Genomic DNA, 113,702 nt, shown 5'->3' with positions numbered 1-113,702 from the left:
AGCCACAGTTGATGCACGCGCCCGCTCGACAGCGCGCCGTATCCGCTCAGGGTGACGACCGCGCGCCCCTCCGACGCGGAGGCGACGACCCCGATGCTCCGGCCCTGGGTGTCCGCGCCGGTGGTCGCACGGGCGTCGGGAGCTGCGAGAACGTGTGCGATCTCACGTGACTGCGCCTGTGCGGCGTCCAGCTTGTCCTGTGTCTTGTTCGCCTGCACGGCGAACAACGAGGCCACGACGAGCGCGGCGGTGGCCGTCGCGGTGGCGAACGGCACGAAGAACGGCCGCCGTTGGGGTGCGCGGGCGCGTGACGCCGCCGGCTCCGCGCCCCACACATGGGCAGGCAGCCGGGGCGTGTACTCCCGCTGCCCCCGCGCCTGCTCCCGCAGCGGCCCGGGTTCCTGCGGAGTGTTCCGTACGGCGGCCAGCACCCGGTCGCGCATGCCGAACGGGGGCTGGGCGGCCTCGGACCAGGCGAGCCGGACCGCATCCTCGGTCAGGGCGCGCACCTCTTCGGCACAGCGGTCGCACTTCTTGAGGTGCTTCTCGAACTGGCGGCGCTCGTCGGGTTCGAGGGCGTCGAGGGCGTAGGGAGCGGCGAGCGAGTGGAGATCGCCCCGGCGGAACAGTCGGGCGAGGGCGCTCATACGGCACCTCCCAGGCAGTCGCGCAGCCGGGTGAGTCCGTCACGCATGCGGGTCTTGACCGTGCCGAGCGGCAGCGAGAGCCGCTCGGCCACTTCACGGTACGTATAGCCGTCGTAATAGGCGAGGGTCACGGACTGCCGTTGCAGGGCGGTGAGCCGGTCCAGGCAGCGGCGCACCAACTGGCGTTCCAGGCCTGCCTCGACCTCCTCGGTCACCTGGTCGAAGGCCGGGTTGTGGGAACGTCGGGCCTCGCGCTGCTCGCGGTCGACGGCCGCGCGGGCGCTGCGCACCCGGTCGACGGCCCGGCGGTGGGCGAGGGTGAGCACCCAGGAGAGAGCGCTGCCGCGACGAGGATCGAAGCGGGCGGCGGAGCGCCACAGTTCGAGCAGCACCTCCTGGGACACCTCCTCGGACTGCGCCGGGTCGCGCACCACGCGGCGCACCAGTCCGAACACGGGCCCGGACACCAGTCCGTAGAGCTCCTCGAAGGCCTTCTGGTCCCCTCCGGCCACCTGCACCAGGAGTTCGTCCGCCCCCACCCGTCCCCCTCTCGTCGACCGCACGCGGCCCCTCCTCTTCGACCGCACGCGGTCCGTCACTTCGCATCCCGTCACACCAGGCGTTCGTAGCGAACGCCCCTAAGGATGGGTTACGGATCAGCGGACTTGAAACGCGGGTCACGACCTGAGATTGCAGTCCACCAAAAAAACTTTTCAGATTCGACCAATCCGGCCCGGCACCAGCTCCGAATCCCCGTGCGTCAGGCAAGTTGGCACTGAGGACGGACGGCATGACACCTATCTCCAGGAGCGGTGCGGGACGCAGGAAGCTCGCGGCCCTCGTATGCGGCGCGCTGGCCACCGGGGGGCTCGCAGCCGCCGGTACGGCCGCGCTGGAACCGGGAGTGGCCTCGGCCTCCTCCCACCGGGAGGCCCCCCTCATCTCCGGGACTCCGCAGTACGACAACACGGACCTCTACGCGTTCGTGAGTCCGGACAAGCCGGACACCACCACCATTGTGGCGAACTGGATCCCGTTCGAGGAGCCCGCCGGCGGCCCGAACTTCTACCAGTTCGCGGACGACGCCCAGTACGACCTGCACATCGACAACAACGGTGACGCACTGGACGACTTCATCTTCCGCTACACCTTCAAGACGCAGATCAAGAACAAGAAGACGTTCCTCTACAACACGGGTCCGGTGACCAGCCTCACCGACCCCGACCTCAACATCACGCAGTCGTACGACGTCGAGCTCATCAAGCTCAAGAAGGGCAAGCAGGTCTACAAGACCAAGATCGCCGACGACATCCCGGCGGCGCCCTCGGACGTCGGCGACGCGTCGATGCCGGACTACGCCAAGCTGCGTTCGCAGGCGATCTACAAGACGTCGAACGGCGGCGCGACCTTCGCCGGTCAGGCCGACGACCCGTTCTTCGCCGACCTGCGCGTCTTCGACCTGCTGTACGGCGGCAACCTGACCGAGGTCGGCAACGACACCCTCAAGGGCTACAACGTCAACACGATCGCCCTCCAGGTGCCGAACGACCTGATCCGGCAGTCCAAGTCCCGTCCGACCGTGGGTATTTACTCCACGACCCAGCGCAAGAACGCCAAGGGCTACTACACGCAGGTCTCGCGCCTGGGCAACCCGCTGGTCAACGAGGTCGTCAACCCGCAGAAGGACAAGGACAAGTTCAACGCGTCCGAGCCCAAGGACGACGCGCAGTTCCTCAAGAACGTGACCGAGCCCGAGATCCCGAAGCTCATCGAGTCGATCTACAAGATCAAGGCGCCGAGCGAGCCGCGCAACGACCTCGTCAGCGTGTTCCTCACGGGCGTCAAGGGCCTCAACACGGAGCAGCCGTACGCGAAGCCGTCGGAGATGCTGCGCCTCAACACGTCGATCAAGCCGACCGCGCACCCCAAGCGGCTCGGTGTCCTGGACGGCGACAACGCGGGCTTCCCGAACGGGCGTCGGCTCACCGACGACGTGATCGACGAGGCGCTCCAGGTCATGGAGGGTGAACTCGTCGGTTCCAAGAACGACTTGGGCGACGCGGTCGACAAGAACGACAAGGGCTTCGAGAAGTACTTCCCGTACGTCGCCGAGCCGACCTCGGGTTCGCGCGGCCCGCTCGCCAAGGGCACGACCGGCAGCAGCGACGTCAAGAGCCAGCTGGGCAACGCGCTGCAGCCGGCCGGTTCGTCCGCCGGCAGCACCGACAACATGATGCTGATCGTCGCGTCGGCGGCCTCCGGTGTGGCCGGTGTCCTGCTGATCGGCGCGGGCGTCGCGTGGTGGCGCCGCCGGATGAGCTACCGCCCGTACTAAACCCCACCGACTGGCGCGGCCCGCACAGCTCCTTCCCCCACGGTGCGGGCCGCGCCACCCCTGCGTGACAACACCTTTCAGCGATACGGCACTTGAACCACCCCAGGCGATGGAGGAACGGCATGGCCCCGCGCGAGAACGACAACGAGACGCCGGCGGCGGCGGAGCGGGAGTGGCAGCGACTGTGGGAGCAGGGCGAGGAGTCGGGGGGTGGGGACGGAATGGGTACAGGTCCAGGAAGCGGGGTCGGCGCGGAGGCGGTCACTGGACCGGAGGGCGACCAGGACACGGGTTCTGTCACCGAGCCCGGGGTTGAGCAGGACTCGGAATCCGTCGCCGGGCCTGGGACTGAGCAGGACAAGGGTTCCACCGCCGGGCCTGGGGCTGAGCAGGACAAGGGTTCCACCGCCGGGCCTGGGACTGAGCAGGACTCCGGTTCCGACACCGCGCCGACGGGAGACCTGAACACGGGCTCCCGTGGTGAGCCGACGGGAGAGCGGAGCGCGGAATCCGTCGCCGAGACCACCGGCGAGCACGGCACCGAATCGGCCGACGAGCCGACGGACGGGCCGAGTACGGACTCCGCCACCGAATCCCCCGAGACATCCACCACCACCGTCGACGACGCGGCCCCGGCCCCAACTCCCGTGCACGGCAACGCGGATGTACCGGCGCCCTCCCACAGCCACAGCCACAGCCACGCCGATGAATCGACCCCTTCTCACAACCACACCCACGACGACGGGTCGCCCTCCTCCCACAGCCACACCCACGACGACGGCTCGGCCCCCTCCCACAGCCACACCCACGACAATCACCACCACACCGCCCCCGACGACCACCCGGCGTCGCCCGCTCTCCCCCACGCCGACGACGAACGCATCGCCGCCGTCCGTCGCGTAGGCGCCGCAGGCCGTCGCTGGCGGGCTGTTCAACTCGCTGGTTGTGCCGCGCTGTTGGCCGTGGCGATGACCGCCGGGGCGATAGCGATCGGGGCGGCGAAGGACGGCGGTGGTACCGGGGTCGCGGCCGCGTCCAGTGCCGTGTCGCCGGAGTTGCTGGCCAGTGGGAGTCTGGACGCGAGTATCGCCGCGCTGCAGGCTCATCTGAGGACGCAGCCCAAGGATTTCGACGGGTGGGCGACGCTCGGGCTGGCGTATGTGGAGCAGGCGAGGACGAAGGGTGACCCGTCCCGGTACCCGCAGGCGCAGGCCGCCTTCACGCGGTCGCTGAAGATCTCGCCCCATAACGAGAACGCCCTTGAGGGCCGCGCCGCGCTCGCCGCGGCCCGGCACGAGTTCAAGGAAGCCCTGACCTACGCGGACGAGGTGCTGAAGGAGAACCCGTACAGCGAGCGCGCCCTGTGCTCCCGTATCGACGCCCTCGTCGAACTCGGCCGCTACGCCGACGCGTCGAAGGCCGCCGACCTCGCCGATGCCCGCAAGCCCGGCATCCCGGTCTTCACCCGGTACGCGTACGTGCACGAGCTGCGCGGCGACGTCAGCACGGCCCGCAGGGTCCTGGAGCAGGCGCTCGCCGCCGCCTCCTCCCCCGGAGACATCTCGTACGTGGCCGGCACGCTCGGCCAACTCGCCTGGAACCAGGGCGACTACAAGACCGCCCTGGACTACTACGGCCGCGCCCTCGCCGCCGACGAGAACTACCTCCCCGCCCTGGAGGGCCGCGCCCGCGCCCAGGCCGCCCTGGGCGACCGCGCCGACGCCATCAAGGGCATGGAGCTGGTCGTCTCCCGCTACCCGCTGCCCCAACCCCTCGTGGAACTCGGCGAGTTGTACGAGAGCCGGGGCGCCGAGGGCGACAAGGCGAAGGCCGACGACCAGTACGCCCTCGTCGACGCCTGGATCGCGCTGGCCCGCGCCAACGGCGTCAACGCCGACCTGGACACCGCGCTCGCCGCGGCCGACCACGGGGACGTCAAGTCGGCCCTGAAGGCGGCCCGCGCCGAGTGGGCCCGCCGCCACACCGTGCACACGGCGGACGCCCTCGCCTGGGCCCTGCACGTCAACGGCCGCGACAAGGAGGCCCTCCCCTACGCCCGCCAGGCCACGGCCACCGGCTACCACAACGCCTCGTTCATCTACCACCTCGGCATGATCGAACTCGCCACCGGCCACAAGGCCGACGGCCGCGCCCACCTGACCAAGGCCCTGAAGCTGAACCCGGGCTTCTCACCGCTGGGCGCGAGCAAGGCCCGTAAGGCGTTGGAGGCGACCAAGTGAGGACCACCCGCCGCACGCATCCGAAGCCCACCCGCCGCATGCAACTGAGGCCCACGCGGCGCCTGTTCGCCTCCGCCGCGGCCGTCCTCACGGCCGCCGGCGCGCTCCTGCTCGTCCCCACGGCAGCGGCGAGCGCGCACCCCCTCGGCAACTTCACCGTCAACCGCTACGACGGTCTCGTCGTCGCCCCGGGCAAGCTCCGCGTCACCCACATCGAGGACCTCGCCGAGATCCCGGCGACCCAAGCCAAGCCGGACATCAAGCAGTTGGGCATGACGGAGTGGGCCCGGCAGCGGTGCGACAAGGCCGCCGAGGGCAGCAAGGTCACCGTCGACGGCCGTGAGGTCGCCCTCACCCCGGGCAGCAGCACCGCGCACCTGCGGCCGGGGCAGGCCGGGCTCAACACCCTTCGGCTGGAGTGCAGTTCGACAGCACCGCTGCCCAAGGGCAGCACCGTCACCCTCGGCTTCCACAGCGCGGGGCTGACCACCGGGCCCGGCTGGCGGGAGATCACCGCGCGCGCCGACCGGATGACGCTCACCGGGTCGGACGTACCGAAGAAGTCGGTGTCGCACGAACTGACCAGCTATCCCAAGGACTTGCTCTCCTCACCGGCCGACATCACGAAGGCGTCGCTGCGCGCGCGGCCCGGCGGTCCGGCCCTCGCCGACGACGACCAGTCCCAGTCGGACTCGGCCGCGTCCTCCATCCTTCCGCGCGGCGCCGACCGCTGGACGGAGGCCCTGAACAACCTGGTCGCCCGCCACCACCTCACCGTCGGCTTCGCCGCTCTCTCCCTGCTCATCGCGATCGCCCTGGGCGCGATGCACGCGCTCGCCCCGGGCCACGGCAAGACCCTGATGGCGGCCACGGCAGCCGCGCGGGGCGGTCGCGCCCGTCTCAAGGACGTCCTCCCGCTCGCCGCCTCGGTCACCGTCACCCACACCCTCGGCGTGATCGCCCTGGGCCTCCTGGTCACGGCCGGCTCCGCCGCGACCCCCTCGGTGATCGCCTGGCTCGGCATCGCGAGCGGCGTCCTGGTCCTCTTCGCGGGCGGCAACCTCCTCCGCAGGGCCTGGCGCAACCGCCCACGCCCGCAAGCCCCTTCACACGGGCACGGATCACACGGACCGCACGGACACACACACCCGCACCCCCATCCCCACCCTCACGATCACCAGCACGAGACCGTCGAGGTCCCGGAGCGCGCCCTGGTCCTGGTCTCCGCACACGCCGAAGCCGCGTCCCCCCACACCGAGGCCCACGCGCACCCGCACCCGCACCCGCACCCGCACAGCCACGACGACGACCACACCCACGGTCACAGCCATGGTCACGACCACCCCCACGAGCACGACCACGACCATGGCCACGCTCACGACGGCACCGTGGAACACACCCACGGCGGCTTCACCCACACCCACGAGACCGCCCCCACCCTGCGCGGCACGATCCTGCTCGGCTTCGCCGGCGGACTGGTCCCCAGCCCCTCCGCCGTGGTCGTCCTCGTGGGGGCCGCCGCGCTGGGTCAGGCGTGGTTCGGGCTGCTGCTCGTCGTCGCGTACGGCGTCGGGCTCGCCCTCACCCTCACCGCCGCCGGATTCGCCGTCGTCAAGCTGGGTACAGGAATGAACCGTGTGCTGGACCGGCGCCCCCGCTGGACCACCAGCCCCATGGCCGTCCTGGTCCGCCGGACCTTGCCGCTGGGATCGGCACTGGTCGTCGTGGCCCTCGGGGTCGGACTGGTGCTCAAGGGGGCGGCATCCGCACTCGGCTGAGCTACGTTTGTGGAGAATTGGCCCGGATGCGAATGGGAGTCACCCATGCCCGAAGAACCGGGCACTGAACGTGTGATCGCGGGCCGCTACCGGCTCCTGTCCCCCCTCGGCGAGGGCGGGATGGGCACCGTGTGGCGGGCCCGCGACGAAGTGCTGCAACGCGAGGTCGCCGTCAAGGAGGTGCGCGCGCCGGCCGGACTGGCGACCGGTGACGTGGAGCGGATGTACGCCCGCCTGGAGCGCGAGGCGTGGGCCGCGGCGCGGGTCGCCAACCGCAACGTCGTGACGGTGTACGACGTGGCGACGGAGGACGGCCGCCCCTGGATCGTCATGGAGCTGGTCCGGGGTGTCTCCCTGGCCGATCTCCTGGACGCCGAGGGCCCGTTGACGCCGCAGCGGACCGCGCACATCGGCGCCGAGGTGCTCGCCGCGCTGCGGGCCGCGCACGACGCCGGGGTGCTGCACCGCGACGTGAAACCGGCCAACGTGCTGATGTCGAACGACGGTCGGGTCGTCCTGACCGACTTCGGTATCGCGATGGTCGAGGGCAGTTCGGCGCTGACCATGACCGGCGAGGTCATCGGTTCGCCCGAATTCCTCGCCCCGGAGCGGGCGTTGGGCCGTACGCCGGGCCCCGAGTCCGACCTGTGGGCGCTCGGCGTGCTGCTGTACGCGGCGGTCGAGGGCCACTCGCCGTTCCGCCAGAACACCCCGCTGAGCACCCTGCGCGCGATCGTCGACGAGGAGTTGCCGACCCCGCAGCTGGCGGGACCGCTCACCCCGGTCATCGAGGGGCTGCTGCGCAAGGACCCGGCCCAGCGGATCTCGGCCGAGCAGGCGGAGCAGGATCTACGGCTCGTCGCCGCCGGCGGCACTCCTCGCGGGAGCACCGCGCCCACGGCGCCGTACACACCGACGATGGCGGGGTATCCGCAGGACTCCTTCTCCCAGCAGGACTCTCGGACGCCGCCGCAGCCGGTGCAGGGCTTCGGACCGCCGCCCGCCTCCTACTCGACGCCGACGGCCGCGGACGAACCGCATCGCAACCGGCGGGCGGCCGCCGTGATCATCGCGGGTGTGCTCGCGCTGGCCCTGGCGATCGGCGGGCTGACGTACGCGCTGATGAACCGGAACCACGGTGACGCCGACGCGGGCAAGGGCACCAGCAGCCCCAAGAGCCAGCCCTCGGACGGGACTTCGCCCAGTGCGAGCAGCGAGACCACGGCCGCGAGCGAGACGCCGAGCCCGAGCGCCAGCAAGTCCTCCTCGGCTCCGCAGTCGGTGAAGGCGTCGGTGGCCGGTGCCAACACCGACTACTCGGGCACTTGTCCGCCGCCGAACGCGAAGGCGCCGACGTTCACGGCGAGCATCACGGTGGGGAAGTTGCCGGCGGAGGTGTCCTACCGGTGGGTGACGAAGACCGGTTCGGTCTCCAACCCCGGCTGGAAGACGCTGTCGTTCCCGTCGGGCGGCGGGAAGACCAAGCAGGACAGGGTGTTCCTGACGACGTACACGAACAGCGGGACGTTCACGAACGAGATCAGTGTCGAGGTCCGCAGTCCCGTGCAGACGACGTCCAACTCGGTGCCGTTCTCGGTGACTTGCCTGACGGAGACCCCGTCGGACGGGGCCTCCGCGTCGGACTCGGCATCGCCCTCTGATGGGTGAGACGTCAGGCCGCGCTGGTGAACACCGGTAGATAGCCGCCGGACTGGCCGCCCGCGGTCGGGTGGTACGACTCGCTGATGCTCAGCAGGTTGAGGCTGTGCAGCCAGGAGCTGCCGGAGCAGATCTCGTGGCCGGTGAACTTGGTGCGTACGTCGCCGAAGGTGAAGCCGTGGTCGGCGGCGCGCTTGGCGACAGCTGCATCGAGGTAGTCGGCCGCTCCGTTGATGGCGGAGCGCTTGGTCGCGGAGAGGCCGAGGCAGGTCGTGCCGAGTTTGTAGAAGCGCGGGTAGCCGAGCACGACCACGTGCGCGGAGGGGGATTTGGCGCTGATCGCCGAGTAGACCTTGTCGAGCAGGCCGGGCAGCGTCGAGTCGACGTACGCCTTCGCGGTGGTGATCCGGGAGAGGCAGGAGCTGTCGGACTGCAGGACGCAGGTCGTCATGACGTCGCTGAAGCCGGCGTCGTTGCCTCCGATGCTGATCGAGACGAGGGCGGTCGAGGTGCTGAGGGTGCCGAGCTGGTTGGCGAGAACATCACCCGTACGAGCGCCCGAGCAGGCCTTGAAGTCGAACGTCGAGGGTGAGTGGGCGGCCGCCCAGAGGTAGGGGTAGGCCTTGGTGCTGCGGTCGCAGGACCCGCTGGAGCTGATCTTGCTGCCCGCGCCGACTCCGGAGGAGTAGGAGTCGCCGAGGGCCACATAGCCGCCGGTGGCGGCGAGTTGGGATGCCTGCGCCGTCATCGCCCCGGTGAGGGCGAGCGCGGCGGCGAGGAGGAGCGAGGTCACGTATGCCGTAAATCGGGAACGTCTCATGGAACCTCCCTTAGCAGGATCTCTGCCACAACCGTGGTAGCAGTGCCACGCACCGGCGGGAAGTGTCCATGCCAATGGAGAGATTGATTGCGTGCTCATGACAGCTCTGTGACAGGCCGTCAACTCCCTTGAACCACACCGGTTCATGACCGAGGCTTTGCTCAGCCTTGGTGCGGAACGCAACGCTCCACGGCCGTGCGCGCGTCAACGCGCGCATCCCCACAGTCGCGCGCCGACCCGGGCGCGCGCCGCCTGGAGGAGGACTCCCTCGTAATGGCACTCCTGCGTAGCAACAAGCTCCGGCTCGCCGCGATGACCGGCGCGGCCACCGCCGCTCTCGTCGGCGGGCTCACCGCACTCCCCGCCCAGGCCGCCCCGGCCACGGGCACGGTACTGGCCGCCGGCTCCCCCACAGCCGTCGACGGCAGCTACATCGTCACCCTCAAGAAGAGCGCCGGCCTCAAGGCGTCCTCGGCCGCGGGCAAGGGGCTGATCAAGGAGTACGGCGGCACGGTCAAGAAGACGTTCGGCACCGTACTGAACGGCTACTCGGCGACCCTCACCGCGACCGAGGCGAAGAGACTCGCCGCCGACCCGGCGGTCGCCGCGGTGGAGCAGAACCAGCGCGTCCACCTGACCGACACCACGCAGTCCAGCGCGCCCTGGGGCCTGGACCGCATCGACCAGGCCGCGCTGCCGCTGTCGGGGACGTACACCTACCCGGACAGCGCGGGCAGCGGTGTGACCGTGTACGTCATCGACACCGGCGTCCGGATCACCCACACCCAGATCAGCGGCCGTGCCTCGTACGGCTACGACGCGGTCGACGGCGACACCACCGCCCCCGACGGCAACGGCCACGGCACCCATGTGGCCACGACGATCGCGGGCACGACGTACGGCGTCGCCAAGAAGGCGAACATCGTGGCGGTCCGGGTGCTCGACAACAGCGGCTCGGGTACGACCGCCGGCGTGATCGCGGGCATCGACTGGGTGACCTCGAACCACACCACCCCGGCGGTCGCCAACATGTCGCTCGGCGGCTCCGCCTCCACCTCGCTCGACACGGCGGTCGCCAACTCCATCTCCAGCGGCGTGACTTACGCGGTCGCGGCGGGCAACAGCAGCGCCAACGCCTCCTCGTACTCCCCCGCCCGGGTGTCCACGGCGATCACGGTCGGCGCCACCACCAGCACGGACGCCAAGGCCAGTTACTCCAACTACGGCTCGATACTGGACATCTTCGCGCCCGGCTCGTCGATCCTGGCGGGCTACAACACCAGTGACACCGCCACCGCCACCCTGTCGGGCACCTCGATGGCGACCCCGCACGTGGCGGGCGCGGCGGCCGTCTATCTCTCGGGCCACACCTCGTCCACCCCGGCCCAGGTCGCCACGGCCCTGGTGAACGGCGCCACTTCGGGTGTCGTGACCAGCGCGGGCACCGGTTCACCGAACAAGCTGCTGAAGCTCGTCCCGTAACGCTCACCCGCCCCACCGAATCACCGGTTCCCCGGAGGCAGCAGATGCCTCCGGGGAACACCCATTCGGAGATGCACGAGAACCGGTGCAAGCGGCTCTTTCACCTTGACGTGCCCGGTCGGGCTGCGCCACATTGAAACCCGGCATCCGGCGCGCTGGGGGGCAAAGTCGCCAATGCAGACCTTACGTACCAAGAGAGCTTCCACGGACGGCGTCGAGCGTGCGCGGTCAGGACCGGGGAGGGACCTGACGCCACTGCTCGCGGGCGCCGCTGTCGCCGTGGGAGGAGTCGGCGCGCTGCTCGCGCTCATCGACTCGGGATCACCACTGCGCGGGCCGTTCGCGCTTTTCTTCCTGTTCTCCGCGCCGGCCGCCTCAATTGCCGCGGTGCTGCGCGGACTTGATCCCTTCGGCCGCGTTCTCACTTCGGTGGCGGGCGCGGTCGTCGTCGACATGCTGGTGGCCCAGGGAATGCTGGCCGTGCATCGCTGGTCGATCGACGGGGGAATCATCGCGGTGGCGGCGATCAGTGGCCTGATATCGCTATCGGTATTCACGCGGCATATGCACGGCCGCACAACGGCTGACAAAGTAGGGTAACGGTCAAACCAACAAAAACGTGAGGCCTCGTTCCAGGTCTTGCCATACAGGTTCAATCATCAATACCGTCGTACATCTCACCCGCACTGGTCCATCATCGAGCGGCTCTAGGGGAGGGCTCAAGGACCGCGATGAACCGGGGTGGGGCGCGGTAGGGGGGTGCCGTGCTCGGTGACCGCACTTGTGACCGAGTCGTGCCGCGCGGCCGGCTTTCATGTCTTTCGGGGGTCGACCAGCTTTGCCAGCTCACCACGCGTGCACGGAGATCCTTTTCTCCGTGTCGCCGTGAGAACCCCCCTTTCGAACCGGAGCACAGAGCCGGGCCGCCCAGGGGCGGGCGGTCCGCCGGACGAGAGGGACCAGACTCGTGAGTTCTGTTCTGCGCCCAGCGACATCGGGCCAAGATCCGTTAATGTCGGCCAAATACCGGCCCATCTCCTCTCACCTGGCCATTACACCGCCGGTGAGCATCGTGATTCCCGCCATGAATGAGGCGGAGAATCTTCCCTACGTCTTCAAGACCCTTCCCGCGTGGATCCACGAAGTGGTTCTTGTGGACGGCAATTCCACCGACGACACCGTCGAAGTGGCCCGCGAGCTGTGGCCCGGGGTCAAGGTCGTCGAACAACAGGGCAAGGGCAAGGGGGATGCCCTGATCACCGGGTTCGAGGCGTGCAGCGGCGACATCATCGTGATGGTCGACGCGGACGGCTCGGCCGACGGGAACGAGATCGTCAGCTATGTCTCCGCCCTCGTCTCGGGCGCGGACTTCGCCAAGGGCTCGCGCTTCGCCAACGGCGGCGGCACGGACGACATGACGTTCATCCGCAAGCTCGGCAACTGGGCGCTGTGCACGATCGTCAACCGCAAGTTCGGCGCCCGCTACACCGATCTCTGCTATGGATACAACGCGTTCTGGAGGCACTGCCTCGACAAGATCGACCTCGACTGCACCGGCTTCGAGATCGAGACCCTGATCAACATCCGGGTGGTCAAGGCCGGCCTCAAGGTGCAGGAGATCCCCAGCCACGAGTACCTCCGTATCCACGGCACGAGCAATCTGCGGGCCGTGCGGGACGGTATCCGGGTGCTCAAGGTGATCCTCAAGGAGCGCTCCAACCGGCGTGCGCTGCGCCGCCGTTCGCACTCCACGATGATCGACGGTCTCGACCGGCGGCGCGACTCGCAGGTCGACTCGGTCCGGGGAGAGGTGTCTTGAGCAGTCACGACATCTCCGTCGTGATCTGCGTCTACACCGAGGACCGCTGGGAGGACATCCTCGCGGCGGTCTCCTCGGTGCGGGCGCAGTCACGGCCCGCGCTGGAGACGTTGCTGGTCGTCGACCACAACCCCGCTCTCCTGGACCGACTCACCAGGGAGTACAAGGACTTGAAGGAGACGGGCGAGGTCCGCGTGCTGGCGAACGCGGGCCCGCGCGGTCTGTCCGCCGGCCGCAACACCGGCATCGCCGCCTCGCGCGGCGAGGTCATCGCCTTCCTCGACGACGACGCCGTGGCCGAGCGGGAGTGGCTGCGGTACTTCGCCGAGGCGTACACCGATCCGCGGGTGATGGCCGTCGGCGGCCGTACGCTGCCGATCTGGGCGTCGGGCCGCCGGCCCGCCTGGTTCCCCGCGGAGTTCGACTGGGTGGTGGGCTGCACGTACAAGGGCCTGCCGCCGGGCCGGGTGCGGGTGCGCAACGTCCTCGGCGGCAACGCCTCGTTCCGGCGTACGGCGTTCGACGCGGCCGGCGGCTTCGCCACCGGAATCGGGCGCGACGGCGACAAGCGTCCGCTGGGCTGCGAGGAGACGGAACTCTGCATCCGCCTCACCCGCGCCAGACCGGACGCGGTGCTGCTCATCGACGACCGGGCGGTGATCCACCACCGGGTGCCCGAGGCGCGCGAGCACTTCGGGTACTTCCGTACGCGTACCTACGCCGAGGGTCTCTCCAAGGCGCTGGTGGCCCGAAGTGTCGGCGCCGACAAGGGACTTGAGTCCGAGCGCCGGTACACGACCCGGGTGCTGCCTGCCGGAGTGGTGCGCGGGCTGCGGGACGCCGTGTTCGCCCGGCCGGGCGGTGCGGGCCGGGCGGGCGCGATCGTCGCCGGGGTGTTCACGGCGGCGGGCGGGTATGTCGTCGGGAGCGTCAAGGCACGACGGGGCGGGGCCACTTTCGAAGTGGTCGGGATCGATCGGGGGGACGCACATGAGTGACACACCGGTGCCGATCCTCATGTACCACTCGATCGCCACCTCCCCGAACGACGCCACCCGCGCCCTGTCCGTCGCACCGGAGGCGTTCGCCGAACAGCTGGCCCTGCTCGGCGACCTGCGCTTCACGCCGATCAACACCGCCGATCTGGCCGCGAGTTGGCGTTCCGGCAAGCCGCTGCCCGACCGCCCGGTCCTGATCACCTTCGACGACGGCTACGAGGGTGTGCACCGGCACGCCCTGCCCGCACTGGCCCAACACGGCTTCGCTTCCACCCTGTTCGTCTCCACGGGCTGGATCCGGGGCGCCCACGACACCGGGGGCGGCCTGGACACCATGCTCGACTGGGACCAGGTGCGCGAACTCGCGGGCGCGGACGTCGAGATCGGCGGCCACAGCCACACCCACCCGCAGCTCGACCAGCTCGACGACGACTCCCTGCGCGCGGAGCTGGTCCGCTGCAAGGAGATCGTCGCCGACGAACTCGGCGCCGTACCCGTCTCGTTCGCGTATCCGTACGGCTACTCCAGCCGCCGGGTGCGCCAGGCGGTGCGCGCGGCCGGGTTCGCGCAGGCGCTCGCCGTCGGCAACGACCTCGCCCGCCGCCGGCAGGGGCCGTATGCCTTGCGGCGGGTAACTGTGCGCCGCAGTACGGGTGTCGAGGAGTTCGAGCGGCTCGTCGAGGGCCGTGCGATCGCCCGCAACTTCGCCAGGGACCGTGCCCTCACCCAGGGCTACGCCATGGTCCGCAGAGCCCGCCAGGTCCGCCGGAAGGCCAGCCGTTCCCGTGTCTGACACGACGACCACCACCCAGGCCGCAACGCCCGAGCCCGCGGCGTCCCAGCAGTCGGGGCGCCGTCTGCGCCTGCCGGGGAGGGGCAAGTCCCCCGGCGGCAGCCCGCTGTTCCGCAACGCCTACGCCCTGATGCTCAACACCGGGATCTCCGCGGTGCTCGGGCTCGGCTACTGGCTGATCGCGGCCCACTACTACTCGCCTTCCGCGGTCGGGCAGGGTTCGGCGGCGATCGCCGCGATGAAACTGCTCGCCGGACTCACCGCGGTGACCCTGACGGGCGCCCTGGCCCGCTTCATCCCGGTCGCGGGACGCGCCACCGGACGCCTCATCTTCCGTACGTACGCGGGCAGTTCGCTCGTCGTCGCGGTCGGGGCCGGCATCTTCCTGCTGACCCTGAGCGACTGGGGACCCTCGTACCGCTTCCTGCACGGGCCGGTCCCCGCGCTCGGCTTCGTCGTGGCGGTCGTCGCCTGGAACCTGCTCACACTCCAGGACGGGGTGCTGACCGGGTTGCGCAGCGCGCCCTGGGTGCCGGTGGGCAACACGGTGTTCTCGGCGGTGAAGTTGGCGCTGCTCGTGGGGCTGGCGTCGGCGCTCGCCACGAGCGGTGTCTTCGTGTCGTGGGTCGCCGCGATCGCGTTCTCCGTGGTGCCGCTCGGCTGGCTGGTGTTCCGGCGGCTGGTGCCCCGGCACATCAAGGCGACCGAGGAGCACGCGAAGCCGCCGACGCTGAAGGAGATCAGCAGGTTCCTCGCCGGGGACTACACCGGCTCGCTGTTCTCGCTCGCCGTGGTCTACCTCGTGCCGGTGATCATCGCCTCGCAGGTCAGCTCCGAGGACAACGCGTACTTCTACATCACCACGACGATAGGCGGCACGGTCAACCTGCTCGCCATCAACATGGGCGCCTCGCTGACCGTCGAGGGCTCGCACGATCCCGCGCGGATCGCCGCCAACACCCGGGCCGCGCTCAAGCGGATGGCCCGGATCATGCTCCCGATCTGCGGGCTGCTCTTCATCGGCGCCCCGTACATCCTGGGCGTGTTCGGCGCGGGCTACGCGGACGCGGCGACACCGCTGCTGCGCTGGTTCGCGGTGGGCGCGCTGCTGCGGGTCGTCATGGAGACGTACTTCGCGGTGCTGCGCGCGCAGAGCCGCACCAGTGGACTCGCCCTGCTGCAGGGCCTGTTGTGCGTCCTCGTGCTCGGTCTGACGCTGCTGCTGCTCCCCCGCATGGGCCTGACCGGCGCGGGCGTCGCCGAGATCTCCAGCCTCGCGGTGATCGTGACGATCGCCGCGCCCAAACTCTTCAAGACGCTCAGGGCCGCGCCGCCCGCCGAGCTGCCCGAGGACGCGGCACCGGACGGCGACCTCGCCGACCTCGGAGCGCGCGAGGTCCCGGCCGCACCGCGTCGGCGGGGCCCGGCCTGGGCGCTCGACTCCGACACCCTCGCGCTCGGCATACATGTGGACTTCGACCACCTGGAACGCCGACCCGACGTACGCCCCGGTCCCGGCACCCCGCCCACCGGCACCCCCATCGTGTCCGGCGAGCAACGGCCGACCTGGGCGCTCGGCATCAAGCGGTCCGAGGTCGTGGGACTGCCCGTGGAGGAGCGGGAACCCGGCTCGGAGTCCTCGCTGAGTCCGTCCACCGAGCCGGAGGTGGACGCGCCGTTCGAACCCGCCGACGGCTCCGACCGGGTGGTCGTACCGGAGGCTGCGCTCGTAGCGGCAGAAGCACGGGAGACGGAGTCCCGGGAAGCCGAAGTACCGCCGCCCGCCCGCCCGTTGTCCCTGCGCGAACGCCTCGTGCCCACGCGCCCCGGTGTCGTGCTCGGCTGTCTGCTGGTCGCCGCGCTGCTCCTGTACTGGGTGCCCGCGCTGCGGCTCGGCGAGTCCGACCTGGACCGCATGGGCGGGCTCGGCCTGATCTCGGTGCTGCCGCTGCCGACGCTGGTCGGGGCCGCGCTGCTGATCACGGTGTTCGCCTCACTGCTGTGGCTGGGCCGCGAGCACAAGGCACTGCTGCTGATCACCCTGCTGGCGACCGTGGTCTCGCTGCACGCGCTGCCCGCGGTGATCGAGACCGAGCCGCGCTTCCCGACGGCCTGGCAGCACCTCGGGTTCATCGACTACATCGACCGCACCGGGTCGGCCGTGCCCGACCTGGACGCCCGCTGGAGCTGGCCGGGCTTCTTCGCGGTGGCCGCGTTCGTCGGCAGGGCGTGCGGGGTCACCGACTGGACCGAGGTGATCCGCTGGTGGCCCACCGCCATCCAACTCGCCTATCTGGCACCGATGTTCCTGCTCGTGCGCTCGCTGCGGGCGAGCTGGCGGGCGAAGTGGACCGGCATCTGGATCTTCGTGCTCAGCGGCTGGGTCGGCCAGGACTACTTCTCCCCGCAGGGCTTCACGTTCCTCCTCTATCTGACCTTCGTGGCGATCCTCCTGGTCTGGTTCCGGGCGCCGAAGGTCCTGTGGACGAAGATGCGGCCCGGCGAGGCGGAGGTCGAACCGACCGACCGACGCCAACAGGCCGTCCTGCTCCTGGTGTTGATCGGTCTGTTCGCGGCGAGCGTCCCGGCCCACCAGCTCACGCCGTTCGTGATGCTGGGCGTGCTCACGGTCCTCGTCCTGATCGGCCGCTCCGAACTGCGCGGCCTGCCCATCCTGTTCGCGGTGCTGGTCGCGGTGTGGATCGGCTTCATGGCCGAGCCGTACTGGTCGGGACACTTCAACGACCTCTTCGGCGGGGTCGGCGGCGTCGGCAGCAATGTCTCGACCTCCGTCTCCGGCCGTATCCAGGGCGGCAGTTCGACCCACAAGCTGGTCCTCTACGCCCGGGTCCTGCTGGCCGGCGGCGTCATGGCCTTCGCCTGCTGGGGCTGGTGGCGCCGCCGCGACCACAAGTACCGCGAACGCTCCCTGCTCGTCCTCACCTTCGTCCCGTTCCTGGGCTTCGGCATGCAGTCCTACGGCGGCGAGATGGCGCTGCGCGTCTTCATGTTCGCGGTGCCGGGCGCGGCCCTGCTCGCCGGTCTCGCCCTCTTCCCGCGCACCGGCGCCACCGCCAAGGAGCGTGAGAAGGACCGGATGAGCCTCGCCCCGCTGGCCGCGCTGGTCGCCGGCCTGCTGCTCATGGGCGGCTTCCTGGTGGCCCGTTGGGGCAACGAGGGCTTCGAGCGGGTCCGGCCCGGCGAGGTCGCCGCCATGAACTACGTGTACGCCCACGACAAGCCGACGGTACGGCTGCTGTGGCTGAGCAACGACACGGTCAACGACGTGACGCCGGCGATGCCGTGGGGCGCGAAGGACATGGAACGCGTCAACTACGTGCCGACGCTGGCCCCTTCGGACCCGGTGCTGGTGTCCGGCCTGGTCAAGGCGCTCAAGGACGCGGGCCCGAACTCGTATCTGATGCTCAACAAGAGCCAGGTCGTCTCACTCCAGCTGGACGCGGGCTACTCGGCGACCTGGGAGTCCCGGCTCATCCAGAACCTGGACAACCGGCAGGAGTTGAGGAAGGTCCTCGTCAACGACGACGTGACCATGTACGCGCTGCGCAAGCAGCCGGCCGGCGCGGTCCCCAAGCCCGATCCCGGGCCGATCGGACCGCAGATCACCTGGACGCCGTGGTCGGTGGTCGGCGCGCTCGCCGCCCTCGCCCTGATCCTGATGCTGACGGCCCGCGAGGTCGTCCGGGTCGCGGTGCGGCCGAGTGTGCGTCAACTGCGGTGGCTGCAGAGCAGTTTCTGGTTCTCGCTGCCCCTGCTGGCGGTGCTGCTGGCCTCGCTGGTGCAGCGGTTCCTGACCATGAAGTAGCGGGTCCTATGAGGTGAAGTGGCTTATCGCGTAAGCCACTTCACCTCATAGGCCGCCATGTCGAACTGCTTGCCGTCGACGTTCGCGCTGATCTGCCGGTCCAGGGTGTTCACGACCAGGACCGTCTTGCCGGTGGCGAGGACCCGTACGTTGGGCACGTCGTCGGCGGCGACCGACACGGTCTCGTACTTGGTGCCGGGCCCGAAGGCCGCGTCGAAGCGCGAGACCAGGTCGTACATGGGCAGTTGCTTCCCGCCGTCGGAGCTGTCGGTCGGGGTCCACAGGCAGCCCGCGCAGTCCGTGCCCTTCTCGTCCTCCGGGTTCCAGTAGAAGCCGGAGGTGGCGCCGCCCTTGGCCATGGCGATCATGCCGGTGGCCTGGACGGCGACGCGGCGGGTCTCGGACCAGCCCTTGCGGTCGTCGTTGCCGTCGGCGGGCTCGACGTAGTACTCGGCCCACCACAGCGGCAGGTCGTGCGTCTGCTGCCGTACCCACTCGCTGACGGCGGTGAGTTTGTCGGTGGCCCCGAACTCGTTCGGCAGCATCTCGTCGTCGTTGGTGTAGCTGGAGCCGTCGACGACCACGAAGTCCGCGCCGACCTTGTTCTTGTTCCAGTAGTCGAAGGCGTCGATGATCCGCTGGTCCATCGCGCCCCAACTGCCCTTGAAGGTGCTGGAGGCGTTCGCGTCGCGCGGGTCGACGCTGTCCATGACGAGATACGGCCCGCCGACCATGATCTTCGGGTTGACCTTCTTCAACGCCTTGTAGACGAGGTTGTAGAGCTGGGTGTAACCCTCGTAGTCCCAGCGCTGTTCGGCGTTGTTCCAGAAGCCCTTGAACTCGTTCCACACGATGAAGTGGGTGACGTCCGGGTACCGCTTCGCGACGGTCGCGGCGAGCGCGGCGAAGTCCGCGTAGTGGTCCGGTTTCGGCGCCGTCTCCAACGAGGCCTGGCTCCAATTGGTGTTGTCGACACCGGACTTGCCGCCCTTCATCCAGTCCGGGGAGCAGCACAGCGTGATGACCGGGGTGCCGCCGGACTTGCGGACGAAGTCGATACGACGGTCCAGGGCGCCGAAGTCGTAACGCCCCTTCACCGGCTCGGGGTTGTCGGCGCCCCAGCCCATGATGGCCTGGTCCTGCGGGAGTTGGGACTTGGCCAGCAGTCCCTCGACGCGTTCGGTCGCGGTGTCGCTGCCCTCGTCGGCGCTGTACTGGGTGTGCGTGAAGCCCCAGCCGACCTCCGGCCGGTCCTCGTCGGGCGGGGTCGCCGGAGTGCCGTGCACCTTGTCGCCGTCGCGCGAGGTGCCCGTGGTGCTTCCGCCGCCGGGAAGCGTGTTGATCAGGGTCACGATCAGGGCCAGTGCGGCCACACCGACGCCGAGCAGCGCGGTGAGGCGCCACCGTCGTGCCCCCGAATTCCACCCATGACGTCCCATCAAGGGCAACAGTAACTGCGGTGCCGGGCTGTGGGGCAGGTCTCCACATGCACAGGCTTGTAACAGGACCGAGGGGATACACGGCGGACACGGAGCGGACACATCGGATGCACCGGGCGGATTCGACACTCGGGGGCGCACTGCGGAAAGCGGGTGCACGGGGCGTCCGTGTGCCGGATCATGGCCCCATGTCTGCCAACCCACACGACGCCCTGCCGATCAGGCTCAACGTCGACGACTCCGACTCCCCGTCCGACGTCGTCGACGCGCTGTTCCTCGGCCGCTTCGCGACGGGCGAGCAGCCGTACTCGCACGCCGCGAACATCGATCGCGTACGGTCCGGGGCGACCCTGCTCCCGCCGGGCGCCCGTGTGCTGCGCGCCGCCCGCGACGACGACCGCAGCGCGACGCTGGCCGAGGGCGACGGCTGGACCCTGCTCATCTCCCGCTGGAACCGCGGCGCCGACGTCACGGTCACCGCGACCAGCGAGGAGCTCGCCGAGAAGGTCCTCGACCAGGCCACCGACGGCGCGGCCGACGAGCCCGAACCGCAGCCGGAGAACGTGACGATGGGGTTCTGGTACGTCTCCCCCAGGCGCGGCCCGCACCGTACGACCCGGCAGATCTCGGCGGGCACATGGGACGAGGTGCGCCCGAACTACACGGGTCCGGTGGCCGACGCGATGGACACCCTGATGAAGACGACCCCGGAGGACATCGCGGGCCGGCTGCTGTTGCTGCACGGCCCGCCCGGCACCGGCAAGACCTCGGCGCTGCGCACGCTGGCGCGTTCCTGGCGGGACTGGTGTCAGGTGGACTGCGTACTGGACCCGGAGCGGCTGTTCAGCGACGTCGGCTATCTGATGGACATCGCGATCGGCGAGGACGACACGACGGGGAAGGGGCGTTGGCGGCTCCTCCTCCTCGAGGACTGCGACGAGTTGATCCGCGGCGAGGCGAAGCACACGGCCGGCCAGGCCCTCTCCCGCCTCCTGAACCTGACGGACGGCCTCCTCGGCCAGGGCCGCAACGTCCTGGTCGGCGTCACCACCAACGAGGACCTCGAGCGCCTCCACCCCGCCGTCGTCCGCCCCGGCCGCTGCCTGGCCCGCATCGAGGTCGGCCCCCTCACCCGCAGCGAGGCGGTGAACTGGCTCGGCACGGAGGAGGGCGTAGGCCGCGAGGGCGCGACCCTGGCGGAGCTGTACGCCCTGCGCCGGGGCACCCAGCCGACATCGGTACCGGACCAGCGGGAGGGGGCGGACGCGGGGTTGTATCTGTAGGCGCCGGCTCCACTTCTGCCGGTGATTTGTCTCCGCCGCAACGACGCTCAGCCACAACGGCGCTTCACGGCGGTGCCGAACTCCCCTCAACCCTCCCCATAGGCCGCCCGCAGGGCATCCCGCACAGCCGCCACCGCATCCCCCTCCGCAAGCCCCAGCCGCCGAACCTTCTCCGCGTAGGCCTGCGCGGCCAACGACGCCTCCCGCTCCGCCGCCGAGCCCGCGGCAGCGATCAGCGTCCCGTTGCGCCCGCGCGTCTCGATCACCCCGTCCGTCTCCAGCGCCCGGTACGCCTTGGCGACGGTGTTGGCGGCGAGGCCGAGCGACTCCGCCAGTCCTCGTACCGTGGGCAGCTTGTAGCCCACCGGCAGCGCTCCGGACCGGGCCTGCGCCGAGATTTGGGCGCGGATCTGCTCGTACGGCGCGGCACTGTCATCGATGTGGATCTTCAAGGTCACGGCCCGATTGTCCCGCACCCACCGCGGAACGCGCCCACCGGAAAATGAGAGGCACTCCGGCGCGGCTCCGCCGTAGCGTGCGACTCCATGACCGTGATCGCGCGCGACCTGAACCCCGACGTCCGAGCCGACCTGGACGGCTTCGTCCAGGTCCGTCGACTCGCCCTCCCCTACATGCTGTTCACCCCGGAGTCCGTGGCCTTCGACATCGCGCACGCCCATCCGGAGGCCCGGCTGCGCAGGCTGGTCGCGGAGGAGGACGGCGAGATCATCGGCACGGCACAGGTGGGCATCGCCTACGAGAGCCCCGAGCCCGGCCAGGGTTTCGTCAACGTGTACGTGCACCCGGAGCGGACACACCGGGGCGCGGGCGCGCTCCTGGTCCGCACCGCCGAGGAGCACCTGGCCGCCGAGGGCGCGACCAGGCTCTACGCCTGGGTCCTGGACGAGCCCGGCAACCGCGCCTTCGCCGAACGCTTCGACTACACGGCGAGCCGCTCCGCGCACTTCCTCCGCCTGGACCTGGCGCACGGCACCCTGCCCCCGCTCCGGACTCCCCCGCCGGGCGTCGAGATCCGCCCGGGCTCGGACTTCGACGCCGATCCGCGCCCCCTGTTCGACCTGGACGCGGAGGCGATGCTGGACGAACCCAGCGACATCGCCACCGAGTTCACGGACTACGAGGCCTGGCTGGACGAGACCTGGCGGCACCCCCTGTTCAGCCCCGAGCTGACGTCCGTAGCCCTCGTCGACGGACGCCCGGCGGCCTTCAGCGCCGCCCGCACGGACGACGGCAGTCGCTACGGCACGGTGATGACCGGCGCCGCCCGTGCCCACCGCGGCCGGGGCCTCGCCAAGCTCGCCAAGAACGACTCCCTGCACCGCGCCCGCGCCGCCGGATACACGGAGGCGTTCACGGGCAACGACACCGGCAACGAGCCGATGCTCGCGATCAACAAATGGTTCGGTTATGAGACCTGCGCTACGGAGGTGCGGTATGTCCGTGAACTCACCTGATCCTGCACGCCAGTTGGACGTCGTCCTCGTCAAGGCGGGCCGGACGAAGATCCGTTACGCGGCGGAGCTGCTCTTCGACGACGGCACCCGCCTCGCGGTCCGCGCTCCGTGGGCCGGTGACGGCGTCCGTGACTTCGGCTTCGTGCGGTTCGAGCCCGGTGACGTGTTCACCGAGTACTACTGGCGGGACCGCTGGTTCGCGGTGAAGGAAGTCCGGGACGGCACCGGGGAGTTGAAGGGCTGGTACTGCGACATCACCCGCCCCGCGACCCTCTCCGGCACCGAACTCGTCGTAGAGGACCTCGACCTGGACCTGTGGCGATCCGCCGACGGTAGGGATGTGATCCGGCTGGACGAGGACGAGTTCGAGGAGAGTGGGCTGGCCGGGTCGGACCCCACGGCCGCGGCGGCGGCCGCGGCGGCGCTCGACGAGTTGGAGAGGCTGGCCCGTGAGGGCGGGTTCGACGCGCTGCTGGAGTGACGGCGGGCGGGCCGGGCTACGGCACGGCCACCACCGCGTACCGCTCGTCCTCCACGGTCTTCCCCCACAGCAGCGGGTCGTCCGACAGCCGCTCCACGCGCACCTGCCCGGCGGCGGATACCAGGGGTGCCAGGAGTTCGGCGAGGCGGTCGGCGGGTATGCCGACCGGGCTGACCGTCCCCCAGCGGCCCTCGATCAGCACGAGCCTGCCGCCGGGGCGCAGCAGGCCGCGCCAGTGCCGCAGGACCCGGGCGGGGTCGGGCAGGCTCCACAGCACATGCCGTACGAGGACGACGTCGAAGCGCTGCTCGCCCACCGGCGGCGCGGCCGCGTCACCGACGAGGAACGCCGCGTCACGGCCGGCCAGCTTCGCGCGGGCGAGGTCCACCATCGCCGGGGACAGGTCGACGCCGGTGACGTGGTGTCCCTGCTCGGCGGCGAGGAGCGACAGGCTGCCGGTGCCGCAGCCGAGGTCGAGGATGTCGGCGGCGCCGGCGGGCAGCCAGGCGCGCAACCGGCCCGCCCAGGCCCGCCGGATCTCCGGGTCGCGCAGGCCGTGATCAGGCTCTTCGTCGAAGGCGGCGGCCTCCGCGTCCCAGTCCACTTTCGCTTCGGATTCACTCATGGGCCAAGAGTGACACCCGCCACTGACAGTCCCATCGTGACAGCCACCACAGACAGAACCGGACCGATGAGTCACCCTCCCGGAAACGGTCCACCTCGTGAGAACACGAACCCCGGGTGGACACAAGGAGGCAGCCATGCGCCGCATGACCGTGCAGAAGCCCCTGAAGAAGTCGGACACCCGTCGCGTGCGGGACGAGACCGACGAGCGCCCTGTCGAGCGCCCCGAGGTCCGAAAGGACATCGCCCGCACGTGGTGGCCGGACGGCTGAGCCGGGTCAGTCGAGCCGCTTGCGGTAGTGGATGCGGTCGTAGGGCCCGTCCGTGCGCCGCTCGACGACCTCGTACCCGAACCTCGGGTAGATCTCCTGGTTCTCCCACATCAGCGCGTTGGTGTAGAGCCTGACCTCGGGCAGCCCGAGGTCACGCGCGCGTGCGTCCACGAACTCCAGCAGCCGCCGCCCCACCCCCCGTGCCGTGCGCGTCGGGGTGGACGGCGATGCTGTCGAGGAACAGGTGATCGTCGCGCTCCTCGATGACCACCAGCCCGATCACGGGCTCGCCGGTCACGAACACCCGCCCGGCGGCCACATTCGCCATGTGGTCCGCCTCCATGGGCTGCGGCACCACACCGATGCGCGCGATGTAGTGGTGGTACGCCATGTCGGTCACGGCCTTCACGACCGGCACGTCGGCGAGGACGGCCACCCGTATCCCGTCGTGCGCGCTGCCCTCCGTCATGGGGCGGTGTAGGTACGGAGCACGAGCATCCGGACACCCTCCGCACTCACCCACGGCCCGTGCTCCATCCCCGGATGGCGATACGCGTACATGCCCGCCGTGAAGGTCTCCCCGAGGCTCAGGTCGGTGAAGGCGCCGTCGAGGATGTACACCTCCTCGAAGAAGTCGTGCCGGACGACGCCCTGCGCGCTGGTGTCCGTCCCCGGCTCGTACCGCTGGAGCACGGTGGCGTCCCCGGACACCGGATCCACGGCCAACTCCTGCTCCCACACCCCGTCGACCGCCCCGGCCGGTTGCCGCCAGGGTGCCTCGGGACGATGGAACTCGGACTGCGGTCTGCTCATGCGCGCCACCTCTCCACCCGCACGAGACTAGCCCTCCCTGAGCCGTCGGTTAGCCCTGCCTTAACGCCACCATAAGGATCTCCCTCCCCCGTCTCCAGCAGGCGATTCCGCGGTTTCCAGGGGCTAGCTTCTGATCACCCCACGGGATCCGTCCCCCGCGCCGAGAACCGTCCGAGGAGTTGGAGTTCCGCCATGCCCGCACGCCGCAAGGCCGCCGCTGTCGCCGTCCTCGGTATGACTCCCCTCGCACTGACCGCGCTCGCCGCGGCGCCCGCGGCGGCGCACGGTTCGATGGGGGACCCGGTCAGCCGGGTCGCGCAGTGCTACGCGGAGGGCCCGGAGAACCCGAAGTCGGCCGCGTGCAAGGCGGCGGTCGCGGCCGGTGGCACGCAGGCGCTCTACGACTGGAACGGCATCCGGATCGGCGACGCGAACGGACAGCACCAGACGCTGATCCCGGACGGCAAGCTGTGCAGCGCGAACAGCGAGGAGTTCAAGGGCCTCGACCTGGCCCGCGCGGACTGGCCGGCGACGAGCGTGAGCAGCGGCTCGTACACCTTCAAGTACCGCGTGACCGCCCCGCACAAGGGCACCTTCAAGGTGTACATCACCAAGTCCGGCTACGACCCCTCGCAGCCGCTCGCCTGGGCCGATCTGGACCTGGAGCACCCGGTCGCGACCTCCACCGACCCGGTCGCGTCGGGCGGCTTCTACACCTTCTCCGGCAACCTCCCGGCGCGCTCCGGCAAGCAGCTCCTGTACGCGATCTGGCAGCGCTCGGACAGCCCGGAGGCGTTCTACTCCTGCTCGGACGTCAGCTTCGGCGGGAGCGGAAACGGGAGTGGCACGGGGGCCAACGGCGGTGGTGCGGCGGGCAGTTCGACGCCGACGCCCACTCCCACCCCGATCGCTCCCACGACTCCCCCGCCCACCGCGTCCGCCCCTTCCGACGAGCAGATCGCCGCCGGTGCCGACAAGTCGACTGTCGAGCACAACGGCCACGGAGACGCGGACGCGAGCACCTCGGCGGAGCCGGCAGCCGCCACGACCCAGGCCAACGAGCCGCAAACCACGGGCAGTTCACAGGACCTCGCCGAGACCGGCAGCAACGACAGCTCGCCGTATCTCGCCATGGGTGGCGCGGCCGCCCTGGCGCTCGGCGCCGCGGCCCTGTTCGCCTCGGTCCGCCGCCGCGCGACCAACGGCGGCGGACGGCACGGCCGTTAGGCGGCCGTACAGGGGGCGGGGCCTGTCCGGCGGCTCAGGTCGGACAGGCCCCGCTGTGCCATCAGCTCAGTGCCGACAGGCAGTTGGTGGTGGTGGCGTGCGCGGGGTCGAGGGCGTTGGCGACCTCGTGGAAGGCGATCCGGTCGGTCAGCCCGAGGAGGGCGTGCTCGGAGAGATCGACTGAACACAGGTTCTGGATCAGCACGTTGTGCACGTCGGATCCGCTGAGGAACTGGCTGCTGTACGGCGTGACCACCTCGTCGTACTTGGTGGCGATGACCGTGTAGTGGACGCCGGGGACGGTGTCACCGCCCGCGTTCAGCTTGGCGAGGAAGGCCGAGCCGGCGATCTGGTCGGCGAGGGCGGGGGCGGTCGCGGCGATCACGTCCTCGGCACCGGGGAAGTACGGCAGGAGTTTGGTGAGGCCGTCCAGGGTGGTGCCGTGGTTGTCGGGCGCGATGCCGACGAAGGTGTCCACCTTGGCGGCTCCGCCGAGGAACTTGAGGTAGTAGCGGGGCATCATGCCGCCCTGCGAGTGACCGACGAGGTCGACCTTGGTCGCGCCGGTCGCGGCGAGCACCTTGTCGACGTAGGCCTGGAGCTGGACCGCCGACTGGTCGATGGGGCCGAGGCCGTATACGAGGGGGACACCGGGGAGTTGGCCGTAGTCGAGGGAGAAGACGCAGTAGCCGCGGGCCTCCAGGTACGGCGCGAGGGCCAGCCAGTTGTCGGTGCCGTTGGCGAAGGTGCCGTGGACGAGGACGACAGGGTCGGGATGGGCGGCGGAGGGGTCACAGCTGTAGTCGTTCCAACCGGTGCTGGACGCGGTCGACGCCTGGGCGGTGGCGGCGGGGACGGCGACCACCGCGGCGGTCAGGAGCAGTGCGGTCAGGGGTCTGAGCACTCGTTTCCAGGGCAGCATCGTGTGATCTCCTTGCGGCTCAAGGGAGTTGCGACGGCCTTACGCCCTGTGATCCGGATCACAAGAATGCTGTTCACTCGTCAAGTTACGAGCGAGTAGGTGAAGTGTGAAGTTACGCGTCAGTAAAAACTTCCAGTGGTAACCGGTCACCAGGTGGGCCTGAGGGGACCGTAGGGCGCAATACGCCGCAAACGGTCACACAACACGCGCACTTCACCCTCACCCAACAGTTCGACCCAGGGCTGCACGGCATCGGCAGCGGCCTCCTCCGCGGCTCGCGTACAGGCCCACCCCGACTCCGTGAGCACGACCAACCGGGCGCGCGCGTCAGCGGGGTGCGGGCGCCGCTCGACGTAGCCCTTGCGCACGAGTTCATCGACGAGCTGGCTGGCGGCCTGCTTGGTGACTCCGAGGTGGGCGGCGAGGTCGGTGGCCGTCGCACCGTCCGGGGCGAGGCGCGCGAAAGCGAAGCCGTGCGCGGGCCGCACCCCCTCGAAACCGCGGGCGACAACCCCGTCGTTGATACGGCTCGTCAGGTCACCCGCGGCGGCGAGCAGGGCGGCGGTCAGGGCGATGGCCTCGGAGTTCTCCACGACGGCATTGAAACACCCTTGACGAACCGGTCAAGCTGCTTGACCATGATGGATATATGGTCAAGCAGCTTGACTATTCATTTCTGGAGGCAGTCGTGCCCGTCGTCCATCCGTCCGACGCCGTCGTCCACGAGATCCACGGCGCCCGCTTCGTCTCGTACGCCCATCCCCGCACCGGCAGCAAGCAGTTGTGCGCGTGGCGCGGCGAGATCCCCGCCGGTACCAAGGCTCCCCTGCACACCGTCAACCATGAGGAGATCCTGCACATCCTCGAAGGCGAGCTGGTGATCACGCTCGACGGTCGTACCGAGCGGGTCGGTGCGGGTGACACGCTGATCATCAACCCCGGCGCGACCTTCGGCGCCGAGAACCCCACCGACCGGACCGTGGTCACCTGGGTCACCACGACCATCGGCCTGGAGGCCGAGCTGGCCGACGGCACGCGTGTCGTCGCGCCGTGGGCCAACTGACGTACGGCCAAGGGGAGTTCGGTCACATGTGGACGATCGGGCCGCTCGGTTCACCGTTCGCGGGACGGCCCCTGTGGAACATGAGCGCGGCGATCACCGCACCGGCGGCGAAGAGACCGGCCGACCACCAGTACGCGGTCGAGTAGCTGTGCAGCTGGGCCTGGGCCAGGTTGGCCCGGGTGGGGGTCCTGCCGACGAGGTAGGCGGTCGCGGCGCTCGCGGCGAGGGTGTTGAACAGGGCGGTGCCGATGGCGCCGCCGACCTGCTGCATCGTGTTGACCGCCGCGGAGGCGACACCCGCGTCGTCGGCCCTGACCCCGTGGATGGACAGACTCATCGCGGGCGGCAGCGACAGGCCGATACCGGAACCGATCAGGAGCAGTCCGGGCAGCACCCCGGAGGCGTAACCGCTGTTCAGGTCGAGCCCCGTCAGCAGGGCCAGGCCCGCGGCCGACGTCAACAGGCCCAGGGGGACAAGGACTTTGGGCCCGACCTTCGGCAGCAGCACGCTGATCGACAGCTGGGCGACGACCATCAGACTGCCCATCATCGGCAGGAACGCGAGACCCGTCCTGACGGGAGTGAAGCCGCGCGAGGCCTGGAGGTAGTAGGTCAGGAAGAGGGAGACACCGAAGAGTCCGGCGCTGGCGATGGCCATCACGAGGAAGGACGCGCCCCGGGTGCGGTCGGCCAGGACCCGCAGCGGCAGCAGCGGATGCGGGGCCCGGGTCTGCCACCAGGCGAAGACGGTCAGCAGTACCGCGGCGGCGATCAGGGTCCCCCAGGTCATCGGCGAGGACCAGTCGTACGTCTCGGCGTTCGCGAAGCCGTAGACCAGGCCGAAGAGACCGGCCGAGCCGAGGACGGTGCCGGGAAGGTCGAGCCTGGGCCGTACGGCCGGGGCGCCCTTGCGCATCAGGGCGAGCCCGCCGGCGAACGCGACGACAGCGAAGACCAGGTTGACGTAGAGGGTCCAGCGCCAGCTCAGGTGCTCGGTGAGCAGTCCGCCCAGCAGTAGTCCGAAAGCGCCGCCCGCGCCGCCGATGGCACCGAAGACGCCGAAGGCGCGGGCCCTGTCCTTGTCCGTGGTGAAGGTGACATTGAGGACGGCGAGGGCGGCCGGGGCGAGCAGCGCGCCGAAGAGCCCCTGGAGGACCCGCCCGGTCACCAGCACCTCGAAGCTCGGCGCCGCGCCGGCCAGCGCCGAGGAGCCGGCGAAGCCCGCGATACCGACCAGGAAGGCGATCTTCCGGCCGAAGAGGTCGGCAAGCCTGCCGCCGAGAAGCAGCAGACTGCCGAAGGCCAGGGCGTACGCCGTGACGATCCACTGCCGGTTTCCGTCACTGAAACCCAGGTCGCGCTGGGCGGACGGCATGGCGATGTTCACGATCGTGACATCCAGCACCACCATCAGCTGGGCGATCGCGATCACGATCAGTACCCACCAGCGGCGACGGTCCGGTGCGTCTGCGTGTGCAGCCTCGTGGGAGACCTGGGGCGGGGGCGCTGCCACTTCCTCGGTCAGGGGCTTGGGCGATTTGGACATGGAAGTCTCCGGGGGCGAAGAAAAAATGCGAAACGAAGCCGTTTCGGTACGCCGGCCAGTGTAAGCATGTTGTGGCAGTTACTGCCACTAGTCTCAATCTGCCGCTAGGCAGCCAGTGCCACGAGTGGTCACGCCTCACCCGGCCCCGCCGGGATGGGGACATCGCCGGTACGCAGAAGTTCGAGAGCCTGCTCGATGGCCAGCCCCAAGGCGGAGGGCTCTTCGCTGCGCGCCCATTCCGCGACCGCGATCTCGACGACGGCCGCGATGTTCGCGGCGGCCAGAGCCGCGACCATTTCAGTGGTACGACCCCCGGTGCGCCGGCGGATCTCCTCCGCGAGGCTCTCGCGCCACAGCCAGTTCACACCGCGCAACTCCGCATGCAGGGAACGGGTTTGGCCGATGACCTGGTAGACGACCCTGCGGCGTTCCGAGTCGCCCTCGATGGTGCGCCGGACACTGTCGACCACCTGGTACAGGGCCTGCGGCAGCGGTGTCTCCTCGGGCAGACCGCGCAGTTCTTCGAGTGCGGTGTGCAGGGTGTCCTCGGTGAAGCCGACGACGAGCGCTTCCTTGGTCGGGTAGTAGCGGTACACCGTCCGGGGACCGACCTCCGCCGCGGCGGCGATCTGATCGACCGTCGTGGCGTCGAACCCCTGCTCACTGAAGAGCGCGATGGCCGTGTCCGCGATCAGCTGACGGGTCCGCTCCATCTTGATCTCCCGAAGTCCCACTCCACACCCTCCGCACACCGGCCCACTGTCCTTGTCGGCGCACATTTTGCCACGTGGCGGACACCGCCACATGGCAGTAGGAGTCAGTACAGTCGGGGCGAGACCCCGACGTCCGGGACCCCGACGTCCCCAACGCCCCAATTACAAGAGAAAGCAGAAAACCATGGCATTCAGTCGTCGTCAGTTCTCCGCACTCGGCGCGGGAGTCGCAGCGGCCACACTTTCCGGGGCCCCGGCAGCCAGGGCGGCAACCCGTGGCCCCCGGCCCGCGGTGCGCAATGTCGTCCTCGTGCACGGCGCCTACGCGGACGGCTCCTCCTGGGCGAAGGTCATCCCGCTGCTGCAGGCGGCGGGCATGAACGTCACCGCCGTACAGAATCCGCTGACGTCTCTCGCCGACGACGTCGCCGCCACGAATTTCGCACTGGCCCGGCAGGACGGCCCCACGGTCCTGGTCGCGCACTCCTACGGCGGCACCGTCATCTCCGAGACCGGGCTCGCACCGAACGTCACCGGGCTCGTCTACGTCGCCGCCCGCGCCCCCGAGGCCGGCGAGGACTACGCCGCGCTCGCCGCCAAGTTCCCCACCTCGCCGGTCACTTCCGGGATCGTCACCTCGGGCGGGTTCAAGTGGATCGGCCAGTCGGCGTTCCTCGAGGACTTCGCCAACGGCGTGCCCAAGAAGGAGGCCCTCGTGCTCTACGCGGCCCAGGGTCTGCTCTCGACCGCGCCGCCCACCACCAGCGTCGCCGCCTGGCACCAAAAGCCGTCCTGGTACGCGGTCTCGAAGAACGACCGCACCATCGACCCCGACCTCGAACGCTTCATGGCCCGGCGCATGAACGCCACGACCATCGAGGTCGACTCCGGCCACCTGTCGCTCGTGACGCACCCGGAAGTGATCACCAGGCTCATCCTGCGAGCCGCGGCGCGCGGCTGACACCCTGCATCTCAGCGCTCCAACACCCCCCGTCGGTACGACGTTTCCGTTCCGTAAGGTTTTCGACCGCCCCAGCCGCGCCGAACGGGACGAAGCTGAGCGGTGAACGCGGGCGGGCACCGCCGCGGACGTACCGGTGCGGAGAATGGAGTGACCATGTTGGTCCGTGGTATCGGCGGGATCATCCTCGTCGTGCTCGGCGCGGTCTGGATCGCGCAGGGCTCCGGAGCGATGAACGGCTCGGCCATGTCCGGCCACGGCCAGTACGCGGCACTGGGCGTGGTGGTCGCGCTGATCGGGCTCTTCCTGGTGGTGTGGGCCTGGCGGATGCGGAACCACGACCGCGGCCAACACCCCTGAGCGTGTTGGCGGTTCGGGCCGACAGCGGTCAGTCGGCCAGGGCGGCCGGGCGTACGGCCTCCTGCCCGAAGCGCCGACGGGCACGGTCCGCGGCGGCCTCGACCGCGCGGGCGCGAGCGTCCGTGGGGTCCATGGAGAGCTGGCGGTAGGCACTGCCGGCCGGCCGCAGGTCGTCGGCGCGGAGCACGAAGGCGCGGACGCGGGCGCGTTGCAGTCCGAGGGAGGTCAACAGGCCCAGGGCGGTGGCGGCGAGGGCGGGCGAGTGGTCGGTGGGTTCCGGCAGGGTGCGGGTGCGGGTGCTGGAAGTGCGGTCGGCGTAGCGGACTGTGAGGGTGAGCCGCACCGCGAACTGCCTTTCTCCGCGCAGGCGTTGGCCGATCCGGTCGGCAAGTCCCAGGACGGCTCGGTGGTGTTGGGCCGGGTCCAGGCAGTCCCGGCTCAGGGCCAGGTCGGCGACCAGATGCGCCGCCGGTTCCGCGGGGACGATCGGGCGGGGGTCGTGGCCGCGGGCGCGCTCGGTCAACAGCCGTGCCTGGCCCGCACCGAGGAGCCGTTGCAGGGTCGCCGGAGGCAGGTCGGTGAGCTGCCCGATGGTGTGCAGCCCGTATCGGTGCAGCGTGTCCGCCGTGGCGCGGCCGATCCCTGGCAGTGCGGTGACCGGCCGGGGGTACAACCAGTCGGCCGCCTCCCCCGTGGGCACCGAGGTGGTGTCCCCCGGGGCGGACGCGTCGGCCGCCATCGCCGCCAGCATGCGGTTGCCCGCGAGCCCGGCGCTGCTGTCGATGCCGTAGTGGGCCTTCAGCCTCATCTTCACCGTCTGGACCGCGTCGTAGGCGGACATGTCGAAGTACCGGAGTGCCGAAGTCAGGTCCACCTGAAGGGCGTTGGGCGGGACGGCCTGGACGTGAGGCGTAAACCCGGACACCAGTTCGATTATGTCGTCGTACTGAGCCTCGCTCAGCGCAGCATGCAGATGGAGATGGGCGATGTGCCGTTGACGCGTGATCATCCCGCACTCCCCGGGCTGCGGTGACCGAACTTCTTCAGGTCGGCGGAACGGGTGCCGGCGGGCTGAAGGTCGGCGTACGGATGCAGGCGGGCGCCGGTGGTGCCGTTGGTCAGGGTGCGCTGCGGCTGGGCGGGGGTGGGGTGCGGGCGGTCGGCGCCGAGGAGGGCGAGGGCGGCCTCGGGGCCGTTGTCACGGCGGGCGCCCGCGATCTCATCGAGGTCCCAGGCCATGGAACCGACGACGGTACGACGGGTGCCGCGCACCTGGACCGTGCCGCGCACCAGCAGCAGCCCGCTGTGGAAGACGGTGTACGCGCAGGCCGGGTGGGAGTCCTCGAAGAAGGCGAGGTCGACCAGGCCCGAGCCGTCCTCCAGGGTGACGAAGATGACCCGCTTGCCGCTCGCGATCGGCGGGGTCTGCGTCGAGGCCCGCACTCCGGCGACCAACACCTGCTGCCCCGCGCGCAGTTCGGCCAGATGCGCCGCGTCGGTCGCGCCGATCTCGCGCAGCAGCCGGTGGTGATGCTCCATCAGATGCCTGGAGACGTCGATGCCGAGCGTGCCCAACTCGGCGCTCAGCGCCTCGCGCCCGGTCATCTCCGGCAACCCGCTCGGCTCCGCTCCCCCAACAGCACCCGTGTCCATGGGGAGTTGGCCCGCCCCCGCGGTCCGGTTGCGGGACTGCCGGTGCAACTCGGCGATCTGGAGCAGCAGATCACGGCGCGTGAGGCGGCCGTCGTGCAGGCAGGTCAACGCGCCGATCTCGGCGAGCCGTTCGGCGACCGGTCTGCTGGGACGGGCCCGCTGCCAGAAGTCCGACAGCGATCCGTACGGCTGCCCCTCCTCGATCCGCGCGCACTCCTCCTCGCTGATGCCACGCACCCCGGACAGCGCGAGCCGCACACCCCACTCCTCCTGCTCGGTCATCTCCACGGTGTGCTTCACCCTGGAGCGGTTGATGTCGACGGGCAGGACCTGCACACCGCGACGGCGGGCGTCGGAGACCAGGACGCGCTTGGGCCACATCCCGGGGTCGTGTTCGAGCAACCCCGCCAGCAGGAACGCCGGGTGACGTGCCTTCAACCAGGCGCTCTGCAGGGCCGGTACGGCGAAGGCGACCGCGTGGGCGCGGCAGAAGCCGTAGGCCCCGAAGGCTTCGACGGTCTTCCAGACCTCGTCCCGGACGGCCGCGCTGTAGCCACGTTCGCGTGTCAGTTTGTGGAACCAGTCCTTGATCCGGGGCAGTTGGTCCTTGTCGCCGAGTGCTCGTCGGGTGATCTCGGCGAAGGCGCGGCTGCAGCCGGTCATCACGTGCAGCGTGTCGATGATCTGCTCGTGCCAGATGGTCACGCCGTAGGTGTCGGCGAGCACGGGTTCGAGGTCCCGGTGCGCGTACACCGGCGTACCGCCATGACGTGCGGCGATGTACCGCTCGGGCATACCGCCGGCGACCGGGCCGGGGCGGAAGAGACTGATGTCGGCGATGACGTCCTGCACGTCACGGGGCTGGAGTCTCGACAAAAGGTCTTGTTGACCAGGCGACTCCAGCTGGAACAGGCCCAGCGTCTGGCTCTCCTGGATGAGCTTGAACGCGAACACGTCGTCGAGCGGCACCTGTTGGGGATCGTCCAGGTCGATGCGGTGGCCGGTGGCGCGTTCGATCTCGGTGACGGCGTGGGCCATCGCGGACTGCATCCGCACGCCCAGGACGTCGAGTTTGATGTTGCCCAGCGCCTCGATCTCCTCCTTCGCGGCCATCGCCATCGGGTAGTCGCCCTGCGGGGTGGGCTGCACCGGCAGCCGGTCCAGGAGGGTGGCGTCGCTGATGACCACTCCGCAGGGGTGCATGGCCATGCCGTGGACCAGGGAGTCGAGGCCTTCGGCGAGCTCCCACAGCGGCCCGTATCGGCCCATCTCGCCTGCCAGTTGCCGTAGTTCGGGCAGTTCGGCGAGCGCGCTCGTGATGTCGGAGGCGCGCAGGTGCGGGAAGCTCTTGGCGATCCGGTCGACGTCCGCGGGTGCGATGCCGAGCGCGAGGCCGGTGTCGCGCAGCGCCCTGCGCGCGCGGTAGGTCTCGGGCATCGCGGTGACCGCGACCCGCTCCTTGCCGAAGCGTTCGAAGATCGTGTCGTAGCACTCCAGGCGGCGGGCGGACTCCACGTCGATGTCGATGTCGGGGAGTGACTCCCGGCGTGTGCTCAGGAAGCGTTCGAACAGCAGGCTGTGGTCGAGCGGGTTGGCGGTGGCGATGTCCAGCGCGTGGCAGACCAGCGAGCCGGCGCCGGAGCCGCGGGCGGCGACCCTGATGCCCTTGGCCCGGATGTCGGCGACGACCTGGCCGACGGCGAGGAAGTACGCGTCGTAGTTCCAGTGGGAGATGACGGCGAGTTCCTCGTCCAGCCGGTCGCGTGCCGCCCGGTCGTGGTCGAGGCCGCGTCGGGCCAGGCCCTCCTCGGATCTCAGGCGCAGCAGTCCGGCCGCGCCGCCCGTCTCCGGTCCGGCGCCGAACAGCGACGGTTCCGGGAAGTGCCGCCTGCCGAGGCCGAGGTCCACGGGGTCTACGACGCACGCCTCCGCCGTGTTCGCGGTGTCCGCCATCAACCGACGGGCCCGCCGTACGTCCGCTCCGGCGCACTCGGCGATCATCCGTGCCACGACCGTCATCTCCTTCTCGTCCTTGAGCCAGCGCTGTCCGCTGTCCAGTCGGCGCCGGTCGATGGGGCGCAGCAGCCTCGCCGCGTCCAGGACGTCGGCGAGGCGGTGCTGGTCGGGGTCGGCGTAGCGGACGGCGTTGGAGAGCACGGCGGTGGTGCGGGTGCGGTCGGCCAGGGCCAGGGTGCGGGCGGCCAGGCGGAGGGAGCCCGGGCCCGTGCCGAAACGTTTCTGCGCAACGATCTCCAACCGGACTCCCCTCCCGAAGACCTCCCGCCAGGGCGCCAGCAGCTTCGTCGCGACGTCCTCCCGGCCCACCGACAGCGCCCGTACCGGCTCCGAGAGCGGCCCGAGCAGGACGGCCAGTCCGGGGCCGCCGTACGCGCGCAGCGCCTCCCACGGCACCACCGGCGCCGTACCGGACAGGGCACCCTCGTGGGCCGCCGACGTGATGCGGCACAGTCGCGCCCAGCCCTCCCGGTCCTGGGCGAGCAGCACGAACCGCAGCGGTGGCTCGACCACGTGTGCGCCACCGCGTGCGGGGGTGCGCGGGCGCTGTGCGGGCGGCGGGGGTGCCAGGGCCTCCACCGCCAGGTCGATGCCGAAGACCGGCCGGACCCCTTCCTTCGCGCAGGCCTGCGCGAACCGGACGGCCCCGGTGACCGTGTCCCGGTCGGTGAGCGCGAGGGCCGCGATTCCATGCTCGGCCGCCCGCCGGACGAGCTGCTCGGGGTGGGAGGCGCCGTAGCGGGCGGAGTAACCGGACGCGACGTGCAGATGGGCGAAGCCCGCCATGCCGCACCTCCATCACTCCACCCCTTTTCGGCCATCCGTCCGATATGTTCATCGCACGCCCGTTCGATTACCCTAACCCCATCAGCCCCGGTCAGCGACCCACATACGAACACACGCACGATTCTCTGGAGGGGTGAGCGGTGTCCGAAGCAGGCGCCACTCCGTCAGCTCCCCGGCCGGGCGGAGCAGTTGGAGAAAAAGCATCCCCGAACACACGTACGACATCCGTTCGGCCCCTTTCCGCCTGCGCGGGCACCCGGCCACCGAGACCGTGGGGACATGACAGAGACCCCCGGTGCCGGTACGTCCCGTACGTCCTTCCTCGGGGAGGTGAAGGACGCGGTCAGCCTGCGGGCCACCCTGCTCGTCATCGGTGTGGTCGCCCTTCAGCTGCTCTTCATCGCCTCCTACGTAGGCGCGCTCCACAATCCGAAGCCCAGGGATGTGGCTTTCGGGGTCGTCGCTCCCCAGGTCACGGCCGAGCAGACGGTGACCCGGCTGAAGCAGTTGCCCGGCTCGCCGCTGGACCCGCGCGCGGTGTCCGACGCGGCGACCGCGCGGAAGCAGATCCTGAACCGGGACATCGACGGCGCTCTCGTCCTCGACCCGCGCGGCACCACGGACACGCTCCTGGTCGCCACCGGCGGCGGCACGGTCCTCGCCACCACCCTGGAGACGATCACCGCCACCCTGGAGAAGGCCGAGCAGCGCACGGTCAGGGTGGTGGACGTGGCCCCGGCCTCCGCCCAGGACTTCGACGGGCTGTCGTCGTTCTACCTGGTCGTGGGCTGGTGTGTCGGCGGCTATCTGTGTGCCTCGATCCTGGCGATCAGCACCGGCGCCCGGCCGGCCAACCCGCGCCGCGCGGTGATCCGGCTGGTCACCATGGCGCTGGTCGCGATCGTCGGCGGTCTCGGCGGCGCGGTGATCGTCGGGCCGATCCTGGGGGCGCTGCCGGGGAGTGTGATGGCCTTCTGGGGGCTCGGTGCGCTGATCACGTTCGCCGTGGGGGCGGCGACCCTCGGGCTGCAGGGTGTCTTCGGGGTCGTGGGCATCGGTCTGGCGATCCTGCTGGTGGTGATCGCGGGCAACCCGAGCGCGGGTGGCGCCTTCCCGCTGCCGCTGCTGCCGCCGTTCTGGAACGCGATCGGGCCCGCGCTGCCGCCGGGCGCCGGCACCTGGGTGGCGCGCTCGATCGCCTACTTCAAGGGCAACGCCGTAACCGGCCCGCTGCTGGTCCTGTCCGCGTGGGCGCTCGCCGGGATCGTGATCACCCTGCTGGCGGCGACACTGCGGCACAAGCACGAGCGGCTGCTGGGCCGACCGGCATTGTCAGACCCGTCTGCAACCCTGGACGAATGATCAGCACACTCGCCGTCGAGAACTACCGCTCCCTGCGCCGCCTGATCGTCCCGCTGACCGGACTGAACGTGATCACGGGGGCGAACGGCACGGGCAAGTCGAGCCTGTACCGCGCGCTGCGCCTGCTCGCCGAGTCCGCGCGCGGCGGCGCCGTCGCCGCGCTCGCGCAGGAGGGCGGGCTGCCGTCGGTGCTGTGGGCGGGCCCGGAGAAGGTCGGCCGCGCGGTGCGCGAGGGCCGACATCCCGTGCAGGGCACGGTCCGCTCGGGCCCGGTCAGTCTGCAACTGGGCTTCGCGGGCGACGAGTTCGGGTACGCCGTCGACTTCGGGCATCCGAGCCCCACCTCCGGTGCGGGCAGCGCCCACTCCATGTTCAACCTCGACCCGGAGATCAAACGCGAGTCCATCTGGAGCGGGCCCGTGCTGCGCCCGGCCTCGGTCCTCTCCGACCGCGCGGGAGCCGCCGTCAAACTGCGCGGCGCGGGCGGCGGTTGGTCCCGCGCCCACGGCACCCTGCGCCCGTACGACAGCATGCTCGGCGAGCTGGCCGACCCACAGCACGCACCCGATGTGCTCGCGGTCCGGGAGTTCATCAGGTCCTGGCGGTTCTACGACCATGTCCGCACCGACGCGCACGCGCCGGCCCGGACCGACCGGATCGGCACACGGACGCCCGTGCTCAGCGGTGACGGTTCCGATCTGGCCGCCGCCCTGCAGACGATCCGTGAGGTCGGTGACGGCGAGGCGCTGGACGCGGCCGTGGACGCGGCCTTCCCCGGCAGTCAGGTCCACATCGCCGATCTCGGCGGACGTTTCCGACTCGCCCTGCGCCAGCACGGGTTGCTGCGCCCACTCACCGCCGCCGAGTTGTCGGACGGCACCCTGCGCTATCTCCTGTGGGCGGCGGCGCTGTTGACGCCCCGGCCGCCGTCGCTGCTCGTGCTGAACGAACCGGAGACGAGTCTCCACCCGGACCTGATCCCGCCGCTCGCCGATCTGATCCTCACTGCCGGCAAGGACACCCAGATCATCGTGGTCACCCACGCCAGACCGCTCGCGGACGCTCTCCAGAAGGGCGCGATACGTCACCGTCTCGACGTCAACTCCATAGAGCTGGTGAAGGAGTTCGGGCAGACGACGGTGGCGGGTCGCGAGGGCCCGCTCGACGAACCGCTGTGGTACTGGCCCACGCGCTGAGCCGACCGTACGGACACGGAAGTCCCGCCCCCTCGCGCGCGGGGACGGGACTTCACAGCGCCGTACGGGCAGGTCAGCCGATCTGCGCGCCGAACGTCGACAGCGCCTCGGTGACCGGCTGGAAGAAGGTCTCGCCGCCCGAGGTGCAGTCGCCGCTGCCGCCGGAGGTGAGGCCGATCGCCGCATCGCCGTCGAACAGCGAGCCGCCGCTGTCACCGGGCTCGGCGCAGACGTCGGTCTGGATGAGGCCGTTGACGATGTCGCCGTTGCCGTAGTTCACGGTGGCGTCCAGGCCGGTGACCGTGCCGGTGTGCACCTGGGTGGTCGAGCCGCTGCGGGTCACCTTCTCGCCGACGGTGGCGTCGGCGGCGTGGGTGATGGGCTGCGAGGAGCCGTCGTAGAGGTCGACCGCGCTCGGGTGGGCGACGTCCGAGGTGTACTTGACCAGGCCGAAGTCGTTGCCCGGGAAGCTGGACTGCTCGTTGGTGCCGATCTCGCTGCCACTGGAGTCGGACCAGGTGGAGATGGCCTCGGTGCAGTGCCCGGCGGTGATGAAGTAGGGCGCGCCGCCCTTGACCACGTTGAAGCCGAGCGAACAGCGCCCGCCCGAGCCGGAGATGGCGTCGCCGCCCGCGATGAGGGGTTTGAACTCCCCCTGGGTGCGCCGGAGTTCGGCTGTGCCGCCGAGTCCGTCGACGACCTTGGTGAGCTTGGTCCACTCGGCGCCGGAGACCGTGCGGTCGGCGGTGACGACGACCTTGTTGGTGGTGGGGTCGGTCGCCCACGAGGTGCCGGGGATCGTGGCGTCCTGCTCGAGGGTCGTACGGGCGCTCGTCAGTTCGGCGAGGGAGTTCTCGACGATTCTCGCCCGGGCGCCGGCCGCCTCGACGGTGTCGGCGGCGGCCTTGTCGAGCACGTTGACCACGAGGCTCTTGGTCTTCGCGTCGTAGAACGTGCCGGCCGCGTCGGTGCCGAGGTCCTTGCCGAGCGTCGAGGCGAGCTTTCCGGCCGCCAGGGCCGAGAGGGTGTGGGGTGCGGCCGCCGTCGTGGTCTCGCTGGCGTTCGCACTCTGCAAGGTGACTCCGGCGACGACCAGTGCGGCTGTGCCGGCACCCGCCACGGCCAGCCGTCGCCGGGGTATGCGTCGGTGCTTCAACTCGTGTCCTCCTGTGGGGGGTCGGCCCGGCGGGTTATGGGCACTCGACAGGCCGAAAGGTAGGTTGACGAGCGCCTACTCTTCCGAATCGCACAGGGGGCGCACAAGGTCGACTTCAGGTCGTGCGGGGAACGCGGTCACACGCCCCCTCGTTTTGAATGTTCACGGTCATCCCAGGCCGTTCGCACTGCAAACACTGCGTGCGAGTGACCCTCAGCAGTCGGTGAGGTCTAGCCCTGTCCTGAAACCGACCCCTCGGATTCCGGATCCGAGTGGGGCCCGGCGGGCGGAAGTTGCTCCTGCACCGGTTGCGCCGCCACAGGGGCAACGGGTGCCACGGGCGCGGCCGGAGCCGCTCGCTCCAGGAAGCGCAGCAACTCGACCGGGAAGGGGAGCACGAGCGTCGAGTTCTTCTCGGCCGCGACCGCCACCACCGTTTGCAGCAGGCGCAGTTGGAGAGCGGCGGGCTGCTCGGACATCTGCTCGGCGGCCTCGGCGAGTTTCTTCGAGGCCTGCAACTCGGCGTCCGCGTTGATGATGCGGGCCCGGCGTTCACGGTCGGCCTCTGCCTGGCGGGCCATCGACCGCTTCATCGTCTCCGGCAACGACACGTCCTTGATCTCGACCCGGTCGATCTGCACGCCCCAGCCGATGGACGGACTGTCGATCATCAACTCCAGGCCCTGGTTGAGCTTTTCGCGGTTGGAGAGCAGATCGTCCAGGTCGCTCTTGCCGATGATGGACCGGAGCGAGGTCTGCGCCATCTGCGAGACGGCGAACCGGTAGTCCTCGACCTGCACCAACGCGTCCGCCGCGTCGACGACCTTGAAGTAGACGACGGCGTCCACGCGCACGGTGACGTTGTCACGCGTGATGCCTTCCTGCGCGGGCACCGGCATCGTCACGATCTGCATGTTCACCTTGCGGAGCTTGTCCACGAACGGGACGACCATGGTGAACCCGGGTCCGCGCACGTCCGACCGGAGCTTGCCGAGCCGGAACACCACACCCCGTTCGTACTGTTTGACGACTCGCGCCGCCGCCATCGCGTACACCGCTCCGACGGACGCGAGTGTCACTCCCGCCGCCACCAGCTCCTCGACCATCACGGCCCCCCAGGGTCCGACGTGGGCGCATCAGGTGCCTGCATTCGATGCAACGACGGTAACTCCGTGGTCGGCACAAGAGCGAGCCCCCGCACGCCAGTTGCGTACGGGGGCTCGTCCACTACCGGCTGCAGTCCGGCGCGGAACAGCGGAACACCAGAAGCGCGGAGGTCAGCCGACGCTCACGCCGTAGTAGCTCAGCGCCTCGGTGACCGGCTGGAAGAAGGTCGTGCCGCCGGAGGTGCAGTCGCCGCTGCCGCCCGAGGTCAGACCGTAGGCCACGGTGCCGGCGTACAGGGGACCGCCGCTGTCTCCGCCCTCGGCGCAGACGGTGGTCTGGATCATCTGGTACACCACGTCGCCGCTGCCGTAGTTGACGGTGGCGTTCAGGGCGGTGACCCGGCCGCTGTGCGTGCCGGTGGTGGAGCCACGACGGTAGACGGTCGTGCCCACGCTCGGGGTGGCCGCGCTCGAGATGGTCTGGCTGCCGACCGCGCTCGGGTGCGCGATCGAGGTGTTGGTGTACCTGACCAGCGCGAAGTCATTGGTCGGGAAGCTGTAGCCCACGTTCGTGCCCAGCGTCGTGGTGTGCCCCGAGTTGGAGTACCACGTGGAGGCGACCTCACCGCAGTGGCCGGCGGTCAGGAAGTAGTACGTGCTCCCGCTGTGCACGTTGAAGCCGAGCGAGCAGCGGTAGGCGCCGCCGTAGATGGCGTCGCCGCCGGTGATCAGCTTCTTGAACTGACCGGCCGTGTGCTTGATGGTGAGCGCGCCGGCGGACGTGCCGGCCTGCTTCTTGATCTTCGCGATCTCGGCCTGGGAGACCGTGCTGTCGACGGTGACGACGACACGGTTCGTCTTGCTGTCGACCGCCCAGGCGGTGCCCGGGACATCGGCCTTGAGCACGGACGAGTTGACCGCGGAGAGCTGGGTCGCGCTGAACGTCTGTGCGCTACTTGCGCTCGCGGTGGGGACGGCGAACGCGGCAGCGGCGGCGAATCCGGTGGCCACGGCGATCAGCCTGGTCCGTCTCGCGATTCCGCTGCGGGGGGTGGTGCGCTTGATCCTCACGTTTCGTTCCCTCCTAGGGGAATTCGGGGGCCCGCGTGGGGTCGGGGCCCGTGAGGCGCAGTCAGGGTCGGGCGTCCGGTTTTCGAACACGCCGTGCCCCTGACAAGCGCTGTGGGGGAGTATTCGGCCGCGTGGCCAAGGGGCGCAAGGGCGCCTTTCGGCCGTGCAGCCTTCAACTTGCCCCGATCTACGCGAGTTGATCACCCCAACACAGAGGGTGGAAGCCCCGCCCACCTGGGATCGACGCCCCACCTACCGGAGGTTGAGGTTGCGCTCCCCCGCCTCGATCGCGACGCCCAGCGTATTCCCCGGCGGCGGGAAGGGGCAGATGAAATGGTCGGCGAACGCGCACGGCGGGAGCACCGCCCGGTTGAAGTCCACCGTCGTGCGCCCCTCGGCATCGGGCGCGCCCGGGTACAGGAAGCGGAACCGGTAACTGCCGTTCCCGCTCGTGGAGTCGGCGAACACCGCCCACAGCTTGCCGTCGTCCTGCACCGCCACCTGGAGCGTCAGTTCCAACCCGTCGAGCTGGAAGGCGAGTTCGCCGTCGAGCCCGAGCTCGCGCGCGACACCGTCCGCGGTACCGACGCGCACGACGCGCCACGCGTCGTACGGCGTGAAGCGTCCCGGAACCGAACGGCGCGGATCGTAGGGCGTGGCCTCGATGCCCCGGAACGCGCGCCGCGCCGCCGAGTCGGGGTCGTAGTCGCGCACGCCCCAGGCGCCCTCGCGGATCAGGACGACCAGCCGGCGCTCGCCGAGGCCGACGCGGGCCGCGCTCACCGGGCCGGTGTCCGCGCCGAGGCGGATCTCACCGGCGAAGGGTTCCCCGTCGACGGTCAGTCCGTCGGACGCCGACGCGGTGAGAACCACGGCGTCACCGTCGAGAACCCATACCCCGGGGATGTCCGGAAGTCGCCCGTCCGGACAGTCCTCCAGCCAGTGCGTGCCGATGAGGGCGAGGGGGCCGTAGGGAGCCGACACGGTCTCCGTGCGGTGCTCGTGCCAGTGCTTCCAGTCGTCGGCCGCGTCCGAGGTCATGCCGTCAGCTCCATCGTCGTGCGCTCAATCCTGTCGTCCGTGCGGTCACCCCTTCCCCGCCGGGTCGAGGAGCCCGAGATGTGAGCGCAGGGTGGTGCCCCGGTATTCCGTGCGGAAGACACCGCGTTCCTGGAGCAGCGGCACCACCCGGTCCACGAACTCGTCGAGGCCGCCCGGGGTGAGGTGCGGTACGAGGATGAAGCCGTCGGCGGCGTCCTGTCGTACGAACGTCTCGAGTTCGGTGGCGACCGCCTCCGGGGTGCCGATGAAGGACTGCCGGCCGCTCGCCTCGATCACCGTCTGCCGGATGGACAGCCCTTTCTGCCGCGACAGCGCCCGCCACTTTTCGGCCATCGCGACGGTGTCGCCGCGCCGGGTCCGCCCCTGGGTGAGCGACGCGTCCGGCACCGGGTCGAAGTCGGGGAACGGGCCGTCGGGGTCGTAGGAGGAGAGGTCCGTGCCCCAGATCTGCTCCACGGCGAGGATCGCGTTCTGCGGGGAGACCTGCTGGCGCCGGATCTCGGCGGCCTTCTCCTGTGCCTCGGCGGCGGTGTCGCCGAGGACGACGGTGACACCGGGCATGATCTTCAGGTCGTCCGCGCTACGGCCGTACTTCGCGAGGCGTCCCTTCACGTCGACGTAGAAGGCACGACCGTCCTCCAGCGTGCCGTGTCTCGTGAAGATGACGTCGGCCGCCTGTGCCGCGAACTCCCGGCCCTCCCCCGAGTCCCCGGCCTGGATGACGACCGGGTGCCCCTGCGGTGAGCGCGGGACGGTGAACTCGCCCGCGATGTCGAAGTGTTGGCCCCGGTGGGCGAAGGGACGGGACAGTCCGTCCGGGGTCCAGGAGTCCCACAACTCCCTTGCCACGGCTACGAATTCGGCTGCCCGGCTGTATCGGTCCGCACGGTCGAGGTATCCCCCGCGCCGGAAGTTCTCGCCGGTGAAGGCGTCGGACGAGGTCACCACGTTCCAGGCGGCCCGGCCGCCGCTGAGGTGGTCCAACGTGGCGAGTCTGCGCGCGAGTTCGTAGGGCTCGTTGAAGGTGGCGTTGACCGTGGCGGCCAGCCCGATCCGTTCGGTGACGGCGGCGAGCGCGTTGAGGACGGTGAGGGACTCCGGTCGTCCGACGACGTCCAAGTCGTGGATACGGCCCTTGTGTTCGCGCAGCCGCAGCCCCTCGGCGAGGAAGAAGAAGTCGAAGAGTCCGCGTTCGGCGGTGCGGGCGAGCTGCTCGAAGGAGGCGAAGGCGATCTGGGACCTCGACCGCGGATCGGCCCACACGGTGGTGCTGTTGACGCCCGGGAAGTGCGCCGCCAGATGGATCTCTTTACGCGAGTTGCGGGGCCGTACGGTCATGACGCTCCCCCTGTCACGGCGTACTGGTTGGCGGGCCGGGCCAGGCCCAGGTGCTCCCTGAGCGTGCTGCCCGGGTAGAACGTGCGGAACAGGCCCCGGTGTTGGAGCAGCGCCACCGTCCCGTTGACGAGCCGCTCCAGGTCACGGCGCGGCTCGACGGGCGTGAGGTGGAAACCGTCGACGGTACGGTCGCCGTGCCAGTCGGCGATCAGTTCGGCGAGGTCGACCGGGCCGCCCCGGTACAGCGGGCCGTGCGCGGTCTGCCGGGGGCCGCCCCCGCCGTGGCCCGGCTCGGCCGCGTGCTCGCCGTCGCCGAGGTCGACGACGAGACTCACCAGGACCCGCAGGGTGTCGGGATCGCGGCCGAACTTCTCGGCCAACGCCCGCAGTTCGGCCCGTACGGCCCCGGCCTGCGCGGAACTCGCCGCGCGGACGAGGGCCACATCGGCGTACCGGGCGGCCGTCCGCCGGGCCTGGCCCTCGGTGGCGTCGACCACGCGGACCGGGTGACCCTGTGGTGGTCTGGGCACGATCGAGGGGCCCTTGACGGAGAACTCGGAGCCCTCGAAGTCGACGTAGTGCAGTTTGTCGCGGTCGACGAAGCGGCCGGTGGCGGTGTCCCGAATCTCGGCGTCGTCCTCCCAGCTGTCCCACAACTGGGCGGCCACCTCGGCGACTTCACCGGCTTCCTGCCACAACGCGTCGGCGGGCGCGGCATGACGGCGGCCGAAGAGGCGGGCCTCGCCCTCGGTGGTCGACACGTCGAGCCGCCAGCCGGCCCGGCCCCGGCTGACCCAGTCGAGGGTCGCGACCGCGGCCTGCACATGGAAGGGCTCGGTGTGCGTGACGGTCACGGTGGGCACCAGGCCGATCCGACTGGTCACCGGGGCGACGCGGGACAGGACGGCGAGGGCGTCGGGTCCGGGGCGCGCGAAGGTGTCGTCGAGGGTCACGAAGTCGAGGCCGCCGCTCTCGGCGAGCCGCGCCAACTCGACGTAGGAGTCGGCGTCGTAGGCCGACCGCTGGTCGACGGCGGCGGCCAGATGCAGGCCCCGGCCGTGCGAGGAGGTCATGTGGGGAATCCCTTTCTGCGCACGTCACAGCACCTTGGACAGAAACGTCCGGGTGCGTTCGTGCCGGGGTCGGTCCAGTACGTCGGTCGGGGTGCCCTGCTCGACGATCCGCCCGTCGTCCATGAAGACGACGGTGTCGGCGACCTCACGGGCGAAGCCGATCTCATGGGTGACGACGATCATCGTGGTGCCCTGGTGGGCCAAGTCCTTGATGACGTCGAGGACTTCACCGACCAGCTCGGGGTCGAGCGCGGAGGTCGGTTCGTCGAAGAGCAGCAGTTTCGGCTCCAGGGCGAGCGCCCGGGCGATGGCGACCCGCTGCTGCTGACCGCCGGACAACTGCTGGGGATAGGCGTCGGCCTTGTCGGAGAGCCCCACCCGGTCGAGGAGTCGGCGCGCGCTCTCAACTGCCGCCTTGCGGGGGCGTTTCAGCGCGGAGACCGGTGCCTCGATGATGTTGTCCAGCACGGTGAGGTGCGGGAAGAGGTTGAAGTTCTGGAACACGAACCCGATCCGGGTGCGCTGCTTCAGCACCTCGCGCTCGCGCAGTTCGTACAGCTTGTCGCCGGAGCGCCGGTAGCCGACGAGCGTGCCGTCGACACTGATCACGCCCCGGTCGACCTTCTCCAGGTGGTTGATGGTGCGCAGCAGCGTCGACTTGCCGGACCCCGACGGGCCCAGGATCACGGTGACTTCACCGGCGCGCACCGCGAGGTCGATGCCCTTGAGCACTTCGAGCGGTCCGAAGCTCTTGTGGACGGACCTGATGTCGACCATGACGGTCATGGTGTGAATCCCTTGTACTGGCAGCGGAGTTGGCGGTCGGGGCTACACCGAGGCCCGACACGCGAGATCCCGCAGGAACGCCAGCACGGCCCGCGCGGTGGCGTCGTTCTGCCGGAAGGCGGGCCCTCCGGTGCGCGGCCGGGTGAACGCGCCGGGCGTCCGTACGTCGGTGTAGGGCCCGAGCGCGAACCGCCGGGGATGCGGCCGCCCGTCCCGGTCGAGCAGCCGCCCGTCGGCGCGGTCCACCCGCAGCAGCCCCTCGGGACTCTCCACCACGGCCCCGTCGTCGTGCAGTCGACGCAACAGCGGATCGACGGACCGCCCGACCGTGGGCTCGGGCAGCCGCGCCTCGACCAGCGCCCGCGCCTCGACTGTCACACCCGGCACGGTCGCGCTCGACGCCCGGAACACCCCGTCCTCGGCGGCTACGGCCATGTCCGCACCGACGAACCGCACGATGCCGGCCCTGGACAACGCGAGCAGTTGGCGCAGCCGGGGTCCGGGCGGCCCGGAGGCGAGATAGCTGAAGAAGCCGTGCCACCAGGGCCCGACGTCACCGAGCCGGATCAACTGCCCGTAGACGGAGAGCAGTCCGAGGAAGACCGCCAAGTCCGGGCTGTTGGACGGATCATGACGGCGACTCAGATCGGCCTCGATGTAAGCCCGCAGGCCCTCCTGGAACGCCTCCTCCGACGCGTACCGCACCCCGTCCAGCGGACGGTCGAGCGCCGCGAGGTCGAGCCGGTCGGCGGGGTCGGGCACGGCGGACGCCACGAGGGCCTCGCGGTCCGCCGCCTCCCCCGCCGCGTACTTCTCCTCGAAGTCGGTCCAGGCGATGCTCGTCCGCTCGGGGTGCACACCGAACAGCCGGTGGTAGTGCGCGAACCCCAACTCCTTCTCGATCAGCGGCCATACGTCCCGCCGGAAGTCGAAGCCCCCCGGCTGCGCGAGTATCGCGTCGACCTCGGCGGGCCCGAAGAACCGTGGCAGCGGCGGCCGTTCACCGCTCCACTCGTAACCGATCTTCGAGTGATACGGCACTCCGCGCCGCGACCCGACGTACAGCACCGGCTCCTGCCCCGAGGGGACGTAGGTGTCGCCGTCGTAGCGTCCGCCCCGGCCCTCCGTGAGCAGCACCATCAGGTCGACGAAGGCGAGCCCGAAGCCGCGCACGAGGACGGGTGCGCCGGGGGCGAGGGAGGACAGGTCGCTGTCGGCGGTGAAGTCCGGCGGCAGATGGACCAGGTCGTGGGCGCGGGCGTACGCCGCCAACTCGCGCTGATCCTCGTCGAGTTCGGCGTCGAGGTGACCGAGGGCGAGGACGACGAGGTCGGCGAGGAGCGGTTGCGGGCTGCCCTCCAACCACACCTGCTGGCGTCCCTCGCGCGGGCCGCTCACCCTGAGGGCGCGCTGCGGATGGTGGTGGACGGTGATGCCCGGCGGCAGGGCGGCCACGGCCTCCTCGTGCACCCAGCGCAGGTAGGAGCCCTGGAGTTGGCGGTCGGCGAAGGTGCTGCCCTCGATGGCGGCCCACTCGTGCAGCGTGGGACCGGGACGCACCGGACCCTCCATGACCACCGTCTCGTCGGTGAACATGGTGACGTCCTCGGCGTGCGAGTTCATCCACAGCAGCGGCGACTGGGCCGCACGCCAGATGCGTCCGGCGCCCGGCGGATGGGGGTCGACGAGATGGATGTCGAGACCTTCGACACCCGAATCGGCGTACAGATCAGGCGCGTTGGCGGCGATGCGCTCGATGAGACCGGTCCCCCGCGGCCCGGCCCCGACGATCACAAGTGTCCGCCTGTCCGCGCTCATCGGCTGCGCTCCGAACCGCGCGCGTAGTGCTTCTCGACGTAGTACTGGCCGACGCTCAGCACCGAGGTGACGACGGTGTACCAGATGGTGGCGACCATCAGCAGCGGGATCACCTGGTAGGTGCGGTGATAGACCAACTGCACGGAGAACAGCAGATCCTGGACGGCGATGACGCTGACGATCGAGGTGCCCTTGAGGGTGCCGATCAGCATGTTGCCGGCGGGCGGCACGATGGAGCGCATCGCCTGCGGCAGCACGATCCGCCACCAGCGGCGCCACCGGCTCAGCCCGAGCGCCTGCGCGGCCTCGACCTGCCCCCGGTCGACGGAGAGGATGCCGCCCCGGACGACCTCGGCGGCGTACGCGGCCTCGTGCAGGGTGAGTCCGATGATCGCGACCGCGATCGGAGTGAACAGGTTGACGGTCTTCACGCCGAGCAACTCGGGATACAGCGCCCCGATGTTGAACCACAGCAGCAGCTGCACCAGGATCGGGATCGACCGGAACAGCCACACGTAACCCCAACTCACGCTGCGCAGCACGGGGTTGGCGGACAGCCGGGCCGCCGCGAGCAGCGCGCCGAGGACGAAGCCGAGCACCATCACCACGGCCGTCAGCCACAGGGTGAGCCACAGGCCGCGCAGTACGGAGTCCGAGGTGAAGTAGTCGCCGACCACACCCCACTGGAACGCCTTGTTGCGAACGACGGAGGTGACGGCGAGCCCGAGCAGGACCAGCACGGCGACGGCGGCCGTCCACTGGCCGAGCCGGCGCTGCGGGACGATCCGCGGGGAGTCCGTCTGCTCCGGTGTGTCCGGTGCGGCGGAGGCTTTGGCGAGGGTGTCGGAAGACATACGAAGACAACTCCGTGACGTAGGTCGAACACGGGTGGGTGCCTTCACACGGGGCGCCTCGCGGCGCCGTACGGCCGAGCCCCTCAGCAGGGCCGTCCACCGAGGGTACGGCGCCGTTTCCCCTTGCTGTCAAGGCTGTCCATACTGTGAGCGCTACGTCTCAAGTCGGTTGACGCACAACCGGATGCCTGTTCCACTTACCTCATGCATCCACAGCAGTGGCTGGTCAAGCGCTCCCACATCGACCTCGGTCGCGTGTGGTCCTCTTCCTGTTGAGCTGACCCACTGCACGCCCTGATCCCCGGTTCTCCCGCCTGATCGGGCGTTTCTCGCGCTCTCCCCTCTCCTCCCGCTTCGCCTTCACACGCGCACCCCTCACACCTCACCCCTCCCCTCGGGTTCTGCTCACTCTTGCCTTCAGGAGACCGCACACGATGCGTACGTCGACGCGTACCCGCTATCGGCATTTTGCACCTTTTGCCCTCATCACCTCGGCGGCCCTGCTCCTCACGGCCTGCGGCTCCGGTTCGGACGACACGACCGGCGGCACGGCGAACGCGGCGGCCAAGGCCGACAAGATCCCCACCACGGACGTCGTCTCCGGCGTCCCGAAGGACGCGGCAGCCGCGAAGCTGCTCCCGTCCGGCGTCACCAGCCTCACCGTGGCGGTGGCCGTCGGCGGTACGCCACCGGGCACCACGTACCTGGACGACGGCAAGACGCTGACCGGCCAGGACGTCGACTTCGCGGACGCCGTCGCCAAGGTCCTCGGCATCAAGCTGAAGACGGAACAGGCCAGCTTCGAGGCGATCCTGCCGGCCCTCGACAGCGGCAAGTACGACTTCGGCGCCAGCAACTTCGGTGTGACCGACGAACGGCGCAAGACGATCGACTTCGTCACCTACATCAACGACGGCCAGGGCTTCGCCACCCGCAAGGACAGCAAGCTCGGCAAGATCACCGACCTCAAGCAGCTGTGCGGCCTGAACGTCGCGACCGGCGCGGGCACCACGTTCGAGGCCACGCTCGAGGAGAACAAGAAGGTCTGCACGGACGCCGGCAAGAAGGCGTACGACGTGCAGACCTACAGCGAGTCCGGCGCGATCTGGTCGTCCCTCCAGCAGGGCCGCAGCGACGTCGTGATGTCCACGATCAACGGCCTGCGCTACGCCGTCGCCCAGCAGACCGGCGTCAAGTTCCTCAACGAGTTCCACCGCCTGGACGTCGGCTTCGCCTTCAAGAAGGGCACAAAGCTGGCCCCGGCCTTCCAGGCCGCGGTGAACAAGCTGATCGCGGACGGGACGTACGACAAGATCCTCAAGAAGTGGGGCACGACGGGCTCGGCGATAGCGAAGTCGCAGATCTCCCCACCGGAACTAAAGGGCTAACTAGGGCTGCAGGGGGCCGAGTTCACGGACCGGCCCCCTGTCCCGCCTATCGCGACAGGGCGGCCGTACGGCGTCGCGGTGTGGCCCGAACCCCGATGACCCGGTCCATCAACGCCCCCAACACGTCCCGCACAGAGCCCCGTTCACGCGCGTCGCACTCCAGCACCGGCACATCCGCCCCCAACCCCAACGCCTCCCGCACCTCGTCCACATCGAACCGCTCCGCCCCGTCGAACCGATTCACCGCGAGAACGAACGGCGCGCCCTGCGACTCGAAGTAGTCGACCGCCGGGAAACAGTCCTCGATCCGCCGGGTGTCCACGAGGACCACCGTGCCGAGCGCACCCTCGACCAAGTCGTCCCAGAGGAACGAGAACCGGTCCTGCCCGGGCGTCCCGAACAGGTACAGCGCGATCGTCGGATCGAGGGTGATCCGCCCGAAGTCGAGGGCGACGGTCGTGGTGGTCTTCGCCTCGACGCCCTCCAACGAGTCGACGCCGACGGAGACTTCGGTGATCGCCGCCTCCGTGTCGAGGGGTTCGATCTCCGAAATGGCCCCGATGAACGTGGTCTTGCCGACCCCGAGGCCGCCGCTGACCACGATCTTCACGGCCAGCGGCACGATCTTGTCAGAGCGCCCGGACATGGTCCCTGATCCTTTCGAGCATCGGGAGCGGCAGCTCCGCGGGTTGCCGACAGGCGAGTTGCCCGGCGACGACGAGGTCGGAGATGAGCACCTTGGCCACTCCGAGGGGTACGCCGACCCGGTGCGCCACCTCGGCGACGGTCGTCGGCCGTTCGCACACCGCGACGATGTGGCGCCGCTCGAAGGCGAGCGACGGATCCGGCACGCCGACGGCGACGACCAGCGTCTCCAGCCGCAGATCCGCCTGGAGGGGCTCGGACCGGCCGCCGGTGATGATGAACGGCCGGACGAACGTCGCGTCCTCTTCAGGTTCTACGTCCCTGGACTGTTCACCGTTCACCGTGGCAACGCCTGCCGCAGATCGGCGATGAGCGTCGGGGTGAGCAGATCACCCGCCCGCTCCGCGAGCACCGCCATCTCGTAGCCGACGAGGCCCAGTTCACCGCTGCTGTCGGCGAGGACACCGAGACAGCTGCCGTCCCGGATAGCCGAGACGAGCAGGAAACCCCGGCCCATCTCGATCATGATCAGCTTGACCCCGTCGAAGCTGTACCGCTTGGACGCGCTGCGGGCCAGGCTGCTCAACCCCGAGACGATCGCGGCGAGATGGTCGGCCTCGGTCCGCCCGAGTCCGTCGGACACGGCGATCAGCAGCCCGTCGGAGGAGACGGCGACGGCGTCCCGTACGCCGTCGGTGCTCTTGACGAAGTTGGCGAGGAGCCAGTTGAAGGTCTGCGAGTCGTGTTGGGTGTCGACGGTGGTCACTTGGCGTCACCCTCATTGTTGCCGGCGGACTTCTTGGCCTTCTCTTTTTCCTTCTCCACGCTGATGCCGCCCCGCATGTGGGCGCTGCGCAGGGTGGAGAGCATCCCGGAGACCTCTTCGGGGCTGCGGTCCGCGGAAGGTCCGGTGGGTGCCGGGCGGCTGGGCCGGTCGGTCTCGGTGACGGCCTCCGGGATCGCGCTGCGCCGGGGCCGCTTGACGAGTCCGTTGCGGGTACGGGAGGCGGAGGTGCCCTTGTTCTCAGCCGGCTTCGACTCGGCCGCTACGGTCACCAGCTCCACGGCGTCCTCCTCCTTGCGCGGTGCCGGCAGCACCGGCTTGTCGGCGGCCTTGCCCTGCGGGGTCTCCGTCAACAGCCCCGCGGGGATCAGCACGCGCGCGACCACACCGGCCGCCGGTGCCTCGCCGAGCCGTACCTCGATACCGCACTTGCGGGCGAGGGCGCCGACCACGAAGTGGCCCAGGAACCGGGTGGGTTCGGCCATGAAGCTGGCGGTGCCGGAGAGCCGTACGTTGGCCTCGGCGAGTGCCTGGTTGTCCATACCGAAACCGTGGTCGACGATCGCGACCAGATAACCGGCGCTGGTGCGCCGCCCCTCGATCTCCACATCGGAGTCCGGCGGCGAGAAGCTCAGCGCGTTCTCCACCAACTCGGCGAGCAGGTGGGCGATTTCGACGACGACGGAGCCGGTGACGTACGCGGGCTCGATCCGGCGCAGGGTGACCCGTCGGTACTCCTCGACCTCGGACAGCGCGGCGCGCAGGACGTCGTTGACGGCCAGCGGGGTGGACTGGGGGCGGGGGCTGGACTCCCCGGCGAGCACGAGAAGGCTTTCGGCGTTGCGGCGCATGCGGGTGGCCAGGTGGTCGAGTTCGAAGAGGTTGGCGAGGGTCGCGGGGTCGGCGTCCTCGTGCTCCAGCTTGTTGATGAAGCTGATCTGACGGCGCACCAGGTTCTGGTTGCGACGGCCCAGGCTCACCAGCGAGTCGGTGGCGTTGCGCCGCAACACGGCCTGCTCGGTGGCGAGATCGAACGCGGACCGCTGCACCCGGTCGAACGCCTCGGCGACTTCCCGCACTTCGGCCCCCGCCTTGTCGTTGACGGCCAGCGGAGCGGGCGGCTGCGGCGCCTTCCCGGACGACCCGTCCTGTACGGCGGCCACGGCCTGCGGCAGCCGACTGCCGGCCACCTCCCGTGCCTGCTGGGCGAGTTCGACGAGCGGCGAGGACACGGACCGTACACAGTCGAGGGCCAGCGCGGCGAGCGCGGCGACCGTGCCGAGCGCGAGCAGCAGGAACAGCAGCAGGTCGCGCTGAGCCGAACTCTCCAACTGGGCGGCGCGGTTCTCGACATCGGTGCCGAGACCGATCTGCACGTCCCGCATCCCGTTGATGGTGGAGGTCATGGAGTCCCACCAGGCCATGGGCGGAATCGCGCTCGACTTCAGCTTCCCGGTGCCGTGCACCGCCTTGCTCTCGTACGTCAGCGCGCGCTCGGCGTCGGGCGTGGTCAGGGCGGTGTTCAGGCGCCGTTCCTGCACGGCGCCGGCCGACCGCGGGAAGGCGTCGAGGGCGGCGAGGCGCCCGGCACGGATCTCCATGAACCGGCTGTAGTCGCCGCCGCGGAACTTCCCCGCGCGCACCGAGCCGAGCACGATGGCGCGTTCCTCGCCGGTGAACTCCTTGGCGTTGCCGAGGACTTGGAGTGCCTGGTAGGCGTCGCGCAGGGTGCCGTCGTGGACGTCCTCGAGGCCGAGGTCGAGCCGGTCGAGGACGGTGATCGTGGTGGTGAAGTAGTCGAAGGTGTCCTTCACCACGCCGGTGCCGTCGTCGGCGTCCTTGCGGATCCCGGCGAGTCCGTCGAGCCGGCCGAGGGACTCGCGCACGGAACCGGCGGCCGAGTCCTCACGCCCTTTCAGGGCCACGTCCAACTGCTCGCGCGCGGCGTCGGTCGCCTTGCGCTGCGTGGGCAGCTTGGCGCTGAACTGCCGGACGCCGCCGACGTATCCGGTGGTGAGCCCGCGCTCCTTCTGCAGTTCGTGGACGAGTCCCTGAAGGGTGATTTCCAGGCGGGCGTTGTCGGCGGTCGCGGAGGCGTTGCGATAGGCGGAGATCTGCTCGGCGGCCGCGACTCCGAGCAGTGCGAGCAGGACCGCGAGAGCGAGGATCAGAATCCTCAGCAGCCTGGTGCGGATGCTGGTGGTCGCTTTTGTTGTGACGTCCACTGAAGTGCCTTAAGTGGGTGGCGAGTTGATCGGGGGTTGATCGGGGATCGAACCCGGGGCAGAAATGGTTCTGCTCCCGCCCAACGACACACATGGCACACCGGTCACCGGATCATGTTTTTGTTTTACCGCTCCGAAACACCGCCGGCCGAGCCCCGCAGGTCGGCCATGATCCCTGTGCGGCACGTATACAACGGTGGTGACTGCCCGTCACGATCAGCAGTCACAACACGACAGACATTCACAGCACTCACAGCATTCGCAGGCGTCACAGCACGAGCAGTCGCAGCTCGAACGGCATCCCTCGCGCCGCCGCCCCGACCACGGGCCCTCGAACTCGTCGGCGCAGCACACCTTGCAGGTGCAGCACAGCCCGAGGGCGGCGGCACACCCGGCCCAGAAACCACGCTTGTCGGGCCGCGGCGGCTCACCGCCGTAAGGATTGCCACCGTACGGATTGCCGCCGTGCCGCGGATCGCCCGGCAGGTAGGGAGTCTGCGGCGGCCTGAAGGCGCCCTGCGGTTCCGATAGGTGCCCAGGCCCGGACCCGTGCCCGCACGACTGCGTCCCGAAGGCCCGGTCGACCGAGCGCCCCAGTTCGTGCGCGAGCAGCAGATGCGCCAGCTTGCCGTCGGTGAAGGACGTCTCCCGCAGCGCGAGCCGTATCCCGTGCAGCGCGTCGTCGGCGAGCCGCCGGGCCTCGGTGAGCGGGGTGCCGGTCGCGGTGAGGGGATTCCAGGCACCGGCCGCGGCATCCGCCTCCCTGTCCTCCACGGCGTCCAGGAGATGCGCGAGCCGTCCGAAGAGGCGCCCGGCCTCGGCGAGCGGTACGGCGTTGCCGGGCCGTCCGGCCAGGATCGCGGTGTGCGCGAAGGCGGCCGCGGTGGCGGTCTCGGTCGGTTCGGTGACGGTCAGGATCGGCGTGCCGGGCCCGGCGAGCGCCTCGACGCCGAACTGCCGCTCCACCGCGTCAACGAGTACGGCGGCGTCGAACCCGACGGCGGAACCGGTGCGCGCCCCGGCGCTCCCCCAGCTCCCCGCGACCCGCCGCGCGGCCAGCGCCACGGGCTTACGGGCCAGCAGCCCGTCCCCGTCCGCGACATGGTCACGCACTTTGGCGGAGGCGAGCACCAGCGAGACGGCCGCCGCGAGCCGCGCGCCCTCGCCCTGCGCGACGGACGCGGTCCGCATCCCGCGCAACGGGCAGGGCCCGGCCGTACGCCGCCATCCCCCGCCCTCCCGCTCGACCTGAGCCTCCGTCAGGACCGAGAGGAGCAGACCGTCGTAATTGGTGACAACCCTCGCGAACTGCCCATGATCTCCGCGCAGTGCGAGACACAGCCCGCACAAATGCGCCATCCACTGCGTCTTGAGGCTCTCTCCGAGCCGATGTCTGCAAGGCCGGACCATTCCGAACACGACAACCCCCCGTGGCGTGAACGACATCTGACAGGGCATCCGGAGTTCGATATGGCATCTGACCGGGCGTTGAGCGGCCGCATCGCAACGACCACCCCGTTCACCCGTACGCACCAGCCGTCACCCGGACGCCGGGAAGAATCATATTTCACTCTCAGTCAGCAGCCCTGCCCAGCAACACCCTTGATACACAGGGGCCCTCGACGTATGGGCTGTGCACCAGTAGCGTCACAAACCCCCCGCGCGGCGTCTATCCACTTGGCGCGCGATCCGCATCATGGATGACCATAGGGATGTGGAAAGCAAGTAAGACCGCTGTGAGAGGAGGCGTCCATGGGATCGGTACGCAAGGCGAGTGCCTGGCTTGGGCTCGTTGACGACAACGATGACGAGCGTTATTACGACGACGACTACTCCGAAGGGACCGAGCAGCCCGGGGATGCCTGGGTCACGGATCCGCGAGTGAAGGTGGCCGAGGACGTCGCCGAGGTGAAGGGCCGGCGGATCGGCACGGTCACCCCGGACAGCTTCCGGGACGCCCGCGCGATCGGCGAGCTGTTCCGGGAAGGGGTTCCGGTGATCGTGAACCTCACGGCGATGGAGGCGACCGACGCCAAGCGCGTGGTCGACTTCGCGGCCGGCCTGACCTTCGGCCTGCGCGGCACGATCGAGCGGGTCGCGAACCGTGTCTTCCTGCTGACCCCCGCCAACACCGAGATCGTCAGCGGCGACCCGGTCGCGCGCCGCGAGGACGGTTTCTTCAACCAGAGCTGAGGCAGGGCCGCTCATCGGCCCTGCCTCCCGCAGGGTTGAACCGAGACCGAGGTCTCCGGTGTCTACCGGAAGGCGTCGAGCCCGGTGAGCGCCTTGCCCAGCACGAGCTGGTGCATCTCGACGGTGCCCTCGTACGTGAGCACCGACTCCAGGTTCGTCGCGTGCCGCATCACCGGGTACTCCAGTGAGATCCCGTTGGCACCGAGGATGGTCCGTGCCGTACGACAGATCTCGATGGCCTCTCGTACGTTGTTCAGCTTGCCGAAGCTGACCTGCTCGGGACGCAGGCGCCCGGCGTCCATGCGCCGCCCCAGATGATGGGCGAGCAGAATCCCCTTGTGCAGTTCGACCGCCATGTCGGCGAGCTTGGCCTGGGTGAGCTGGAAGCCACCGATGGGCCGCCCGAACTGCTCCCGCGTCTTCGCGTATTCGACGGCGGACTCGAAGGAAGCGCGCGCCGCGCCCATCGCACCCCACACGATTCCGTAACGAGCGTGCGACAAACAGCTGAGCGGCCCCTTCAACCCGACGACCTCCGGCAACACCGCATCAGCCGGCAACCGCACATCGTCGAGGACGAGTTCGCTGGTGACGGATGCGCGCAGTGACCACTTGTGCTTGATCTCGGGCGCGGAGAACCCGGGGACATCGGTGGGCACGACGAACCCCCGAATCCCGTCATCGCTCTGCGCCCAGACAACGGCGACCCCTGCCACCGACCCGTTGGTGATCCACATCTTCCGCCCGTTGAGCACCCAGTCGCCGCCGTCGCGCTTGGCGTAGGTCCGCATCGCGCCGGGATCGGAGCCGTGGTCGGGCTCGGTGAGCCCGAAGCATCCGATGACGTCACCGGAGGCCATGCGCGGCAACCACGTCTGCTTCTGCTCCTCGCTCCCGAAGCGATGGATGGCGTACATCGCGAGGGACCCCTGCACCGACACGAGCGACCGGATCCCGGAGTCCGCCGCCTCCAACTCCAGGCAGGCGAGCCCGTATTGCACGGCGGAGGCACCGGCACACCCGTACCCGCTGAGCGACATACCGAGAGCCCCGATGCCGCCGAGCTCCCGCGCGAGCTCCCGAATCCCGGGCAACTCCCCCTTCTCGTACCACTCGGCGACGTACGGCAGCACCCGATCACCGGCCCACGCCCGAACCGTGTCGCGAATCGCGAGGTCCTCGGGGTCGAGCAGGTCGTCGATGCCGAGGGGGTCGGCGGGGTCGAAGGGGGGCAACTTCGAGGACGAGGACATGGCACAGCCTCCGAAATCTGAGAAAACTACCACCGCTAGTTACGATAGCGCGGACGGAAGGCCGCGGACGCGAACGGGCAGCCGCCGACGGCGGGGCACCCCCACAGGAGACGCCGGCCTTTCAAGTGCCCGTCACGGGCGGTGCGTGGGTGGGAGAGGGGGTTCAGGCGGAGACGCGGGACTGTGCGACTTCCCTGGGGGCAGGCACCCCTACGGCCGCCGCAGGCACCTCGCACTGCATGACCCGCGGCAACCGCAACGCCATCACCGCCCCCAGCAGCAGCAACCCCGCGCTGACGAGCAACGTGACATGCAGGCCGTGGACGAAGGCATCCCGCGCCGCGTGGCGCAGGGCGGCTCCGCGGACCCCGCCGAGACGCCCGGCGACGTCGTACGCCTCGCCCAGCGAATGCCCCGCCGAAGCCGACGCGGACGTCGGTACCCCGGGAACGGACCGCAGCCCGGGCGCGTACGCCGCGTTCATGACGCTGCCGAGGAGCGCGATACCGATGCCGGCGCCGAGTTGGTAGGAGGTCTCGCCTATCGCCGCCGCGCCGCCCGCCTGGGCCGGCGGAGCCTCGCTCAGCATCGACTCGTACGCCCCGAAGAGCGTCATCTCCAGGCCGAAGCCCAGCAGCAGGAACCCGAAGAGCAGCAGCCCGGTGTTGTCCTGCCCGCCCATCGCGGTCAGCGTCAGCACCGAGACCGCGGTCAGGCAGAACCCGAAGCACACCATCCGGCGCGGCCCGAAACGCCGGAGCATCCGCGCCCCGAACAACCCCGCCGCCATCGCCGCGAACGTCAGCGGCAGGAGTCGTAGACCCGTCTGGAGCGGCGAAAGGCCCAACACCAGTTGCAGATACTGCGCCGCGATCAGCTCCAGGCCCACCAGCGCCAGCATCGCCAGCACGATGCAGCCGACGGACGTGCTGAACGCCGGCCTGCGGAACATCGTCAGGTCCACCAGCGGATGCGTACGGCGCCGTTGTCGTCGTACGAAAAGAACCAGCAGCACCGCGCCCACGAGCAGCGGGGCCACGGTCCACGCGCTCTCCACCGCCTCCCCGCCGCCGAGCCGCTTCACGCCCAGGACGACGCCGAAGAGACCGCCCGCGGCCATGAGCGCGCCGACGACGTCCCACGGGCCGTTGCGGTCGCCGCGGGACTCGGGGAGCAGGAGGCGGCCGATCGGCAGACTGATCAGCATCAGGGGGATGTTGACGAGGAAGACCGAGCCCCACCAGAAGTGTTCGAGGAGAAACCCGCCGAGCAGCGGGCCGACCGCCGCGCCCACCGCCGCCACCGCGCTCCACACGCCGATCGCCACCGCCCGCTCGCGCCGGTCCGGGAAGACCTGGCGGAGGATCGACAGCGTGGCCGGCATGATCATCGCGCCGCCGACGCCGAGCAGCGCCCGCGCGAGGATCAGTACCTGGGCGTCATGGGCGAGGGCGGCCAGCCCGGAGGCGACGCCGAAGAGGCCGTAGCCGAGAAGGAGAATCCGCCTGCGGCCCACTCTGTCGCCGAGCGTGCCGAAGAGGATGAGGAGCGAGGCGCAGACCAGCGGATAGACGTCGACGATCCAGAGCAGCTCTATCGCGCCGGGTTTGAGGTCCTCGGTGACGGCGGGCACCGCGACATGGAGCACGGTGGCGTCGAGCGCGACGAGGAGCAGGCTCACGCAGAGGACGACGAGGACGACCCAGCGGTTGGCACCGGCCCCGGCCGCCCGACGGCGCAGCGCTGCGGCGGCCGTGGTCGTCCCGGACATGTACTACCTCCCAGATGTTCCCTCGCGTTCGGCGGGCTCACGGGGTGGGGACTCCCCGTGACTGTGGCCGGAGAGGAGCGGTGTCTCCGACCCGCGCAACGAAGGCGAGTGAGCCGTCAGAGTACGCGAGTTCACGCCGATGCCACGTGGCGGACCTCTCACACTCCCCGGAGAACACGTGTGGCGTACACCACTCACCCTTCTGTGGACCACGCCCCGCCGGGTCTGCCGGTTCCGTACCCCGTCGATAATCGAGCCCGTGACCGATCTTGAAGCACCTCTGCGCCGGGCGGCCCCGGCCCTCCTCGGGTACGCCGCCGTCCGCGCGCTGGGCCTGGTGGTGCTCGCGGTGTGGAGCGCGGCGCGCGGCAAAAGCGCGTACACGTTGTTGACGGCCCGCTGGGACGCCCTCTGGTACACGCGGGTCGCCGACCTCGGTTACGGCTACGAGGTGCGCCTCCCGAACGGCGACGTCCACTCGAACCTCGCCTTCTTCCCGCTGCTGCCCTGGCTCGAGCGAGGCATGCACGCGGTGTCCCCGCTGTCGTACGCCGACGCCGGTTTCGTGGTGAGCCTGTTCGCCTCGCTCGCGGCGGCCTGGGGGATCTTCGCGGTCGCGGAGCATGTCTACGGCCGTAGGGCCGGCGTGTGTGCCGTGCTGCTGTGGGCCGTGCTCCCGGTCGGAATCGTGCAGTCGATGGCGTACAGCGAGTCGCTCTTCACCGCGCTCGCCGCCTGGTCGCTGTACGCGGTGCTGACCGGCCGCTGGCTGACGGCGGGCGTTCTCGCGTTGCTGGCCGGGCTGACTCGGCCCGTGGGGCTCGCCGTGGTCGCGGCGGTGTGGGTCGCGGGTATCGCCTCGTTCACGGGCCGCACCTCTTTCGTGCGGGACCGCAGCACGGCGCCCGAGCCCGGCGCGCGAACCTGGCGGTGCGCCCTCGGCATGGCGCTCGCGCCCCTGGGCGCCGCCGGGTACGTCCTGTGGGTCGGCCATCGCACGGGCAAGGGCCCGCTGGGCTATCTCGACGTGCAGGCGGGCTGGCGCAACGGTTTCGACGGCGGTGCCGCGTTCGCCCGTTTCGTCGGCGACAAGTTCACGTCGTTCCCGTCGGCCCTGGCCGGGGTCGGGCTGATCGTCGGGGTCGGGCTGGTGGTCTGGCTGTACGTCGTGGGCGTCCGCCAGGGCCAGCCGCTCCCCTTGTTGGTGTACACGGGGGTCGTCACCGCGCTGGCGCTGTGCGCGTCGAGCTATTTCGGCTCGAAACCGCGCCTGTTGATGCCCGCCTTCCCCCTGTTGCTCCCCCTCGCGCTCGCCCTGGCGCGGCTGCGTACCTCCAGGTCAGCGTGGGTGGTGGGCGGTGTCGCGGTGGCGTCGGCCGTGTACGGCGCGTTCTGGCTGAACGGCTCCGGTCCCCCATGATCAACCCCGGTACGGTCGGTGAGCGCCCGGCCAATTCCACCCCAGCATTTGGTGAACTAATTCATAAGGGCCATAAAACAGAGACCGGCATGATCAAAGGAATTGAAGGACGGAGCCACCCGGGATTGCGGAATCCTCGGAAATAAACCTGCTCCTGAGAGCTTTCCCACATCACATCGTCATCACAAAGCCGCTGATTCGACGGGGATCCACACTCACTCGCTGTAACGTCGATTGGGTGCGTACCGAACGAAACCTCACCCGTCTGGACCGGGTGTTCGCGAGGCTGGACCGTGAACCCGAACGGCCGGCCCACATCGATGTGCCCAAGATGAGTCGGCACAGGGCCGTGCTGTTCGTGGCGACCCTGGCCTTCTATCTGGCGATCGTGTGGCTTGTCGTGACCACCTCGTGGCTGGTCCGGTTCGACTGGCAGGTCATGTTCTTCCGCCCGTACCAGCAGTGGGCGGGCATCCACTGGTTCGTCGACTACTACGTGGTGCTGGGCCAGCGCGGCCCGACCGCGGTGATGGTCGCGGCCTGGCTGGGCTGGCGCTCCTGGCGGCAGCACACCCTGCGCCCGCTGCTCACTCTGGGCACCGCGATCCTGCTGCTGAACATCACGGTCGGCGCCGCCAAGCTCGGCATGGGCCGCCTCGGCCCGCACTACGCCACCGTCATCGGCTCGAACGAGATGGGTCTCGGCGGCGATATATTCCCCAGCGGCCACACTGCCAACGCGGTCGTGACCTGGGGAATTCTGGCGTATCTGGCCTCCACGCCGGCCGCCCGCCGCTGGCTGTCCGCCGCGTCCGCGGTGACCTCGCTGGGCGTCGGTCTCGCCACGGTCTACCTCGGCACGCACTGGCTGAGCGACGTGCTGCTCGGCTGGGCCGCCGGTCTGCTGGTGCTGCTCGCCCTCCCGTGGTGCGAGCCGCTGGTCGCCCTCGCCGAGACCCGGATCTTCGACTACCGCGACCGCTGGCGCGCCCGCCGCGGCCGTACGGCACCCGCACCGGTACCGGCCTCACCGGTCACCGCGCCGGTGCTGCTCAAGCCGCGCACCTCCTCCTCGGGCGACGAGGTCCCGGCGGCCCGGGAGACGGTCACCACGAGCCGCTCGGCCCGGCCTCCTGCCCATCTCGCCCCGGGCCCGCACACGACCCGCTCGGAGCGCACCCCGGTCACCCCGATCGGCAGCCGCCGCCCGCCGCACCCGGAGCGGGTGGCGCGCGGCACGGCCTCGACCGCGGCCCGTCCGGCGGCGGGCGGCTGACCCGCACCAGACCGCGGGGCCGGTACGCACAAACCCTCCCCGCATCGAGAAGGCCCCGGTTCCAGCACAGGAACCGGGGCCTTCGTCGTGTGTGCGGTCAGCCCTTCCAGGCGCGCTTCACCGTGCCGTCCTCGACCTCGAAGTTGAGCCGCCCCGCACGGAACTCCATGGTGATGATCGCCCCCGGCGGCAGTGCCCGCACGGTCGACCACCCGCGCTCCCGCGCGAGCCGCTCGGCCTCTGTCGCGTCGAGGCCCACATAGGTGTTCGGGCTGTCCTGGGGCTCTGCCGGTGGAGTCGGAATGGGTGCCATGCCACCCACGCTAGCCCCTCTCCCGCTCTCTCCGTCCCTCTCCGGTCACACTTCTGTCACAGGATCAGGACGTGTGTTTTGTTCTCCATCCCTCACACGTATGAGCGGTTCCGTACGCCTTACGCAGGCATTCGAACGTAATTCCCGCCTGTCGGTCCGGCTCGCCGAATAGCCCGCCGGAAAGTTCCGCGAGAACCGGTCCGGCACCCCATTTCTTTCCGATTCCCGGCCGTACGGCGGGAGCTGACGCCGCATAACAGATTCACCGTCCCGGCACAGAATCGCCGTACGTCTTCCGGTCGTGCCGGTCCAGCGCCCGGGACAGCCGGTCCCGGGACGTCCTGATCGTCTCGGTCAGCTCGACGGGTTCCAGGACCTCGAACTCGAAGCCCGTCATCATCACGTGGATCACCATCACGTCGAGGTTCGGGGCCCCGGTCCGCAGGAGGCAGGCGTCCGGCCCGTCCGCCTCCAGCGTCCCGGCGGACGGGGAGATCCGCTCGGCGGCCTCATGGAGGGGCACGAGCAGCCGGACGAGGGCGTGCGAGGCGTACGCGCGCGTGGAGACCCCTTTCGAGACGTACGCGGCGAGGTCCTCGGCCGGCGGCGTGCGCGGGGTGAAGCGCGGGCCGTGCGGTGGTCTGGGCGTGACACGGTCGACGCGGAAGGTGCGCCAATCGGCGCGGTCCAGGTCCCAGGCGACCAGGTACCACCGGCGCTCGGTGCACACCAGACGATGCGGTTCGACACTGCGCCGGGTCGGCGCGCCGTCGTGGCTCTCGTAGTCGAAGCGCAGCCGCTCGGAGTCCCGGCACAGGGCGGCCAGTTCGGTCAGTACGGCGGGGTCGACGGCCGACGGCAGCGTGTTGCGCAGCATCGGCACGGTGAAGGCGTTGAGGGCGCCCACCCGGCGGCGCAGCCGGTTCGGGAGGACCTGTTCGAGCTTGGTGAGGGCGCGTACGGAGGTCTCGCCGATGCCCTCGATGCCCTGCCCGGCGGCGGTGCGCAGCCCGACCGCCACGGCGACCGCCTCGTCGTCGTCCAGCAGCAGCGGCGGCAACTCCGCGCCCGCGCCCAGCTGGTAGCCACCGCCCGTGCCGGGACTGGCGTTGACCGGGTAGCCCAGCTCGCGCAGCCGGTCCACGTCCCGGCGCACGGTGCGCGGGGTGACCCCGAGCCGGTCCGCCAGGTCGGCGCCGGACCACTCGCGGTGGGCCTGGAGCAGCGAGAGCAGGCGCAGGAGTCGTGCCGAGGTCTCCAACATGGTCGAAGTCTGTATCAAGGGCGGCCCGGATCTAGAGCAGTAGGGATCAAGGGCTGTACGGCAGTTGGGGCACGTCGAAACAGGTGCTGTCCATGTCCCCCTGCGGGACCCACCCCTTGCCGTCCTGCCAGCGGGCCACCGACAGACACGTCCGGCGGGTCTTCGGCGGCTCGGCGAGTCGCTCGAAGGTGACCGGAACCAGCAGACCGTCGGCGGTGTAGTTCTCGCTCCGGTTCATGAAGCCGTCGACGCACGCGCGCGTGACGCCCGTTTTCGTCTTCGCACACGCCTTGGCCGCGTCCGTGAACCACATCGCCGCCGCCCAGCCCTCCAGCTGCCACTGGGAATGCGTCTTCAGCCCTTTCGTCGCGTCCCGGAACTCCCGTACGGCCGCCTGGGAGGTGTCATCGAAGTCCCGGCTGGACCCGGTCGCCCACAGCGCGTTGCGGCAGCGCGGGGAGTCCTTGTAGTCCTCGGGGACGGTCGACGTCCAGTTCTGTACGTTCGTCACCTTGGCGATGACCTTCGCGCCGACCTCGTCCATCGCCTCGCACAACTGGGCGTTCCCGTGCGTGTCGATGGAATCGAAGACCAGGTCGGCGCCCTGCTGCTTCAGGTCGGCCGCCACCGCACGGAAGTTGGGCAGCGCGAAATCGACCTGTTCGGTGACGACCTTGTAGCCCTCGGCCTTCAGCCCCTGCTCGACGAGCCGGGCGTAGGCGGCCGAGGCGGCCTGGTTGTACGACACGACGGCGGCGGTACGGGCGCCCTGCTCGCGCTTGAAGTACCGGTAGACCTCCGTGCCGCCGTACAACTGCCCGCCCCAGCCCGGTGTCCCGGCGCGGGGCGCGAGGCTGCCGTAGATGCCGTACAGGTGCGGCCAGGTGTCGTAGGCGGCCCCGATGGGCTGGCCGCCGATGTCGGGCACGCGCGCGTGGGAGACGCGGGAGGCGCCCGCGTAGTCGAGGGCGGTGGTGGCGACCAGGGCGACGACCTTGTCCTCGTCGACCAGTTGGTGCACGCACTCGTTGTTCCCGACACCGCTCCCGCCGTCGTCGCACAGGCGCACCTGGACCGGGTGCCCGGCGATGCCCCCGCGCGCGTTGAGCCTCTCGAAGTACGCCTCGGCTCCGTCGCGGGGGCCGGTGAAGGTGTCGCCGCCGACCGGGCTGGTCGCGCTGGTGATGATGCCGACCCGGATCGGCGCGTCGCCGCTGGGCGCGGGCGTACGGGAGTTGCCGTGCTCGAAGTCGCTCTCCGGGAGGCGGCTGCCGCAGGCCGTGCCCCCGAGGAGCAGCAGCACCGCGACAGCGGCCTCAGCAGCCCGCCCCGGGCGACTGCGAGGCATCGCCGCTCAACGCCACCAGCGCGCAAAGGGTGTTGACGGACACCTTCCAGATGCCGCCCTGCTCGACGGCCGTCCCGGAGGCCTTCGGGAGGGCGGTGGCGCCGTTGAGGGTCAGCGTGTAGGTCACGGTCGCCTTGTCCGCCTTGGTGAACTCGACCTGGGTGACCTCGGCCTGTACCTGGCCGCCGCGTTTGTCGCCGCTGAATGCCTTCAGTACCGGGCCCATCTTGTCGCCGTTCTCCAGGACGGCCTGTTTGTCCTTGGTGGAGGTGGCCGGGTCGAAGAACTTCTTCCAGTTGGCCTTGATCTGGGTCGTGGCGGCGGCCGGGTCCGCGGGCGCGGTCGCCGGTGCGCTCGTCGTCTGTTCGACGGAGGGCGTGGGCGGTGGTGCGCTGCTGCCACCCCCGCTGTCGTCACTGCAGGCCGCCAGGGCCGGGCCGAGCACGAGGACCAGGGCCGCGGCCCCAACTGCCGCTCCCCGTCCGCGCCTTGTGTTCCTTTGCCTGAGGTCGCTCCCGAGAACCATCTGGCTCACCACCGGGTGTCGGTCCGGGCCGTGCGCGCCCGGTGTTTTCAGGTCAGGTGTCAGAAGGCATAGTGCAAGCCATTGGCTGGCATGGACAGACACATGACATGTGGGAGCCGGAAATGCGGACAGCCCGACTGCGGACCGTGCACCCCGCCCTGTGGGCCGGCTGGGCCACGCTCGCGACGGGCGCGGTGCTGTGCGTACTCGGCTGGTACGGCATCTCCGGCGAGCGCTACGCGGAACGCCAACTCCCCTACCTGGCCTCCTGCACGATCCCCGGCGCCGCCCTGATCGTCGCCGGCGCGGTCCTGCTCACCCACGGCCGCAGCGCCCTCGCCGCCGCCCGCGTGGAGGAGCTGTACGCCCTTCTCGTGGCCGCCGAGCCCGCCGACGCGGAGGAGTCGGCACAGGCCGCCGCCGCGCCCCTGGCGGTCAGCGGGGACCTGTTGATGATGCCCGGCGGCACACTGTGGCACCGCGCGGACTGTCCACTCGTCGCCGGAAAGCCCGAAGCGGTGCCGGTGGACTCGAAGTTGGTGGCGAACGGCGAGCTGAGCCCCTGCCCGATCTGCGAGCCCGCCGAAGCCGACGACTGACGCCCCCTGATGTCCTCCCTCACGTACGACCTCACCCTCGCCGGCCTCTCCGTCGGCAGCGCCGCCGCGCTCACCGGGATCGGCCTGATCGTGACGTACCGGGCGACCGGCGTCCTCAACTTCGCGCACGGCGCGGTCGCGATGGTCTGCGCGTACGCCCTGCGGCAGTGCGTGGTGGGGTGGGGCTGGCCCCTGTGGCTGGGCGCGGTGGTGACGCTGCTGTTCCTCGCGCCGGGCATCGGGGTGCTGCTGGAACGGTTCGTCTTCCGGCCGCTGTCGGTCCTGGGCGGCGACCCGGCGCAGACCCTGGTCGCGTCCATCGGGGTGTTCGTGCTGCTGGTCGGCGGGGCGGCGCTGGTGTGGGGGCAGGGGGCGCGGGACGACGCGCCGGAACTGGTGTCAGCCGATCCCTGGGGGCAGTTGGGGGTGGCGCTCGTGCTCGCGGCGGGGGTCGGAGCCGTGATCCGCTGGACGCGTTTCGGGCGGGAGCTGCGGGCCGTGGTGGACGACCGGCAGCTCGCGGTGCTGGGCGGGGTGGACGCGGACCGGGTGGCGGCGGCGGGCTGGGCCTTCGGTTCCTTCACGGCGGGTCTGACGGGCGTGCTCCTCGCCCCGTACGTGCGCCTGGACCCGTACGGCCTGCCGCTGCTCGTCATGGAGGTGGTGGCGGTGGCGGTGGCCGCGCGGATGCGGAGTCTGCCGGTCGCGGTGGTGGTGGCGCTGGGGATCGGGGTCGCGCAGAGCCAGTTGACGCGGCTCCATCTGCCGGGCTGGCATGGGCAGTTGGTCCAGGCTGTGGGCGCGAACCTGTTCGTGGTCGCCCTGTTGGTGGCGGCGCTGGTGCTGCCCGGACTCGGCTCCCGGGACGCCCTCCCGCGTACGGCGACGGCCCGCATCTCAACCCCACCCGGCGCGTGGATCGTGGCCGTGGTGCTGTTCCTGCTCCCCCTCGGCTTCGCGGGCTCGGACCTGCACACCTCGGTCCAAGTCCCGGCGTTGGGCGTGGTGTTGCTGTCCCTGGTGGTGGTCACCGGGCGCGGCGGGCAGCTCTCGCTGGGGCAGGCGGCGTACGCGGGCCTGGGTGCCCTGTTCACGGCGCTGCTGGCGGCGGGCCGCTTCCCGGGCCTGCCCCGCCTCCCCGAACTGGCCGCGCTCGCCGTCGCGGTACTCCTGGTGGCTCCCCTGGGCCTGCTGACCGGCTGGCCCGCGATCAGCCGCCACGGCCTGGCCCTCGCCCTCGCGACCTTCGCGGTCGGCGTCGGGGTCAGCCGCTTCGTCTTCGCCCAGCCGTACGCCACGTCGGGTCTGTCCCTGGACCGCCCCTCCGGCTTCGACGGGGACAGGGCCTACTACGTCCTCGAACTCGCCCTCCTGGCAGGCGCGTTGCTGACGACCCACGCCCTGCGCCGGGGCCGCACCGGCCGCGCCCTCGCCGCGATGCGCGACCACGAGCCGGGCGCCTCGGCGGCCGGGGTCCAGGTCCCGTCCCTGAAACTCCTGGCGTTCGTCGCGGGCGCCGCCCTGGCCGCCCTCGGCGGCGGCATGCTCGGCATGGGCCTGCGCGCCTTCGACCCCTCGGCCTACGACCCCGTCCGGGGCCTGTTGTGGTTCGCCGCGGTGGTCGTCCTGGGCGCCGACAGCACACTGGGCGCGCTGGCGGCCGCGGCCCTGCTGGTCGGGCTGGACGCGGGGGCGCGCGGCGGGGTCGCGGCGGCGCTGATCGGGGTGCTGGCGGTGTGCGTGGGGCGGTTCCCCGGCGGGCCGTACGAGGCGCTGCGGACGGCGGCGGGACGGCTGCGGCCCCAACGGCGGGCGCGACTCTCGCCGCTGGGGGTGCGTGTGCGGCGGAGGCTGCGGGTGGTGGGCGTGCAGGCGGTGCCGGTACGGGCGGGCGCAACGGCGGCTTCGCGCGCGGGTGTTGTGCACAGAGCGGGGCGCGACACGGGGCGACTGTCCGAGACGCGGGAGCCGCGAGGGCGCACCGCGGGGCTCGGGCAGGAGGATGAAACGGGTGCGACCGGGGCCACCCACACGGGTGTGGTGCGCCGCGATACGGGGCGATCGACTGAGGCGCCGGAGCGGCAGGGACGGAGGGCCGGACTCGGCCAGCGGGGCGACGCGGCGGAACCGCCACCCCGGGCCGCGACACCCACCTCGCCCACTGAGGACGCTCACCCGCCCCAGCCCACGGTCGCTCCCGAAGAGGCGCCCTTCCCCGAGCCCGCGCCGGTCCGACCGACACCACGGCCACGCACCGCTCCGCCCCGCAGGCCCACCCCGCCCTTCCTCACCGCCCATACCCTGCACGCCCGTTACGGCGGCTTCACCGCGCTCGACGGGGTCGATCTCGTCGTACGGGCGGGACAGGTCACCGCCGTCGTCGGGCCCAACGGGGCCGGAAAAAGCACCCTGTTCCACTGTCTGGCCGGTACCGTGCGGCCCTCGCGCGGGCGGGTCCGGCTCGGGGGGCGGGACATCACCCGGCTGCCCGCGCACGCCCGTACCCGGCTCGGAATCGCCCGGACCTTCCAACAGCTCGCCGTCTTCCCCTCGTTGACCGTCGCCGAGAACGTGCGCGTGGGTGCCGAGCAAGGGCGGGTCGCCGAACCGGGCGCCGTGGAACGGGCGTTGCGGCTGTTCGGGCTCGACGGGGACGTACGGTCGCTGCCCGCCGCCGGACTGCCCACCGGGACGCTGCGCCGCGTCGAACTGGCCCGGGCCTTCGCCGGCGGCCCGCGCGTCCTGCTCCTCGACGAGCCCGCCGCCGGACTCGACACCGCCGAAGTGGCCTCCCTGACCCTGGTGTTGAGGGCCCTGGCCGCCGAGGGCACCGCCCTGCTCGTCGTGGAGCACGACCTCGATCTGGTCGCCGACCTAGCCGACGTGGTCCATGTGATGGCGGCGGGCCGCATCGTCGCCTCCGGCCCGCCCGACCGCGTCCTCGACGCGCCCAGCGTCCGGGAGACCCCCGCATGACCATCTCCCTGCGCCACGCGCGCGTGCGCTACGGCCCCCTCGAAGCCCTGCACGGCATCACCCTCGCCGCGCCCACTCGCGGGCTCACCGTCCTGCTGGGCCGCAACGGCTCCGGCCGTACGACCGCGCTGCGCGCCCTCGCCGGTACGGTCGCGCTGTCGGGCGGTGCGGTGGTGTGGGACGGCGCCGATGTGACCCGTATGCCTGCTCACGAAAGAGCTCGCCGGGGGCTGTGTCTGGTGCCGGAACGGCGGGCCGTGTTCGGGTCCCTCACCGTCCACGAGAACCTCGAACTCGCGGCGCGGGACTACTCCGTGGCCCTCGACGCGTACCCGCAGTTGAGCACCCTGCTCCCCCGCCGCGCCGGCACCCTCTCCGGCGGCGAGCAGCGGATGCTCGCCCTCTCCCGCTCCCTGCTGGCACGCGCGCGTGTGGTGCTCGTCGACGAACCGGCGCAGGGCATGTCGCCCGCGGTCGCGGCGCACACGTACGAACTGCTGGGCGGGTTGGACGCGTGCGTGGTCGTGGCCGAACAGCGATTGCCGCCGGTGCTGCGCGGCCGGGCGGCCCTGGTGTACGAACTGCGGCGCGGGACGGTCGTGTTCAGCGGCGAGGCGGCCGAACTGGCGTAACGGGCGCGCCCCCGCCCGGTCGGAGGACCGGGCGGGGGCGGCGCGGGAGCGGCTCGGCTCAGAGGTCGTTCATCTCAAGGCCGTTCGGCTCAGAGGTCGAGCTGCTGGCCGGGGACGATCAGATCGGGGTCGGCGCCGATGACGGACTTGTTGGCGGCGTAGATCTTCCGCCACGTGGTCCCGTGCTCGGCCGCGATGCCGCTCAGCGTGTCGCCCGAGCGGACGGTGTAGTCGCCGCGGGACGTGCCGCGCGAGGCGTTGTTCGTCCCGCGGGCCGGCGTGTTCGCGGGCTTCGACGGGGTCGCCTTCTTGGTCGACTTCTTGGTGGTCGACCCGGATGTCGACTTGGTCGACTTCTTCGTCGTCGACTTCTCGGTCACCGTGCCCGAAGAGGCAGCGGGTGCGCTGCCGCCCGCTCCGGCCTTGACCGAGCAGACCGGCCAGGCGCCCCATCCCTGGGCGTGCTGGACCTTGGTGGCCACGGCGATCTGCGCGGACCGGGAGGCCTGGTCGGCGGTGGCCGCGTAGGCCGAGCCGCCGTAGGCGCGCCAGGTGCCGGCGGAGAACTGGAGTCCTCCGTAGTAGCCGTTGCCGGTGTTGATGTGCCAGTTGCCGCCGCTCTCGCACCGGGCGATGCGGTCCCACACTCCGCTGTCGGCCGCCGCGGCGTTGCCGGTGGCGGCCAGCAGTCCGAGCGGGGCGAGCAGGGCCGCCCCGGTGAGGACCGCCGTCGTACGCGCTTGACCCTTGCGGTGGGTCTCAGGAGCGTTCTCGCGAGTGGTATCGGCACATTCGGACATGTAGTTCCCTCTCCAACAACCCGGGGTCCCCCAAGGCGGTTCGCGGCTCCCACGCATCGACGCGGTCCTCGCGCTCCTCCCCGTCCGCCGGAAGTGGTGCTGCTTGCTGGCTTGTTCGGCCGGCGGACGTGTCCCGAGCGGTGCTCGTTGCACACGGCGGAGGAATGTACGGAGGTGGACGAGCCGATGTCGACCAACTGCCCGTCGCCGCAGGCCAGTTCACTGTTACCGCGGGTATCGGCACTTTTCGGCCACCCACTACATTCGCTGATTTCACGATTTTTCGACCAGTTGCCGACAAGCGCTGTGACTCGGTTCACGTGTTCAACTCCCTTGACCTTTCACAGAGTTGACAGGGAGTGTCCGATTCCGTACCAGCAGTGACCGTCCGCTTCGGTTGGTTCGATTCGGTTCGCTCCGGAGCGTGACCCCCGCCACAGATCCTCCGTTGTCTCCTTCATGAGCCCGGGACCCACCGGGCACCGCATTCCGAGGGAGCCACCCGTGCCGCGCATGCTCGACGTCAGCGACGACGTACGCGCCGAGATCGGCGACGAAGAAGCCGACCGGCTGCTCGCCGGAGACAACGCCCCGGGCAGTTACGACTGCACGTCGTGCCGCACCCAGGGCGACTCCGATCTGGAGCGCACCAGCACCGTCCTGTTCATCGGCGACGAGACCGCCGTCCTCGCCTTCGCCCACGCCACCTGCCTGCCCTCCCAGATCGTCCAGGTCACCGAGGAGCAGCTGCAGGGCGCCGTCCGCTCCATCAGCGGCAACGCGCACTCCCCGGCGGGCGCACCGGAGAAGGCCGTACCCGAGCAGGCCGTGCTCGGCGTGACCAGCGGACTCGTCCTGATCTCCGGGGAGTTGCACCCCGCCCTGGTGGTCGAGCCGACCGCGCCCATCGTGCGGCCCGGCTCGACCGACGTCGGCGACGACTTCCTGCCGCTGCTCATCGAGCAGGGCTTCATGCCGCTCAGCGAGATCACCACCGTGCCGCCCGTGCTGCACGGCTGGTCGGTGCTGCTCGCGGCGGGCCAGCTGCACGCGGTGCTCCAGCCGAGCAGCAACGGCGGTTCCCCGGTGGCCTGGTGGCAGGCGCACCAGCCGCTCCAGGTCACCGACAGCTGGCGGGCCGCCGCCAACAAGCACCAGCAGGTGCTGATGTTCGCGGCACCGGTCGGCTCGATCGGCCGCCAGCCCCGCGAGGACCTGCTGCGCAGCGCGCTGGACAAGGCCGCTGCGAACGGCAAGTTGGTCGGCTCCGCGCTCCCGCTCGCGGGCACCTGAGCCGCATCCCTTCAGGTCACGCGTCGTTTGGACATACGTGCACGCATACGACGTTCCCCGCAGCCGGCCCTACCAGTCGATCCCGTCCTCGCGGTCGGACCGGGACAGCCCCGGCGGTCCATCGGCCACGCCGATCTACGACCGGCTCTACTCGGAGTGGGTCAAGACCTTCCGCTCGCTGCCGGGTGACCGCAGCGGCGAGGAGGAGCTGGGCTTCACCGCCTTCGGGCACAGCCCGCACAGCACCGGCTCGTTCGGCGGCGGTTCGTTCGGCGGCTCATTGGGTGGCGGCTCATTGGGTGGGGGTTCGTACAGCGCGTACAGCGCGGGGGCCTACAGCGCCCGGCAGCAGTCGCAGTGGCAGCGCGTCGGGCAGCTCGGCCAAGTCGGCCAGCAGCACGGCCACACCGGGATGCACCACATCCCGGCGGCCCTGCCGCCCGGCCCGCGCCGAGGCATCTGACGCGGCACGCACACGAAGAGGGCGGCCCCTGTGGAGACAGGGGCCGCCCTCTTCGTCGTAGAACCGGCCGTACAACTACACCTACGGCTACTTCTTCTTGCCGCGCTTCTCGCGTACCCGGACCGAGATGTGGATCGGGGTGCCCTCGAAGGCGAACTCCTCGCGCAGGCGGCGCTCGATGAAGCGGCGGTAGCCCGCCTCGATGAAGCCGGAGGCGAAGAGCACGAAGCGCGGGGGCTTGGTGCCCGCCTGGGTGCCGAAGAGGATGCGGGGCTGCTTGCCGCCGCGGACCGGGTGCGGGTGGGCGGCGACCAGCTCGCCGAGGAAGGCGTTCAGGCGGCCCGTCGGGACGCGGGTCTCCCAGCCGGCGAGGGCGGTCTCGATGCCCGGGACCAGCTTCTCCATGTGCCGGCCGGTGCGCGCCGAGATGTTCACCCGGGGCGCCCACGCGACCTGGGCCAGCTCGGTCTCGATCTCGCGCTCCAGGTAGTAGCGGCGCTCCTCGTCGAGGGTGTCCCACTTGTTGAAGGCGAGGACGATCGCGCGGCCCGCCTCGACGGCCATGGTGACGATGCGCTGGTCCTGCACCGAGATGGACTCGGAGGCGTCGATCAGGATGACCGCGACCTCCGCCTTCTCGACGGCGGCGGCGGTGCGCAGCGAGGCGTAGTAGTCGGCGCCCTGCTGAAGGTGGACGCGCTTACGGATTCCGGCGGTGTCGACGAACTTCCAGGTCACGCCGCCGAGTTCGATGAGCTCGTCGACCGGGTCACGGGTGGTGCCCGCGACCTCGTTGACGACGACGCGCTCCTCGCCCGCCACCTTGTTCAGCAGCGAGGACTTGCCGACGTTCGGGCGGCCGATCAGGGCGATCCGGCGGGGGCCGCCGACCGCGGTCCCGAAGAGCTGCTCGGGCGCCTCCGGCAGCGCCTCCAGGACAGCGTCCAGCATGTCGCCGGTACCGCGCCCGTGCAGCGCGGAGACGGGGTGCGGCTCACCGAGCCCGAGGGACCACAGGTAAGCCGCGTCGGACTCACCACTGAGACCGTCGACCTTGTTGGCGGCCAGCACGACGGGCTTGCCGGCCTTGCGCAGCAGCCGTACGACCGCCTCGTCGGTGTCGGTGGCGCCGACCTTGGCGTCGACGACGAAGACGACCGCGTCGGCGGCCTCGATCGCGTACTCGGCCTGGGCGGCCACGGAGGCGTCGATGCCGAGGACGTCCTGCTCCCAGCCGCCGGTGTCGACGACCTTGAAGCGGCGCCCCGCCCACTCGGCCTCGTACGTCACACGGTCGCGGGTGACACCGGGCTTGTCCTCCACGACGGCCTCGCGGCGGCCGATGATGCGGTTGACGAGAGTCGACTTGCCGACGTTCGGCCGGCCGACGACGGCGAGGACGGGCAGCGGTCCGTGTCCTGCCTCGTCGAGGGCGCCCTCGACGTCCTCGATGTCGAAGCCCTCCACGGCGGCGAGCTCCATGAACTCCGCGTACTCGGCATCGCCGAGCGCCCCGTGCTCGTGCTCCCCGCCGGAGCCGTCGGGCTGGATCTGGTCGTTCATGAAGTCGGTACCTCGTTCATCGTGGTGATCGGTGGAACCCCCGGATTTCGGGTGATCCACTACTCAAGTGTCTCTTAGCGCCCGGTGAGGCGCCTGGCGTCGTCCAGGTGGGCGGCCAGTTGCTTCTGGATCCGCTCGGTCGCCTCGTCCAGTGCCTTGCGCGTACGGCGGCCGGAGCCGTCGCCCGCTTCGAACGGGTCGCCGAAGACGACGTCGACGCGGGAGCGCAGCGGGGGCAGCGCCTTTATCAGCCGTCCGCTCTTCTCGGCGGTACCCAGTACGGCCACCGGCACGATCGGGGCGCCGCTGCGGACCGCGAAGTAGGCGAGCCCGGCGCGCAGCGAGGCGAAGTCGCCCTCGCCCCGGGTGCCCTCGGGGAAGATCCCCAGCACACCGCCGGCCGACAGGACGTCCAGCGCCCCGGTGATCGCCGTACGGTCGGCGATCGAACGGTCCACCTTCAGCTGGCCGATGCGCAGCAGGAAGGGATCCAGCGGGCCGACGAACGCTTCCTTCTTGATCAGGAAATGTGTCGGCCGGGGTGCCACGCCCATGACCATGGGGCCGTCGACGCCGTGGGAGTGGTTGACGGCGAGGATCACCGGACCGGCGGCGGGCACCTTCCAGGAGCCCAGCACGCGCGGCTTCCACAGCCCGTACATCAGGCCGACGCCGATGCGCCGCCCGACCTCGGCGCCCCGTTCCGACGCGACGGTCGAAGTTGTCGAAGCTGTTGGAGCTGTCACTTGGCGGCCCGCTTCTCCCCGACAAGGGTGACCACGCACTCGATGACCTGCTGGAGCGTGAGGTCGGAGGTGTCCACCTCGACCGCGTCGTCCGCCTTCGCGAGCGGCGAGGTCTTGCGCGAGGAGTCGGCCGCGTCCCGCTTCAGCAGCGCCTCACGGGTGGCCTGGACGTCGGCGCCCTTCAGCTCACCGCTGCGGCGGGCGGCACGCGCCTCCGGGGAAGCGGTGAGGAAGATCTTCAGATCGGCGTCGGGCAGCACGGTCGTACCGATGTCCCGCCCCTCCACCACGATCCCCCGCTCCGCCTCGGCGGCCAGCGAACGCTGCAGCTCGGTGATCCGGGCCCGCACCTCGGGCACCGCGCTGACCGCGCTGACCTTGGAGGTGACCTCCTGGGTGCGGATCGGGCCGGCCACGTCCACGCCGTCGACGCTGATCGTCGGGTTCGCCGGGTCGGTACCCGAGACGATCTCCGCCTTGCCCGCCGCGTCGGCGATCGCGGCGGGGTCGGTGAGGTCGATCCCGTTGTTCACCATCCACCAGGTGATCGCCCGGTACTGGGCGCCGGTGTCCAGATAGCTCAGCCCGAGCTGCGAGGCCACGGCCTTCGACGTGCTGGACTTGCCCGTGCCGGAGGGGCCGTCGATGGCGACAATCACTGCCGGGGCGGTCCGGGCGGCGCCGTTTTCCACGGGAGGACACCTTCCTGGTGCGGGGTGGTGAGCGGGGTGGGGGTGCGAGTGCGCCCCGGACAAGGTTACTGGGTTCACGTCACTCGTCCGGCCGGACGGTTCCTGCTTGACGCAGGCCGGCAGAATTCAGCCCGTCCGGCGTTTGAGGACGAGGCCCCTTCAGGGCCGAAGCGGGGGTCTGGGGGCGCAGCCCCAGAAGACGCCCACCCCCACACACCGCGCCTACTGCCGGATCGCCCAGCCCCGCTCCCGCAACGCCGAAGTCAACACCGGCACCGACTTCGGCTCCACCATCAACTGCACAAGCCCCGCCTGCTGCCCCGTCGCATGCTCGATCCGCACATCCTCGATATTGACCCCCGCCATCCCCGCATCCGCGAAGATCCGGGCCAGCTGCCCGGGCTGGTCGTCGATCAGCACCGCCACAACCTCGTAGACCCGCGGAGCGGACCCGTGCTTGCCGGGAACACGAACCTGCCCCGCGTTCCCCCGCCGCAGCACGTCCTCGATGCCGCCCGCACCCTCCCGCCGCTTGGAGTCGTCGGCGGACTGCAGCGCACGCAACGCCCGTACCGTCTCCTCCAAGTCCCCCGCGACATCGGTGAGCAGGTCGGCGACCGGCCCCGGGTTCGCGGACAGGATGTCGATCCACATCCGGGGGTCGGACGCGGCGATCCGGGTCACATCACGAATCCCCTGCCCGCACAGCCGTACGGCGGCCTCTTCCGCGTTCTCCAGCCGCGCGGCGACCATGCTGGACACCAGATGGGGCATGTGGGACACGAGCGCGACCGCACGGTCATGGGCGTCGGCATCCATGACAACCGGCACGGCACGGCAGTGCGAGACCAGCTCCAGGGCGAGGTTCAGCACCTCGGTGTCCGTGTCACGCGTGGGCGTCAGCACCCAGGGCCGCCCCTCGAAGAGGTCGCCGGTCGCGGCCAGCGGACCCGACTTCTCGCGCCCGGACATGGGATGCGAGCCGATGTACGACGACAGGTCGAGCCCCAGCGCCTCCAACTCCCGCCGCGGACCACCCTTGACGCTGGCCACGTCGAGGTACCCCCGAGCCACCCCCCGCCGCATCGCGTCGGCGAGCACCCCGGCCACCAGGGCGGGCGGAGCGGCGACGATCGCGAGGTCGACGGGACCGTCCGGCGCCTCGTCGGTGCCGGCGCCGAGCGCGGCGGCCGTACGGGCCTGCTCGGGGTCGTGGTCGGCGAGGTGGACGACGACTCCGCGCGAGGCGAGGGCGAGCGCGGCGGACGTGCCGATGAGCCCGGTGCCGATGACGAGCGCGGTCCTCACTGGGCGATGTCCTTGCGCAGGGCGGCCGCGGCACCGAGGTACACGTGCGTGATGTCGGCGCGGGGCTTGTCGGACTCGATGTGCGCGAGTATGCGGACCACGCGGGGCATGGCGCCCGCGATCTCGAGTTCCTGCGCGCAGATCAGCGGCACGTCGGAGAAGCCGTCGCCGAGCTTGCGGGCGGCGGCCGCCGGGAAGTCGCTGTGCAGGTCGGGCGTGGCCGTGAACCAGACGCTGATCAGGTCGTCGGCGGTGAGGCCGTTCCGCTCCAGGACTGCGGTGAGCAGCGCTCCGACCTGCTCGTCCATGTGGCCGGCCTCGTCCTTGTCCAGTTGGACGGCGCCCCGGACCGCTCGTACCGCCACGGCTTGGCTCCTTGCTGATGTACGGCTCTTGGTACATCCAGCCTAGTCAGCCCGTTCGGTACGGGTGCGCGGCGCCCGCCCACCGAGACGGTCACAGGGACTGTTGCCGGACCAGTTCCTCCAGCGAGGCGGCCTGCGGGACCTGGCCGTCCGGGGTGAGTTTGTCGACGGCCTGGGGCAGCGCCTGCGCGAGCTCGGTCGCGGCCTGGTCCGGGGTGACGCCGGCCTGCTCGGCGACCTTCTGCAGGGTCTCGTCGGGCAGCGCCTGCTGGATCTGGGCGCCGGTGACGGACTGGTTCTGGCCGGTGCCGACCCAGGAGTCCTTCTGCTCGGCCAGGCCGGACTTGGCGAGCATGTCGAGGAGCCCGCCCAGCGGATTGCTGCCGCCCGAGCCGCCGCCACTGCCGCCGAGGGACCCGAGCAGTGCGCCGAGGATGTTGCCGGCGGAACCGCCGCTCTTGCCCCCTCCGCCCAGAAGACCGCCGAGAAGGCTGCCGAGATCGTTGCCCGCCATGGGTCACGCCTTTCGAGAGCGGCCGGCCGCTGGTCGGGGCCCGGCCTCGAACCCTGCCAATGTCACCTGAATCATCCCGTTCCGCTACTTGGGGTGAGATCATCCCCGTATGCCTCTTTACCCACGGCCCCGAGTCCGCTCTCATGGGCTGGTAGCTCGCCTCGGGGGAGGACAGTAATGAAGCGTCCTGGACCACTGCTCACTCTTCTGGCGGGCCTGGTGCTGGGCCTGTTCATGCTGACGCTCAACGCGACGTCCGGGACGAAGACCGCGTCGTCCTCGTACAGCGAGGCATCGCCGTCGGCGACACCTTCGTCTTCGCCGAAGAAATCGGCGGCCGCGTCACCGACTCCGACTGTCACCCCCAGCCCGACACCGTCGAAGTCGCCGATCCCGAACGCCAGTTACGCCGGCCGCACCGACGACGACACCGCGTCGGTCGCCGTGTCGATCCGTGACGGCAAGGCGGTCGCCTACTTCTGCGACGGCCGCTACAAGGAGGCCTGGCTGCGCGGGCCCGTCAAGGACGACGGCAGCATGAAGCTCACCGCCCCGAACGGCGCCGTCCTCGACGGCAAGCTCCAGCAGGGCAAGAAGATCCACGGCACGGTCAAGGACGAGGGCCGGTCCTACGTGTTCACCGCCGACAAGGCCGTCAAGCCGTCCGGGCTGTGGCGTGCCACGGCCAAGGTGCGCGGCGCCAAGATCGACGGCGGCTGGATCGTGCTGCCGAACGGCCGCCAGACCGGCATCGTCACCCGCGACGGCAAGGCCGCCTCCGCACCCCGTATCGACCCGGAGACCGGCGCGGTCACGGTCGACGGACAGCAGCTCACGGCACAACCCGTCACCCCCTGACCCACCATCCGCCTCAGGGAGCCGATCATGACCGCCGACCCGAACGCCGCCACCCAGTCCTACCCCCCACCCCCACGCCACCGCGACAGCCCCGCCCGCTATCTGGTCCCGGCCCTGGTGGCAGCGGCCGTGGCCGTCGGCCTCGGCGTCTACGGCAAGGTCCACGACCCGGCGGGCACCGCCTTCAACCTCGCCGGCTTCAGCAGCACGGGCGCGGTGAAGTCCTGGCTCGCGACGACCGCGTTCTTCTTCGCCCTCGTCCAGGTCGTCTCCGCCTTCATGGTCTACGGCAAGCTGCCCGGCCCGAGTTGGTCGGCGACGCTGCACCGCTGGTCGGGGCGGATCGCGTTCCTGGTGGCGGTGCCGGTCGCGGTGCACTGCCTCTACGCGTTCGGCTACCAGACGTACTCGACACGCGTGATGTGGCATTCCCTCCTGGGGTGCGCGTTCTTCGGTGCCTTCAGTGCCAAGATGCTGCTGCTCCGCTCGGAGCGGCTGCCCGGCTGGCTGCTGCCGGTCGTCGGCGGACTGGTGTTCACCGCTCTCACCCTGCTCTGGCTGACATCCGCCCTCTGGTTCTTCCGCACCGTCGGAGTGACGACATGACCACCGTCGTAGCGACCGCGTGACCACCGTCGCAGTGACCACATGACGACCCCCTTCGGAGTGACCACATGACCGACAGCTCGACGCGCCGCACGGTCCTCGCCACAGGTGCGGCCGCCGCGGCCGCCGCGCTCACCGCGGGATGCAGCAAGTACGGCGACAGCAACGACTCCTCGGGTTCGTCGTCCGTGAAGGCGTCCGGCGGCCAGGAGTTGGCGAAGACGTCCGACATCCCGGTCGGCGGCGGCAAGATCCTCAAGGACCAGAAGGTCGTGGTGACCCAGCCGAAGAAGGACGAGTTCAAGGCCTTCTCGGCGATCTGCACCCACCAGGGCTGCACGGTGAGCGCAGTCGCGAACGGCACGATCAACTGCCCGTGCCACGGCAGCAAGTTCCACATCGCGGACGGTTCGGTCGCGGGCGGTCCGGCACCGAAACCGCTGCCGGCGGAGCAGATCACGGTGGAGGGAAATTCGATCCGCCTGGCGTGAACTGCCGCGTACGCTCCCGGAATGCACCCCGAGTCCCTGGTCCGCGACCACACGATCTACGCCTGCGTGATGGGTTCGCGCGCCTTCGGCCTGGCGACGGACGGCAGCGACACGGACCGCCGGGGTGTGTTCGTGGCCCCCACCCCGCTCTTCTGGCGTTTCGAGAAGCCGCCGACGCATGTGGAGGGCCCGGCGGAGGAGCAGTTCAGCTGGGAGCTGGAGCGCTTCTGCGAACTGGCCCTGCGCGCGAACCCCAACATCCTGGAGTGCCTCCACTCCCCCCTCGTCGAGCACGTCGACGCCACAGGCCGCGAACTCCTCGCCCTGCGCGGCGCGTTCCTCTCCCGCCAGGTCCACGAGACGTTCACGCGCTACGCGTTGGGCCAGCGCAAGAAGCTGGAAGCCGACATCCGCACGCACGGCGCCCCGCGCTGGAAGCACGCGATGCACCTGCTCCGCCTCCTGATGAGCGCCCGCGACATACTCCGCACGGGCACCCTGACGATCGACGTGGGCGACCAGCGCGCCCCCCTGTTGTCCGTCAAACGCGGCGAAGTCCCCTGGCCGCAGGTCGAGTCCTGGATGACCCGCCTGGCCACGGAGACGGACGAGGCGGCCACCCACAGCCCACTCCCGGCAGAGCCGGACCGGCACCGCGTGGAGGACTTCCTGATCCGGGTCCGGCGCGCGTCCACCGACGCCCTATCGGGGTGACGTCACCGGCAGCCCCGCGTCGGCGGCGGCTTCGCCCTGGCGTTTGTCGTACGTCACGAACCAGCTGACGCCGCGACCGAGTTTGAGCGCCGCCACGGTGTGGATCGCGTCGAGGCTGCGCAGCGCGGTGCCCGGCGCCAACTCCCCCGCTTCCAGCATCAGTTCAGGCGTGAGACGAACACGCGCGATGGCGTTCAGTAGGGCGTCCGCAGCCGATCACTCCACCTCGTCCGCGCCGAGCCGATGCAGCAGCCGCCGCACCTCAGTCTGCGCCAGGTCGCACGTGACGACACGACGCATTCCGCCGTGCTGTCCGATCCATCGCTCCAGCGCGGCGGTCTCCGCCTCCGCCCGCAGCAGCTTGGCGATCGCCGATGCGTCGAGGTAGAGCAGCGTCACCGCGTCTCCTCCTCGCGCTGAGCGAGCAATTCCGCGGTGGGGCCGCGTCCTTCCGCGTCCCGCCTGACCGCGCGCAGCCGCTCCAGCGCGTCGACGGCCTCGACACCGTGCCCCTCGTCCATGACCGAGGCATCGAGCAGGCCGATGGCGATCGCGGCACGGATGTCCCGTTCCGCCGGCTCCAGCGGAGACAGTATGGCGACCGGCACACCGTCCCGAGTGACCTCGATCGACTCACCCGCCGCCACGGCGTCCAGCAGAGCCGCGGTGTGCCGGGACAGCTCCCGGACCGGCACTCGCCTGCGCTTCGCCTCACCCATGTCTGCCACGGTAACCCCACCGCATGACAACGTCCATCCATGTCAGACGCCGCCACAATGCGTCAGGCGTCCCAGAGCGCCCCGAGCGCCAGCAGCTCCCCCCGGTACTCGATCCGCTCGGCCCATTCCTGCGGCCACGCGTCCGCCCCCAGATACGCCCCCGCGAACGCCCCCGTGAGACAGGCGATCGAGTCCGAGTCACCGGACGTGCAGGCCGCGCGGCGCAACGCGGTCACCGGCTCGTCGACGAAGAGGAGGAAACACAACAGGCCGGTCGCCAGGGCCTCTTCGGCGATCCAGCCCGCGCCAGTGGCCAGGCACGGGTCGGTCTCCGGGGAGACGGTGCGTACGGCGTCCTGGAGTCGGCCCAGGATCTCCAGGCACTCGTCCCAGCCGCGCGCGATGAAGTGCTCGGGCGTGGGGTCCTGGCTCCGCGTCCACAGGTCGCCGAGCCAACGCTCGTGATACCGGGTGCGGTTCTCGAGGGCGTACGACCGCAGCAGCCCCACCAGCCCGGTCGGTTCGGCGCCCTGCGCGAGCAGCCGTACGGCGTGCGCGGTGAGGTCGGACGCGGCGAGGGCGGTCGGGTGACCGTGGGTCAGCGCGGACTGCAACTGGGCGGCGCCGGACCGCTGTTCGTCGCTCAGCCCGGGGACGAGCCCGACCGGCGCGACCCGCATGTTGGCCCCGCAGCCCTTCGAGCCGATCTGACTGGCGTCCTGCCACACCCGCCCCTCGGTCTTCAGCAGGTTGCACGCGACGAGGCAAGTCCGGCCGGGGGCACGGTTGTTGTCCGGCGACTGGTACCAGTCCACGAACTCCTCGCGCACCGGCCGTTCCATCCGCTTGGGGCCAAGCAGCCCCCGGTCCATGGCAGTTCGCAGTCCCCGCCCCAACGCCAGTGTCATCTGCGTGTCGTCGGTGACGATCGCCGGCCTCGGCAGCTCCATCTCCCGCCAGGGACCGCACTTGGCGAGGATGCCGGGCACGTCGTTGAACTCGGTGGGGAAGCCGAGCGCGTCCCCGAGGGCGAGCCCCACCAGGGCTCCCGTGGCGGCACGCTTGCGGACGGTGGTCGTGGTCATGCGGGACTTCCTTCCCGAGTCGGCCGGAGCAGGGGCGGGTACAGGGCGGTGGCGGTCCCGGCGCGGTACAGCGCGGCCGGTTTCCCTCGGCCACCGGTCAACTTGGCGCCGCCGAGCACCGGTTCGACAAACCCGGGCGTGGCGAGCACTTTGCGACGGAAGTTGGGGCGGTCCAACTCTCTGCCCCACACGGTCTCGTAGACCTGTTGCAGCTCCCCCAGCGTGAACTCCGGCGGGCAGAACGCGGTGGCGAGGCAGCTGTACTCCAGCTTGGCGCCCACCCGTTCGTGCGCGTCGGCCAGAATCCGGTCGTGGTCGAAGGCCAACGGCCCGAGCGAGTCGTACGGCAGCCAGCGCGCCTGCGCCGCGTCGCTGCCCGCGTGCGGCTCGGGCGGGTCCGGCAGCAGTGCGGCGAAGGCGACGGTGACGACCCGCATCCGGGGGTCGCGGTCGGGCTCGCTGTAGGTGCGCAGCTGCTCCAGATGCAGCCCTGAGACATCCAACAGGCCGGTCTCCTCGGCGAGTTCACGCCGGGCGGCGGTCTCCGCGGACTCGTCGGGCGCGACGAAGCCGCCGGGCAACGCCCAGTGCCCGGCATACGGCTCCTGTCCGCGCTCGACGAGCAGCACATGCAGGGCGCCCGCGCGGATCGTGAGGACGGCGAGGTCGGCGGTGACGGCGAAAGGTTCGAAGGCGTACTTGTCGTAGGCCGGTGTTGCGGTCATGGTGATCCACCCCGTTAATAGTCAGTTCGACCATAAAGAGTGAACGCGCCTCGGCACAACCCCCCGCACCCGACAAGAACGAGACGACGAAAACGAAGCGGCCGGCCCCGGAGAAACCCGGAACCGGCCGCACTCGCAACGCTGTTTTAGAGATCGACTTCCTGCATCAGCATGCCGACCTCGGTGTTCGACAGCCGTCGCAGCCAGCCCGACTTCTGGTCGCCCAGGGTGATCGGACCGAAGGAGACGCGGACCAGCTTGTCGACCGGGAACCCGGCCTCCGCGAGCATGCGGCGGACGATGTGCTTGCGGCCCTCGTGGAGGGTCACCTCGACCAGGTAGTTCTTGCCGGTCTGCTCGACGACACGGAAGTGGTCCGCACGCGCGTACCCGTCCTCCAGCTGGATGCCGTCCTTGAGCTGCTTGCCCAGATCGCGCGGGATCGGGCCCACGATGTGCGCGAGGTAGGTCTTCTTCACGCCGTACTTGGGGTGGGTCAGACGGTGCGCCAGCTCGCCGTGATTGGTGAGCAGAATCACACCCTCGGTCTCGGTGTCGAGCCGCCCGACGTGGAAAAGACGCGTCTCCCGGTTGGTGACGTAGTCGCCGAGGCACTGCCGGCCCTCGGGGTCCTCCATCGTGGCCACGACACCGGCGGGCTTGTTCAACGAGAAGAACTGGTACGACTGCGTCGCCACCGTCAGCCCGTCGACCTTGATCTCGTCGTGCTCCGGGTCGACCCGGAGACCCTGCTCGACCACGATCTCGCCGTTGACCTCGACCCGGGACTGCTCGATCAGCTCCTCGCAGGAGCGCCGGGAGCCGTAGCCCGCGCGCGCGAGGACCTTCTGCAGCCGCTCGCCCTCCTGCTCGGCGCCCGGGAAGGTCTTGGGCGGCTTGATGTCCTTCTTGCCCGCGTACCGCTCCCGGTTGCGCTCCTCGGCCCGCGCGTCGTACTCACGCGAGGTCGCCGGCGCCCAGCGCCCGCGCCCGGTGCTCTGGCCCTGCTTGGGGCCGCCCTTGGCACCGCCACGTGCCGCTGCACCGCGCCCCGACTTGGGACCTTCGTGGGATCCCGTGGGGCCTACGTCGTAGCGCCGCTCTTCGGGACGCGGCTTTCCGGCACGCTTCGGCTTGTCGTCACGGCCTCCCGCGCCGGCCGCGCCCCTCGGCTGGGAGCCGCCACCGGCGCCCCGGGAGTTGCCCGCGCCGGAACCACGACCGCCGCCGCCCCCACCGGAACCCCGAGGATTGCCGCCCCCGCCGGTCCCGCGGGGGTTGCCGCGCCCGCCGCTCCTACCGCCGCCACCACTGCTGCCACTGCCACTGCTTCGCATCAAAGTTCCGTCGTCGTCGTTTCGTCTGCATCTGCATCCGGTGCATCCGGATCGAACGACGGGACCCCTTCCAGCGTCTCCGCCTCGATCGCCTCAGCCTCAGGGAGGAAGGGCGCGAGCTCCGGGAGCTCGTCCAGGCCTCGCAGGCCCATCCGCTCCAGAAAGTAGTTCGTCGTCACGTACAGGATCGCACCTGTTTCGGGTTCCGTCCCCGCCTCCTCGACCAGACCCCGCTGCAAGAGGGTGCGCATCACACCGTCGCAGTTGACTCCGCGGACCATCGAGACCCTGCTGCGGCTGACCGGCTGGCGGTACGCGACGACCGCCAGGGTCTCCAGCGCCGCCTGGGTGAGCCGGGCCTGCTGCCCGTCCAGGACAAAGCCCTCGACGGCCGGCGCGAACTCCGGGCGGGAGTAGAAACGCCAGCCCCCGGCGATCAGCCGCAGCTCGAAACCGCGCCCCTGGACGGTGTACTCGTCGGCCAGCTCGCGCAACGCGTCCGCGATCCGCCGTTTGGGCCGCTGGAGTATTTTCGCGAGGTGCTCCACGGTCGCGGGCTCGTCCACGACCATGAGAACGGCCTCCAGGGCGGGCTTGAGGTCGAGATCCGCGACAGCGGACGGGCTCGCCGGTACGCCCGTGCTCTCCTCGCTCACGCCGACTCCTCCTTGGTCTCCTTGGGCGGCTCGGGCGGCCGGTCGAACTCGTCCGTGACCACGGGCTCACCCTCCCCCTCCCCACCGGTCCAGCGCACGATCAGATCCCCGAGCGCGGTCTCCTGGTCCAGCGCGACGGCCTTCTCCCGGTACAGCTCCAGCAGGGCCAGGAACCTCGCTACGACGGTCAGGGTGTCGTCGGTGTCGTCGACGAGCACGCTGAAGCTGGCCTCGCCGAGTTCCCGCAGCCGCGCGACCACAATCCCGGCCTGCTCCTGCACACTGACGAGCGGCGCGTGGATGTGGTCGATGTACACCTGCGGCTTGGGCCTGGGCTGCATCGCCTTCACGGCGAGCCTGGCGAAGCCCTCCGGGCCGATGCGGATGACGACCTCGGGCAGCAGCTCGGCATGGTGCGGTTCGAGCCCGACGGTCCGGGGGTAGCGCCGGGCTTCTTCGTCGAGGCGCCGGTTGAAGATGTCGGCGATCTGCTTGTACGCCCGGTACTGCAACAGCCGCGCGAACAGCAGGTCCCGGGCCTCCAGCAACGCCAGGTCGGCCTCGTCCTCGACCTCGGCGGCGGGCAACAGCCGGGCCGCCTTCAGATCGAGCAGGGTCGCCGCGACGACAAGGAATTCGGTCGTCTCGTCCAGGTCCCAGTCGGGGCCCATCGCCCTGATGTACACAATGAACTCGTCGGTGACCTTGGACAGCGCCACCTCGGTCACATCGAGCTTGTGCTTCGAGATCAACTGGAGGAGCAGATCGAAGGGCCCCTCGAAGTTGGCGAGCCGCACCTTGAAGACCCCGTCATCGGGTTCTTCGAGCGAGGGTTCCTCAGCAGGCGCCTCGGGCTCTGCTACGACGACCTCGGGCTCCGGCACCGCCACGACGATCTCGGCCTCGACCTCGGGCTCCGGCGCCGCACCCGGCCCTTTCCCGAGCGCACGCCGACGGCCGGCCGGTGCGCCGGAAGCGGGAGCGTCGTTCGAGGTCATGGCCCCCGCAGGCTACCGCTACCGCCCGCGAAGCCGGCGTACGAGAATGCTCGCGTCCCCGCGGGACTCCAGATCGGCCAGGACGACGGCGACCGCCTCGCGCACGATCCGGCCGCGGTCGACCGCGAGACCGTGCTCGCCCCGGAGCATCAGGCGGGCGTGCTCCAGGTCGATGAGTTCCTCGGCGGACACGTACACGGTGATCTTCTCGTCGTGCCGCTCCCGCCCGCTGGGCCGGCGCTGGGCCTGCGCCCGCTGACGCTGCTTCCGCGGCTGGGCAGAACCTTCCTGCGCCTCCTGACGGCGTCCTGAGCCGTCCGCGGACCGGCTGCGGGACTCGCCGCCGTCCGCGTCCGCAGCGACGTGTTCTGCGCCCTCTCCGTCACCGCCCTGGGCGGGTACGGACTGCGGGGCGTCCTCCCCGGCGGCGGCACCGTCGCTCTCCCCCGCCGGAGCCGGTACCCGGGCCTCGCCGTTGGCCCGGCTCCTGGGGGTGGACGATTGGAGCGCCATCCCCCCTGTCGTACGGAACAGTTCGTCGGCCCCCGGCAGACTCACTCGGCGTGACACCGGGCGAGCACCTCCCTGGCGAGCTGGCGATAGGCGGCGGCACCGACGGAGTTGGAGGCGTACGTGGTGATGGGCTCACCGGCGACCGTGGTCTCCGGGAAGCGCACCGTGCGCCCGATGACCGTGTGGTAGACGTGATCGTCGAACGCCTCGACCACGCGGGCGAGCACCTCACGGCTGTGCACGGTGCGGGAGTCGTACATCGTGGCGAGGATGCCGTCGAGTTCCAGCTCGGGGTTGAGCCGCTCCTGGACCTTCTCGATGGTCTCCGTCAGCAGCGCGACACCACGCAGCGCGAAGAACTCGCACTCCAGCGGCACGATCACCTTGTGAGCCGCCGTCAGGGCGTTCACGGTGAGCAGGCCGAGGGAGGGCTGACAGTCGATCACGATGTAGTCGTAGTCGGCCATCAGCGGCTTCAACGCCCGCTGCAGGGTGGACTCGCGCGCGACCTCGCTCACCAACTGCACTTCGGCGGCCGACAAGTCGATGTTGCTGGGCAGCAAGTCCATGTTCGGGACAGCTGTCTTGAGGAGTACCTCGTCGGCCGACATGCCCCGCTCCATGAGCAGGTTGTAGACGGTGAGGTCCAACTCCATGGGATTGACGCCCAGTCCGACCGACAGCGCGCCCTGCGGGTCGAAGTCGACGAGCAGTACACGCCGGCCGTACTCCGCGAGCGCGGCACCCAGGTTGATGGTCGACGTGGTCTTGCCGACGCCGCCCTTCTGGTTGCACATCGCGACGATCGTCGCGGGGCCGTGACTGGTCAGCGGGCCCGGAATCGGGAAGTACGGGAGCGGGCGTCCGGTCGGGCCCACGCGCTCACGGCGCTGGCGGGCCGCGTCGGGCGCGAGTGTGGCCGCGTACTCGGGATCGGGCTCGTACTCGGCGTCGGGGTCGTAGAAGTGCCCGTCGGGCAGTTCGTCGTAGTCGGCGAAATGGTTGTGGGGCGCGCCCCTTCCGTCGCCGGCCATGGCGTTCACGTGATGGCCATCCATGCTCTGGTGTGCTGGCTGAGTCACCCCTGGCTTCTGGTGACCCTGGTGGGCTGCGAAGGTTCGCACCGCAACGGAGCCGACAGCCTCGAACCCCGCGGGCTCCTGGCCCCTTGCAGGCATTCCTGGTTGACCACCCCCGGGAGAAAATGTCGACTCATTCACAAGTCGTCTTACCTCCTTGGTGACCAGGGAACTTCTCGATAGGTCAGCGTGGCACCATGCCGACGGATGGCGACTCTATGGCGTGTCGGGTGTTCGCAGCAACACAATCCGCCGGACCCGGCCCGATGTGTCGGCAATGAAACATCCCTCTGTCAAGGGCGTACGGCAGTCGCACAGCAGGTTTCACCGGTGCACGAATCGGTTCAAGGGTTACGTTCGGCGCGAGTTGACCGAGTGCCGCAAAGTGACCATACACACACTTCCGGCCGGACCTCTCGAGCAAGGTCCGGCCGGGCGTGCTGTGTTGACGACCTGTGTTGACGTATCGCCTTTTGCTGAACGGTGACTTAGTCGACAGAGTCAGCCGAGCAGCGATTCCAGCTCGACGTGCTCCAGTCCGTGCGCCTCGGCGACCTCGCGGTAAATCACCTTGCCGTCATGGGTGTTGAGGCCCTTGGCGAGAGCAGGATCACGTCGCAGCGCCTCGACCCAGCCGCGGTTCGCGAGCTCGACGATGTACGGGAGCGTGGCGTTGGTGAGCGCGTAGGTCGACGTGTTGGGCACCGCGCCGGGCATGTTGGCGACGCAGTAGAAGACCGAGTCGTGGACCGGGAAGGTCGGTTCGGCGTGGGTCGTCGGACGCGAGTCCTCGAAGCAGCCGCCCTGGTCGATCGCGATGTCGACAAGAACACTTCCGGGCTTCATCCGCGCCACGAGTTCGTTGGTGACCAACTTCGGTGCTTTGGCGCCCGGGATGAGCACCGCGCCGATGACGAGGTCGGCGTCCAGGACGGCCTTCTCCAGCTCGAAGGAGTTGGACATGATCGCGCGGACCTTGGTGCCGAAGACCTTGTCGGCCTCGCGGAGCTTGTTGATGTCGCGGTCGAGCAGCGTGACGTGGAAGCCCATGCCGACGGCGATCTGCGTGGCGTTCCAGCCGGAGACCCCGCCGCCGATGACGACGGCCCGCGCGGGCTGCGTGCCGGGGACACCGCCGGGCAGCACACCGCGCCCGCCGACCGAGCGCATCAGGTGGTAGGCGCCGACCTGCGGGGCCAGCCGGCCCGCGACCTCGGACATCGGGGCGAGCAGCGGCAGCGCACGGCCGGGCAGTTCGACGGTCTCGTAGGCGATCGCCGTGGTGCCGGACTCGACGAGCGCGTCGGTGCACTCCTTGGAGGCGGCCAGGTGCAGGTAGGTGAAGAGCGTCTGGTCCTTGCGGAGGCGGTGGTACTCCTCGGCGATGGGCTCCTTGACCTTGAGCAGCAGGTCGGTACCGGCCCAGACCTCGTCCGCGGTGGCGAGGATCTGCGCGCCTGCGGAGACGTACTCGTCGTCCGTGATCGAGGAGCCGACGCCGGCGTCGTGCTCGATGAAGACCTGGTGGCCGTGGCGCACCAGCTCGTGCACGCCGGCGGGGGTGATGGCCACCCGGAACTCGTTGTTCTTGACCTCGCGGGGGATGCCGACCTTCACGTCGATCACGGTCCTTGGCTCAGAGGGTGTGGGGCAATACATCTCATACCCGGACATGCATGAGCGCACCGGGAGACCGCAGGAGAAGGTGCGGCAGAGCCAGTCTAATGAAGGTGTTCCCGGTGTCTAGCCTTTCAATGCATCAATCTTCGGCGGATGTACTACGGATTTCGCAGGCGTTAGCGTCTTGTTCCAGGGGTTCGGAGGTGGATTCCGGGGTTTCGGGGGCCGAATCGCCCTCCAGGAGCTCCTCGCCGAGCATCCGCTCGGCCGTCCCGCGGTGCAGCGCGGCGGACGCCGGGTCACCGAGCCGGTCGAGGGTGTCGGCCAGCCGCAGCTGCAACGCCGCCTGCAGCCGGACGTCCTCCGCGCGGCGCGCCCACTCCACGGCCTCGTGACAGGTCAGCAGCGACTCCTCGGGGCGGCCCGCGTACTCCTGGACCCGTGCCAGCTCGCTCAACGCCCTTGCCTGGGCGGGCACATCACCGTTCTTGCGGTATCCGGCGACGGCCGCCCGCCAGTGCCTCAGCGCCTCGCCGTAACGGCCCGCGTAGGTGTGCGCGGCGGCGATCCGGCCGTAGAGCCGGGCGGCCTCCGCGCGCTCGTCCCGGGCGAGCCGCTGGGCCAGCGCGCGGCCGAACCAGTCGGCGGCCCGGTCGTAGTCGCCGAGCTCCTGGTGCGCGCCGCCTACGGATTCCATCGCGCGACCGGTCGCATACGGGTCATTTGCTTCGCGTCCGGCGTCCAGAGCGGCCCGGTAGCGGGCCAGCGCCTCGGTCGTACGGCCGGTCTGCGCGTCCAGATCGGCGAGGTTCAGCAGCGCCGCGGCCTTCTCGCGGGGCAGGTTCCGCCGCTCGGCCACGTCGAGGACGAGGCGGTGGATGCCGTAGAGCTCGGGGGCGGCGGCCTGGGTGCCGAAGTGGGCGACCATCGCGCGCACCAGCTGGGACATCAACCGGCGGGCCAGCGTGTCGAGTTCGCCGTCGGCGACCGCGAGGCGGGCGGAGGCCAGCAGGGCGGGCTGGCGGACGCGCAGCCAGTCGGCGGCGGCCCGAGGGGTCGGGAAGCGCAGCGCGCGGGGCATGCCTAGGAGTTTTTCGCGGGCCTGGGGGCTGTCGGTCTCGGTGATGGCGCGGCAGGACTGGAGCAGCCGTACGGTCCGCTCCAGCATGCGGGCGCGGGCCAGTTGGAGCTCGGCCGGGCGGTCCTGGGTCTCGGCGAGGGCGTACAGGAGGGGCTGGAGGCAGCCGGGGACCTCGTACTGCGGCAGCGGGGAGTCCAGGGCCCGCAGCAGGCCCGCGGCGACGAAGTCGTCCAGGGTGGTGCGGGCGCCGTTGACCGAGCAGCCGGCGAGCGCGGAGGCGGTCTGCGGGTCGACGAGGCCGGCCGGGGCGAGGGAGAGCAGTCGCAGTATCCGGGCGGCGGGGCTCGGCAGTGAGCCGTAGACGAGCCGGAAGACTCGGCTCAGCGGGGTGCCCTCGTCGCTCTCGGCGTGCAGGTGCTTGGCGAGGTCGGCGACGGCCGCCTGCGGCCGGGCGGCGAGCCAGCCGCCGGCCAGGGTCAGCGCGGCGGGCTGGGCCTGGCACACCTCGACGAGGCCCTCGGCGGCGACCGGGTCGACGGTGATGCGGACCGCGCCGGTGTAGCGGGTGAGCAGTTCCAGCGCGGACTTGGTGTCGAGGCCGCCCAGGGTGCAGGGGCGGACATCCGCGATGCCGGTCAGCGGACCGCCGGAGACGGCGACGACCAGGCAGTCCGGGGTGTCCGGCAGCAGCGCGTCGACCTGCCCGGCGTCGGCCGCGTCGTCGAGCAGGAGCAGCGCCCGCCGGTCGGCGAGGGCGTCGCGCAGGATGTCCGAGAGGTCGTCCTCGGAGGCGCCGGCGGGGGTCGGCAGCTCCAGGGCGGTGAGGAGTTCGCGGGCGGTGCGCTCGGTGGGGACGGGAGTGCCGTCGGGCTCGCTGAGCCGCGCCCGGAGCACACCGTGGTCGTAACGGTCAGCGACCTGTCGGACGAGTTCCTCGGCGAGCGCGCTACGGCCGGAGCCGGGCTTGCCCGCGATGAGGAGGACGCGTGCGCGGGGGGCCTTGCGGCCGGCGATGGTGTCCAGGCCCGCGCGCTCGATGTCGGCGCGGAGCTCCTTCAACTCTCTTGCGCGGCCCAGGAATTGGCCCTCGGGAGAAGTGTCCTCGGACAGCCTCACGCCGCCGGTGTCCACCGCCTGATCCGTCACGGGCCACACTCCCGTCCCACTGCACGCGCATAGCCCGCCGGGACTCCGGATCGGGTGATTCCAGAGCCTAGTTCACGCTCTGCGACGAACCGTGCGGAGCGCGGCGGGCACATCCCCCGATCGGATCAGCCGATCGTCACACCGGAAGACGCCGAAAGAGGCGGAAAGGATGAGGGGTGGGTGAGGTCTGGGTGAGGCGTCGGTGAGGCGTGGGTTCAGGACTCGAAGGGACGCGCGGGCCACGGCGCCTCGGCGGGGCGCAGCGCGTCGATGCCGTCGCCGTGCCGGGCGGCGACCAGGGCGAGGACACCGATGACGAGGCAGCTGTTGTGCAACTCGCCCGCGAGGACCCCGCGGACCAGGTCGTCGAGTGGCACGCGCGCGTGCTCCATGTCGGCCTCCTCGTCCTCGACCTCGAAGCGCTGTCCGTCGGCCTCGGACAGATCACGGGCGAGGAAGACACGGACGGCCTCGTCGCTGCCGCCGGGCGAGGTGTAGACGTCGGTCAGCACCCGCCAGTCCTCGGCCTTGACGTGCGCCTCCTCGTACAGCTCGCGCTGGGCGGCGTGCAGCGGGTTCTCGCCGGGGATGTCGAGCAGTCCGGCCGGGATCTCCCACAGCTTCTGCCGGACGGGGTGGCGGTACTGCTTGATGACCAGGACCCGGTCCTCCTCGTCCAGGGCGAGGATCGCCACGGAGCCGGGGTGGACCTGGTAGTCGCGGTGCACGACCGTGCCGTCGGGCATGACCACGTCGTCGGTGCGCACGGAGGTCTTGTTGCCCACGAAGGGGGTCACGGTCGCCCGGATCTCCCACTCCTCCGGGGTGTCCTTGATGGTCATGCCCTGTCCTCCCGCGCCTGTGCCTGCACTGCATAAAGAAACCGGGGCGCACACCTTGTGAAGGCATACACCCCGGTCACCGTACAACCCTCGTACTACTTGCCCGTCTTGCGTGCCACGGCCGCCTTGACCAGGCCCGCGAAGAGCGGGTGCGGCCGGGTCGGGCGGGAGCGCAGCTCGGGGTGGGCCTGGGTCGCGACGAGATAGGGGTGCGTCTCGCGCGGGTACTCGACGTACTCGACGAGCTTGCCGTCCGGGGAGGTGCCGGAGAACTGCAGTCCGGCCTTCTTCTCCAGCTCGGCGCGGTAGGCGTTGTTCACCTCGTAGCGGTGCCGGTGGCGCTCCTCGACGTACTCCTTGCCGTCGTACACCTCGCGCACGATCGAGCCCTCGGCGAGCTTGGCCGGGTACATGCCCAGGCGCATGGTGCCGCCCATGTCGCCGTCGCCGGCGACGATGTCGAGCTGCTCGGCCATGGTGGAGATGACCGGGTGACCGGTGGCCGGGTCGAACTCGGTGGAGTTGGCGTCCTCGATGCCGGCCAGGTTGCGCGCGGCCTCGATCACGATGCACTGGAGGCCCAGGCACAGGCCGAGCAGCGGGATCTTGTGCTCGCGGGCGTACTGGATGGCGCCGACCTTGCCGGAGACACCGCGGTCGCCGAAGCCGCCGGGGATGCAGATCGCGTCCACGTCGGCGAGCTGTTTGGCGGCGCCCGCCGGGGTCTTGCAGTCGTCCGAGGTGACCCACTTGATCTTCACCCGGGCCTTGTTCGCGAACCCGCCGGCGCGCAGCGCCTCGGTGACCGAGAGGTAGGCGTCGGGCAGGTCGATGTACTTGCCGACCAGCGCGAGGTTGATCTCGTGCAGCGGGTTGTGGACGCGGTCGAGCAGGTCGTCCCAGGTCGTCCAGTCCACGTCGCGGAACGGGAGGTCCAGCTTGCGGACGACGTAGGCGTCCAGGCCCTCGGTGTGCACGGTCTTCGGGATGTCGTAGATCGAGCGGGCGTCGGGGCAGGCGACCACGGCGGCCTCGTCGACGTCGCACATCAGCGAGATCTTGCGCTTGATCGCGGTCGGCACCTCGCGGTCCGACCGGAGCACGATCGCGTCCGGCTGGATACCGATGTTCCGCAGGGCCGCAACCGAGTGCTGGGTCGGCTTCGTCTTCAGCTCTCCCGAGGGGCCGATGTACGGCAGGAGCGAGATGTGGACCACGAACACGTTGTCCCGGCCGACCTCGTGGCGGACCTGACGGACCGTCTCCAGGAACGGCAGCGACTCGATGTCGCCGACGGTGCCGCCGACCTCGGTGATGACGACGTCGACCTCGTCGGTCGCCATGCGCCGGATGCGGTGCTTGATCTCGTTGGTGATGTGCGGGATGACCTGCACGGTGTCACCGAGGTACTCGCCGCGCCGCTCCTTGGCGATCACCGTCGAGTAGACCTGGCCGGTGGTGACGTTGGCGCTGCCGTCCAGGTCGCGGTCGAGGAAACGCTCGTAGTGGCCGATGTCCAGGTCGGTCTCGGCGCCGTCGTTGGTGACGAAGACCTCACCGTGCTGGAAGGGGTTCATCGTGCCGGGGTCGACGTTCAGGTACGGGTCGAGCTTCTGCATCACGACGCGCAGGCCCCGCGCCTTGAGGAGCATGCCGAGGCTGGAGGCGGTGAGGCCCTTGCCGAGTGAGGAGGCGACACCCCCGGTGACGAAGATGTGCTTGGTCGTCGTGGCTGTGCTGTTTCGAAAAGCAGCGGTCGGCATGGCCAAGAGGGGGCTCCCGTGGTCGCGGTTCGAGTTGCGGTCGGGGGTTCTGTGTGCCCACCGGTCCACGGGCTACCAGGGTATCAGCGCCCGGACGAGATGGCTTCCGGCCACGCTCCGCACTCACGTCGACACACAGGTCACTCGCGTCGACACAGACGCGCCCTGGTTACCTGCTTCTCACCCGTTGCTCACCCGTTCGGCCCAGGTCCGTTGGCGAGAGCGGCACACAGATCATCTACGTGCGTCGTATCCTGCTCGGACACTCGCTGCCGAGCCGGCCCGGAACACGGCACCACCCCCGCCCGTATATCCCGGAACAACGAGAGCTCGTCAGTCCGTTGAGCGACGACCGCCATTTGCTTCATGGCTCAACGACGCACTACAAACGATCCCTTGACCGCACACAGCGACCGCCCCTTTTCTGAGGGGCGACGTGGCCGTTCGACTGGAGTTGCACGTGGCCGGGCGCATCGAAGATTACGCACTCATCGGAGACATGCAGACTGCGGCATTGGTCTGCCGGGACGGCACGGTGGACTGGCTGTGCCTGCCCCGATTCGACTCCCATGCCATCTTCGCCGGTCTACTGGGCACGGAGGAACACGGCTTCTGGCGGCTGGGCCCGGCCCACGCCTCCGACGCGCCGCCGCCGAGGGCTGCCCGGCGCGGCTACCGCGGCGACTCGCTCATCCTGGAATCCGAGTGGGACACCCCGCGAGGCACGGTCCGCGTGACCGATTTCATGCCCCCTCGCGACGGCGCCCCCCAGCTGATCCGCATCGTGGAGGGCATCTCCGGCCGCGTCCCGATGCGCTCGACCCTCCGGATGCGTTTCTCCTACGGCCGGGTCACCCCGTGGGTGCACAAGCACGAGGGCCGCACGGTCGCCGTCGCGGGCCCCGACTCCGTGTGGTTCGACACATCCGCGGAGACCTACGGCAAGCAGCTCACGACGTACGCGGACTTCACGGTCGCGCCGGGTGACCGCATCGCGTTCACCATCTCCTGGGAGCCCTCGCACAAGCAGCCGCCGCCGCTCCCCGAGCCGGAGCAGTCGCTGGAGGCCACGGAGGACTTCTGGCGCGACTGGGTCGACCAGTGCACGTACCACGGCCCGTACCGCGAGGCCGTCGTCCGCTCCCTGATCACCCTCAAGGCGCTCACGTACGCCCCGACGGGCGGCATCGTCGCCGCGCCGACCACCTCCCTCCCGGAGGAGATCGGCGGCGTCCGCAACTGGGACTACCGCTACACCTGGCTCCGCGACGCGGCCATCACCCTCTCCTCGCTCCTGCGCACCGGCTACCGCGAGGAGGCCCGCGCCTGGCGCGAGTGGCTCCTGCGCGCCGTCGCCGGCGACCCGGAGAACCTGCAGATCATGTACGGCATCGCCGGCGAGCGCGAGCTCGGCGAGGCGGAACTGGACTGGCTACCGGGCTACGAGAACTCCGGCCCGGTCCGGGTCGGCAACGGCGCCGCGCACCAGCTCCAGCTCGACGTCTACGGCGAGGTCACCGAGGCCCTGCACCTGGCCCACATGACGGGCCTGGCCCGCAACGACTACGCCTCCCTGCTCCAGCTGAAGCTGATCCGCTACCTGGAGAAGCACTGGGACGAGCCGGACGAGGGCATCTGGGAGGTGCGCGGCCCGCGCCGTCACTTCGTGCACTCGAAGGTGATGGCCTGGGTCGCGGTCGACCGCACGATCAAGCTGATCGAGTCGGGCGACGCGGACGGCCCGCTGGAGAAGTGGCGCGAACTGCGCGACGACATCCACCGGGACGTGTGCGAGCGCGGCTACGACAAGGAGCGCAACACCTTCACGCAGTCGTACGGCTCGAAGGAGCTGGACGCCTCGCTGCTCCTCATCCCGCAGATGGGCTTCCTGCCCCCGGACGACAAGCGCGTGATCGGCACGATCGAGGCGATCCAGCGCGAGCTGTCCACGCCGGACGGCTTCATCCTGCGCTACCCCACCTCGGGCGAGGACGAGGGCGTCGACGGCCTCCCCGGCGACGAGGGCGCCTTCCTGGCCTGCTCGTTCTGGATGGCGGACGACCTCGCGATGATCGGCCGCGTGGACGAGGCCCGCAAGCTCTTCGAGAAGCTCCTCTCGCTCCGCAACGACCTGGGCCTCCTCGCCGAGGAGTGGGACCCCCGCCTGCAACGCCAGGTCGGCAACTTCCCGCAGGCCTTCAGCCACGTGCCACTGATCGACACGGCACTGCGCCTGACGGCTTCGGGGGCCTACGGCGGCTGACACCCGCCGAGCACGCGCCCCGGGCCCGAGAGGTGCCCGGGGACGTCGGCACCGCGGCGGGAAAATCCAGGTGCCCCGGCAGCCACTCGTCCCTACCCTTCCCGCCATGGACAGCACCGGGGCCGAACGGCTCCTGAACGTCGTGGATGTCGAAGCCACCTGCTGGGACCGCGGCCAACCGCCCGGCGCGGTCAGCGAGATCATCGAGATCGGGCTGACCGTCGTCGACCTGGCCAGCGCGGAGCGCCTCGCCCGGCATCGGATCCTGGTGCGCCCTGCCCGGTCCACGGTCAGCGAGTTCTGCACGGAGTTGACCGGCCTCACGCAACACGAGGTGGACGGAGGGGTCGGCTTCGCCGAGGCGTGTCGGCTGCTGGCGGCCGAACACCACGCCGGGTCCCGCCCGTGGGCCAGCTGGGGCGACTACGACCGCAACCAGTTCACCCGGCAGTGCCGGAACACCCGGACGCCCTATCCGTTCGGCCGGCACCACACCAACGCCAAAGCGGCCTTCACCGAGGCATACGGCCTGCGCAAACGCCCTGGCATGGCACAGGCCCTGGAGATCGCCGGACTGCGGCTCGAAGGCCGTCACCACCGCGGCGAGGACGACGCCTGGAACATCGCCGCCCTCGTTCTCCACCTGTCCGAGCGGGACGCCTGGCCGGACGCGACGGCCGCGGCGGCGAACAGGTTGGTGGGCGGGGCCGACGGAACCGGGTAACGTCCTTGTCGTGTTCTTCCGATGAATCCGTAGATCACTTCACATCACTACCGGGAGAACCCGTGACCGTGAGCAAGAACATCAACAACCCCGTGGGCATGGGCGGCGGCCAGCGCAAGAAGCAGTCCCGCGCCGAACGGCAGAACCACGGTCCGCACCGCAACCTCGACCGCCAGGGCGCAGCCGACCAGAAGGCGGAGCTGGTGCGCAAGATGCGCGAGAAGGCAGCCGCAGCCGAGGCCGCCGGGCAGGCGGGCGACGACACCGCACAGAGCTGACACACCACCGCAGCAGGGCCCGGACCGCGACACACGGTCCGGGCCCTGCTGCCGTACGGGGCGGCGGCTGACCCTTACGGCTTGGTGACGTGCGGTGGCTCGACGCGACCGCAGGGCCGAGCCCGCCTAGGCTGGAAGCACTCCATCCCCCTATCGAAAGGGGGAGCCATGGCTTCCCTCTCGACGGCGGGCGCGGCCCTTGCCGCGTTGCGCGAGGATCTGGTCGGCGATGTGTTCGCTCCGGGGGATCAGGGTTACGACGACGCCCGTGTCGTCTTCAACGCGATGATCGACCGGCGTCCGGCCGTGATCGCCCAGTGCGTGGACGAGGCCGATGTCGTACGGGCCGTGCGCTTCGGGCGCGAACTGGATCTGCCGATCGCGGTGCGCGGCGGCGGGCACAGCGTCTCGGGCATGGCGCTGGGCGACGGCGCGCTGGTCGTGGACCTGCGTCACATGCGCGAGGTGACGGTCCATCCGGCGGCCCGGGCGGTACGGATCGCGGGCGGGGCCACCATGAGCGAGCTGGACGGCGCGACCCAGGAACACGGTCTCGCCACCACCGGCGGCCGGGTCTCCACGACCGGGGTCGGCGGCTTCGTTCTGGGCGGCGGCACCGGCTGGCTGGACCGTGCCTTCGGTCTCGCCGTCGACAACCTGCTCGGCGTGGACCTGGTGACCGCCGACGCGACCGTGGTGCACGCGAGCGCCGAGGAGAACCCGGAACTCTTCTGGGCCCTGCACGGCGGCGGCGGAAACTTCGGCATCGCCACCGCGCTCACCCTGCGACTGCACGAATTGCCCGAATTCTCCGTCGCCATGGTGATGTACGAGCCCGAGCACGGCCCCGACGTCATCCGCACCTACCGCGAGATCATCGAGACCGGCCCGCAGGAGGCGAGCGGCGGAGTCATCTATCTGACCGCCCCGCCCGAGGAGTTCGTCCCGGAGCACCTGGTCGGCAAGCGGCTGTGCGGCGCGCTGATCACCTACGCCGGTACCGAGGAGGACATGCGCAAGCTCGCCCAGCCGCTGCTGGCCCTGCCGCACGAGATCGAGATCGTCACCGCCCTGCCCTACGCCATGTTCCAGACGATGTTCGACGATCCGCCGGGTATGCGGAACTACTGGTCGGCCGAGTATCTGACGGGCGCGCCCGACGAGTTCACGGACGTCTTCTGCGCCCTCGGCGAAAGCATGCCGGTCCCCACGGGCACCCAGCACGTGCTGTTCCCGCAGGGTGGCGCGATCGCGTCCGGGCCCGCCGACTTCCCGCTGCCGTTCCGGAACGCGCCCTGGGCCGTGCACCCCTTCGGCATGTGGGAGGACCAGGCGGACGACGAACGCTGCATCGCGTGGGTCAGGGACGTCCGCGCCCGGGTCCAGCCCTGGAGCACCGGCGCGGCCTACCTCAACTTCATCGGCGACGAGGGCACGGACCGCGTGACGGCGGGCCTGGGCGCACAGAACACCCGGCGGCTCGCGGCGGTGAAGCGGGAGTACGACCCCGACAACGTCTTCCGCTTCAACCACAACATCGCGCCCGCCTAGCCTCAAGGTGTGCGCAGGGCATCCGCGCAGGTAGCGTCCGCTGCATGGACAGCCGTACGGACAGCACATTCGACACCCAGGGCGCCGGCATCACCGTGCAGCGGGCGCTGGAGCTGCCCGGGCTGCGCAGTGGTCTGCCGGAGATCCTGGCGGGCGCCGACCGGCTGCAGCGGACGGTCCGCTGGGTGCACGCGGGCGAGGTCCCGAACATCGCCTCCCTCCTCAAGGGCGGCGAACTGCTCCTGACCACGGGCTACGGCCTCGGCACCCGCCCGGCGGAACAGCGCGCGTTCGTCCGCACCCTCGCCGAGCGGGGCATCGCCGCCCTGGTCGTCGAACTCGGCCCGCGCTTCACCCGGCTCCCCGCCACCCTCGTCGAGACGGCCCGGGCGACCGGACTCCCACTGGTCCAGCTGCACCGCGAGGTGCCGTTCGTCGCGGTCACCGAGGAGATCCACACCGAGATCGTCAACGGCCACTACGCACTGCTCCAACAGGCCGAGGAGGTCCACCGCCGCTGCACGGAGGCCCTGCTCGGCGGCGGCGGAATCCCCCAAGTCCTCGGCATCCTGGCCGACTTCAGCGGCAACCCGGTCTTCCTGGAGACCCCGGACGGCCAACTCCTCTACGCGGCAGGGTCAGGGCCCGAGGGCGCCGACCCGCTCCAGGTGTGGGAGGGACTGCGCGGCCAGCACAAGGACGCCTCGCCGCCCGCCGGTTCGGTGGTGGTGGACGTGCCCGGCGGCGGTCCCGGTACGGGCTCGGTGCGCGCGCGGATCGTCCTCCTTCCGGTACGCGCTCCCCTCGCCCCGGTGCACCGCATCGCCGCCGAACGGGCCGCGGACATCCTCGCCGTGGTCCTGATGCAGGCCCGCCAGGAGGAGGAGCTGGCGGCACGCGGACGCGGCGACTTCCTCACCGACCTCGCCGAGGGCCGCATCGCCGCCGAGGACGCCCCGGCGCAGGCCCGTGTGCTGGGCTTCAAGCCCGGCACCAGTCCGCTGCTGCCGGTGGTGATGCGGCTGGGCGACGCGCTGGCCGCCCCCGGCGGCGGCTGGGCGGTCCTGGCCCGCGCGGTCGCAGAAGAGCTGGCCTCGGTGGGGGTCCCGGTCCTGCTGGGCGTACGACCGGTCGAGGGCCGCGTCCCCCTCCTGCTCGGCCTCCGCTCGGAGTCGGAGCGGTCGGCGGTCGCGGACCGGGTCGCGGCGGCACTGCGGGCGGGCGTGGAGCGGGCCGGGATGCAACGGCCGGGCGCGCAGCCGCCGATCGTGGTCGTCGGAGTGGCCGGCGGCTGGGCGGCGGCGTCGGCGGGACTACGGCACGCGGCCGAGACGGCGACGGCGGCACAGGGCCTGTCCGACCGCCCGTGGTACGACGCCCGGCGCCTGGACATCGAACTGCTGCTGTGGCGACTGCGCGACCACCCGGACCTGGCGGCCTTCGTGGACCGCGCGATCGGCCCCCTCCGGGACCACGACAACCGCTCCAAGCCGCCCCTACTGCCCACGCTGGAAACGTACTTGGCGCACGCGGGCCGCAAGGCGGAGACGGCACGCGAACTGCACCTCAACCGACAGACCCTCTACAACCGCCTCGCCAGGATCGGGGAGTTGCTGGGCACGGACCTCGAAGACCCGCAGACGGTACTGGCGTTGAGCTTGGCGCTGCGGGCCCGCAGGCTGGTGCCGTAAAGGTCCGCTCAGGTCAGCGGCAGAGGCTGGGTCAACTCGTCGTAGACACTCAGCACTTGGGCGACGGTCTCGTCCTCGGTGGGCCAGGTGGCGGCCTGCCGGGTGCCCTTCTCCCGCAGCAGTTCCCGGCGTTCGGGGTCACGCAGCAGCCCGGTGACGGCGTCGGCGAGGGCCTTCGCGTCGCCGTAGGGCACGAGTTCGGCGGCGTCGCCGACGAGTTCGGGGATGCCGCCGACGGCGGTCGCGACGAGTGGCACGCGGGCGTGGAGGGCCTCCTGGGCGATCACCGAGCGGGACTCCCAACTGCTGGGCAGCAGCGCGACATCGGCGGCGGCGAGCAGTTCACCGACGTCGTCCCGCCGCCCGATGAGCCGCACCGGCAACTCCTCGTCCTCGATCCGCCGCTGCAACTCGCCCCGCAGCGGCCCCTCCCCCGCGATCACGAGCAACGGCGTCGGATCGAGGCGGCACCATCCGCGCGAGGCGTCCAGGAGCGTGTCGTAGCCCCGCTGCCGGTCGAGCGAGCCGACGGCGACGAGCAACGGGCGGTCGGTGGCGCCGAGTTCGGCACGGAGCTTGGGCCGCAGTCGATCGGGATCTTCGTGGTCCACGGGGGCTCGGCGCGGCCCCGGCAGCGCGACGGCGGCGAGCCGGGCGTCCCGGGCGCCTGTCCGCCGAGCCCGGTCGACCAGATCGGACGTGGTCCCGAGGACGACAACGGCGGCCTTCACGACCCGCCGCTCCAGCAGCCGCAGCAAGTGCGCCCGCGCCCCTTCGACATGGGCGCGGTTGTGCCACGTGACGACGAGCGGGGTGCGGCGACCGCTGAGGGCGAGGGCGGCGCGGAAGGAGGCGTGCAGCCCGTGCGCGTGCACCAGGTCGGCGTCCGCGCAGGCCGCCCGCAGCGCGGCCACGGACGCCGGGTCACTGCTGCGCGGCACGTGCACGTGTTCGGCACCGGCACCCGTGAAGTCGTAGGTGTGATCGGCCTCGACGGGGGCGCACACCGTCACCCGCACGCCCCGAGCGACGAGCCCGGAGGCCAGGGAGCGCACATGCGCGCTGCTGGCGGCGTTGCCCCCGCCGAGCACCTGCACGGTGCGCAGCGGCGACTGGCCGTGCGGTGAGTGGCTGCTCACGGGGGTCACGTGGCCGGGGCTCCTGGTTCGGCGACGGGCGGTCACGAAGAACGTACAGAAGGATCGGGCGATGGGGGTGTATCGCTCGCTTCCTACGCGTTCCAACTCCAGGATGCCAGCACGTACGGGTGTTCCGGCAACGCGGAAAAGCCCGGAGGCCGTACGGGAGGGCAACACGGGCGGGGATGTCACCCGTACGAGTGAGGAGCGCGCGCCTCCTGAACGACGAGCCCGCGCTAGCCGTCCGCCCGCGCCGTCGCCAGCAGCTCCTCCGCGTGCGCCCGTGCCGTCTCCGAGTCCTCCTGACCGGCCAGCATCCGGGACAACTCCCGTACCCGGTCCTCGCCTTCGAGGACCTTCACGCCGGAGCGGGTGACGGACCCGTCGTTGGTCTTCTCCACCAGCAACTGCCGATCGGCGAAGGCCGCCACCTGGGGCAGGTGCGTGACGACCACGACCTGCGCGGTCTTCGCGAGCTTCGCGAGCCGCCGCCCGATCTCGACCGCCGCCTTGCCGCCGACACCGGCGTCGACCTCGTCGAAGAGATACGTCGGCACGGGGTCCGTCCCCGCGAACACGACCTCGACGGCAAGCATCACGCGCGACAGTTCACCGCCGGACGCACCCTTGGCGATGGGCCGCGGCGGAGCACCGGGGTGCGGAGCGAGCAGCAACTCGACCTCGTCGACGCCCGACGGGCCGTAGGAGACCGCACGCCCCCCGACCTCGACGCCCTCCGGGTCCTCGGTCTGCCGGATCTCGAACGACACGCGCGCGTGCGGCATGGCGAGGGAGGCGAGCTCGGCGGTGACGGCCGCGGCGAACCGCTCGGCGGCCTCCGTCCGCGCATCGGTCAACGCCTGCGCCAGGCCGCCCAGTTCAGCCCGCAGCGCGTCCCGCTCGGCGGTCAGCTCGTCGATGCGCTCGTCGTCGCCGTCGAGTTCGGTGAGCCGCGAAGCCCCCTGCTCGGCATACGCGAGCACGGCCGCGATGTCCTGGCCGTACTTCCGCGTGAGCGCGTTGAGGGCGGCCCGCCGCTCCTCGACGGCGGCCAGCCGCAGCGGATCGGCGTCCAGGTCGTCGGCGTAACCCGCCAACTCCCCCGCCACATCGCCCAACAGGATGCCGATCTCACCGATCCGGTCGGTCAGCGAGGCCAGCGCCGAGTCGTGCGACCGTACGGCCTCCAGCGCCCGCTGCGCACCCGCGACCAGGGTCGCCGCGTCGATGCCCTCGGGGTCCTCGGGATTACCGGCGAGCGCGGCATGAGCAACCGTCGCCGCGGACGCCAGCGCCTCCGCGTGCCCGAGCCGCTCGGCCTCGGCGGCGAGCTCCACGTCCTCCCCGGCCCGCGGCTCGACGCCCGCGATCTCGTCGAGGCCGTAGCGCAGCATGTCGGCTTCCTGGGCCCGTTCACGCGCGCGCGTGGTGATCTCGTCCAGCTCGACGGCGACGGCCCGCAGCCGCCGATAAGCCTCCGCGTACTTGGTGAGCGGCCCGGTGACGGCATCCCCGGCGTACCGGTCGAGCGCCTGCCGCTGCCGGGACTGCTTCAACAGCCCCTGCTGATCGGTCTGCCCGTGCACGGCGACCAGCTCGTCGGCCAACTCCGCGAGCACCCCCACCGGCACGGACCGCCCGCCCAGGTGCGCCCGGGACCGCCCTTCGGCGGAAACGGTACGGCTGATGAGCAGCGTCCCGTCGTCCAGCTCGGCACCGGCCTCCTCGGCCCGCAGCACGGCGGAGCCGCCCGGAGGGACGGAGATCCGCCCCTCCACGACCGCGTTCTTCGCCCCGATCCGCACCAGCGCCGGGTCAGCCCGCCCACCGAGCAACAACCCGAGACTGGTCACGACCATGGTCTTGCCCGCCCCGGTCTCACCCGTGACAGCGGTGAACCCCGGCGACAACTCGACGACAGCGTCGTCGATGACTCCGAGCGACCGTATCCGCATCTCTTCCAGCACGGTGAAGACCTTACGAGGTAGGGAGGGAGAAGCGCGAGGCACCCTGTCACCCACGCGAGGGAAGCGCCCCAAAGGGGCGCGGGGAACTGCGCGCCCAGCCCCCACCGGCACGCAGCTAGTGAGGAGCCCCCCGCCACCCCGAAACAGGCAGAGCGAACTTCGCAACAAGCCGATCGGTGAACGACGCATGATGCAGCCGAGCCAGCCGCACAGGCACAGCCCCTCGCCGCACCTCAACCCGAGCCCCGGCAGGCAGTTCAACAGTCCGCCGCCCGTCACACCACAAAACCCCCGGGGGGATATGTGGCAACACCTCAACGGCAAGCACAGAATCCGGCGAGGTAACCAACGGCTTGGCGAACAACGCATGCGCACTGATAGGCACCATCAGCAACGCCTCAACCTCGGGCCACACCACAGGCCCACCCGCGGAGAACGCGTACGCCGTAGACCCGGTGGGAGTCGCACAAACGATCCCGTCACACCCGAACCCAGTCACCGGGCGCCCGTCAATCTCCAGCACGACTTCCAACAGCTTCTCGGCGCCGGCCTTCTGCACCGCCGCCTCGTTCAACGCCCAGTCCGTGTGCACGATGTTCCCGTTCTTGTGCACGACGACATCGACGGTCATCCGCTCCTCGACCTCGTACGCCCGGGTGACCACCCGGTCCACGACCTTGTCGAGATCGTCCCGCTCGGCCTCCGCGAGGAACCCCACGCTGCCGAGGTTGACGCCGAGCATCGGCACCCCGGACGCTCGCGCGAACTCCGCGCCGCGCAGCAGCGTGCCGTCGCCGCCGAGGACGATGAGCAGTTCGCAGCCCTCAAGGCACTGCGGGGTGGCCTCGGTGACCGTCTCCACCTCGTCGGGCAACGGCAGGTCGCGTGCCTCGTACTCCAGGACGCGCACTCCGATACCGGACTGCAGGAGCCCTTTGACGACCAGTTCGGCACTCCGGATCGCCGCGGGGCGACCCGTGTGCGCGAGCAGGAAAACAGTACGAGCTCGGTTCTGTGTCAACGCGGCCCCTCCGCCACTGCACGGTCAACATCGGCCGGGTCCAGTTCGGGTGCGCCGGCCCGCAGCCACAGAAAGTACTCGACATTCCCGGAGGGCCCGGGCAGCGGGCTGGCGGTGACACCCTCCACCCCGAGCCCCAGTTCCCCGGCCCGCCGGGCGACACCGCGCACGGCCTCGGCCCGAAGCTCGGGGCTGCGTACGACGCCCCCACTCCCGAGCCGTTCCTTCCCCACCTCGAACTGCGGCTTGACCATCATCACCAGGTCCGCGTCCGGCTTCGTGCACCGCGCCAGGGCGGGCAGCACCAGCCCGAGCGGGATGAAGGACAGATCCCCCACGACTAGATCCACAGGCTCCCCATCGATCGCTTCAAGCGTCAACTCGCGTACGTTCGTACGGTCCTTGACGGTGACGCGTTCATCGCTCTGAAGAGACCACGCGAGTTGCCCGTACCCGACGTCGACGGCGACGACGTGCGCGGCACCCGCCCGCAGCAGCACATCGGTGAAGCCCCCGGTGGACGCGCCGGCGTCCAGCGCCCGCCGTCCCTCGACCACGAGCCCCCGCGGTACGAAGACCTCCAGCGCGCCCGCGAGCTTGTGGCCACCGCGCGACACGTAGTCGGGGTCGCCATCATCCGCCACGACGACGATGGCGGCCGCCGTCTCCACCTGGGTGGCGGGCTTCGTCGCGACGGTCTTGCCCACGGAGACCCGGCCGGCGGCGATCAACTGGCTCGCGTGCTCCCGTGACCGCGCGAGCTTCCGTCGGACCAGCTCGGCGTCGAGACGTCGGCGTGCCACTCCTGCCACGTTCGGTTCAGCTCCTGCGGTCGTACGTCGATGGGGGCGCCGGAGGTCCCGGGCGGGCGTCGAGCGCGGTGAGCGCGTCGCGCAGCCCCCGGTGTACATCCTCGTACACCTCGACATGTCCGTCCGTGGCGAGGTGGTCGGTGTCGGCCAGCCGCCCGAGCTGGGCGTCGACGTCGGGGTTGCCGCTCGGGGTGCGGTCCACGTTCAGCGGGGCGGGGGCGGCGGGGTCGTACGTGGGCTCCGCCTCCGGAACGGCCTCCGGTACGGCCCCGGCCTCGGCCTCGGGAACTGAGTCGCTCATGCCCAGACGCTACCCCGAAGGCCTGGGGTACCGTCGATCACGATGGCAACGATCGAAGAGTGCCGTGCCGCACTCGAGAAGCTCTCGGACAACATGCAGAAGGCCGATGGGAATGTCCGCGCCGCCGCGGCCATGGACCGTTCGGTCAGCTGCCGGATCACCGACCTCGACGTCACGTTCGTCGGCCGGCTCACCGGCGGCCGCATCGTGGTGGACGAGACCGTGCAGGGCCTTCCTCCGGAGAAGGCCCAGATCAGGCTGACCATGGCGGGCGACGACCTGGTCGCCATGGTCAACGGCGGCCTGAACTTCGCGAAGGCCTGGGGCTCGGGCCGGGTGAAGCTGGAGGCCAACGTGTTCGACCTATTCCGCCTCAGGAAGCTTCTGTAGTCGTTTCAGGACGCTTCTGTAGCGGCCACTTTGCCGAGGTCGGTATGCGCCCGCGCGCGTGCCTTCCGCGCCGCCGGCACCACCAGTGGCGTCCCCGTCTCCGGGTCGTCGATGACCTGGCAGCGCAGTCCGAAGACCTCCTCGACCAGTTCGGCCGTGACGATGTCGCCCGGCGCCCCCTCCGCGATGACCGCGCCCTCCCGCAGCGCGATCAGGTGGGTGGCGTACCGGGCCGCGTGGTTGAGGTCGTGCAGCACCGCGACCAGCGTGCGGCCCTGCTCCTCGTGCAGTTCGGCGCACAGGTCGAGGACGTCGATCTGGTGCTGGATGTCCAGGTAGGTGGTCGGCTCGTCGAGCAGCAGCAGGGGAGTCTGCTGGGCGAGCGCCATCGCGATCCACACACGCTGCCGCTGCCCGCCGGACAGTTCGTCGACATAGCGATCGGCCAGCTCGGCGACACCGGTCTGCGCCATCGACTCCTGTACGACCCGCTCGTCCTCGTTGGACCACTGGCGCAGGATGCCCTGGTGCGGGTACCGGCCGCGGCCCACGAGGTCGCCGACGGTGATCCCGTCGGGCGCGATGGACGACTGCGGCAGCAGACCCAGGGTACGTGCGACCTTCTTCGCCGGCATCGACTGGATGACCTGCCCGTCGAGCAGCACCCGGCCCTCCGTCGGCTTCAGCATCCGCGACAGGGCACGCAGCAGCGTGGACTTGCCGCACGCGTTCGGGCCGACGATCACCGTGAAGGAGTTGTCGGGGATCTCCACCGACAACTGCCGTGCGATGACGCGCTGGTCGTAGGCGAGGGTGACGTTCTCGGCGGACAGGCGGTTCACGGTGCTCCTTCGGTTGTCCTCGTTCGCCGAGGCGTTCGTCGCTGGTTTCGTCGACGGGTTCATATCCGGCCCGCCTTGCGCTCGGTGACCAGGAGCCACAGCAGGTAGATCCCGCCGAGGACTCCGGTGACCACGCCCACGGGCAACTGGTCGGCGCCGAAGGCCCGTTGGGACGCCCAGTCGGCGGTGACCAGCAGGGTGGCGCCCATGCACAGCGAGGGCACCAGGTTCGGACCCGGCGAGCGGGTCAGGCGCCGGGCGAGCTGCGGCGCCGTAAGAGCCACGAAGCCGACCGGTCCGGCGGCGGCGGTCGCGGCCGAGGTGAGCAGCACGGCGGCGACCATCAGCAGCAGCCGCACGCGCTCGACGCGCACTCCGAGGGCGTACGACACGTCGTCGCCCATCTCCATCATCCGCAGCCCGCGCGCGTTGGCGAGGACGAGCGGCAGGAGTACGGCGCAGAGCGCGAGGAGCGGCCAGACCTGGGTCCAGTCACGGCCGTTGAGGGAACCGGTCATCCACACGACCGCGCGGGCCGCGTCGACGAGGTCGGCCTTGGTGAGCAGATAGCCGTTGACCGCGGTGACGACGGCGGAGACGCCGATGCCGACCAGGACGAGCCGGTACCCGTGCACCCCCTGCTTCCAGGCGAGCAGATAGATGGCGAGCCCGGTCACCAGCCCGCCGACCAGCGCCCCGAGGGTGACGGCGGTCGCGCTGCCGGAGAACAGCACGATCATGACGAGCGCCCCGGCCGTCGACCCCTGCGAGAGGCCGAGCACGTCCGGACTGCCCAGCGGATTACGGGAGATGGACTGGAACAGCGCACCGCCCAGCCCGAGCGCGGCACCGACCAGCAGCCCGACGAGAACGCGCGGCAGCCGCAGTTCGTTGACGATGAACTCCTGACCCGCGTCACCGCCCCCGAACAGTGTCTTGAGCACGTCACCGGCCGGGATCGGGAAGTCCCCGGTACCGATCAGCACGACGCTCGCGGCGAGCGCGCAGACCAGGAGGAGGACGACGACCGTGAAGGCACGGAGGTCGAGGCGGAGAGAGAAGCCACCGGTGCGTACGGCCTTCGTACGGGGAATCTGGGTCGATGTGGCCTTCACAGCTGGGCCGTCCTCCGCCGTCGTACGAGATAGATGAAGACCGGACCGCCGAGGATCGCGGTGACGATGCCGACCTGAAGCTCCGCGGGCCGCGCGACCATCCGACCGAGGACATCCGCGCCGAGCAGCAGCACGGGCGACAGGATCGTGGCGTACGGCAGGATCCAGCGCAGGTCGGGGCCGGTGAACGAGCGCACCACGTGCGGCACCATCAGGCCGACGAACACGATCGGGCCGCAGGCGGCGGTGGCCGCCCCGCACAGCACGGTCGCGGAGAGCATGGCGAGCGCGCGGGTGCGGTTGAGGTTGGCGCCTAGGGCGCGGGCGGTGTCGTCGCCCATGGCCACCGCGTTCAACGGCCGGGCGAGCAGCAGGGCGACGACCGTGCCGACCGCGAAGAACGGCGCGACCTGCGTGATCGTCGAGCCGGTGGCCGAGGCCAGCGAACCGACCGTCCAGAAGCGCATCTTGGAGAGCGCCGCGTCGTCCATGATCATGACGGCCTGGAGATAGCCGTAGAGCGCGGCACTGATCGCGGTGCCGGCGAGGGCGAGGCGCACGGGCGTGGCACCCCGGCTGCCGCCCAGGAACCAGACCAGCGCACCGACCACCGCCGCGCCCGCGAAGGCGAACCAGACGTAGCCGCTGAGGCTCGTGACACCGAAGTAGGTGATGGCGGTGACGACGGCGGCCGAGGCACCGGCGTTGATGCCGAGCAGTCCGGGGTCCGCGAGGGGGTTGCGGGTGAGCGCCTGGAGGACGGCGCCAGAGAGGCCGAGTGCGGCACCTGCGAGCAGCCCGAGGACCGTACGGGATATCCGGTCGCCGACCACGACGTCGGCATACGTCCCCGAGTCATGGAACAGGCCGTGCCACACATCCCCCAACGGCAGCGATTTCGCGCCGATCGCGATGCTCGCCAGGGCGACGAGCGCCAGGAGCGCCACGGAGGCGAAGAGCCCAAGGACCCGTATCGCCCGGCGGGTTGGGGGCGCGGGGGCGGTCTCCGCGCGCTGTTCTGGGGGACTGTCGACCAACACGAGGTTAGGTTAGCCTACCCTCGCATGCGGCTCGGAGGGCGAGCCCCTCTTCCTGGGGGCTCAGCCCCTGTTCACAGGCCCAGCCGCGCCAGCGCCTTCTCCCCGTCCAGCCCGCAGGAACCGTCCCCCGCCGCCGTCCAGGCCGCCGCGCACAGGGCGCGCAACCCGTCCAAGGGCTCACCCTCACCGTCGAGTTCCAGCCGCTCGCGGCCCGCCGTCGCGGTCCAACCCCCGCACCGGAACCCCTCTCCCGCCTCGGTGACCTCGGGCTGCCCGGTGAGGATGCCCCGCAGATCGGCGTCGACGTACGTCGGCCGGTGCTGCGGCGGCGCGGCGAGCAACTGCGCGCCGTCGGTCACGCCGGTCAGGACGAGCAGCGAGTCGACCTCCCCGTTGAACGCCCCCTCGATGTCCGTGTCCAGCCGGTCCCCCACCACCAACGGCCGCTCGGCGCCCGTCCGCAGGATCGTCTCCTTGTGCATCGGCGGCAACGGCTTCCCCGCCACCTGCGGCTCGGCCCCGGTCGCTATCCGTACGACCTCCACCGCCGCGCCGTTGCCCGGCGCGATGCCGCGCGCGCTCGGGATCGTCAGGTCGGTGTTGGACGCGAACCACGGCACCCCGCGCGCGATGGCGTAACAGGCCTCCGCGAACCGCCCCCATGCCAGGTCGGGGCCGCCGTAGCCCTGTACGACCGCCACCGGCTCGTCCTCGGCCGAGTCGACGGGCTCGAGTCCGCGCTCGCGCAGCGCGACCCGCAGCCCCTCCCCACCGATCACCAGCACGCGGGAGCCCGCCGGCACCTGCTCGCTGATCAGCCGGGCGACGGCCTGCGCGGAGGTGATGACGTCGTCCGCGCCGGTCGGTATACCCAGCTCGGTGAGATGCTCGGCCACGGCATCCGGCGTCCGCAGCGCGTTGTTGGTGACGTAGGCGAGCCGCATCCCGCCGGCGCGGGCGGTGGCGAGCGAGTCGACCGCGTGAGCGATCGCGTTACCCCCCGCGTACACCACCCCGTCCAGGTCGAGCAGCGCCGTGTCGTACGCCTCGCTCAGGGCCCGGCCACTGCCCTCGGGACTCGTCCTGACGCTCTGGCTCATTCCACATCGCTCCTCGTTCGATCGCTTTCACCCGATCATCCCGCACGCCACTGACACACGTACGATGCCGGGATGAACACCGCAGGTCACTCGGAAGCAACGGAGCGCCGAGGCCTGGAACTCACCCCGTTCCGAGGCCTTCGCTACGACCCCGACCTGGTCGGCAGCCTGGCCGCCGTGACGTCCCCACCGTACGACGTCGTCGTACGCCCCGACGGCCTGCATCATCTCCAGGACTCCGACCCGCACAACATCGTCCGCCTGATCCTCCCGCAGGCCGTCACCCCGAGTGCCCGCAACGAACAGGCCGCCGACACCCTGCACCGCTGGCTCTCCGAGGGAGTCCTCACCACCGACCCCGAGCCCGGCCTGTACGTCTACGAACAGCGCGACGGCAACGGCCTGTTGCAGCGTGGTGTCATCGGCGCGCTGCGTCTGTCGGACCCGTCGGAGGGCGTGGTCCTGCCGCACGAGGACGTCATGCCGCACGTGGTCGCGGACCGCGCGGCCCTCATGCGCGCCACCTCCGCGAACCTCGAACCCCTGCTCCTCACCTACCGGGGCAACGGCTCACCGGCCGACACGACGACGGTGGTCGAGCGCATCGCCGAGAACCCCGCGCTCCTGTCGACGACCACGGAGGACGGCTACAGCCACCGCCTCTGGTCGGTCACCGACCCCACCGACCTGGCCCGCATCCAGACGGACCTGGCCCAGCACCAGGCCCTGATCGCCGACGGCCACCACCGCTGGGCCACCTATCGACGTCTACGCGCGGAGCACCCCTCCCCCAGCCCCTGGGACTACGGCCTCGTCCTCCTCGTCGACACGGCCCGCTACCCCCTCCGCGTCCGCGCGATCCACCGCCTCCTGCACGGCGTCCCGGTGGCCGACGCCCTGGCCGCCCTGGATGGCCTGTTCCGCGTCCAGCACCTGGAAGTGCCTCTCCCGGAAGCCCTGGAGACCCTCGCCGACGCGGCCTGCGCGGGCAATGCCTTCCTCCTCGCCGGCGACGGCACCTTCCACCTGGTCGACCGCCCGGACCCGGACCTCCTGGCCCGCACGATCCCGGCCGACCGCCCCGCCGCCTGGCGCACCCTGGACGCCACGGTCCTGCACGCCACCCTCCTGGACCACGTCTGGCTCATCCCCGAGGATGACCCGACCCGCATCGCCTACATCCACGACACCGCCGCCACCGTCCGCAAGGCGGAACGCGACGGCGATACGGCCGTCCTGATGCACCCCGTCCGCGAGGAGGTCGTACGCGACCTGGCCCGCCAGGGCGTCACGATGCCCCGCAAGTCGACGTCTTTCGGCCCGAAGCCGGCGTCGGGGCTGGTGCTGCGCACGCTGGAACCCTGAGACACCGGAAACGCGAAAGGGCGGGACCCCAATACCGGGGTCCCGCCCTTGTCACTGACGTGTGGTGTCGTCAGTCCTTGTCGTCTTCTTCTTTAACGACGTCTTCCTTGACCACGTCTACCTTGACGACGTCTTCCTTAGCCTCGACTTCGGCCTCGACGTCCTCGAAGTCGTCGTCCTCGTCATCATCTTCGTCGTCATCCTCGATGTCGGCTTCCACCTCGTCGAGTGCGGAAGCCTCGTCCTGAGGCTCGACGTCGTCGTCGCGCTCGTCGTCGTCCTCATCCTCGTCCTCGACGAACGCGTCGACGAACTCGACACCGTCCATCGCGGCGAGGCGGTCCGACGCGTCCGTGCTGCCGTCCTTGTCGGACTCCACGGCCTTGGCGAACCACTCCCGCGCCTCGTCCTCACGCCCGGCCGCGAGCAGGGCGTCGGCGTAGGCGTACCGCAGTCGCGGGGTCCACGGCTGCACACTGTTCGAGGCCAGCTCGGGGCTCTGCAACGTGACGATGGCCGCGTCGAGCTGGTCCATGTCACGCCGGGCACCGGCCGCGACGAGCCGCATCTCGACCTGTCCGGCCTTGTCGAGCTTGTGCACCTCGGCGGCCCCGGCCATCTCCAGCGCCTTCTCCGGCCGCCCGAGCCCACGCTCGCAGTCGGCCATCACGGGCCACAGATCCACGCTGCCGGTCATCCGCCGCGCGGCCCGGAACTCGGCCAGCGCCTCGCTGTACTTCTGGGTCGCGTACGCGGCGAACCCGGCCGCCTCACGCACGGCGGCGACGCGCGACGCCAGTCGCAGGGCGATCTTGGAGTACGCGTAGGCGGCCTCGGGGTCCTCGTCGATGAGCCGGGCGACCATCACCAGATTCTTGGCGACATCCTCCGCGAGCCCCTTCGGCAGGCTCATCAGCTCCTGCCGTACGTCCTTGTCGATCTCCTCGCCCGTGACGTCCTCGGGGATCGGCAGCCGCTTGATCGGCTCGCGGTCGCGGTCACGCTCCCGCTCGTCACGGAACCGGCTGCCGCCACCACGGCGGTCGTCGCCCCGACGGTCATCGCGCCGGTCGTCACGGCGGGGGTAGCTGCCACGCTCACCGCGGTCGTCGTCACGGCGGAACGCGGGACGGTCACCTCGGCTGTCGTCACGGCGGAAACCACCGCGATCGCCTCCACGGTCATCACGACGGGGACCGGCCGGCCGGTCGTCACGACGCGGGCCGGCGGGACGGTCATCACGACGAGGAGCCGAGGAACGGTCATCACGGCCACGGAAACCACCGCGGTCACCACGGTCGTCGTCACGCCGGAAGGCAGGACGCTCACCACGGTTGTCACGGTCGTCGCGACGGAACGGCGGACGCTCACCACGGTTGTCATCACGCCGGAACGGCGGGCGCTCGCCACCTCGGTCATCACGACGCGGACCGGCCGCACGGTCGTCACGGCGGGGGTAGCTGCCACGGTCACCACGGTCGTCATCGCGCCGGAAAGCAGGACGGTCACCGTCACGGCGGTCGTCCCTCCGGTCATCACGGCGGAAGGGCGGACGCTCGCCGCCCCGGTTGTCGCTTCGGTTGTCGCTGCGGTCGTCACGGCGGAACGCGGGACGCTCACCACGGCTGTCGTCCCGACGGAAACCACCGGGACGCCCACCGCGATCGCCGCCACGGTCATCACGACGGGGACCAGCAGGACGGTCATCGCGCCGCGGGCCGGCCGAACGGTCGTCACGGCCGCGGAATCCACCGCGATCGCCACCGCCACCGCTACCACCACGGTCGTCGCGGCGGGGGTAGCTGCCGCGGTCACCACGGTCGTCGTCACGCCGGAAGGCAGGACGCTCGCCCCGGTTGTCACGGTCATCACGGCGGAACGGCGGACGCTCACCGCGACTGTCGTCACGCCGGAAACCACCACCGCCACCGCGGTTGTCGTCCCGACGGAAGGGCGGACGCTCACCACGGCTGTCATCGCGCCGGAAACCACCGCGATCACCACGGTTGTCGTCGCGACGCTCACCGCCCCGGTTGTCGCTGCGGTCGTCACGCCGGAACGCAGGACGCTCACCACGGCTGTCGTCCCGACGGAAACCACCGGGACGCCCTCCACGATCGGCGCCACGGTCATCACGACGGGGACCGGACGGACGGTCGTCACGGCGCGGACTCGCAGAACGGTCATCGCGCCGCGGGCCGGCCGGACGGTCATCGCGCCCACGGAATCCACCGCGATCGCCACCGCCACCGCTGCTGCCACGGTCGTCACGACGGGGGGCGCCGCCACGGTTGTCGTTACCACGATCGTTGCTACGACTCGGGCCTCCGCGGTACCCGCCACGGTCGCCGCGGTCACCACTGTCCCGTCGCCGCTCGTCGCGCTCCGGTCGGTCCTCGGGAGAGTTGGTGGACATCGGTGACTCCTGTCTTCGGTACCGCAAGTCATTCTCGCGCAGCCAGCTACTCGGCGCGCTCCGGACTGTGTTTCTGGATGTTTCTGGAAAAACAAAAGGACCCCTGGTCCCAGCGTGAACGCTGGGACCAGGGGTCCTCCAAATATTGTTCGGCGGCGTCCTACTCTCCCACAGGGTCCCCCCTGCAGTACCATCGGCGCTGTAAGGCTTAGCTTCCGGGTTCGGAATGTAACCGGGCGTTTCC

Annotated in this window: 103 protein-coding genes, 1 rRNA gene and 3 pseudogenes (1 of these 107 running past the window's edge); 40 read left to right on the top strand and 67 right to left on the bottom strand. The window is 70.4% G+C overall.

Features of this window, described 5'->3' with window-relative positions:
* Positions 1–647, bottom strand: partial view of an anti-sigma factor gene (locus OO70_RS36820; protein ID WP_043681387.1) — the 5' portion only. The gene continues 187 nt to the left of window position 1, outside the view; the window shows 647 of its 834 coding nt (coding positions 1–647); its start codon is at positions 645–647; the stop codon falls past the left edge of the window.
* Entirely contained in the window at positions 644–1,186 is a 543-nt protein-coding gene (locus OO70_RS36815) for a sigma-70 family RNA polymerase sigma factor (RefSeq protein WP_043681384.1), read from the bottom strand. The genes OO70_RS36820 and OO70_RS36815 overlap by 4 nt, the downstream gene beginning before the upstream one ends.
* A gap of 251 nt (positions 1,187–1,437) precedes the next feature.
* On the opposite strand from OO70_RS36815, the gene OO70_RS36810 reads away from it, so the two are divergent.
* The 4 genes from OO70_RS36810 to OO70_RS36795 all read left to right on the top strand — a co-directional run bounded on the left by OO70_RS36810 (position 1,438) and on the right by OO70_RS36795 (position 8,668).
* Positions 1,438–2,982: a DUF4331 domain-containing protein gene (locus OO70_RS36810; RefSeq protein ID WP_043681382.1), complete on the top strand. Its 1,545-nt coding sequence runs from the start codon at positions 1,438–1,440 to the stop codon at positions 2,980–2,982.
* A 122-nt stretch (positions 2,983–3,104) separates the two neighbouring features.
* Positions 3,105–5,222 carry a tetratricopeptide repeat protein gene (locus tag OO70_RS36805; RefSeq protein ID WP_043681379.1) on the top strand — a complete coding sequence of 706 codons (2,118 nt, stop codon included), beginning with the start codon at positions 3,105–3,107 and terminating at the stop codon, positions 5,220–5,222.
* A 38-nt stretch (positions 5,223–5,260) separates the two neighbouring features.
* Complete coding sequence (locus OO70_RS36800) at positions 5,261–7,000, top strand: urease accessory protein UreH domain-containing protein (protein WP_051742007.1); 1,740 nt, start codon at positions 5,261–5,263, stop codon at positions 6,998–7,000.
* A 45-nt stretch (positions 7,001–7,045) separates the two neighbouring features.
* Complete coding sequence (locus OO70_RS36795) at positions 7,046–8,668, top strand: serine/threonine-protein kinase (protein WP_043681376.1); 1,623 nt, start codon at positions 7,046–7,048, stop codon at positions 8,666–8,668.
* A gap of 4 nt (positions 8,669–8,672) precedes the next feature.
* Here the strand turns inward: OO70_RS36795 and OO70_RS36790 are convergent, their stop codons facing one another.
* Positions 8,673–9,479, bottom strand: coding sequence for an SGNH/GDSL hydrolase family protein (locus OO70_RS36790; protein WP_043681373.1), 807 nt, complete (start codon positions 9,477–9,479; stop codon positions 8,673–8,675).
* Between the two features lie 273 nt (positions 9,480–9,752).
* On the opposite strand from OO70_RS36790, the gene OO70_RS36785 reads away from it, so the two are divergent.
* The 6 genes from OO70_RS36785 (at position 9,753) to OO70_RS36760 (ending at position 18,397) form a co-directional block, all read left to right on the top strand.
* On the top strand, positions 9,753–10,961 hold the full coding sequence (locus OO70_RS36785) for a S8 family peptidase (protein ID WP_043681370.1): 1,209 nt from the start codon (positions 9,753–9,755) through the stop codon (positions 10,959–10,961).
* Positions 10,962–11,240: 279 nt separating this feature from the next.
* Positions 11,241–11,561 (top strand): hypothetical protein, encoded by a 321-nt coding sequence (locus OO70_RS36780; protein ID WP_043681367.1) that lies wholly within the window; start codon positions 11,241–11,243, stop codon positions 11,559–11,561.
* Between the two features lie 367 nt (positions 11,562–11,928).
* Positions 11,929–12,780 (top strand): glycosyltransferase family 2 protein, encoded by an 852-nt coding sequence (locus OO70_RS36775; protein WP_043681365.1) that lies wholly within the window; start codon positions 11,929–11,931, stop codon positions 12,778–12,780.
* Positions 12,777–13,778 (top strand): glycosyltransferase family 2 protein, encoded by a 1,002-nt coding sequence (locus OO70_RS36770; RefSeq protein WP_043681362.1) that lies wholly within the window; start codon positions 12,777–12,779, stop codon positions 13,776–13,778. The genes OO70_RS36775 and OO70_RS36770 overlap by 4 nt, the downstream gene beginning before the upstream one ends.
* The gene (locus OO70_RS36765; RefSeq protein ID WP_043681360.1) at positions 13,771–14,571 is read left to right on the top strand and encodes a polysaccharide deacetylase family protein; all 801 of its coding nucleotides are present in this window, start codon (positions 13,771–13,773) and stop codon (positions 14,569–14,571) included. The genes OO70_RS36770 and OO70_RS36765 overlap by 8 nt, the downstream gene beginning before the upstream one ends.
* Entirely contained in the window at positions 14,564–18,397 is a 3,834-nt protein-coding gene (locus OO70_RS36760) for a lipopolysaccharide biosynthesis protein (protein WP_043681357.1), read from the top strand. The genes OO70_RS36765 and OO70_RS36760 overlap by 8 nt, the downstream gene beginning before the upstream one ends.
* Before the next feature lie 23 nt (positions 18,398–18,420).
* On the opposite strand, the gene OO70_RS36755 is transcribed toward OO70_RS36760, so the two are convergent.
* A complete protein-coding gene (locus tag OO70_RS36755) occupies positions 18,421–19,836 on the bottom strand; it encodes a GH39 family glycosyl hydrolase (RefSeq protein ID WP_043681354.1) in 1,416 nt (471 codons plus the stop codon).
* A gap of 188 nt (positions 19,837–20,024) precedes the next feature.
* Here OO70_RS36755 and OO70_RS36750 point away from each other — a divergent pair, with 188 nt between their 5' ends.
* Positions 20,025–21,119, top strand: coding sequence for a DUF5925 domain-containing protein (locus tag OO70_RS36750; protein ID WP_043681350.1), 1,095 nt, complete (start codon positions 20,025–20,027; stop codon positions 21,117–21,119).
* Between the two features lie 86 nt (positions 21,120–21,205).
* Here OO70_RS36750 and OO70_RS36745 read toward each other — a convergent pair whose 3' ends face one another.
* Positions 21,206–21,577, bottom strand: coding sequence for a GntR family transcriptional regulator (locus tag OO70_RS36745; RefSeq protein ID WP_043681347.1), 372 nt, complete (start codon positions 21,575–21,577; stop codon positions 21,206–21,208).
* A gap of 87 nt (positions 21,578–21,664) precedes the next feature.
* On the opposite strand from OO70_RS36745, the gene OO70_RS36740 reads away from it, so the two are divergent.
* Together OO70_RS36740 and OO70_RS36735 are read left to right on the top strand one after the other, a co-directional pair.
* On the top strand, positions 21,665–22,594 hold the full coding sequence (locus OO70_RS36740) for a GNAT family N-acetyltransferase (protein ID WP_043681344.1): 930 nt from the start codon (positions 21,665–21,667) through the stop codon (positions 22,592–22,594).
* Positions 22,575–23,075, top strand: a complete 501-nt coding sequence (locus OO70_RS36735; RefSeq protein ID WP_043681342.1) for a DUF402 domain-containing protein — start codon at positions 22,575–22,577, stop codon at positions 23,073–23,075. The genes OO70_RS36740 and OO70_RS36735 overlap by 20 nt, the downstream gene beginning before the upstream one ends.
* 16 nt (positions 23,076–23,091) lie before the next feature.
* Here the strand turns inward: OO70_RS36735 and OO70_RS36730 are convergent, their stop codons facing one another.
* Positions 23,092–23,700 carry a class I SAM-dependent methyltransferase gene (locus OO70_RS36730; protein WP_043681339.1) on the bottom strand — a complete coding sequence of 203 codons (609 nt, stop codon included), beginning with the start codon at positions 23,698–23,700 and terminating at the stop codon, positions 23,092–23,094.
* A 136-nt stretch (positions 23,701–23,836) separates the two neighbouring features.
* Here OO70_RS36730 and OO70_RS56710 point away from each other — a divergent pair, with 136 nt between their 5' ends.
* Entirely contained in the window at positions 23,837–23,971 is a 135-nt protein-coding gene (locus OO70_RS56710; protein ID WP_267881249.1) for a hypothetical protein, read from the top strand.
* 6 nt (positions 23,972–23,977) lie between these two features.
* Here OO70_RS56710 and OO70_RS36725 read toward each other — a convergent pair.
* Positions 23,978–24,440, bottom strand: a pseudogene (locus OO70_RS36725) (GNAT family N-acetyltransferase).
* Positions 24,437–24,784 carry a cupin domain-containing protein gene (locus OO70_RS36720; protein WP_043681337.1) on the bottom strand — a complete coding sequence of 116 codons (348 nt, stop codon included), beginning with the start codon at positions 24,782–24,784 and terminating at the stop codon, positions 24,437–24,439. The pseudogene OO70_RS36725 and the gene OO70_RS36720 overlap by 4 nt, the downstream one beginning before the upstream one ends.
* Positions 24,785–24,976: 192 nt before the next feature.
* On the opposite strand from OO70_RS36720, the gene OO70_RS36715 reads away from it, so the two are divergent.
* Complete coding sequence (locus OO70_RS36715; protein ID WP_043681334.1) at positions 24,977–26,011, top strand: lytic polysaccharide monooxygenase auxiliary activity family 9 protein; 1,035 nt, start codon at positions 24,977–24,979, stop codon at positions 26,009–26,011.
* A 61-nt stretch (positions 26,012–26,072) separates the two neighbouring features.
* Here the strand turns inward: OO70_RS36715 and OO70_RS36710 are convergent, their stop codons facing one another.
* Both OO70_RS36710 and OO70_RS36705 read right to left on the bottom strand, forming a co-directional pair.
* Entirely contained in the window at positions 26,073–26,933 is an 861-nt protein-coding gene (locus OO70_RS36710; RefSeq protein ID WP_043681332.1) for an esterase/lipase family protein, read from the bottom strand.
* A gap of 146 nt (positions 26,934–27,079) precedes the next feature.
* Entirely contained in the window at positions 27,080–27,526 is a 447-nt protein-coding gene (locus tag OO70_RS36705; RefSeq protein WP_043681329.1) for a MarR family winged helix-turn-helix transcriptional regulator, read from the bottom strand.
* A gap of 95 nt (positions 27,527–27,621) precedes the next feature.
* Between OO70_RS36705 and OO70_RS36700 the strand changes: the two genes are divergently transcribed.
* Positions 27,622–27,996: a cupin domain-containing protein gene (locus OO70_RS36700; RefSeq protein ID WP_043681981.1), complete on the top strand. Its 375-nt coding sequence runs from the start codon at positions 27,622–27,624 to the stop codon at positions 27,994–27,996.
* A 22-nt stretch (positions 27,997–28,018) separates the two neighbouring features.
* Here the strand turns inward: OO70_RS36700 and OO70_RS36695 are convergent, their stop codons facing one another.
* Together OO70_RS36695 and OO70_RS36690 are read right to left on the bottom strand one after the other, a co-directional pair.
* Positions 28,019–29,542, bottom strand: a complete 1,524-nt coding sequence (locus OO70_RS36695) for an MFS transporter (protein ID WP_043681326.1) — start codon at positions 29,540–29,542, stop codon at positions 28,019–28,021.
* 128 nt (positions 29,543–29,670) lie between these two features.
* Positions 29,671–30,255 (bottom strand): TetR/AcrR family transcriptional regulator, encoded by a 585-nt coding sequence (locus OO70_RS36690; RefSeq protein WP_158711562.1) that lies wholly within the window; start codon positions 30,253–30,255, stop codon positions 29,671–29,673.
* A gap of 184 nt (positions 30,256–30,439) precedes the next feature.
* On the opposite strand from OO70_RS36690, the gene OO70_RS36685 reads away from it, so the two are divergent.
* Entirely contained in the window at positions 30,440–31,216 is a 777-nt protein-coding gene (locus OO70_RS36685; RefSeq protein ID WP_043681320.1) for an alpha/beta fold hydrolase, read from the top strand.
* A 156-nt stretch (positions 31,217–31,372) separates the two neighbouring features.
* Positions 31,373–31,576, top strand: a complete 204-nt coding sequence (locus OO70_RS36680; protein ID WP_043681317.1) for a hypothetical protein — start codon at positions 31,373–31,375, stop codon at positions 31,574–31,576.
* A gap of 28 nt (positions 31,577–31,604) precedes the next feature.
* On the opposite strand, the gene OO70_RS36675 is transcribed toward OO70_RS36680, so the two are convergent.
* Both OO70_RS36675 and OO70_RS36670 read right to left on the bottom strand, forming a co-directional pair.
* Positions 31,605–32,585: a DNA polymerase Y family protein gene (locus OO70_RS36675; protein ID WP_043681314.1), complete on the bottom strand. Its 981-nt coding sequence runs from the start codon at positions 32,583–32,585 to the stop codon at positions 31,605–31,607.
* Complete coding sequence (locus OO70_RS36670; RefSeq protein WP_043681311.1) at positions 32,582–36,031, bottom strand: DNA polymerase III subunit alpha; 3,450 nt, start codon at positions 36,029–36,031, stop codon at positions 32,582–32,584. Before OO70_RS36670 ends, OO70_RS36675 begins: the two co-directional genes overlap by 4 nt.
* A gap of 279 nt (positions 36,032–36,310) precedes the next feature.
* Here OO70_RS36670 and OO70_RS36665 point away from each other — a divergent pair, with 279 nt between their 5' ends.
* Entirely contained in the window at positions 36,311–37,393 is a 1,083-nt protein-coding gene (locus OO70_RS36665) for a membrane protein (RefSeq protein WP_043681309.1), read from the top strand.
* Positions 37,390–38,589 carry an AAA family ATPase gene (locus tag OO70_RS36660; RefSeq protein WP_043681306.1) on the top strand — a complete coding sequence of 400 codons (1,200 nt, stop codon included), beginning with the start codon at positions 37,390–37,392 and terminating at the stop codon, positions 38,587–38,589. The genes OO70_RS36665 and OO70_RS36660 overlap by 4 nt, the downstream gene beginning before the upstream one ends.
* Before the next feature lie 73 nt (positions 38,590–38,662).
* Here OO70_RS36660 and OO70_RS36655 read toward each other — a convergent pair whose 3' ends face one another.
* The 9 genes from OO70_RS36655 to OO70_RS36615 all read right to left on the bottom strand — a co-directional run bounded on the left by OO70_RS36655 (position 38,663) and on the right by OO70_RS36615 (position 48,853).
* On the bottom strand, positions 38,663–39,745 hold the full coding sequence (locus OO70_RS36655) for a S1 family peptidase (protein ID WP_043681303.1): 1,083 nt from the start codon (positions 39,743–39,745) through the stop codon (positions 38,663–38,665).
* Between the two features lie 230 nt (positions 39,746–39,975).
* On the bottom strand, positions 39,976–40,851 hold the full coding sequence (locus tag OO70_RS36650) for a slipin family protein (protein ID WP_043681300.1): 876 nt from the start codon (positions 40,849–40,851) through the stop codon (positions 39,976–39,978).
* A 171-nt stretch (positions 40,852–41,022) separates the two neighbouring features.
* A complete protein-coding gene (locus tag OO70_RS36645) occupies positions 41,023–41,922 on the bottom strand; it encodes a S1 family peptidase (RefSeq protein WP_043681297.1) in 900 nt (299 codons plus the stop codon).
* Positions 41,923–42,174: 252 nt separating this feature from the next.
* On the bottom strand, positions 42,175–42,963 hold the full coding sequence (locus OO70_RS36640) for a DUF1684 domain-containing protein (protein WP_043681294.1): 789 nt from the start codon (positions 42,961–42,963) through the stop codon (positions 42,175–42,177).
* A gap of 45 nt (positions 42,964–43,008) precedes the next feature.
* Entirely contained in the window at positions 43,009–44,322 is a 1,314-nt protein-coding gene (locus OO70_RS36635) for an NtaA/DmoA family FMN-dependent monooxygenase (RefSeq protein WP_043681291.1), read from the bottom strand.
* On the bottom strand, positions 44,319–45,395 hold the full coding sequence (locus OO70_RS36630; protein WP_043681289.1) for an LLM class flavin-dependent oxidoreductase: 1,077 nt from the start codon (positions 45,393–45,395) through the stop codon (positions 44,319–44,321). Before OO70_RS36630 ends, OO70_RS36635 begins: the two co-directional genes overlap by 4 nt.
* Before the next feature lie 24 nt (positions 45,396–45,419).
* Complete coding sequence (locus OO70_RS36625) at positions 45,420–46,181, bottom strand: amino acid ABC transporter ATP-binding protein (protein WP_043681286.1); 762 nt, start codon at positions 46,179–46,181, stop codon at positions 45,420–45,422.
* Positions 46,182–46,223: 42 nt separating this feature from the next.
* Complete coding sequence (locus OO70_RS36620; RefSeq protein WP_043681283.1) at positions 46,224–47,999, bottom strand: FAD/NAD(P)-binding protein; 1,776 nt, start codon at positions 47,997–47,999, stop codon at positions 46,224–46,226.
* Positions 47,996–48,853, bottom strand: coding sequence for an amino acid ABC transporter permease (locus tag OO70_RS36615; protein ID WP_043681280.1), 858 nt, complete (start codon positions 48,851–48,853; stop codon positions 47,996–47,998). Before OO70_RS36615 ends, OO70_RS36620 begins: the two co-directional genes overlap by 4 nt.
* 434 nt (positions 48,854–49,287) lie before the next feature.
* On the opposite strand from OO70_RS36615, the gene OO70_RS36610 reads away from it, so the two are divergent.
* Positions 49,288–50,241 carry an ABC transporter substrate-binding protein gene (locus tag OO70_RS36610; protein ID WP_043681277.1) on the top strand — a complete coding sequence of 318 codons (954 nt, stop codon included), beginning with the start codon at positions 49,288–49,290 and terminating at the stop codon, positions 50,239–50,241.
* Between the two features lie 46 nt (positions 50,242–50,287).
* On the opposite strand, the gene OO70_RS36605 is transcribed toward OO70_RS36610, so the two are convergent.
* The 5 genes from OO70_RS36605 to OO70_RS36585 all read right to left on the bottom strand — a co-directional run bounded on the left by OO70_RS36605 (position 50,288) and on the right by OO70_RS36585 (position 55,314).
* Positions 50,288–50,887 carry a GTP-binding protein gene (locus OO70_RS36605; RefSeq protein WP_043681274.1) on the bottom strand — a complete coding sequence of 200 codons (600 nt, stop codon included), beginning with the start codon at positions 50,885–50,887 and terminating at the stop codon, positions 50,288–50,290.
* On the bottom strand, positions 50,871–51,227 hold the full coding sequence (locus tag OO70_RS36600) for a DUF742 domain-containing protein (protein ID WP_043681268.1): 357 nt from the start codon (positions 51,225–51,227) through the stop codon (positions 50,871–50,873). Before OO70_RS36600 ends, OO70_RS36605 begins: the two co-directional genes overlap by 17 nt.
* Entirely contained in the window at positions 51,224–51,652 is a 429-nt protein-coding gene (locus OO70_RS36595; protein ID WP_043681265.1) for a roadblock/LC7 domain-containing protein, read from the bottom strand. Before OO70_RS36595 ends, OO70_RS36600 begins: the two co-directional genes overlap by 4 nt.
* Positions 51,649–53,895 carry a sensor histidine kinase gene (locus tag OO70_RS36590; RefSeq protein WP_051741991.1) on the bottom strand — a complete coding sequence of 749 codons (2,247 nt, stop codon included), beginning with the start codon at positions 53,893–53,895 and terminating at the stop codon, positions 51,649–51,651. Before OO70_RS36590 ends, OO70_RS36595 begins: the two co-directional genes overlap by 4 nt.
* A gap of 216 nt (positions 53,896–54,111) precedes the next feature.
* The gene (locus tag OO70_RS36585) at positions 54,112–55,314 is read right to left on the bottom strand and encodes a DUF5685 family protein (protein WP_043681976.1); all 1,203 of its coding nucleotides are present in this window, start codon (positions 55,312–55,314) and stop codon (positions 54,112–54,114) included.
* A gap of 333 nt (positions 55,315–55,647) precedes the next feature.
* Here OO70_RS36585 and OO70_RS36580 point away from each other — a divergent pair, with 333 nt between their 5' ends.
* A complete protein-coding gene (locus OO70_RS36580) occupies positions 55,648–56,088 on the top strand; it encodes a cell division protein SepF (RefSeq protein WP_043681262.1) in 441 nt (146 codons plus the stop codon).
* Positions 56,089–56,150: 62 nt separating this feature from the next.
* Here OO70_RS36580 and OO70_RS36575 read toward each other — a convergent pair whose 3' ends face one another.
* Both OO70_RS36575 and OO70_RS36570 read right to left on the bottom strand, forming a co-directional pair.
* The gene (locus OO70_RS36575; RefSeq protein ID WP_043681259.1) at positions 56,151–57,341 is read right to left on the bottom strand and encodes an acyl-CoA dehydrogenase family protein; all 1,191 of its coding nucleotides are present in this window, start codon (positions 57,339–57,341) and stop codon (positions 56,151–56,153) included.
* 163 nt (positions 57,342–57,504) lie between these two features.
* Positions 57,505–59,112: an MFS transporter gene (locus OO70_RS36570; RefSeq protein WP_043681257.1), complete on the bottom strand. Its 1,608-nt coding sequence runs from the start codon at positions 59,110–59,112 to the stop codon at positions 57,505–57,507.
* A gap of 259 nt (positions 59,113–59,371) precedes the next feature.
* Here OO70_RS36570 and OO70_RS36565 point away from each other — a divergent pair, with 259 nt between their 5' ends.
* A complete protein-coding gene (locus OO70_RS36565; protein WP_043681255.1) occupies positions 59,372–60,532 on the top strand; it encodes a membrane protein in 1,161 nt (386 codons plus the stop codon).
* 238 nt (positions 60,533–60,770) lie between these two features.
* Positions 60,771–61,808, top strand: a complete 1,038-nt coding sequence (locus OO70_RS36560; protein WP_043681252.1) for a phosphatase PAP2 family protein — start codon at positions 60,771–60,773, stop codon at positions 61,806–61,808.
* A gap of 97 nt (positions 61,809–61,905) precedes the next feature.
* Here OO70_RS36560 and OO70_RS36555 read toward each other — a convergent pair whose 3' ends face one another.
* From OO70_RS36555 to OO70_RS36540, 4 genes and pseudogenes are all read right to left on the bottom strand, one after another.
* Positions 61,906–62,121, bottom strand: a complete 216-nt coding sequence (locus OO70_RS36555) for an I78 family peptidase inhibitor (RefSeq protein WP_043681249.1) — start codon at positions 62,119–62,121, stop codon at positions 61,906–61,908.
* A 304-nt stretch (positions 62,122–62,425) separates the two neighbouring features.
* Positions 62,426–63,385 (bottom strand): annotated as a pseudogene (locus tag OO70_RS36550) (helix-turn-helix transcriptional regulator); the annotation flags it as partial.
* A 46-nt stretch (positions 63,386–63,431) separates the two neighbouring features.
* Positions 63,432–64,733 carry an ABC transporter substrate-binding protein gene (locus OO70_RS36545; RefSeq protein ID WP_043681244.1) on the bottom strand — a complete coding sequence of 434 codons (1,302 nt, stop codon included), beginning with the start codon at positions 64,731–64,733 and terminating at the stop codon, positions 63,432–63,434.
* Positions 64,702–65,259: a hypothetical protein gene (locus OO70_RS36540; protein WP_043681242.1), complete on the bottom strand. Its 558-nt coding sequence runs from the start codon at positions 65,257–65,259 to the stop codon at positions 64,702–64,704. Before OO70_RS36540 ends, OO70_RS36545 begins: the two co-directional genes overlap by 32 nt.
* A 122-nt stretch (positions 65,260–65,381) precedes the next feature.
* Here OO70_RS36540 and OO70_RS36535 point away from each other — a divergent pair, with 122 nt between their 5' ends.
* From OO70_RS36535 to OO70_RS36525, 3 genes are read left to right on the top strand one after another with little or no spacing between them, the layout of a single operon-like run.
* Entirely contained in the window at positions 65,382–65,858 is a 477-nt protein-coding gene (locus tag OO70_RS36535) for a hypothetical protein (protein ID WP_043681240.1), read from the top strand.
* A gap of 9 nt (positions 65,859–65,867) precedes the next feature.
* Positions 65,868–68,834: an ABC transporter permease subunit gene (locus tag OO70_RS36530; RefSeq protein WP_043681237.1), complete on the top strand. Its 2,967-nt coding sequence runs from the start codon at positions 65,868–65,870 to the stop codon at positions 68,832–68,834.
* Positions 68,831–69,466 (top strand): ATP-binding cassette domain-containing protein, encoded by a 636-nt coding sequence (locus OO70_RS36525; protein WP_043681234.1) that lies wholly within the window; start codon positions 68,831–68,833, stop codon positions 69,464–69,466. Before OO70_RS36530 ends, OO70_RS36525 begins: the two co-directional genes overlap by 4 nt.
* Positions 69,467–69,555: 89 nt before the next feature.
* Here OO70_RS36525 and OO70_RS36520 read toward each other — a convergent pair whose 3' ends face one another.
* The gene (locus tag OO70_RS36520; RefSeq protein WP_043681231.1) at positions 69,556–70,266 is read right to left on the bottom strand and encodes a LysM peptidoglycan-binding domain-containing protein; all 711 of its coding nucleotides are present in this window, start codon (positions 70,264–70,266) and stop codon (positions 69,556–69,558) included.
* Positions 70,267–70,770: 504 nt separating this feature from the next.
* Here OO70_RS36520 and OO70_RS36515 point away from each other — a divergent pair.
* Both OO70_RS36515 and OO70_RS36510 read left to right on the top strand, forming a co-directional pair.
* Entirely contained in the window at positions 70,771–71,559 is a 789-nt protein-coding gene (locus OO70_RS36515) for a hypothetical protein (RefSeq protein WP_043681228.1), read from the top strand.
* Between the two features lie 37 nt (positions 71,560–71,596).
* Entirely contained in the window at positions 71,597–72,022 is a 426-nt protein-coding gene (locus OO70_RS36510) for a hypothetical protein (protein WP_043681225.1), read from the top strand.
* An 87-nt stretch (positions 72,023–72,109) separates the two neighbouring features.
* On the opposite strand, the gene der is transcribed toward OO70_RS36510, so the two are convergent.
* The 6 genes from der to OO70_RS36480 all read right to left on the bottom strand — a co-directional run bounded on the left by der (position 72,110) and on the right by OO70_RS36480 (position 77,210).
* Positions 72,110–73,585: a ribosome biogenesis GTPase Der gene (der, locus tag OO70_RS36505; RefSeq protein WP_043681222.1), complete on the bottom strand. Its 1,476-nt coding sequence runs from the start codon at positions 73,583–73,585 to the stop codon at positions 72,110–72,112.
* 74 nt (positions 73,586–73,659) lie between these two features.
* Positions 73,660–74,370 (bottom strand): lysophospholipid acyltransferase family protein, encoded by a 711-nt coding sequence (locus tag OO70_RS36500; protein WP_199827481.1) that lies wholly within the window; start codon positions 74,368–74,370, stop codon positions 73,660–73,662.
* A complete protein-coding gene (cmk, locus tag OO70_RS36495) occupies positions 74,328–75,023 on the bottom strand; it encodes a (d)CMP kinase (protein WP_043681218.1) in 696 nt (231 codons plus the stop codon). The genes OO70_RS36500 and cmk overlap by 43 nt, the downstream gene beginning before the upstream one ends.
* A 222-nt stretch (positions 75,024–75,245) precedes the next feature.
* The gene (locus OO70_RS36490; RefSeq protein ID WP_043681216.1) at positions 75,246–76,331 is read right to left on the bottom strand and encodes a prephenate dehydrogenase; all 1,086 of its coding nucleotides are present in this window, start codon (positions 76,329–76,331) and stop codon (positions 75,246–75,248) included.
* Positions 76,328–76,696 (bottom strand): chorismate mutase, encoded by a 369-nt coding sequence (gene aroH / locus OO70_RS36485; protein ID WP_043681215.1) that lies wholly within the window; start codon positions 76,694–76,696, stop codon positions 76,328–76,330. Before aroH ends, OO70_RS36490 begins: the two co-directional genes overlap by 4 nt.
* 91 nt (positions 76,697–76,787) lie before the next feature.
* Positions 76,788–77,210, bottom strand: coding sequence for a YidB family protein (locus OO70_RS36480; RefSeq protein ID WP_043681214.1), 423 nt, complete (start codon positions 77,208–77,210; stop codon positions 76,788–76,790).
* A 177-nt stretch (positions 77,211–77,387) separates the two neighbouring features.
* Here OO70_RS36480 and OO70_RS36475 point away from each other — a divergent pair, with 177 nt between their 5' ends.
* The 4 genes from OO70_RS36475 (at position 77,388) to OO70_RS36460 (ending at position 79,879) form a co-directional block, all read left to right on the top strand.
* A complete protein-coding gene (locus OO70_RS36475) occupies positions 77,388–78,068 on the top strand; it encodes a hypothetical protein (RefSeq protein WP_043681212.1) in 681 nt (226 codons plus the stop codon).
* A gap of 27 nt (positions 78,069–78,095) precedes the next feature.
* The gene (locus tag OO70_RS36470; RefSeq protein ID WP_043681210.1) at positions 78,096–78,674 is read left to right on the top strand and encodes a DUF6529 family protein; all 579 of its coding nucleotides are present in this window, start codon (positions 78,096–78,098) and stop codon (positions 78,672–78,674) included.
* Between the two features lie 68 nt (positions 78,675–78,742).
* A complete protein-coding gene (locus OO70_RS36465; RefSeq protein ID WP_043681208.1) occupies positions 78,743–79,165 on the top strand; it encodes a Rieske (2Fe-2S) protein in 423 nt (140 codons plus the stop codon).
* A 21-nt stretch (positions 79,166–79,186) separates the two neighbouring features.
* Positions 79,187–79,879, top strand: a complete 693-nt coding sequence (locus OO70_RS36460; RefSeq protein WP_043681205.1) for a nucleotidyltransferase domain-containing protein — start codon at positions 79,187–79,189, stop codon at positions 79,877–79,879.
* Here the strand turns inward: OO70_RS36460 and OO70_RS54045 are convergent.
* The 14 genes from OO70_RS54045 to OO70_RS36395 all read right to left on the bottom strand — a co-directional run bounded on the left by OO70_RS54045 (position 79,868) and on the right by OO70_RS36395 (position 93,443).
* Entirely contained in the window at positions 79,868–80,038 is a 171-nt protein-coding gene (locus OO70_RS54045) for a PIN domain-containing protein (RefSeq protein WP_106971823.1), read from the bottom strand. The genes OO70_RS36460 and OO70_RS54045 overlap by 12 nt on opposite strands.
* Before the next feature lie 57 nt (positions 80,039–80,095).
* Complete coding sequence (locus OO70_RS51435; RefSeq protein WP_051741987.1) at positions 80,096–80,278, bottom strand: PIN domain-containing protein; 183 nt, start codon at positions 80,276–80,278, stop codon at positions 80,096–80,098.
* Positions 80,275–80,598, bottom strand: a complete 324-nt coding sequence (locus OO70_RS36450) for a type II toxin-antitoxin system Phd/YefM family antitoxin (protein WP_043681203.1) — start codon at positions 80,596–80,598, stop codon at positions 80,275–80,277. The genes OO70_RS51435 and OO70_RS36450 overlap by 4 nt, the downstream gene beginning before the upstream one ends.
* 62 nt (positions 80,599–80,660) lie before the next feature.
* On the bottom strand, positions 80,661–81,683 hold the full coding sequence (locus tag OO70_RS36445; protein WP_043681200.1) for an ADP-ribosylglycohydrolase family protein: 1,023 nt from the start codon (positions 81,681–81,683) through the stop codon (positions 80,661–80,663).
* A complete protein-coding gene (locus OO70_RS36440) occupies positions 81,680–82,408 on the bottom strand; it encodes an NUDIX hydrolase (protein ID WP_043681198.1) in 729 nt (242 codons plus the stop codon). Before OO70_RS36440 ends, OO70_RS36445 begins: the two co-directional genes overlap by 4 nt.
* A 146-nt stretch (positions 82,409–82,554) precedes the next feature.
* Positions 82,555–83,745 carry a pseudouridine synthase gene (locus OO70_RS36435; protein WP_043681196.1) on the bottom strand — a complete coding sequence of 397 codons (1,191 nt, stop codon included), beginning with the start codon at positions 83,743–83,745 and terminating at the stop codon, positions 82,555–82,557.
* Positions 83,745–84,401 (bottom strand): SMC-Scp complex subunit ScpB, encoded by a 657-nt coding sequence (scpB, locus tag OO70_RS36430; protein ID WP_043681193.1) that lies wholly within the window; start codon positions 84,399–84,401, stop codon positions 83,745–83,747. The genes OO70_RS36435 and scpB overlap by 1 nt, the downstream gene beginning before the upstream one ends.
* Positions 84,398–85,399: a segregation and condensation protein A gene (locus OO70_RS36425; RefSeq protein ID WP_051741985.1), complete on the bottom strand. Its 1,002-nt coding sequence runs from the start codon at positions 85,397–85,399 to the stop codon at positions 84,398–84,400. Before OO70_RS36425 ends, scpB begins: the two co-directional genes overlap by 4 nt.
* Before the next feature lie 18 nt (positions 85,400–85,417).
* A complete protein-coding gene (locus OO70_RS36420) occupies positions 85,418–85,969 on the bottom strand; it encodes a hypothetical protein (protein WP_043681190.1) in 552 nt (183 codons plus the stop codon).
* The gene (locus OO70_RS36415; protein ID WP_078651701.1) at positions 85,954–87,090 is read right to left on the bottom strand and encodes a ParA family protein; all 1,137 of its coding nucleotides are present in this window, start codon (positions 87,088–87,090) and stop codon (positions 85,954–85,956) included. The genes OO70_RS36420 and OO70_RS36415 overlap by 16 nt, the downstream gene beginning before the upstream one ends.
* A gap of 402 nt (positions 87,091–87,492) precedes the next feature.
* Positions 87,493–88,608, bottom strand: a complete 1,116-nt coding sequence (gene ald, locus OO70_RS36410; RefSeq protein ID WP_043681970.1) for an alanine dehydrogenase — start codon at positions 88,606–88,608, stop codon at positions 87,493–87,495.
* A gap of 142 nt (positions 88,609–88,750) precedes the next feature.
* Positions 88,751–90,838, bottom strand: a complete 2,088-nt coding sequence (locus OO70_RS36405) for a tetratricopeptide repeat protein (RefSeq protein WP_043681184.1) — start codon at positions 90,836–90,838, stop codon at positions 88,751–88,753.
* A 215-nt stretch (positions 90,839–91,053) separates the two neighbouring features.
* Positions 91,054–91,680: an NUDIX domain-containing protein gene (locus OO70_RS36400; RefSeq protein ID WP_043681181.1), complete on the bottom strand. Its 627-nt coding sequence runs from the start codon at positions 91,678–91,680 to the stop codon at positions 91,054–91,056.
* 95 nt (positions 91,681–91,775) lie between these two features.
* On the bottom strand, positions 91,776–93,443 hold the full coding sequence (locus OO70_RS36395) for a CTP synthase (RefSeq protein ID WP_043681178.1): 1,668 nt from the start codon (positions 93,441–93,443) through the stop codon (positions 91,776–91,778).
* A gap of 460 nt (positions 93,444–93,903) precedes the next feature.
* On the opposite strand from OO70_RS36395, the gene OO70_RS36390 reads away from it, so the two are divergent.
* The 5 genes from OO70_RS36390 to OO70_RS36370 all read left to right on the top strand — a co-directional run bounded on the left by OO70_RS36390 (position 93,904) and on the right by OO70_RS36370 (position 99,950).
* Complete coding sequence (locus tag OO70_RS36390) at positions 93,904–95,706, top strand: glycoside hydrolase family 15 protein (RefSeq protein ID WP_043681175.1); 1,803 nt, start codon at positions 93,904–93,906, stop codon at positions 95,704–95,706.
* A 106-nt stretch (positions 95,707–95,812) separates the two neighbouring features.
* On the top strand, positions 95,813–96,430 hold the full coding sequence (locus tag OO70_RS36385; RefSeq protein WP_051741980.1) for a 3'-5' exonuclease: 618 nt from the start codon (positions 95,813–95,815) through the stop codon (positions 96,428–96,430).
* 62 nt (positions 96,431–96,492) lie between these two features.
* A complete protein-coding gene (locus tag OO70_RS36380) occupies positions 96,493–96,708 on the top strand; it encodes a DUF6243 family protein (protein WP_051741977.1) in 216 nt (71 codons plus the stop codon).
* 168 nt (positions 96,709–96,876) lie between these two features.
* Positions 96,877–98,259, top strand: coding sequence for an FAD-binding oxidoreductase (locus OO70_RS36375; protein ID WP_043681172.1), 1,383 nt, complete (start codon positions 96,877–96,879; stop codon positions 98,257–98,259).
* Between the two features lie 44 nt (positions 98,260–98,303).
* Complete coding sequence (locus tag OO70_RS36370) at positions 98,304–99,950, top strand: PucR family transcriptional regulator (RefSeq protein WP_043681170.1); 1,647 nt, start codon at positions 98,304–98,306, stop codon at positions 99,948–99,950.
* An 8-nt stretch (positions 99,951–99,958) separates the two neighbouring features.
* Here the strand turns inward: OO70_RS36370 and OO70_RS36365 are convergent, their stop codons facing one another.
* The 5 genes from OO70_RS36365 to OO70_RS36345 all read right to left on the bottom strand — a co-directional run bounded on the left by OO70_RS36365 (position 99,959) and on the right by OO70_RS36345 (position 105,190).
* On the bottom strand, positions 99,959–101,098 hold the full coding sequence (locus OO70_RS36365) for a glycosyltransferase family 4 protein (RefSeq protein WP_043681167.1): 1,140 nt from the start codon (positions 101,096–101,098) through the stop codon (positions 99,959–99,961).
* A gap of 227 nt (positions 101,099–101,325) precedes the next feature.
* Positions 101,326–103,044 (bottom strand): DNA repair protein RecN, encoded by a 1,719-nt coding sequence (gene recN / locus OO70_RS36360; protein WP_043681164.1) that lies wholly within the window; start codon positions 103,042–103,044, stop codon positions 101,326–101,328.
* Between the two features lie 127 nt (positions 103,045–103,171).
* A complete protein-coding gene (locus OO70_RS36355) occupies positions 103,172–104,077 on the bottom strand; it encodes an NAD kinase (protein ID WP_026179466.1) in 906 nt (301 codons plus the stop codon).
* Positions 104,074–104,889, bottom strand: coding sequence for a TlyA family RNA methyltransferase (locus tag OO70_RS36350; protein ID WP_043681160.1), 816 nt, complete (start codon positions 104,887–104,889; stop codon positions 104,074–104,076). The genes OO70_RS36355 and OO70_RS36350 overlap by 4 nt, the downstream gene beginning before the upstream one ends.
* A gap of 7 nt (positions 104,890–104,896) precedes the next feature.
* Positions 104,897–105,190 (bottom strand): hypothetical protein, encoded by a 294-nt coding sequence (locus OO70_RS36345; protein ID WP_043681155.1) that lies wholly within the window; start codon positions 105,188–105,190, stop codon positions 104,897–104,899.
* A gap of 42 nt (positions 105,191–105,232) precedes the next feature.
* Here OO70_RS36345 and OO70_RS36340 point away from each other — a divergent pair, with 42 nt between their 5' ends.
* Entirely contained in the window at positions 105,233–105,580 is a 348-nt protein-coding gene (locus OO70_RS36340; protein WP_043681151.1) for an SCP2 sterol-binding domain-containing protein, read from the top strand.
* A 5-nt stretch (positions 105,581–105,585) separates the two neighbouring features.
* Here OO70_RS36340 and OO70_RS36335 read toward each other — a convergent pair whose 3' ends face one another.
* The 4 genes from OO70_RS36335 to OO70_RS36320 all read right to left on the bottom strand — a co-directional run bounded on the left by OO70_RS36335 (position 105,586) and on the right by OO70_RS36320 (position 109,677).
* A complete protein-coding gene (locus OO70_RS36335) occupies positions 105,586–106,485 on the bottom strand; it encodes an ABC transporter ATP-binding protein (protein WP_078651700.1) in 900 nt (299 codons plus the stop codon).
* A complete protein-coding gene (locus tag OO70_RS36330; protein WP_078651699.1) occupies positions 106,482–107,537 on the bottom strand; it encodes a FecCD family ABC transporter permease in 1,056 nt (351 codons plus the stop codon). The genes OO70_RS36335 and OO70_RS36330 overlap by 4 nt, the downstream gene beginning before the upstream one ends.
* Positions 107,534–108,577, bottom strand: a complete 1,044-nt coding sequence (locus OO70_RS36325; RefSeq protein WP_043681140.1) for a FecCD family ABC transporter permease — start codon at positions 108,575–108,577, stop codon at positions 107,534–107,536. Before OO70_RS36325 ends, OO70_RS36330 begins: the two co-directional genes overlap by 4 nt.
* Before the next feature lie 71 nt (positions 108,578–108,648).
* On the bottom strand, positions 108,649–109,677 hold the full coding sequence (locus tag OO70_RS36320; protein WP_043681134.1) for an HAD hydrolase-like protein: 1,029 nt from the start codon (positions 109,675–109,677) through the stop codon (positions 108,649–108,651).
* Between the two features lie 72 nt (positions 109,678–109,749).
* On the opposite strand from OO70_RS36320, the gene OO70_RS36315 reads away from it, so the two are divergent.
* Complete coding sequence (locus OO70_RS36315; RefSeq protein WP_043681128.1) at positions 109,750–111,042, top strand: DUF1015 domain-containing protein; 1,293 nt, start codon at positions 109,750–109,752, stop codon at positions 111,040–111,042.
* 70 nt (positions 111,043–111,112) lie between these two features.
* Here the strand turns inward: OO70_RS36315 and OO70_RS36310 are convergent, their stop codons facing one another.
* From OO70_RS36310 to rrf, 3 genes and pseudogenes are all read right to left on the bottom strand, one after another.
* On the bottom strand, positions 111,113–111,955 hold the full coding sequence (locus OO70_RS36310) for a tetratricopeptide repeat protein (protein WP_234337030.1): 843 nt from the start codon (positions 111,953–111,955) through the stop codon (positions 111,113–111,115).
* Between the two features lie 525 nt (positions 111,956–112,480).
* Positions 112,481–113,113: pseudogene (locus OO70_RS57245) on the bottom strand (hypothetical protein); the annotation flags it as partial.
* A 492-nt stretch (positions 113,114–113,605) separates the two neighbouring features.
* Positions 113,606–113,702: ribosomal RNA gene (gene rrf / locus OO70_RS51430) — 5S ribosomal RNA — on the bottom strand; the annotation flags it as partial.

This window comes from Streptomyces xylophagus, from assembly GCF_000716435.1.
Taxonomy (GTDB): domain Bacteria; phylum Actinomycetota; class Actinomycetes; order Streptomycetales; family Streptomycetaceae; genus Streptomyces; species Streptomyces xylophagus.
This window is presented reverse-complemented; position numbering and strand designations above follow the sequence as displayed.

Coding starts and splice junctions, on each gene's coding strand:
- OO70_RS36690 (WP_158711562.1), bottom strand. CDS start 30,255: ATGGAGCGGACCCGTCAGCTGATCGCGGACACGGCCATCGCGCTCTTC.
- OO70_RS36340 (WP_043681151.1), top strand. CDS start 105,233: ATGGCAACGATCGAAGAGTGCCGTGCCGCACTCGAGAAGCTCTCGGAC.
- OO70_RS36740 (WP_043681344.1), top strand. CDS start 21,665: ATGACCGTGATCGCGCGCGACCTGAACCCCGACGTCCGAGCCGACCTG.
- OO70_RS56710 (WP_267881249.1), top strand. CDS start 23,837: ATGCGCCGCATGACCGTGCAGAAGCCCCTGAAGAAGTCGGACACCCGT.
- OO70_RS36640 (WP_043681294.1), bottom strand. CDS start 42,963: ATGACCTCGGACGCGGCCGACGACTGGAAGCACTGGCACGAGCACCGC.
- OO70_RS36345 (WP_043681155.1), bottom strand. CDS start 105,190: ATGAGCGACTCAGTTCCCGAGGCCGAGGCCGGGGCCGTACCGGAGGCC.
- OO70_RS36570 (WP_043681257.1), bottom strand. CDS start 59,112: ATGTCCGGGACGACCACGGCCGCCGCAGCGCTGCGCCGTCGGGCGGCC.
- OO70_RS36695 (WP_043681326.1), bottom strand. CDS start 29,542: ATGTCCAAATCGCCCAAGCCCCTGACCGAGGAAGTGGCAGCGCCCCCG.
- OO70_RS36750 (WP_043681350.1), top strand. CDS start 20,025: ATGTCTGCCAACCCACACGACGCCCTGCCGATCAGGCTCAACGTCGAC.
- OO70_RS36460 (WP_043681205.1), top strand. CDS start 79,187: ATGCACCCCGAGTCCCTGGTCCGCGACCACACGATCTACGCCTGCGTG.
- OO70_RS36715 (WP_043681334.1), top strand. CDS start 24,977: ATGCCCGCACGCCGCAAGGCCGCCGCTGTCGCCGTCCTCGGTATGACT.
- OO70_RS36660 (WP_043681306.1), top strand. CDS start 37,390: ATGATCAGCACACTCGCCGTCGAGAACTACCGCTCCCTGCGCCGCCTG.
- OO70_RS36755 (WP_043681354.1), bottom strand. CDS start 19,836: ATGGGACGTCATGGGTGGAATTCGGGGGCACGACGGTGGCGCCTCACC.
- OO70_RS36785 (WP_043681370.1), top strand. CDS start 9,753: ATGGCACTCCTGCGTAGCAACAAGCTCCGGCTCGCCGCGATGACCGGC.
- OO70_RS36440 (WP_043681198.1), bottom strand. CDS start 82,408: ATGACCGCAACACCGGCCTACGACAAGTACGCCTTCGAACCTTTCGCC.
- OO70_RS36615 (WP_043681280.1), bottom strand. CDS start 48,853: ATGTCTTCCGACACCCTCGCCAAAGCCTCCGCCGCACCGGACACACCG.
- OO70_RS36795 (WP_043681376.1), top strand. CDS start 7,046: ATGCCCGAAGAACCGGGCACTGAACGTGTGATCGCGGGCCGCTACCGG.
- OO70_RS36635 (WP_043681291.1), bottom strand. CDS start 44,322: ATGACCGTACGGCCCCGCAACTCGCGTAAAGAGATCCATCTGGCGGCG.
- OO70_RS36735 (WP_043681342.1), top strand. CDS start 22,575: ATGTCCGTGAACTCACCTGATCCTGCACGCCAGTTGGACGTCGTCCTC.
- OO70_RS36400 (WP_043681181.1), bottom strand. CDS start 91,680: ATGACCATCAAGGACACCCCGGAGGAGTGGGAGATCCGGGCGACCGTG.
- OO70_RS36335 (WP_078651700.1), bottom strand. CDS start 106,485: ATGAACCCGTCGACGAAACCAGCGACGAACGCCTCGGCGAACGAGGAC.
- OO70_RS36480 (WP_043681214.1), bottom strand. CDS start 77,210: ATGGCGGGCAACGATCTCGGCAGCCTTCTCGGCGGTCTTCTGGGCGGA.
- OO70_RS36375 (WP_043681172.1), top strand. CDS start 96,877: ATGGCTTCCCTCTCGACGGCGGGCGCGGCCCTTGCCGCGTTGCGCGAG.
- OO70_RS36540 (WP_043681242.1), bottom strand. CDS start 65,259: ATGGTTCTCGGGAGCGACCTCAGGCAAAGGAACACAAGGCGCGGACGG.
- OO70_RS36535 (WP_043681240.1), top strand. CDS start 65,382: ATGCGGACAGCCCGACTGCGGACCGTGCACCCCGCCCTGTGGGCCGGC.
- OO70_RS36650 (WP_043681300.1), bottom strand. CDS start 40,851: ATGGTCGAGGAGCTGGTGGCGGCGGGAGTGACACTCGCGTCCGTCGGA.
- OO70_RS36665 (WP_043681309.1), top strand. CDS start 36,311: ATGACAGAGACCCCCGGTGCCGGTACGTCCCGTACGTCCTTCCTCGGG.
- der (WP_043681222.1), bottom strand. CDS start 73,585: ATGAACGACCAGATCCAGCCCGACGGCTCCGGCGGGGAGCACGAGCAC.
- OO70_RS36530 (WP_043681237.1), top strand. CDS start 65,868: ATGTCCTCCCTCACGTACGACCTCACCCTCGCCGGCCTCTCCGTCGGC.
- OO70_RS36805 (WP_043681379.1), top strand. CDS start 3,105: ATGGCCCCGCGCGAGAACGACAACGAGACGCCGGCGGCGGCGGAGCGG.
- OO70_RS36525 (WP_043681234.1), top strand. CDS start 68,831: ATGACCATCTCCCTGCGCCACGCGCGCGTGCGCTACGGCCCCCTCGAA.
- OO70_RS36720 (WP_043681337.1), bottom strand. CDS start 24,784: ATGAGCAGACCGCAGTCCGAGTTCCATCGTCCCGAGGCACCCTGGCGG.
- OO70_RS36435 (WP_043681196.1), bottom strand. CDS start 83,745: ATGCGAAGCAGTGGCAGTGGCAGCAGTGGTGGCGGCGGTAGGAGCGGC.
- OO70_RS36675 (WP_043681314.1), bottom strand. CDS start 32,585: ATGATCACGCGTCAACGGCACATCGCCCATCTCCATCTGCATGCTGCG.
- OO70_RS36810 (WP_043681382.1), top strand. CDS start 1,438: ATGACACCTATCTCCAGGAGCGGTGCGGGACGCAGGAAGCTCGCGGCC.
- OO70_RS36670 (WP_043681311.1), bottom strand. CDS start 36,031: ATGGCGGGCTTCGCCCATCTGCACGTCGCGTCCGGTTACTCCGCCCGC.
- OO70_RS36620 (WP_043681283.1), bottom strand. CDS start 47,999: ATGAGCGCGGACAGGCGGACACTTGTGATCGTCGGGGCCGGGCCGCGG.
- recN (WP_043681164.1), bottom strand. CDS start 103,044: ATGCGGATACGGTCGCTCGGAGTCATCGACGACGCTGTCGTCGAGTTG.
- OO70_RS36610 (WP_043681277.1), top strand. CDS start 49,288: ATGCGTACGTCGACGCGTACCCGCTATCGGCATTTTGCACCTTTTGCC.
- OO70_RS36625 (WP_043681286.1), bottom strand. CDS start 46,181: ATGACCGTCATGGTCGACATCAGGTCCGTCCACAAGAGCTTCGGACCG.
- OO70_RS36310 (WP_234337030.1), bottom strand. CDS start 111,955: ATGAGCCTGCCGAAGGGGCTCGCGGAGGATGTCGCCAAGAATCTGGTG.
- OO70_RS36315 (WP_043681128.1), top strand. CDS start 109,750: ATGAACACCGCAGGTCACTCGGAAGCAACGGAGCGCCGAGGCCTGGAA.
- OO70_RS36605 (WP_043681274.1), bottom strand. CDS start 50,887: ATGTCCGGGCGCTCTGACAAGATCGTGCCGCTGGCCGTGAAGATCGTG.
- OO70_RS36470 (WP_043681210.1), top strand. CDS start 78,096: ATGACCGCCGACCCGAACGCCGCCACCCAGTCCTACCCCCCACCCCCA.
- OO70_RS36580 (WP_043681262.1), top strand. CDS start 55,648: ATGGGATCGGTACGCAAGGCGAGTGCCTGGCTTGGGCTCGTTGACGAC.
- OO70_RS36520 (WP_043681231.1), bottom strand. CDS start 70,266: ATGTCCGAATGTGCCGATACCACTCGCGAGAACGCTCCTGAGACCCAC.
- OO70_RS36685 (WP_043681320.1), top strand. CDS start 30,440: ATGGCATTCAGTCGTCGTCAGTTCTCCGCACTCGGCGCGGGAGTCGCA.
- OO70_RS36425 (WP_051741985.1), bottom strand. CDS start 85,399: ATGACCTCGAACGACGCTCCCGCTTCCGGCGCACCGGCCGGCCGTCGG.
- OO70_RS36730 (WP_043681339.1), bottom strand. CDS start 23,700: ATGAGTGAATCCGAAGCGAAAGTGGACTGGGACGCGGAGGCCGCCGCC.
- OO70_RS36450 (WP_043681203.1), bottom strand. CDS start 80,598: ATGGGTGAGGCGAAGCGCAGGCGAGTGCCGGTCCGGGAGCTGTCCCGG.
- OO70_RS54045 (WP_106971823.1), bottom strand. CDS start 80,038: ATGCTGGAAGCGGGGGAGTTGGCGCCGGGCACCGCGCTGCGCAGCCTC.
- OO70_RS36475 (WP_043681212.1), top strand. CDS start 77,388: ATGAAGCGTCCTGGACCACTGCTCACTCTTCTGGCGGGCCTGGTGCTG.
- OO70_RS36465 (WP_043681208.1), top strand. CDS start 78,743: ATGACCGACAGCTCGACGCGCCGCACGGTCCTCGCCACAGGTGCGGCC.
- OO70_RS36320 (WP_043681134.1), bottom strand. CDS start 109,677: ATGAGCCAGAGCGTCAGGACGAGTCCCGAGGGCAGTGGCCGGGCCCTG.
- OO70_RS36630 (WP_043681289.1), bottom strand. CDS start 45,395: ATGACCTCCTCGCACGGCCGGGGCCTGCATCTGGCCGCCGCCGTCGAC.
- OO70_RS36545 (WP_043681244.1), bottom strand. CDS start 64,733: ATGCCTCGCAGTCGCCCGGGGCGGGCTGCTGAGGCCGCTGTCGCGGTG.
- OO70_RS36370 (WP_043681170.1), top strand. CDS start 98,304: ATGGACAGCCGTACGGACAGCACATTCGACACCCAGGGCGCCGGCATC.
- OO70_RS36765 (WP_043681360.1), top strand. CDS start 13,771: ATGAGTGACACACCGGTGCCGATCCTCATGTACCACTCGATCGCCACC.
- OO70_RS36555 (WP_043681249.1), bottom strand. CDS start 62,121: ATGGCACCCATTCCGACTCCACCGGCAGAGCCCCAGGACAGCCCGAAC.
- OO70_RS36445 (WP_043681200.1), bottom strand. CDS start 81,683: ATGACCACGACCACCGTCCGCAAGCGTGCCGCCACGGGAGCCCTGGTG.
- OO70_RS36395 (WP_043681178.1), bottom strand. CDS start 93,443: ATGCCGACCGCTGCTTTTCGAAACAGCACAGCCACGACGACCAAGCAC.
- OO70_RS36575 (WP_043681259.1), bottom strand. CDS start 57,341: ATGTCCTCGTCCTCGAAGTTGCCCCCCTTCGACCCCGCCGACCCCCTC.
- OO70_RS36680 (WP_043681317.1), top strand. CDS start 31,373: ATGTTGGTCCGTGGTATCGGCGGGATCATCCTCGTCGTGCTCGGCGCG.
- OO70_RS36800 (WP_051742007.1), top strand. CDS start 5,261: ATGCAACTGAGGCCCACGCGGCGCCTGTTCGCCTCCGCCGCGGCCGTC.
- OO70_RS36385 (WP_051741980.1), top strand. CDS start 95,813: ATGGACAGCACCGGGGCCGAACGGCTCCTGAACGTCGTGGATGTCGAA.
- OO70_RS36710 (WP_043681332.1), bottom strand. CDS start 26,933: ATGCTGCCCTGGAAACGAGTGCTCAGACCCCTGACCGCACTGCTCCTG.
- OO70_RS36415 (WP_078651701.1), bottom strand. CDS start 87,090: ATGCCTGCAAGGGGCCAGGAGCCCGCGGGGTTCGAGGCTGTCGGCTCC.
- OO70_RS36790 (WP_043681373.1), bottom strand. CDS start 9,479: ATGAGACGTTCCCGATTTACGGCATACGTGACCTCGCTCCTCCTCGCC.